This window comes from Oceanobacillus longus (assembly GCF_042650085.1).
GTDB lineage: Bacteria > Bacillota > Bacilli > Bacillales > Amphibacillaceae > Oceanobacillus > Oceanobacillus longus.
The window spans coordinates 288,358-403,700 of sequence record NZ_JBHSAO010000006.1; the positions used below are offsets into that span (position 1 = coordinate 288,358).

102 protein-coding genes and 2 pseudogenes (1 of these 104 running past the window's edge) are annotated in these 115,343 nt (G+C 37.5%); 17 read left to right on the forward strand and 87 right to left on the reverse strand.

Annotated elements, in window-relative coordinates; all coding sequences use genetic code 11:
* Positions 1 to 11 precede the first annotated feature (11 nt).
* Positions 12 to 296, reverse strand: coding sequence for a hypothetical protein (locus tag ACFOUV_RS09075; RefSeq protein WP_379496440.1), 285 nt, complete (start codon positions 294 to 296; stop codon positions 12 to 14).
* 125 nt (positions 297 to 421) lie between these two features.
* Complete coding sequence (locus ACFOUV_RS09080) at positions 422 to 616, reverse strand: YwbE family protein (RefSeq protein WP_379496441.1); 195 nt, start codon at positions 614 to 616, stop codon at positions 422 to 424.
* Between the two features lie 165 nt (positions 617 to 781).
* Between ACFOUV_RS09080 and ACFOUV_RS09085 the strand changes: the two genes are divergently transcribed.
* Complete coding sequence (locus tag ACFOUV_RS09085; RefSeq protein ID WP_379496442.1) at positions 782 to 1,657, forward strand: LysR family transcriptional regulator; 876 nt, start codon at positions 782 to 784, stop codon at positions 1,655 to 1,657.
* A 42-nt stretch (positions 1,658 to 1,699) separates the two neighbouring features.
* Here the strand turns inward: ACFOUV_RS09085 and ACFOUV_RS09090 are convergent, their stop codons facing one another.
* Together ACFOUV_RS09090 and ACFOUV_RS09095 are read right to left on the reverse strand one after the other, a co-directional pair.
* On the reverse strand, positions 1,700 to 3,418 hold the full coding sequence (locus ACFOUV_RS09090) for a GMC family oxidoreductase (protein WP_379496443.1): 1,719 nt from the start codon (positions 3,416 to 3,418) through the stop codon (positions 1,700 to 1,702).
* 22 nt (positions 3,419 to 3,440) lie between these two features.
* Positions 3,441 to 4,211 carry a gluconate 2-dehydrogenase subunit 3 family protein gene (locus ACFOUV_RS09095; protein ID WP_379496444.1) on the reverse strand — a complete coding sequence of 257 codons (771 nt, stop codon included), beginning with the start codon at positions 4,209 to 4,211 and terminating at the stop codon, positions 3,441 to 3,443.
* A 569-nt stretch (positions 4,212 to 4,780) separates the two neighbouring features.
* Between ACFOUV_RS09095 and ACFOUV_RS09100 the strand changes: the two genes are divergently transcribed.
* Positions 4,781 to 6,478, forward strand: a complete 1,698-nt coding sequence (locus ACFOUV_RS09100; RefSeq protein WP_379496445.1) for a M3 family oligoendopeptidase — start codon at positions 4,781 to 4,783, stop codon at positions 6,476 to 6,478.
* A gap of 148 nt (positions 6,479 to 6,626) precedes the next feature.
* Positions 6,627 to 7,412, forward strand: coding sequence for an HAD family hydrolase (locus tag ACFOUV_RS09105; RefSeq protein ID WP_379496446.1), 786 nt, complete (start codon positions 6,627 to 6,629; stop codon positions 7,410 to 7,412).
* Positions 7,413 to 7,702: 290 nt separating this feature from the next.
* Here ACFOUV_RS09105 and ACFOUV_RS09110 read toward each other — a convergent pair whose 3' ends face one another.
* From ACFOUV_RS09110 to ilvD, 24 genes are all read right to left on the reverse strand, one after another.
* On the reverse strand, positions 7,703 to 8,230 hold the full coding sequence (locus ACFOUV_RS09110; protein ID WP_379496447.1) for a chromate transporter: 528 nt from the start codon (positions 8,228 to 8,230) through the stop codon (positions 7,703 to 7,705).
* On the reverse strand, positions 8,227 to 8,805 hold the full coding sequence (locus ACFOUV_RS09115; protein ID WP_379496448.1) for a chromate transporter: 579 nt from the start codon (positions 8,803 to 8,805) through the stop codon (positions 8,227 to 8,229). Before ACFOUV_RS09115 ends, ACFOUV_RS09110 begins: the two co-directional genes overlap by 4 nt.
* 45 nt (positions 8,806 to 8,850) lie before the next feature.
* Positions 8,851 to 10,461 (reverse strand): gamma-glutamyltransferase, encoded by a 1,611-nt coding sequence (gene ggt, locus ACFOUV_RS09120; protein WP_379496449.1) that lies wholly within the window; start codon positions 10,459 to 10,461, stop codon positions 8,851 to 8,853.
* 251 nt (positions 10,462 to 10,712) lie between these two features.
* Positions 10,713 to 11,186: a hypothetical protein gene (locus tag ACFOUV_RS09125; protein ID WP_379496450.1), complete on the reverse strand. Its 474-nt coding sequence runs from the start codon at positions 11,184 to 11,186 to the stop codon at positions 10,713 to 10,715.
* Positions 11,187 to 11,381, reverse strand: coding sequence for a helix-turn-helix transcriptional regulator (locus ACFOUV_RS09130; protein ID WP_379496451.1), 195 nt, complete (start codon positions 11,379 to 11,381; stop codon positions 11,187 to 11,189).
* Positions 11,382 to 11,625: 244 nt separating this feature from the next.
* Positions 11,626 to 11,757, reverse strand: a complete 132-nt coding sequence (locus tag ACFOUV_RS09135; RefSeq protein ID WP_379496452.1) for a YuzL family protein — start codon at positions 11,755 to 11,757, stop codon at positions 11,626 to 11,628.
* Between the two features lie 202 nt (positions 11,758 to 11,959).
* Positions 11,960 to 12,241, reverse strand: coding sequence for a YciI family protein (locus ACFOUV_RS09140; RefSeq protein ID WP_379496453.1), 282 nt, complete (start codon positions 12,239 to 12,241; stop codon positions 11,960 to 11,962).
* A 151-nt stretch (positions 12,242 to 12,392) separates the two neighbouring features.
* Positions 12,393 to 14,237, reverse strand: a complete 1,845-nt coding sequence (gene asnB / locus ACFOUV_RS09145; protein ID WP_379496454.1) for an asparagine synthase (glutamine-hydrolyzing) — start codon at positions 14,235 to 14,237, stop codon at positions 12,393 to 12,395.
* Positions 14,238 to 14,659: 422 nt separating this feature from the next.
* The gene (locus tag ACFOUV_RS09150) at positions 14,660 to 15,052 is read right to left on the reverse strand and encodes a hypothetical protein (RefSeq protein WP_379496455.1); all 393 of its coding nucleotides are present in this window, start codon (positions 15,050 to 15,052) and stop codon (positions 14,660 to 14,662) included.
* Positions 15,053 to 15,560: 508 nt separating this feature from the next.
* Positions 15,561 to 16,238: a ribose-5-phosphate isomerase RpiA gene (gene rpiA, locus ACFOUV_RS09155; RefSeq protein ID WP_379496456.1), complete on the reverse strand. Its 678-nt coding sequence runs from the start codon at positions 16,236 to 16,238 to the stop codon at positions 15,561 to 15,563.
* A gap of 130 nt (positions 16,239 to 16,368) precedes the next feature.
* The gene (gene opp4A / locus ACFOUV_RS09160) at positions 16,369 to 18,246 is read right to left on the reverse strand and encodes an oligopeptide ABC transporter substrate-binding protein (RefSeq protein ID WP_379496457.1); all 1,878 of its coding nucleotides are present in this window, start codon (positions 18,244 to 18,246) and stop codon (positions 16,369 to 16,371) included.
* 150 nt (positions 18,247 to 18,396) lie between these two features.
* Positions 18,397 to 19,293, reverse strand: a complete 897-nt coding sequence (locus ACFOUV_RS09165) for an ABC transporter permease (protein WP_379496458.1) — start codon at positions 19,291 to 19,293, stop codon at positions 18,397 to 18,399.
* Positions 19,294 to 19,322: 29 nt separating this feature from the next.
* Entirely contained in the window at positions 19,323 to 20,285 is a 963-nt protein-coding gene (opp4B, locus tag ACFOUV_RS09170; protein ID WP_379496459.1) for an oligopeptide ABC transporter permease, read from the reverse strand.
* 7 nt (positions 20,286 to 20,292) lie between these two features.
* The gene (locus tag ACFOUV_RS09175) at positions 20,293 to 21,225 is read right to left on the reverse strand and encodes an ABC transporter ATP-binding protein (protein ID WP_379496460.1); all 933 of its coding nucleotides are present in this window, start codon (positions 21,223 to 21,225) and stop codon (positions 20,293 to 20,295) included.
* The gene (locus ACFOUV_RS09180) at positions 21,212 to 22,222 is read right to left on the reverse strand and encodes an ABC transporter ATP-binding protein (RefSeq protein ID WP_379496461.1); all 1,011 of its coding nucleotides are present in this window, start codon (positions 22,220 to 22,222) and stop codon (positions 21,212 to 21,214) included. Before ACFOUV_RS09180 ends, ACFOUV_RS09175 begins: the two co-directional genes overlap by 14 nt.
* A gap of 731 nt (positions 22,223 to 22,953) precedes the next feature.
* Positions 22,954 to 23,922, reverse strand: coding sequence for a threonine ammonia-lyase (gene ilvA / locus ACFOUV_RS09185; RefSeq protein WP_379496462.1), 969 nt, complete (start codon positions 23,920 to 23,922; stop codon positions 22,954 to 22,956).
* A gap of 94 nt (positions 23,923 to 24,016) precedes the next feature.
* Positions 24,017 to 24,598 carry a 3-isopropylmalate dehydratase small subunit gene (leuD, locus tag ACFOUV_RS09190; RefSeq protein ID WP_379496463.1) on the reverse strand — a complete coding sequence of 194 codons (582 nt, stop codon included), beginning with the start codon at positions 24,596 to 24,598 and terminating at the stop codon, positions 24,017 to 24,019.
* 13 nt (positions 24,599 to 24,611) lie between these two features.
* Positions 24,612 to 26,018, reverse strand: a complete 1,407-nt coding sequence (gene leuC, locus ACFOUV_RS09195) for a 3-isopropylmalate dehydratase large subunit (RefSeq protein WP_379496464.1) — start codon at positions 26,016 to 26,018, stop codon at positions 24,612 to 24,614.
* Between the two features lie 18 nt (positions 26,019 to 26,036).
* Positions 26,037 to 27,143, reverse strand: coding sequence for a 3-isopropylmalate dehydrogenase (gene leuB / locus ACFOUV_RS09200; protein ID WP_379496465.1), 1,107 nt, complete (start codon positions 27,141 to 27,143; stop codon positions 26,037 to 26,039).
* A 25-nt stretch (positions 27,144 to 27,168) separates the two neighbouring features.
* Positions 27,169 to 28,716, reverse strand: coding sequence for a 2-isopropylmalate synthase (locus ACFOUV_RS09205; RefSeq protein WP_379496466.1), 1,548 nt, complete (start codon positions 28,714 to 28,716; stop codon positions 27,169 to 27,171).
* Positions 28,703 to 29,737 (reverse strand): ketol-acid reductoisomerase, encoded by a 1,035-nt coding sequence (gene ilvC, locus ACFOUV_RS09210; RefSeq protein ID WP_379496467.1) that lies wholly within the window; start codon positions 29,735 to 29,737, stop codon positions 28,703 to 28,705. Before ilvC ends, ACFOUV_RS09205 begins: the two co-directional genes overlap by 14 nt.
* A gap of 44 nt (positions 29,738 to 29,781) precedes the next feature.
* Complete coding sequence (gene ilvN / locus ACFOUV_RS09215) at positions 29,782 to 30,300, reverse strand: acetolactate synthase small subunit (RefSeq protein ID WP_379496468.1); 519 nt, start codon at positions 30,298 to 30,300, stop codon at positions 29,782 to 29,784.
* On the reverse strand, positions 30,297 to 32,018 hold the full coding sequence (gene ilvB, locus ACFOUV_RS09220) for a biosynthetic-type acetolactate synthase large subunit (protein WP_379496469.1): 1,722 nt from the start codon (positions 32,016 to 32,018) through the stop codon (positions 30,297 to 30,299). Before ilvB ends, ilvN begins: the two co-directional genes overlap by 4 nt.
* A gap of 587 nt (positions 32,019 to 32,605) precedes the next feature.
* Positions 32,606 to 34,288: a dihydroxy-acid dehydratase gene (gene ilvD / locus ACFOUV_RS09225; RefSeq protein WP_379496470.1), complete on the reverse strand. Its 1,683-nt coding sequence runs from the start codon at positions 34,286 to 34,288 to the stop codon at positions 32,606 to 32,608.
* A 218-nt stretch (positions 34,289 to 34,506) separates the two neighbouring features.
* On the opposite strand from ilvD, the gene serA reads away from it, so the two are divergent.
* Positions 34,507 to 36,093: a phosphoglycerate dehydrogenase gene (gene serA, locus ACFOUV_RS09230; RefSeq protein WP_379496471.1), complete on the forward strand. Its 1,587-nt coding sequence runs from the start codon at positions 34,507 to 34,509 to the stop codon at positions 36,091 to 36,093.
* 550 nt (positions 36,094 to 36,643) lie between these two features.
* Here serA and ACFOUV_RS09235 read toward each other — a convergent pair.
* A complete protein-coding gene (locus ACFOUV_RS09235; protein ID WP_379496472.1) occupies positions 36,644 to 37,426 on the reverse strand; it encodes an HAD family hydrolase in 783 nt (260 codons plus the stop codon).
* Between the two features lie 151 nt (positions 37,427 to 37,577).
* On the opposite strand from ACFOUV_RS09235, the gene ACFOUV_RS09240 reads away from it, so the two are divergent.
* The gene (locus ACFOUV_RS09240; RefSeq protein ID WP_379496473.1) at positions 37,578 to 38,672 is read left to right on the forward strand and encodes a branched-chain amino acid aminotransferase; all 1,095 of its coding nucleotides are present in this window, start codon (positions 37,578 to 37,580) and stop codon (positions 38,670 to 38,672) included.
* Between the two features lie 107 nt (positions 38,673 to 38,779).
* Here ACFOUV_RS09240 and ACFOUV_RS09245 read toward each other — a convergent pair whose 3' ends face one another.
* Positions 38,780 to 38,980 carry a small, acid-soluble spore protein, alpha/beta type gene (locus ACFOUV_RS09245; protein ID WP_379496474.1) on the reverse strand — a complete coding sequence of 67 codons (201 nt, stop codon included), beginning with the start codon at positions 38,978 to 38,980 and terminating at the stop codon, positions 38,780 to 38,782.
* A gap of 169 nt (positions 38,981 to 39,149) precedes the next feature.
* On the opposite strand from ACFOUV_RS09245, the gene ACFOUV_RS09250 reads away from it, so the two are divergent.
* Positions 39,150 to 39,611 carry a CoxG family protein gene (locus ACFOUV_RS09250; RefSeq protein WP_379496475.1) on the forward strand — a complete coding sequence of 154 codons (462 nt, stop codon included), beginning with the start codon at positions 39,150 to 39,152 and terminating at the stop codon, positions 39,609 to 39,611.
* 126 nt (positions 39,612 to 39,737) lie between these two features.
* Complete coding sequence (locus tag ACFOUV_RS09255) at positions 39,738 to 40,604, forward strand: YitT family protein (RefSeq protein WP_379496476.1); 867 nt, start codon at positions 39,738 to 39,740, stop codon at positions 40,602 to 40,604.
* 60 nt (positions 40,605 to 40,664) lie between these two features.
* On the opposite strand, the gene ACFOUV_RS09260 is transcribed toward ACFOUV_RS09255, so the two are convergent.
* From ACFOUV_RS09260 to mbcS, 3 genes are all read right to left on the reverse strand, one after another.
* On the reverse strand, positions 40,665 to 40,991 hold the full coding sequence (locus ACFOUV_RS09260; RefSeq protein WP_379496477.1) for a hypothetical protein: 327 nt from the start codon (positions 40,989 to 40,991) through the stop codon (positions 40,665 to 40,667).
* A gap of 87 nt (positions 40,992 to 41,078) precedes the next feature.
* Entirely contained in the window at positions 41,079 to 42,035 is a 957-nt protein-coding gene (locus ACFOUV_RS09265; protein ID WP_379496478.1) for a dipeptidase, read from the reverse strand.
* An 860-nt stretch (positions 42,036 to 42,895) separates the two neighbouring features.
* Positions 42,896 to 44,467 (reverse strand): acyl-CoA synthetase MbcS, encoded by a 1,572-nt coding sequence (gene mbcS / locus ACFOUV_RS09270; protein WP_379496479.1) that lies wholly within the window; start codon positions 44,465 to 44,467, stop codon positions 42,896 to 42,898.
* A 136-nt stretch (positions 44,468 to 44,603) separates the two neighbouring features.
* Between mbcS and ACFOUV_RS09275 the strand changes: the two genes are divergently transcribed.
* Complete coding sequence (locus ACFOUV_RS09275; protein ID WP_379496480.1) at positions 44,604 to 45,977, forward strand: tetratricopeptide repeat protein; 1,374 nt, start codon at positions 44,604 to 44,606, stop codon at positions 45,975 to 45,977.
* Between the two features lie 157 nt (positions 45,978 to 46,134).
* Here the strand turns inward: ACFOUV_RS09275 and larE are convergent, their stop codons facing one another.
* Entirely contained in the window at positions 46,135 to 46,968 is an 834-nt protein-coding gene (larE, locus tag ACFOUV_RS09280; RefSeq protein ID WP_379496481.1) for an ATP-dependent sacrificial sulfur transferase LarE, read from the reverse strand.
* 311 nt (positions 46,969 to 47,279) lie between these two features.
* On the opposite strand from larE, the gene ACFOUV_RS09285 reads away from it, so the two are divergent.
* The 4 genes from ACFOUV_RS09285 to ACFOUV_RS09300 all read left to right on the forward strand — a co-directional run bounded on the left by ACFOUV_RS09285 (position 47,280) and on the right by ACFOUV_RS09300 (position 51,036).
* Complete coding sequence (locus ACFOUV_RS09285; RefSeq protein ID WP_379496482.1) at positions 47,280 to 48,077, forward strand: ABC transporter ATP-binding protein; 798 nt, start codon at positions 47,280 to 47,282, stop codon at positions 48,075 to 48,077.
* On the forward strand, positions 48,055 to 48,810 hold the full coding sequence (locus tag ACFOUV_RS09290) for an ABC transporter permease (protein WP_379496483.1): 756 nt from the start codon (positions 48,055 to 48,057) through the stop codon (positions 48,808 to 48,810). The genes ACFOUV_RS09285 and ACFOUV_RS09290 overlap by 23 nt, the downstream gene beginning before the upstream one ends.
* A 69-nt stretch (positions 48,811 to 48,879) precedes the next feature.
* Positions 48,880 to 49,914: an aliphatic sulfonate ABC transporter substrate-binding protein gene (locus tag ACFOUV_RS09295; RefSeq protein WP_379496484.1), complete on the forward strand. Its 1,035-nt coding sequence runs from the start codon at positions 48,880 to 48,882 to the stop codon at positions 49,912 to 49,914.
* Positions 49,915 to 50,034: 120 nt separating this feature from the next.
* Positions 50,035 to 51,036: a GTPase gene (locus ACFOUV_RS09300; RefSeq protein ID WP_379496485.1), complete on the forward strand. Its 1,002-nt coding sequence runs from the start codon at positions 50,035 to 50,037 to the stop codon at positions 51,034 to 51,036.
* Positions 51,037 to 51,400: 364 nt separating this feature from the next.
* Here ACFOUV_RS09300 and ACFOUV_RS09305 read toward each other — a convergent pair whose 3' ends face one another.
* Positions 51,401 to 52,819 (reverse strand): SpoVR family protein, encoded by a 1,419-nt coding sequence (locus ACFOUV_RS09305; RefSeq protein ID WP_379496486.1) that lies wholly within the window; start codon positions 52,817 to 52,819, stop codon positions 51,401 to 51,403.
* Positions 52,820 to 52,934: 115 nt separating this feature from the next.
* Between ACFOUV_RS09305 and ACFOUV_RS09310 the strand changes: the two genes are divergently transcribed.
* Complete coding sequence (locus ACFOUV_RS09310) at positions 52,935 to 53,282, forward strand: hypothetical protein (RefSeq protein WP_379496487.1); 348 nt, start codon at positions 52,935 to 52,937, stop codon at positions 53,280 to 53,282.
* Between the two features lie 492 nt (positions 53,283 to 53,774).
* Here ACFOUV_RS09310 and yhbH read toward each other — a convergent pair whose 3' ends face one another.
* The 3 genes from yhbH to ACFOUV_RS09325 all read right to left on the reverse strand — a co-directional run bounded on the left by yhbH (position 53,775) and on the right by ACFOUV_RS09325 (position 58,222).
* Entirely contained in the window at positions 53,775 to 54,953 is a 1,179-nt protein-coding gene (yhbH, locus tag ACFOUV_RS09315) for a sporulation protein YhbH (protein ID WP_379496488.1), read from the reverse strand.
* A gap of 151 nt (positions 54,954 to 55,104) precedes the next feature.
* Complete coding sequence (locus tag ACFOUV_RS09320; protein WP_379496489.1) at positions 55,105 to 57,000, reverse strand: PrkA family serine protein kinase; 1,896 nt, start codon at positions 56,998 to 57,000, stop codon at positions 55,105 to 55,107.
* A gap of 178 nt (positions 57,001 to 57,178) precedes the next feature.
* Complete coding sequence (locus tag ACFOUV_RS09325) at positions 57,179 to 58,222, reverse strand: hypothetical protein (RefSeq protein WP_379496490.1); 1,044 nt, start codon at positions 58,220 to 58,222, stop codon at positions 57,179 to 57,181.
* Positions 58,223 to 58,450: 228 nt separating this feature from the next.
* On the opposite strand from ACFOUV_RS09325, the gene ACFOUV_RS09330 reads away from it, so the two are divergent.
* Positions 58,451 to 59,986: a Ppx/GppA phosphatase family protein gene (locus ACFOUV_RS09330; protein ID WP_379496491.1), complete on the forward strand. Its 1,536-nt coding sequence runs from the start codon at positions 58,451 to 58,453 to the stop codon at positions 59,984 to 59,986.
* Positions 59,987 to 60,095: 109 nt separating this feature from the next.
* Positions 60,096 to 62,192, forward strand: coding sequence for an RNA degradosome polyphosphate kinase (locus tag ACFOUV_RS09335; RefSeq protein ID WP_379496492.1), 2,097 nt, complete (start codon positions 60,096 to 60,098; stop codon positions 62,190 to 62,192).
* A gap of 75 nt (positions 62,193 to 62,267) precedes the next feature.
* On the opposite strand, the gene ACFOUV_RS09340 is transcribed toward ACFOUV_RS09335, so the two are convergent.
* The 17 genes and pseudogenes from ACFOUV_RS09340 to ACFOUV_RS09420 all read right to left on the reverse strand — a co-directional run bounded on the left by ACFOUV_RS09340 (position 62,268) and on the right by ACFOUV_RS09420 (position 79,443).
* Positions 62,268 to 62,567, reverse strand: coding sequence for an iron-sulfur cluster assembly accessory protein (locus ACFOUV_RS09340; RefSeq protein ID WP_379496493.1), 300 nt, complete (start codon positions 62,565 to 62,567; stop codon positions 62,268 to 62,270).
* 129 nt (positions 62,568 to 62,696) lie between these two features.
* Positions 62,697 to 64,607, reverse strand: a complete 1,911-nt coding sequence (locus ACFOUV_RS09345) for a TRAP transporter large permease (RefSeq protein WP_379496494.1) — start codon at positions 64,605 to 64,607, stop codon at positions 62,697 to 62,699.
* A 41-nt stretch (positions 64,608 to 64,648) separates the two neighbouring features.
* On the reverse strand, positions 64,649 to 65,704 hold the full coding sequence (locus ACFOUV_RS09350; RefSeq protein WP_379496495.1) for a TRAP transporter substrate-binding protein: 1,056 nt from the start codon (positions 65,702 to 65,704) through the stop codon (positions 64,649 to 64,651).
* Positions 65,705 to 66,058: 354 nt separating this feature from the next.
* Positions 66,059 to 66,499 carry a hypothetical protein gene (locus tag ACFOUV_RS09355; protein ID WP_379496496.1) on the reverse strand — a complete coding sequence of 147 codons (441 nt, stop codon included), beginning with the start codon at positions 66,497 to 66,499 and terminating at the stop codon, positions 66,059 to 66,061.
* 126 nt (positions 66,500 to 66,625) lie between these two features.
* Positions 66,626 to 68,929 (reverse strand): outer membrane protein assembly factor BamB family protein, encoded by a 2,304-nt coding sequence (locus ACFOUV_RS09360; protein WP_379496497.1) that lies wholly within the window; start codon positions 68,927 to 68,929, stop codon positions 66,626 to 66,628.
* Between the two features lie 236 nt (positions 68,930 to 69,165).
* Entirely contained in the window at positions 69,166 to 70,296 is a 1,131-nt protein-coding gene (locus ACFOUV_RS09365) for a zinc-dependent alcohol dehydrogenase (RefSeq protein WP_379496498.1), read from the reverse strand.
* A gap of 146 nt (positions 70,297 to 70,442) precedes the next feature.
* Positions 70,443 to 71,276 (reverse strand): aldo/keto reductase, encoded by an 834-nt coding sequence (locus tag ACFOUV_RS09370; RefSeq protein WP_379496499.1) that lies wholly within the window; start codon positions 71,274 to 71,276, stop codon positions 70,443 to 70,445.
* A gap of 155 nt (positions 71,277 to 71,431) precedes the next feature.
* A complete protein-coding gene (locus tag ACFOUV_RS09375; protein ID WP_379496500.1) occupies positions 71,432 to 72,370 on the reverse strand; it encodes an MBL fold metallo-hydrolase in 939 nt (312 codons plus the stop codon).
* A gap of 91 nt (positions 72,371 to 72,461) precedes the next feature.
* Complete coding sequence (locus ACFOUV_RS09380; RefSeq protein WP_379496501.1) at positions 72,462 to 74,054, reverse strand: long-chain-fatty-acid--CoA ligase; 1,593 nt, start codon at positions 74,052 to 74,054, stop codon at positions 72,462 to 72,464.
* Positions 74,055 to 74,078: 24 nt separating this feature from the next.
* Positions 74,079 to 75,245: an acyl-CoA dehydrogenase family protein gene (locus ACFOUV_RS09385; protein WP_379496502.1), complete on the reverse strand. Its 1,167-nt coding sequence runs from the start codon at positions 75,243 to 75,245 to the stop codon at positions 74,079 to 74,081.
* Between the two features lie 233 nt (positions 75,246 to 75,478).
* Positions 75,479 to 76,255: an enoyl-CoA hydratase/isomerase family protein gene (locus tag ACFOUV_RS09390; protein WP_379496503.1), complete on the reverse strand. Its 777-nt coding sequence runs from the start codon at positions 76,253 to 76,255 to the stop codon at positions 75,479 to 75,481.
* 19 nt (positions 76,256 to 76,274) lie between these two features.
* Positions 76,275 to 76,475 carry a hypothetical protein gene (locus ACFOUV_RS09395; protein WP_379496599.1) on the reverse strand — a complete coding sequence of 67 codons (201 nt, stop codon included), beginning with the start codon at positions 76,473 to 76,475 and terminating at the stop codon, positions 76,275 to 76,277.
* Positions 76,432 to 76,530, reverse strand: a complete 99-nt coding sequence (locus ACFOUV_RS09400; RefSeq protein WP_379496593.1) for a hypothetical protein — start codon at positions 76,528 to 76,530, stop codon at positions 76,432 to 76,434. Before ACFOUV_RS09400 ends, ACFOUV_RS09395 begins: the two co-directional genes overlap by 44 nt.
* 310 nt (positions 76,531 to 76,840) lie before the next feature.
* On the reverse strand, positions 76,841 to 77,689 hold the full coding sequence (locus tag ACFOUV_RS09405; protein WP_379496504.1) for a 3-hydroxyacyl-CoA dehydrogenase NAD-binding domain-containing protein: 849 nt from the start codon (positions 77,687 to 77,689) through the stop codon (positions 76,841 to 76,843).
* Between the two features lie 307 nt (positions 77,690 to 77,996).
* Entirely contained in the window at positions 77,997 to 78,770 is a 774-nt protein-coding gene (locus tag ACFOUV_RS09410; RefSeq protein ID WP_379496505.1) for an SDR family oxidoreductase, read from the reverse strand.
* Positions 78,771 to 78,786: 16 nt separating this feature from the next.
* Positions 78,787 to 78,996 (reverse strand): annotated as a pseudogene (locus tag ACFOUV_RS09415) (acyl-CoA dehydrogenase family protein); the annotation flags it as partial.
* Positions 78,997 to 79,257: 261 nt separating this feature from the next.
* Positions 79,258 to 79,443, reverse strand: a complete 186-nt coding sequence (locus ACFOUV_RS09420) for a 3-hydroxyacyl-CoA dehydrogenase NAD-binding domain-containing protein (RefSeq protein WP_379496594.1) — start codon at positions 79,441 to 79,443, stop codon at positions 79,258 to 79,260.
* 194 nt (positions 79,444 to 79,637) lie between these two features.
* On the opposite strand from ACFOUV_RS09420, the gene ACFOUV_RS09425 reads away from it, so the two are divergent.
* Positions 79,638 to 80,411, forward strand: coding sequence for an SDR family NAD(P)-dependent oxidoreductase (locus ACFOUV_RS09425; RefSeq protein WP_379496506.1), 774 nt, complete (start codon positions 79,638 to 79,640; stop codon positions 80,409 to 80,411).
* A gap of 89 nt (positions 80,412 to 80,500) precedes the next feature.
* Here the strand turns inward: ACFOUV_RS09425 and ACFOUV_RS09430 are convergent, their stop codons facing one another.
* Together ACFOUV_RS09430 and ACFOUV_RS09435 are read right to left on the reverse strand one after the other, a co-directional pair.
* A complete protein-coding gene (locus ACFOUV_RS09430; RefSeq protein ID WP_379496595.1) occupies positions 80,501 to 80,632 on the reverse strand; it encodes a zinc-binding dehydrogenase in 132 nt (43 codons plus the stop codon).
* A 136-nt stretch (positions 80,633 to 80,768) separates the two neighbouring features.
* Positions 80,769 to 81,920, reverse strand: a complete 1,152-nt coding sequence (locus tag ACFOUV_RS09435; protein WP_379496507.1) for an acyl-CoA dehydrogenase family protein — start codon at positions 81,918 to 81,920, stop codon at positions 80,769 to 80,771.
* Positions 81,921 to 82,403: 483 nt separating this feature from the next.
* On the opposite strand from ACFOUV_RS09435, the gene ACFOUV_RS09440 reads away from it, so the two are divergent.
* A complete protein-coding gene (locus tag ACFOUV_RS09440; protein ID WP_379496596.1) occupies positions 82,404 to 82,559 on the forward strand; it encodes an SDR family oxidoreductase in 156 nt (51 codons plus the stop codon).
* Positions 82,560 to 82,630: 71 nt separating this feature from the next.
* On the opposite strand, the gene ACFOUV_RS09445 is transcribed toward ACFOUV_RS09440, so the two are convergent.
* The 30 genes and pseudogenes from ACFOUV_RS09445 to ACFOUV_RS09590 all read right to left on the reverse strand — a co-directional run.
* Complete coding sequence (locus tag ACFOUV_RS09445) at positions 82,631 to 83,647, reverse strand: zinc-binding dehydrogenase (RefSeq protein ID WP_379496508.1); 1,017 nt, start codon at positions 83,645 to 83,647, stop codon at positions 82,631 to 82,633.
* 98 nt (positions 83,648 to 83,745) lie between these two features.
* Positions 83,746 to 83,838: pseudogene (locus tag ACFOUV_RS09450) on the reverse strand (hypothetical protein); the annotation flags it as partial.
* Between the two features lie 89 nt (positions 83,839 to 83,927).
* Positions 83,928 to 84,053: a hypothetical protein gene (locus ACFOUV_RS09455; protein WP_379496509.1), complete on the reverse strand. Its 126-nt coding sequence runs from the start codon at positions 84,051 to 84,053 to the stop codon at positions 83,928 to 83,930.
* Positions 84,054 to 84,747: 694 nt separating this feature from the next.
* The gene (locus tag ACFOUV_RS09460; RefSeq protein WP_379496510.1) at positions 84,748 to 86,178 is read right to left on the reverse strand and encodes an aldehyde dehydrogenase family protein; all 1,431 of its coding nucleotides are present in this window, start codon (positions 86,176 to 86,178) and stop codon (positions 84,748 to 84,750) included.
* 693 nt (positions 86,179 to 86,871) lie between these two features.
* Positions 86,872 to 88,119 carry an ABC transporter substrate-binding protein gene (locus ACFOUV_RS09465; protein WP_379496511.1) on the reverse strand — a complete coding sequence of 416 codons (1,248 nt, stop codon included), beginning with the start codon at positions 88,117 to 88,119 and terminating at the stop codon, positions 86,872 to 86,874.
* A 58-nt stretch (positions 88,120 to 88,177) separates the two neighbouring features.
* Positions 88,178 to 89,809: an acyl-CoA synthetase gene (locus tag ACFOUV_RS09470; RefSeq protein ID WP_379496512.1), complete on the reverse strand. Its 1,632-nt coding sequence runs from the start codon at positions 89,807 to 89,809 to the stop codon at positions 88,178 to 88,180.
* A gap of 537 nt (positions 89,810 to 90,346) precedes the next feature.
* On the reverse strand, positions 90,347 to 91,978 hold the full coding sequence (locus tag ACFOUV_RS09475) for an acyl-CoA synthetase (RefSeq protein ID WP_379496513.1): 1,632 nt from the start codon (positions 91,976 to 91,978) through the stop codon (positions 90,347 to 90,349).
* Positions 91,979 to 92,289: 311 nt separating this feature from the next.
* A complete protein-coding gene (locus ACFOUV_RS09480) occupies positions 92,290 to 93,435 on the reverse strand; it encodes an acyl-CoA dehydrogenase family protein (RefSeq protein ID WP_379496514.1) in 1,146 nt (381 codons plus the stop codon).
* A gap of 194 nt (positions 93,436 to 93,629) precedes the next feature.
* Positions 93,630 to 94,496 carry a 3-hydroxyacyl-CoA dehydrogenase family protein gene (locus tag ACFOUV_RS09485; RefSeq protein WP_379496515.1) on the reverse strand — a complete coding sequence of 289 codons (867 nt, stop codon included), beginning with the start codon at positions 94,494 to 94,496 and terminating at the stop codon, positions 93,630 to 93,632.
* A gap of 78 nt (positions 94,497 to 94,574) precedes the next feature.
* Positions 94,575 to 95,207: a histidine phosphatase family protein gene (locus ACFOUV_RS09490; protein ID WP_379496516.1), complete on the reverse strand. Its 633-nt coding sequence runs from the start codon at positions 95,205 to 95,207 to the stop codon at positions 94,575 to 94,577.
* A 278-nt stretch (positions 95,208 to 95,485) separates the two neighbouring features.
* Positions 95,486 to 96,664: a serine hydrolase domain-containing protein gene (locus tag ACFOUV_RS09495; protein ID WP_379496517.1), complete on the reverse strand. Its 1,179-nt coding sequence runs from the start codon at positions 96,662 to 96,664 to the stop codon at positions 95,486 to 95,488.
* Between the two features lie 53 nt (positions 96,665 to 96,717).
* Positions 96,718 to 98,361: a flavin-containing monooxygenase gene (locus ACFOUV_RS09500; RefSeq protein WP_379496518.1), complete on the reverse strand. Its 1,644-nt coding sequence runs from the start codon at positions 98,359 to 98,361 to the stop codon at positions 96,718 to 96,720.
* 341 nt (positions 98,362 to 98,702) lie between these two features.
* Positions 98,703 to 100,316, reverse strand: a complete 1,614-nt coding sequence (locus tag ACFOUV_RS09505; protein WP_379496519.1) for a long-chain fatty acid--CoA ligase — start codon at positions 100,314 to 100,316, stop codon at positions 98,703 to 98,705.
* 73 nt (positions 100,317 to 100,389) lie between these two features.
* On the reverse strand, positions 100,390 to 100,647 hold the full coding sequence (locus ACFOUV_RS09510; RefSeq protein ID WP_379496520.1) for an SDR family NAD(P)-dependent oxidoreductase: 258 nt from the start codon (positions 100,645 to 100,647) through the stop codon (positions 100,390 to 100,392).
* 79 nt (positions 100,648 to 100,726) lie between these two features.
* Positions 100,727 to 100,831 carry an SDR family NAD(P)-dependent oxidoreductase gene (locus ACFOUV_RS09515; protein WP_379496521.1) on the reverse strand — a complete coding sequence of 35 codons (105 nt, stop codon included), beginning with the start codon at positions 100,829 to 100,831 and terminating at the stop codon, positions 100,727 to 100,729.
* Between the two features lie 103 nt (positions 100,832 to 100,934).
* A complete protein-coding gene (locus tag ACFOUV_RS09520) occupies positions 100,935 to 102,191 on the reverse strand; it encodes an ABC transporter substrate-binding protein (RefSeq protein ID WP_379496522.1) in 1,257 nt (418 codons plus the stop codon).
* A 48-nt stretch (positions 102,192 to 102,239) separates the two neighbouring features.
* Positions 102,240 to 103,493 (reverse strand): ABC transporter substrate-binding protein, encoded by a 1,254-nt coding sequence (locus ACFOUV_RS09525; RefSeq protein WP_379496523.1) that lies wholly within the window; start codon positions 103,491 to 103,493, stop codon positions 102,240 to 102,242.
* Positions 103,494 to 103,559: 66 nt separating this feature from the next.
* Positions 103,560 to 104,261 (reverse strand): ABC transporter ATP-binding protein, encoded by a 702-nt coding sequence (locus ACFOUV_RS09530; protein WP_379496524.1) that lies wholly within the window; start codon positions 104,259 to 104,261, stop codon positions 103,560 to 103,562.
* Entirely contained in the window at positions 104,245 to 105,024 is a 780-nt protein-coding gene (locus tag ACFOUV_RS09535; protein WP_379496525.1) for an ABC transporter ATP-binding protein, read from the reverse strand. The genes ACFOUV_RS09530 and ACFOUV_RS09535 overlap by 17 nt, the downstream gene beginning before the upstream one ends.
* A 1-nt stretch (position 105,025) precedes the next feature.
* Positions 105,026 to 105,997, reverse strand: coding sequence for a branched-chain amino acid ABC transporter permease (locus ACFOUV_RS09540; protein WP_379496526.1), 972 nt, complete (start codon positions 105,995 to 105,997; stop codon positions 105,026 to 105,028).
* A 6-nt stretch (positions 105,998 to 106,003) separates the two neighbouring features.
* Positions 106,004 to 106,870 carry a branched-chain amino acid ABC transporter permease gene (locus ACFOUV_RS09545; RefSeq protein ID WP_379496527.1) on the reverse strand — a complete coding sequence of 289 codons (867 nt, stop codon included), beginning with the start codon at positions 106,868 to 106,870 and terminating at the stop codon, positions 106,004 to 106,006.
* Between the two features lie 97 nt (positions 106,871 to 106,967).
* Entirely contained in the window at positions 106,968 to 108,506 is a 1,539-nt protein-coding gene (locus ACFOUV_RS09550) for a class I adenylate-forming enzyme family protein (RefSeq protein ID WP_379496528.1), read from the reverse strand.
* An 18-nt stretch (positions 108,507 to 108,524) separates the two neighbouring features.
* Positions 108,525 to 109,463, reverse strand: coding sequence for an MBL fold metallo-hydrolase (locus tag ACFOUV_RS09555; protein WP_379496529.1), 939 nt, complete (start codon positions 109,461 to 109,463; stop codon positions 108,525 to 108,527).
* 55 nt (positions 109,464 to 109,518) lie between these two features.
* Positions 109,519 to 109,926 carry an acyl-CoA thioesterase gene (locus tag ACFOUV_RS09560; RefSeq protein WP_379496530.1) on the reverse strand — a complete coding sequence of 136 codons (408 nt, stop codon included), beginning with the start codon at positions 109,924 to 109,926 and terminating at the stop codon, positions 109,519 to 109,521.
* A 68-nt stretch (positions 109,927 to 109,994) separates the two neighbouring features.
* Complete coding sequence (locus tag ACFOUV_RS09565) at positions 109,995 to 110,996, reverse strand: NADPH:quinone oxidoreductase family protein (protein WP_379496531.1); 1,002 nt, start codon at positions 110,994 to 110,996, stop codon at positions 109,995 to 109,997.
* A gap of 32 nt (positions 110,997 to 111,028) precedes the next feature.
* Positions 111,029 to 111,469 carry a hypothetical protein gene (locus tag ACFOUV_RS09570; RefSeq protein ID WP_379496532.1) on the reverse strand — a complete coding sequence of 147 codons (441 nt, stop codon included), beginning with the start codon at positions 111,467 to 111,469 and terminating at the stop codon, positions 111,029 to 111,031.
* Between the two features lie 10 nt (positions 111,470 to 111,479).
* Entirely contained in the window at positions 111,480 to 112,520 is a 1,041-nt protein-coding gene (locus tag ACFOUV_RS09575; protein ID WP_379496533.1) for a phosphotransferase family protein, read from the reverse strand.
* A gap of 51 nt (positions 112,521 to 112,571) precedes the next feature.
* Positions 112,572 to 113,615 (reverse strand): phosphotransferase family protein, encoded by a 1,044-nt coding sequence (locus ACFOUV_RS09580; protein WP_379496534.1) that lies wholly within the window; start codon positions 113,613 to 113,615, stop codon positions 112,572 to 112,574.
* Between the two features lie 29 nt (positions 113,616 to 113,644).
* Positions 113,645 to 114,424 (reverse strand): enoyl-CoA hydratase/isomerase family protein, encoded by a 780-nt coding sequence (locus ACFOUV_RS09585; RefSeq protein ID WP_379496535.1) that lies wholly within the window; start codon positions 114,422 to 114,424, stop codon positions 113,645 to 113,647.
* Positions 114,425 to 114,439: 15 nt separating this feature from the next.
* Positions 114,440 to 115,343: the 3' portion of an NAD(P)H-dependent flavin oxidoreductase gene (locus ACFOUV_RS09590; protein WP_379496536.1), read on the reverse strand. The gene runs 83 nt beyond the window's last position; only the last 904 of its 987 coding nucleotides appear in the window; its start codon lies off the right edge, out of view; it ends in the stop codon at positions 114,440 to 114,442.

Genomic DNA, 115,343 nt, shown 5'->3' on the forward strand with positions numbered 1-115,343 from the left:
TGCTTTTTTTATTAAGCATTCACATTTCTGTAAGCGTCCATAATGGATGTGATAACAAAGCCGATTGCTGCTGCAAATAGAGCTGCTATTCCCCATCCGCCAAAACCTGCTCCAAGTAAGTCTACTTTAGGAGCTAAGGAAGCAACCGCCAGTAATAATAATCCAACAATTACTAAAAAGATATTTGGATAGTAAGGAGAATGCGATTCTTTCGGAGTCATTTTGACAAGAGCAATACCACCAACGACGGTAAGTGCTGTCAAGATTGCCCCAATTGTAATTACTGCTTGTATCATATCTTTCACCCCAGTTAATTAAAATTACACTACTTATAGTCTACAATTGAAAGGTGACAAAGTCAATCAGATTCTTATTTTCCAAGCATACGTTCAACCTTTTGACACAGCTTCGTCTGCCCTATCTATTTTGTATGGATTCTTCCTACTTGCCCATCTTCTAGCCTTACTTTTATCCCATGTGGATGGAAGTCAGATTTAGTAAGTAAATCTTTCACAACTCCAGCTGTTGTTCTGCCTGTTCGTTGATCTTTTTTTAAAATGATTTCTGCTTCTAGTCCTGGATGGACATTTTTCCTATATCTTCCATCAATTGTCATTTTCTGTCTCCTATCATTTTCATTCTTTTACCTATGGAACATCTTCTAATTATAACACCTGATATAGTAATATCCAATCACACTATCCATTTACAGACAACCGTAATTCATTATATAATGTGGTTCACAGTCAGCTTGAACATCTGAAAGGAATTAGAATTACATATGATAACCATTACACAACTTCAAATTTTTTTGAAAGTCGTTGAAATTGGTAACTTCACGAAGACGGGTAAGATTTTAAATATGACACAACCTGCCATTAGTCATGCCGTTTCCAATCTCGAATCTGAACTAGGAGTCAAATTATTAATCAGAGATAAATCAAAGGGATTAATGCTTACAAATATAGGTGAAAAGGTTCTCCTCCAAGTCAGAAATTTACAAAATAGCCTTGAAATAATTGAACAAGAAGTAGCCGCTGAAAAGGGATTAGAGACCGGGCTCATCAGAGTCGGTGGTTTCCCGGATTTCTCTGCTCGTTTTTTACCAAAAGTTATCCAGGCTGTTCATCAGAAATATCCAAATATAACGATTGAATTATATGAAGGTTCCGTAGAAGAGATTAATAAATGGATAACCTCACGTCAGATTGATGTTGGCTTCATTTACTCGGTTCATTCGGGTCTGGATATTATCCCTTTATTGGAAGACCAGTACATGGCGGTACTACCAGACTTCCACCCCCTGCTTCAAAAATCACTCGTCAGCCTATCCGATTTATCTGGCGAACCTTTAATCGTTGGCAGATGGGGAAATCCTAAAGCAATACAAAATTTATTTACAGAAAGCAATTTAGCCTATGATCAAAAATATACGACTTCCAATTTAAACACGATGCTGGGCATGATAGCTGAAGGACTTGGTTCATCCATTCTCCCTGAGCTTGCTGTTAAAGATACCATACGCTGGAAAAATTCCCGACCAATTGACACAGACTATCGGCGTAATATAGCACTGGCTGTAGTTTCCCTCAAAAATGTTTCCAGAGCAACCAATCTTTTTATTGAGATCGTTAAAGAACAAGTTAAATTACAATAAAGCCTGTCTCCTTTTATTAGGGACAGGCTTTAAAAGTGTCTATTAAACTAAAGAGCCGCCGCCCTCTTCCAGATATTTAACAATGCCTTCTGCAGCACGGTAGGATAATGCACCTAGTGTACCTGTCGGGTTAAATGAACTATTATGAGGAAATGCAGATGCACCAACGACAAATACGTTTTCAGCCTCCCACATTTGCATATAGCTATTAACTGCAGACGTTTTTGGATCTGCACCCATAATAACTCCACCTGTGTTGTGTGTGTTTGTGTCTTTATTTACATTAAATGGAGCTTGCTCTTCGGTAGTTTCGTAATGGTCAGCACCAATTTCCTCAGCTATTTCACGTGTTACCTTCGCCATATATTTCACTAACTCTTTATCGGCATCCGTATAATCATATGTCATACGAAGTAATGGCATGCCATACGCATCTTTAAACTCAGGATCTAAGTCAAGATAGTTGTCTCGATGTGGCATACTTGCACCTTGAGATTTTACTTGCTGTGTACTATTTGAATATTTAATGGATTGCTGTTTCCACTCAGCACCCCATGATGGTGTTCCACTCGGTACATTGTTCACAGCAATTGGACGGTATCCATATTGTGTCATGCGAATTCCGGCACCGTGAATAAAGTCTACATCCGAATGGTCAAAATTATCCCCAACGTAATCAGGAATCTCAATCCCTAATGCACCTGCGCCGGCATAATTATTGAACTTATGATTTTCATAGAACATTGTTGTTGTTGCAGAACTTACTTGATAGCAATAGTTTTTACCGATGGAACCTTCACCAGTCTCATTATTGTAAGGTGTTCCTAAGTTGGAATTCAATAGCAAACGAACATTATTGAAAACATAACTTGTTACAATAACAACATCTGCTGGCTGTTCAAATTCTTCACCAGTAATTGTGTTTACATATTTTACACCATTCGCTTTGCTACCATCATTTAATATCTCTGTAACATTAGAATGGGTACGAAGATCCAAATTACCTGTTTCTTTTGCAACAGGTATTACGGTAACAACAGGGTCTGCCTTTGCTCCGTACTCACAACCGAAGTTTTCACAGAATCCACAATATTGACATGCAGATCGTGCAATTCCATCCGGGTTCGTGTAATTTTCTGAAAGGTTAGCAGATGGCATCATGTATGGGCTGTAACCAAGTTTTTTAGCTGCCTCTTCGAAAAGTTCGAATGCCGGTGCTTTCACCATTGGCCCAGTTGGATACGGATTGGAGCGAGGTCCATATGACTCCACCGTTTCACCGGAAATACCAGCCATTTTTTCGAAAGTATCATAATATGGTTCAATCTCATCGTATGTCATACCCCAGTCCTGCAAGGTATATCCTGGCCCTAATTTATTTGGTCCGTATTTTTGGTCTGTCAATGTTTTAATTTCGAAGTCGTATGGAAGGAAACGATAGGTTTGCCCGTTCCAGTGACTTCCAGCTCCACCAACACCATCTCCTACAATAAAAGTTCCGTAGCTGCGCATCGGGAGTGCCTTCATATTAGGGTTGTTACGATGTGTAATTGTTTCTTTTGATAAATCCTGCATCAATTCAGTTCTATGTTGGAAACGAAGCTCGTCATGCCCCATCAAATAATCATTTGTTGTTCTTTCTTTTCCACGTTCTAGTCCTACAACTTGAACTCCGGCTTTTGTCAGTTCAGCAGCGATAATTCCGCCTGCCCATCCCATTCCAACAATAACAGCAGGCACTTTAGGTAGTTTTGTACTCAAGATAGTCAATCCTTTCCTTCAATTAATGTCCCATATGGCTTCTTAGACCTTGAGGGTCCAGTTCGATAAACTCTTTACTCTTAATTTCATTATTATAATTCATTCGTGAACCTGGGAATTGACGCATCGCCCAGCCTTGCATATCTTTATTTCCAGCATATAATGGATCTGCATAAGCACCCTCAATGGTTAATCCACGAAGCATAGTGAAGAAAACAGCACTTGAAATACCGCCGATTTTGTATTCACCTTGTTCAAAATGGGTCAATACTTCATCCTGTTGTTCTGCATCCAAGGAGGTAAAATCCCCATCAAATTTTTCATTGCTGTAATTATTTAATGCTGTTAATCCCAGCAGGAATAGATCCTTCCGCAAAATACGAATTTGAGTTTGCTGCGTTTCTTCTGCAGGATAAAACGGTCCAGCCATATAATCTTTCGCATTAATTCCCCATGGGCTTGCCAATTGATGATCAATATAAATGGCAACATCTAATTCCGCTGCTCCAGGACCATTGTCATCTGCAGGGTAAATGCGTTCTGCTGCAGCCATTGTTGTCTGGTATTGAGCAGGAGTGAAGAACATTAATGCGGCATTTGGATTTTCTGTTGGTGTTGCAGCTGGCTCATGTTCAGTTGCTATATCTTGCTCTTTTTCCTCTCCTCCGAAACCAATTATTCCGCCAAAAACGCCACCGACAACTACCCCTCCTGCAGCCATTCCGGAATTTCTTAGGAACTTACGTCTTGATGAGCCTTTTTCATCAAGTTTATATTTCTCTGAATCTGCCATGAAATAACCTCCAGTATACTCAGTAAGTAAATTAATTTGTATAGAGCAATTTAATACACTTTCTTAATCCTATATAAGATATAAAAACACTAAAAGATGGACTCCAAGATAAAGAGCATTCATTTCAGTATTCCCAGTATTAAAGCTATCTATAATATTTTTTAAATAAGTAGGAATGATTAAAATCGAAAAATATGTACTATTGTCGATTCTTATCTATTTTAACCAGTAGTCATTTTATCATAACAATGTTACCAAGGTTAAATGTCAATTTATTTATATGTCATTACTTATTACTTATGAAAGCGCTAAATATTATAAAAGATATCCATATTCAAAGTAGGTTTTATAATAATTCAACTTTCGCACCAATGACCTAAGTTAGAATAGTAACTGGGTTCAACTTAGAATGTTTCTAATAGAGCAGTGTATTTCCAGTGCCTTTGATACTACCAACGCTACTTTATCCTTCTAACTCTGCGAAATTTGAGTATAATTAGAGGATTATATCTTTATTAAGTCGAATGTATTAAGTTAGAGGATATACATATATTCAAGGAGGAATTGCATTGTTAAAATTTCAAGATTACCAATATGAAAGACCCGTACTGCAAGAGGACCAGCATGCATTCAAAGAATTATTAAATTTGTTCACCAACGCTCCATCGACTGATAAAGCAATAGATGCCATAAAAGAGATTAATACTTTCCGAAACAAGCTATCAACCCTTTTTAACCTCGTTTATGTTCGGGCTTCTATTAACACGAAGGATGAATTTTATCAAAAAGAACGCGATTATTTTGATGAGATTGAACCAGAAATTAAAGCCATGAATACAGCCTTTTACAAAGAATTAATAAAATCACCTTATCGGATGGAGTTGGAAAAACAATTTGGTTCACAATTATTTGAGATTGCTGATTTCGAAATCAAATCTTTTTCTCCAGATATTATCCGTTTGCTGCAAAAAGAAAATAAACTTTCTTCACAATACTCCAAATTGGTTGCCTCTGCAGAAGTAGAATTTCAAGGTGACACCTATACACTGGCACAACTTGGTCCATTTGCGCAAAGTGAAGAAAGATCAATCCGTAAACAGGCTGTTACAGCAAGTGCAGGATTTTTTGAAAGCCATGTAGATCAATTCGATTCCATTTATGATCAGCTTGTAAAGACAAGACATGAAATAGCTGTGAAGCTAGGCTATAAAAACTTTGTTGAAGTTGGGTACCTACGAATGTTGCGGATTGATTATAATGCAGATATGGTTGACGTGTTTCGAAGGCAAGTTCGTGAATTTGTTGTTCCATTAGCTACCAAGCTCTATGAAAAACAAGCGGAACGTATTGGTGTTGAATCCCTGAAATTTTATGATGAAAACTTTAAATTTAAAACTGGCAATGCAAAACCAAAGGGATCACCGGAATGGATTATCGAAAACGGCAAAAAAATGTATGCAGAACTATCCGACGAAACAAATGAATTTTTTCAGTTCATGCTTGATCGAAATTTATTAGATTTGGAAGCCAAAAAGGGGAAAGAAGCTGGTGGGTATTGTACATTCATTGAAGACTATGAGGCACCATTTATCTTCGCTAACTTTAATGGAACATCAGGTGATGTAGATGTTTTAACACATGAAGCTGGTCACGCATTCCAAGCTTATTCAAGTCGTAATATTGGAGTACCGGAGTATATTTTTCCAACTAGTGAATCGGCAGAAATCCATTCGATGAGCATGGAGTTCTTCACATGGCCATGGATGGAGCTTTTCTTTAAAGAAGATGTGGATAAATATAAATACGCCCATTTAGCAGATGGTTTACAGTTTCTTCCATACGGTGTTGCTGTCGATGAGTTCCAGCATCTAGTATATGAAAACCCTGAGTGGACACCAAAAGAGCGGAAGGATGCATGGAAGCAACTCGAAGAAATCTATTTGCCACATCGTGATTATGATGGAAATGAATACTTGGAATCCGGTGCTTTCTGGCAACGACAAGGACATATTTATGATGTTCCGTTCTATTATATTGATTACACACTTGCGCAAATTTGCGCCTTCCAATTTTGGAAAAAATCACGTGAAAATCATGAAGCGGCATGGGCAGACTATTTAAATCTTTGCAAACTTGGTGGTTCCAAAGCCTTCCTTGGACTTGTAAAAGCAGCCAATCTCCGCTCCCCCTTTGAAGAAGATGCATTAGAAACGGTCATCCGTACCATTGAAACCTGGCTCGAATCTGTCGATGATAAAGCTTTATAATAGTGAGGCAGTAGCAATGATTTCTGAATTGCTGCTGTCTTTTTTATATCTTTCCGTGACGGATTCCCTCTATTCAATAAGCATGGTACAACCTCTACTCGATCTATGCTAAAATGAATGTAAAATAGCATATTTAAAGGAGATCAACATGACATTTAAAATACTTTTTCTTGATATTGATGGAACTATTCTTATGCCTAATCATACATACACCGAATCAACAAAAACAGCAATTCAGCAAGCAAAAGCGAATGGTGTTGAAGTATTTATCGCAACAGGCAGACCACTAATTGAAGTAAAAGACCTTGCAAAGGAACTAAATGTAGATTCATTTATTGGATATAATGGTGCATATGCCATCTATCAGGAAGAAACAATTATTAATGAGCCAATCGATGAAAAGCAAGTTCGGCAATTTCTAGACATAGCAAAGGAAAATGATAACGAACTCGTTCTTTATACAAAGGATAGAAATTACTATACTTCCCTTGACCACCCTTTTGTAGAGCAATTTAATGATATATTTCAATTGAAACAAAACTCACTATTTACTTATGAAGTGGTCGATCAAATTATCGGGGTTACTGCCATGAATCTTCAACCTGCAGAAGTCTCTCTTTATGAAGTCGAGGAGAATATTCGAATGTCACAGGTGAATATCGAAGGTGCAACGATGGCGTACGATATTATCCGCAAAAATGTGAATAAAGGAGAGGCAATAACGAAGATCCTTAAACGCTTAAACATACCAAAAGAGCAGGCTATCGCATTTGGCGATGGTTTGAATGATAAAGAAATGTTGCAGGCTGTCGGAGAAGGGTTCGCAATGGAAAATGCACATCCAGACCTTTTTGATTTTGCAAAACATCGAACAACTTCTGTATCGGATTCTGGTATATTTAATGGATTAAAAAAAATAGGATTAGTTAAATAGCACGAAGATGATAATGTGCTCTGATAAATAACAAAATGAGCCTGGGTCATAACTAAAGTGTTTAACTCAAAGCCGAACATTTCGCCATAATAGCGAAGGAAATACACGGAGACTCCTGCGGGATGAAAAGCCTAGGTGAGACTACTTAGAGCGATAGCTCGGAGTAGGCTCAGCAGCGCCCGCGGAAAGCGTAGTGTATTTCCGTAGCGGTATATATGCACCAACTATGTTCGGATTTTACTTTGGTTAAAACACTTTTGTCCCAGTCTCATTTTATTGTCTACTTTTACTTATAAGAAGAATCCACCATACAACAACGCACCGGCAATAACAAATGCAGGATGAATCTTCCACCGCTCAATTAGAAAATAACTGAGGATGACTATGACTGTAGTTTGCCAAAAGCCAATACCAATATACGATTCACTGAAGAAATTCCACGCCATGACACCGAGTAATATGGCAATGACCGGTTGAACAAAAAGAGTGAGTCGCTTTACTTTAGGTGATTTTTTATATTTCAGTAAAATACCGCCAAGCAGAATCATTAGAATTAAAGAAGGAGCTACGTTTGCAAATACTGCGATAAATGATCCGAGTACACCACCCATTTCAAATCCGATATACCCCGCCATTTTCGTGGCAATCGGTCCGGGAAGGGAATTTCCAAGAGCTAGAACTTCACCAAATTCCTGAATGGTCATCCATTCGTATCTTTTGACGACTTCGTTTTCAATGAGTGGAATCGAAGCTGGACCTCCACCGTAGCCAAGAATACCAGGAATAAAAAAGGCTAGAAATAGTTGAATATAAATCATGATTGATTACCTTCTTTACTTCCGACTTCATCCTTCTTATTATTTATTGGTAAGGATAGGGCAAGTATCAATAACACGGCAATGACAATCCCAGGGTGAATGTGAAGGATTTGCAATAAAATAAAAACGATTATAATCATAATCAGTGCTTTACCCCAGCCGAAGCCTTTTCCTGCCTTTTTTGCAAATTGCCATGTAAGAATTGCCACCATCATCCCAACTACAGGAACAACTGCTGCAGTCATCCCCTGAACCCAATCAAATTCACGAATACTTGATAGGGAAGTTAATAGAATAATCATTAATATAATGGTAGGTAATACGGTTGCGAATAAGGCATTGATCAACCCCATTAATCCAGAAACACGATAGCCAACATATCCCGCCAATTTTGTAGCGATGGGACCAGGTAGCGTATTCCCAATGGCCAATAGGTCTCCAAACTCTTCTGTATCCATCCATTTATAGTTATCTACAACTTCCTTTTGTATGAGTGGGATGGAAGCTGGACCTCCACCGAAGCCTAGTATTCCAACCCGAAAGAATGCCATAAAAATATTCCATTGCGTTTTCATTCGTCACAAACCTTTTTTAGTTATTCTTCTAGCTCATTATATTTATTACCAGGCAGCTACTTTTCCATCTGTTCTGGATTCCGTGCCACCTACTAAAACACCTGTTTCTGAATTACGCCAAATAATCTGCCCACGCCCAAAACTATTAGGTTCGTGTTCTATCTTCATCTCATGCCCTTTAGCTACCAGTTCCTGTACAATATGGTGTGCGAACCGATTTTCGACTTCGACTTTCTTTTCTTTCATCCATTGCCATCTTGGCGCATCAAGAGCAGCTTGTGGATTCAATCCAAAATCAACCGTGTTCATAACAACCTGAACATGACCCTGTGGCTGCATAAAACCACCCATTACTCCAAAAGGACCTACAGGCTGATCCCCTTTTGAAAGGAATCCAGGAATAATCGTATGATAGGTTCGTTTGCCTCCTGCGAGTGCATTTACATGGTCTGGATCCATCGAAAAATTATGTCCGCGATTTTGTAAAGCTATCCCAGTACCCGGAACAACCACACCAGATCCAAATCCCATATAATTACTTTGGATAAAAGAAACCATATTTCCTTCCTTATCTGCTGCAGCCAAATAAACGGTACCACTTGCCGACGGGTCACTAGCTTCCGGAAGAATCGCCTCATCCCCAATGAGCGCTCTTCGTTTCTCTGTATAAGATTCACTTAGAATAGCTTCAGTAGATACTTTCATGTGACTTTCTTCTGTTACATGCTTCAAGGCATCTGCATAAGCAAGTTTAATTGCTTCGATCTGCTTATGATAGGTATCCACAGAATCTTTCGTTTGAAAATCAAAACCTTTTAAAATATTTAATGCCTGAAGTGCGACGATACCCTGCCCATTCGGAGGAATCTCCCAAACATCATGTCCCCGATAGTTTACGCGAATCGGGTCGACCCATTCAGGCTGATAGTCTGCCAGATCCCCTTTTGTCAGAAAACCTCCATTTTCCTTTGAAAAGGATGCCATTTTCTCAGCCAGGTTTCCTCGGTAAAAGGATTCTCCGTTCGTATCTGCAATTTCCTGTAATGTGTTTGCATGTTCTTCAGAGGACCATAGTTCACCAACTTCCGGTGCCCGTCCTTTAGGTGCAAAAGTTTTAAACCATTCTTCAAACTCAGCACCTGTTAATTTTTCTTTGAACGAGCGATAGGCATTTTTCCAATACTTACCTAGAATTGGAGAAATCGGATATCCTTCTCTTGCATATGTAATTGCTGGTGTTAAAACTTCCTTTAAGGAGAGTTTTCCAAATCGCTTTGACAATTCTGCCCATGTTCCTGGCGCTCCGGGCACCGTTACGGGTATCCATCCGTGTGTCGGGATTTCGTGATAACCTTTTTCTTTTACAGCATCAATGGTAATGTCTTTTGGTGATTTCCCACTACCATTCAGCCCATGCAGTTTCCCTTTTGTCCATACAAGTGCAAAGGCATCACTGCCAATCCCGTTTGATGTTGGCTCAACAACGGTAAGGCAGGCTGCGGTTGCAATAGCAGCATCAATCGCATTTCCACCTTTTTTCAACATATCCAATCCTGCCTGGGCAGCAAGCGGCTGAGATGTTGCTACCATTCCATTCTTTGCATAAACAGGTTTTTGCGAAATTGGATAGGCATTTGATTGATTTGTAAGATACATTTTATTTCCCCCTTTTTATATGTTCTATCTGTTCACGTCCACACTTCTCCAAATAAGGACATAAATAAAGTCTACCCGAAGCGTCCTTAAAATTTGTTTCAAGTAATGTCTTTCTATTATACGTTATTTTTGGATAAATTTTAACTATTCCATAAATGACTTCCAAATCACTGTCCATATTACTGAGATATTCATACTGTATATTTACAGAACAGCTTGGGGTCATTTTCTCCAAGCTGTTTTACATGATATTAATCATCGATCACATCTTTATTTTTCTTATAAGAACGTTTTAAAGAGATATAATCAAAAAGATAATGAAAAATAATAACCAATATAGAAGGTCCAATTATATCCATTGCTTCCACCCAACCAGAGGGCACACCTTTGATAACGAAAGAAGCCACAAAAAAAATTAGTCCAAACCTTAATGAATTTTTCAAACTCTTCCTGCGTCGTGTGGAATAATCATTTTCATTGGAAACATCTGTATGTTCGATACCAGAGAAAATATAGCGCATAAATGTATAACACATAATAAATGCAGCAATTAAAAACATAATTAATGAACCATCCAAACTCCACTTAAACCAATTAAGGTTCAGAAAGCTAAAGAGCATGAGTATACCTGTTGTCAGAAACGTAGCTTCCGCCATAATATACACAATTTTCATTCGTTTGTATTCATCATCCGGCAGAAAAATATTTAAAAAAGATTGGATCATTTACAGCTCCTCCCAAAATAAGTCGTCCAATGTTTTATCCAATGCCCTTGCAATTGCTATACATAATTGCAGACTCGGATTATACCTCCCCTTTTCAATCAATCCAATGGTTTGCCTTGTTGCTTTCACTTGTTTTGCAAGCTGGTCCTGGGTAAGTTCTTTTTCAATCCTCGCTAATTTCATTTTACTGGTCATTCAATCACCTGTTTCCGAATAGTGACAAATATAAATAACATTATGTACTTTATATATTACATTGATAACTTACTCATTACAAGTTAATTATAAAGATTATGCAAATTCAATTAGACAGTATTGGTTTATATGACTAACGTAAAAAAAAAAGAGATTAGCTGTACCGCTAATCCCTTCACTATTTGTATAAAATATAAAATATTTTACAGAAACGTACAGCTTCTGTTAAGAACACTTAAACATATTAATAGCGCTTTTGTTTCTTTCTTGAAGAATCAGCCTTTTTGCTTCCTGTTTCCTTTCTCGTCGTCCCTTGCCCTTCTACCTCTGGGGAACTCAAACCATCTGTTACTGGATTAACTTTTCTCTTTTTCATTCTAATCACCTCCAATTTTAGTGTTCCTTAAAATAATTTAGATATGTTATTTTGTTGCTATTTCGAATCAATCCCTAAGAACACTTACTATTTTTTCTACAAGAAAAGATAATCAATATAAGGAACAAAAAAGACCAAATCATTGTGCAATTTGGTCTGCTAATACGTCTGTTATTTGTTCGCCATAAAATAGAACTACTGATTATTTTTCAGGTAGTACCGCATCTGTTGTCATAACCCACTCATGAATTTCATATCCTCTTGCACCCTGTACAACATACGGATCATTTTTGACGATTGCTTCCGCTTCTTCAAAATTCTCCGCCATATAAATCACTAGACCACCAGTGCCATCGGTAAAACGGCCTTTCGCAAAGACTTTACCTTCATTCTCTTTTTCTTCCAAATAAGTCAAATGATCTGGACGGAACTCCTGGCTCTTCTCCTCATCCAACATCGGTGAAAACGCAGCAAAATACTTCATATGTAACATCCTTCCTCTCTTATCCTCCTCCCATTATACCGCTCCACAATGGTGCCTGTCACTCCCCGAACTTTGTCATATTTTGTCGATAGTTTTCCGCCAATAGAGAGAGCTCTCCCTTCTAACTTTGGCAGAGCTCTCTAAAAATCAATCATTCGCTAACTTTGATATCATATTTTCTAAGCCAATAATCAATTTGACATAGATGTGCAATTAACTGGGGACCTTGCATAAGCTGGCCATACCATGGATCTTTAAATTCTTTTCCTTCACTTCTTACTATCGCCTCTACCTTTTCACGTTTCATAAATTCAAAGATTCGTGCATCAGGATCGGCTAGGATTTCTTCCATCCATTTCACAACTTGCGCCGTATACTCCGGTTGGAAAGTTCTTGGATAGGGACTCTTCTTGCGGTACAAAACTTCATCAGGCAGAATCCCTTCCAGTGCTTTACGCAATATCCCTTTCTCCCGGCCTTCATACATCTTCATATCCCATGGAATATTCCAGACATATTCTACTAATCTATGGTCTGCATATGGGACACGCACTTCGAGACTAGCCCCCATACTCATCCTGTCCTTGCGATCAAGTAATTGAGCCATAAACCACTGCATATTCAAATAAAATATTTCTCTACGCTTTGCATCTTCTTCAGTTTCTCCATCAAGCCTCGGGGTTTCAGCAACTGTTTCTTTATATCTTTCTTGCACATACATTTTCAAATCTAATTTTTTTTGCCACTCTGGATTTAATAAATCTACCCGTGAATCCAAGGACCTCATCCAAGGAAAACTATCTCCAGATGCAGACGGATCATGGAACCATGGATAACCTCCGAAAATTTCATCTGCACATTCTCCAGACAGCGCAACCGTCGTATGATTTTTAATTCGACGGCAAAACCACAATAAGGAAGAATCAATATCCGCTTGACCCGGTTGATCACGAACGTCCACCGCTTCCTTTAGCAACCCAGCAAGTTGGTTTCCGGAGATAACTTCATCATGATGATCCGTATCAAATTCCTTAACCATCTTTTCAATCCAGGGCTTGTCACTCGATGGTTGAAACTTACTTGACTGGAAATGCTCGTCATTCCCCTCATAATCGATTGAAAACGTAGTTAATGCGACGTCATCTTTTTCCTTAAAATAATTTGCGGCTACAGCTGTAATTGCACTTGAATCCAACCCACCGGAAAGTAAAGTGCTAACCGATACATCTGCAACCAACTGCCGCTCCACTGCATCGACAAACAATTCCCTCACCTTTTTAGCAGTTTCTTCTACAGAATCATGATGCGGCTTACTGACCATATTCCAGTAGCGCCACGTTTTCAAGCCGTTCTTTGAAAACGTCAAGGAGTGCCCGCCACGCAATTCTTTTATTCCTTTAAATAAACCATGTCCCGGTGTTCTCGAAGGTCCAAGCACAAATATTTCAGAGAGGCCCCCACGATCAACTTCAGCATCTACATCTGTGTGAGCAAGTATTGATTTCAGCTCGGATCCAAAGATGAACTGACCCTGTTTTTCATGGAAAAATAATGGTTTTACGCCTAGTCGATCCCGGGACATGAATAGTTGGTCTTTCTTCTCATCCCAGATACCAAAAGCATATATTCCATTCAAATGATCGACACATTCTTCCTTCCATTCGATGTAAGACGTCAGTAGAACTTCCGTATCAGATGTCGTACTGAATGAATATCCTTTTTGAAGTAGTGCTTGGCGAAGTTCTTCGGTGTTATAAAGCTCTCCATTATATACAATCGTATAAGTAACTCCATCTTTTTTCTTACTCATCGGTTGTTTTCCACCTTCTAAATCGACAACCGAAAGACGCTTATGTCCGAAACCTGTATGACCATCTATCCAATATTGCGTCGCATCCGGTCCCCGTAATGCCAAAGTTTCCGTCATCTTCTCCAATACTGGCTTTTGCATGCTTGCTCTTTTGTTCCAATCAACAAAACCTGTTATTCCGCACAAATCCTATCACCCTCTCTGGTGCATTTTACGTTTACTTCACTATCCTATGCAGGAAATTTGTCCCTGGTGATAAAATACACTCACAGGAAGTTCCAAGCGGGTACTTGTGAGGCAAAATATGTAGGTAATATTTCATAGCGTGCTCAGATTCAATTTGTTCATTTAACTCCGGAAATTGTTTCTTGAAAGATTTATATTTTGGTGATTGCACCATTAGTGCATAAGATTGCCCCTTTATGAAAAAGCTCTTTCTTGTATTATTGCCTTGTTCAGTCACTCATTAGCTTTATAAGTAACCTTTTTCTTTCACTTATATCTTGTTCGGTCACTCATCAGATTTATGAAAAACATTTTTATGATTTTGTTCAACAACCTTGCTAGTTAACACAAGAAGTGACTTATTAAATAATATAAGGGGCGAATTATTGAGAAGCCTTTGGTTTTCTCTCAAATATACTTATAAAGTTTTTTCTGAAATAAAACAACAAATAGCCAAGAGTAAGGACTAGCAATACTGCTAAAAGAATTAACGAATGGTCTAAGAACAAATGTAGTAAGAAAATATTAGCTACAATCGGTGATAATATTGCTATGGCTATTGGGATGAATTGATTGAATAAGAGTAAAATTCCACATATAACTTCTAAAGATTTTTCAGCAATTAATAGATATTCAAATTCGAATAATGCCATTGCTTCAGGACTGGTTTCTATAAATGGATCAAGTCCAAAAATGACAAAATAACCATTTATACCAGCAATCAAAAAAACGACCCCTAAAAAGAATCTGCTAATTTGCATAAATATTTTAGGCATTTTACAAACCTCCTATAAAAATAGTTAAAACTATTATAACAAAAAAATGGAGAGCTGAGCATAGGTATATTGAAGATTCAAAAACCTTTATCGAATACTATATTGTTCAATAACTACCCGTTCGTAAGTGCAATATTTCACAATATCTGCATTATCTCTAATTCAACTTTAACATAAAGCACCCAAATAACTTATTTCTCATAACAATTCACATAAAATCACAAGAAATTCACAAGTCTCAAATATTTATTGCCACTGCGAAAATGGGTGTAATTTGCTATGGAATTTATCAAAAGAGCAACAAATCCTTATATACCAATAAAAAAAGGCAGTGAATTCTATTATGAATATCACTGCGATTTTGCTTGTGAATGAATGTTTTGCACCTCTGAAGTAAACCCGTCAGGATGCTCCCCCGGTGTTTTAACGACGAATAATAACCATTTATAATATAAGTAAAATACCTTACTGCTCGCTTCTCTTGCTCACCACCTAGATTTTATAGGATCTATTCCACGATATTTATATTTTCACCATCACCAACAATGATTCTAGTTGCCATTCCGATAAATAATCCTGTTTCAACGACACCGACAATCCTTTTAATTTCTTCATTTAAATTTGTTGGATCTGTAATGACATTAAACGGACAATCCAGTATGTAGTTGCCATTATCAGAAATCAGAATTTCTGCATCCTTTTTTCTGAGTTTCGGTACACAACCAAGTTTTGAAATTTCATTTGCAGTTCGCTCCCAAGCAAAAGGTAGGATTTCAACAGGCAAAGGGTACTTACCTAAATTGGTTACCATTTTCGAAGCATCTACAATAATAATTAGTTCTTTTGCTGCTTGAGCAATAATTTTTTCTCGAAATAATGCTGCTCCACCGCCTTTAATCATATGCAGATTTTCATCAACCTCATCGGCACCGTCAATCGTAATATCCAACTTATTCACTTTTGAAAAATCAGTGAGTGGTACGCCAAATTCATGTGCCCAATTTTCTGTTTGCGTAGAAGATGGAATACCTTCTATTTTTAAACCATTTTCCACGAGCTCTCCCAGTTTTCGGATCATCCAATAAACAGTTGAACCTGACCCCAACCCGACTTTCATGCCATCTTTAACAAATGCAGCTGCTTCTTCTCCAACTATTTTCTTCATGCGATCTTGCTCGCTCAGCATTAGAAATCCTCCTCCTTTATCTACTAATTATTATAACGTATTGCCACCATTCGACAAAATCCGGGGAGTGACAGGCACTAAAATGTGTAAAAAATAGGATCCGCATATGCGGATCCTATTTTGGTATTCGTTATTCAGCTACAACTGGTTCTTCTGCAGTTACAGAGATTTCGTGTAGGTCACCCCATTCGTGAGCAACGGAATAGCCTTGCACACGGTTGTTGACCGGTACGAGTTGTGCACGATAAAGTGTTGGGAATACAGGGATCTCATTGACCATTAATGCTTGCCATTCACTGTATACTTCTGTACGATATTCTGTGTCCATTGCCTCGGGTGATACACCGTCAGCCAATAATGCTTCATTTTCATCATTTTCATAACGAGGGAAGTTAAATAATTCATTTGGTCCATAAAGTCCTGTTGGGTCTACATCACTACCAACGCCCCATGCACCCTGATAAATATCAATTGCTGGATCGTCTTCACCAGTTTGTCCTATACGATCATAAAAAGCGTTAAATTCAAGTAGGCGTCCATCTACAAGCTGTACGTTAATACCTGCGTTACCCCATGATTGAATATAGTAGTTTGCAATTGGTTCTGCAGTGTCTCCACCTTCCATAGAAGCAAAGTTCAGTACTAACTCTTCCCCTTCAGGATTTTCACGCATGCCATCTCCATCGACATCTTCATATCCAGCTTCATCTAAAATCTGATTAGCTAAATCCAAATCAAAAGTTGGCGCTTCAATGGTCTCGTCATGATACGCCGGATGTGAAGGCGGAATAAGAGTAGTCGCATTCCAACGTAAGCCATTATAAAACTGATTAGCTACTGCATCATTATCAACCGCGTGCCACATTGCACGACGTAATTCAACATCTGCTACTTTAGCATCTGGGTTCATTTGGACTTTTTTATTATCTGCATCCCATGAACCTAATTTAAATCCAATATACGTATAAGCCATGTCAATATTACCAAGGAATTCAACATTATTTAAACTCTCTTCCACATCTGGATATTGATCTGTTGGGAATGCATCCACTAAATCAACCTCTCCAGATTCAAGAGCCTGTGCTACTGTTTGAGGACCTACAACGGATAGTGTTACACCATCCAGTTTTGGAGCACCCTGCCAATAGTCTTCATTGGCCGTATAGGTTACAGACTCACCTGGTACGATTGATTCCACTTTAAATGGTCCCATTCCAATTGGGTTCACGCGTACTGCATCAGATGCAGACATTTCCGCTACAGGAATATCTTCAAAAACATGTTTCGGCATTGCATATGGCCAAATTCCACTTGCAAGAAGGGATGGACTTGCTTGCTTAAACGTCATTTGCAATGTTTTATCGTCAATGATTTCAAGACCAGAGATTGTATCTGCCTCTCCATCATGATACTCTTCTACACCCACTACATTCGTTACATTACCATAACGAACACCATCATAATCCGGATCGGCAATTACTTCAAACGAATAAGCCCAATCTTCTGCTGTTACAGGCTCACCATCATGCCAGTTTACGTTTTCATTGATTGTAAAGGTGAATACATCACCAGCTTCATTTACTTCAAATGTTGCTGCACCATCTTGAGTAAAGGTAAAGTTCTCATCAGTTGACAATAATGATTCATCAAACCATTCAATAACTTCCGCATCAGGAGCACCTGAATAGAAGTTCCAGTTTAGTGTACCTTCAAAAACAGAAGACGATACTAAACCAAAGTTAAGCGTACCACCGTCGATTGCTTCTCCTTCACTTGTTTTTTCAGTTGAAAAATCTTCGATGGAATATAATCCATCTTCTGACTCCTTATCTTCTTCCTTTGCAGCAGCATCATCTTTCTCTTTTGCACTATCTTCTGTACCTTCTTCTGTTTCTGTATCAGAACCAGTATCTTCTCCTTCATCAGAACCACCGCTACAAGCTGCCAATACGAGTAGAAAAACCAACATTAGAGCTAGTAGAAGTTTACTAAAACTTGCTTTCTTCATACTTGTAACCTCCCTTTTTTTTTTACTGCATCTCTTTCTTTTGTCAATCAAATAATTGTAGATTGACATCTATACACAACATCAATATTTGATTGATGTGGGTAACAAAATAATTGTTGCTGAGCAATCTTCAAAGTGTAACGATTAAATTTAACCCCTTCTTTGCCGAGCATCGGTAGCACGTCTGAGAGCCTCACCGACATTTCTTACCGCTAGCATTAATACTAGAATCAACACTGCTGCCGGAACCCATATCCACCATCTGTATTCTAGTGTTTGTGGGTTTGTTGCGTAACTTAATAGAGTTCCTAGACTAGGTGTACTTTCTGGAAAACCGAAGCCAAGGAAAGAAAGCCCTGATTCTAAACCAATATTTGCAGCTAAATTCAGAGTCATTGTTACGATAATTAATGAAGTTATATTTGGTAGTACTTGTGAAAACATAATTTTAAAGTTGGATGACCCAAGTGTTTTTGAAGCCTGGGCATAATCCAGTTCTCTTTCCTGTAATGCCTTTGATCTTATCAGTCTAGCTATTCCCATCCACGAGAATGCTGTCATAATCAGCGAGAATGTTAATGTATTGTAGCTTGGAACCAATGAAACAAATACGATAATAATCATAATGAATGGAAGAATCAGGAAAAAATCCAAGATACGCATCATAACGTTATCTGTTGTACCTCCGAAATACCCGGCTATCAATCCATACGTTACTCCAATAATTCCACTTAAAAATGTAACAAGAAATCCGATTGACAAGGAGTTCCTAGTACCAATAATCAACTGTCCAAAGACATCTCTTCCACCATAATCTGTACCTAATATAAACTCTTCAGAAGGGGCTTCATGTATGGCAAAGAGGTCAACCGTTACAATTTCGTCCTGATCCAGGAACAATGAAACACCATAAACGGTAGCTGTAACAATAATTAAAAATATCAATGATACGAATGCTAATTTATCGCGTACAAGTTCACGCCAGAGGATCTTTAGTCCGGATGGGCTTTTCGTCTGATCTTCCATGGTCACATTATTTACTTCCATTTTTATTCACCTCAGAATCTATCGAGTTTCTATTTAATACGGATGCGGGGGTCTACGAGACTTAAAATGATATCTGATAGTAGTGCTCCTAAGATGGAAGCGATACCGAATAATAGAACTAACGCTGTAACAACACTGTAGTCACGTAAATTAATAGATTCAAGGAACAATGCTCCCATTCCTGGATAACCGAATATTTGCTCAATAAAGATTGTACCTGAAATCAAGGATGTAATCTCCCAGCCAAAAAATGCTGCAATCGGTAATAATGAGTTTCTAAGAATATGTCTATTGTAGACCCTTGATTCAGAAGCTCCTTTTGCTCTTGCGGTAACAATAAAATCTCTTTGCTTTGTATCAACAATTTCACTTCTTAAATACTGCACGGTCGATACGGTAGCAATTAACGCCATTGATAATGCCGGTAATAATAAATGGTTAAATTTACTTAAAAAATAATCCATGGTTCCTGGTTCTAGCCCCGGTTGAACACTTCCACTCGTTGGAAACCATCCGAGTTGATAGCCAAATACCCAAACCATTACTAGTGCGAATATGAATAAAGGTGTAGCAAAACCTACATACGTATATCCCGTAATAGCCTGATCAAGTATTGTATCGTTATAGCGTCCACTAGTAATACCTAATGGGATTGCAATCATATATGTAAAAATCAGTGTAACTAATGCAAGCCAAAATGAATTTTCAAGTCTTTGCTCCAATAATTCTGTAACTGGCATTTTAAAGCGGAATGACTGACCTAAGTCCCCTTGCACCAACCCTGTAACCCAATCCCCATATTTAATATGCCACGGATCATTTAGCCCCATTTTTTCCCTTTGTTCCTGAATTGCTGCCTGATCAACGTTTGGATCCAGCACACCTGTTAGGGCATCACCAGGCATCATTTGCGCCATTAAAAATACTAATATACTGAGTAATATGATTTGGGGGAATGTAATAATTAGTCTTCTAACTATAAATTTCCACATATACGTATCAACCTTTCTCCGGAAGAGCAACCAGATGAGTAGCAGATATAGGTTGCAAACCGTAAGCTAAACCTTCGTTGTCGAAGTAATCATTATAAGAATGCTCATATTCCTTCTGTATTTCTTTTCGGAACTTAAATTGATCCGCTCGATTTCTCGGGTTAATATCAGGTATTGCCGCTATTAAGCGTTTCGTATAAATATGCTGCGGATTATTAAAAATATCTTCCTTCGAACCTTGTTCAACATATCGACCTTTATACATAATTGCTATATCATCACACATATGTTTTACAATTCCAAGATCATGACTGATAAACAAATATGTCAAATTTAATTCCTTTTGAATATCCTGCATAAAGTTCAATACTTGTGCTTGAACAGAAACATCCAGTGCTGATACTGGTTCATCTGCAATGATAAGTTTTGGTTTCAAAGCAATCGCCCTGGCTACTCCGATACGCTGTCTTTGACCACCGGAGAATTCGTGTGGGTATTTCATGATGCTTTCAGGACTTAACCGAACAAGTTCCAATAATTCTTGAACACGTTTCTTCTCTTCGTCTCTGGAAAGATTTTCATAATTTCGTATTGGCTCAGCAATTACGTCTAAGACACGCTTTCTAGGATTCAATGAGGAATAAGGATCCTGGAAAATCATTTGCACATCTTTTCTGAATTCTTTTGTTTTACTTTTACTAGAAGTGACGTCTACACCTTTAAAATTCACTTGACCAGAAGTAACTTGTTCGAGGCCGATAATCGCTCTCCCAGTTGTTGTTTTCCCAGAACCAGATTCACCAACAAGACCATAGGTTTTACCTTGTTCGAGTGAGAATGAAACACCATCAACCGCTTTGATTTGACCAACTGTCCGATTGAATATTCCACCTTTAATTGGAAAATATACCTGTAAATCCTTAATCTCAAGAAACCCCATTGGCTTGTTCCTCCTTGATGTCATCAGAAAAGTAAAAATGTTCATGACATGTACACCGAACAAAGTGACCTGAGGATACCTCATGCAATATCGGATTTTTTTCATGAGCACTTTGATCAATCCATGGAATTCTTGAAGCAAAACGACAACCTTCACGCGGGAGGTTTTTTAAAGATGGAACAATTCCTTGTATAACATGAAGCTTGTCCTGTCCTTCTGTTGGAACAGAGTTTAATAACGATTTCGTATATGGATGTAAAGGATTTTCAAACAAAGTATGTATATCAGCTATCTCAACAATCTGACCTGCGTACATGACAGCAACTCGATCAGCCATCTCCGCTACAACACCCAAGTCATGAGTAATCAAAATTATTCCCGCATGTATATCTTCCTTAAGCTCTCTAATTAAATCGAGAATCTGAGCCTGAATGGTCACGTCCAAAGCTGTCGTTGGTTCATCTGCAATTAGAAGTTCAGGAACATTGGCTATAGCAATTGCGATAACAACACGTTGCCTCATTCCACCTGATAATTCATGAGGAAATTGTTGTTGGACATGTTCCGGACGCGGGATACCTACCAAGTTTAATAATTCAAGCACCCGCTCTTTACGCTGTTTCTGAGACAATTCCGGTTGATGGAGTATTAAGGTTTCAGCGATTTGATCCCCTATTTCCATCAAGGGATTCAATGCTGTAAGTGGATCCTGGAAGATCATTGCCAAATCGTCACCACGCAACTTATTAATCTGGGAGGTTGACATCTTTGCAATATCTTGGTTATTCAACAAAATATTCCCTTCAATTTTAGCTCGATTATGTAAACCCATAATGGAAAATGCAAGAGCACTTTTACCTGATCCTGACTCCCCAACAATACCTAAGATTTCATTTTTATTTAATGTTAATGTAACATCATCCACAGCAGCAAAATAATCGTCACCGATTCTGAATGAAGTAGTTAGGTTTTTAATTTCCAATAATTCGTTACCCAAATTAATCCCCCCGTGAATGTATTTCTCTGTTTATGGAGTATCTTACATTTTATATGTAAATATTCTTACGTAACTGAACGTTCTGATAATTAAATGCAAAAAAATTATAACCTTAGTCACTTGTTAATTCTAGAAAATATGTATCTTAAACTTTAAGTTTTTAATATTTGTGATTATTCTAATAAATTTGATTGAAAGCGGCCTCTTGAAATGTATATTTATCAATATGTAAAAATTATTATTTTTTCCTACACTCGATTTCATTCATTATTTTCTGCAACTATACAATACACATTTGCAATATAAGAAATCAAATCGTAAATAAAACTTAATATAATAACAAATTATAAGTGAAGGTTTTTATAAAAGCAACACGTTTTCAACAAAATTAACAGTGAAAAATTCTGATAATTGTCTTTATTGAATAAAAAACTAAATAGAAGCCTTGTCTTTCAAGGGTTTTTTTAATTTTGAAAAATATTTAATCTTTCTCAAATTTTTTTCATTTCTTGTGAAAATTTTTAATTATAATGGCGTATATTGTCATAGGATTTATTCGATTATTGTTTCAAAATCCTACAGATTGCATCAGAGTAAGATTCCCATTCATTTATAAATTTTCGTATAGAAAGAAATAATAAATGAATAATTATTCATTTATTTGAATGTTTAAAAGGAAAAATCCCCCAATTCAAATAATAAATTGGAAGATTTTATGTCTACAAAAATGGCTAAAGTGCCATATAAGATTTTTCTATTACTGGATGCAACTGTTCAGCAAGTATCTGGATTTCGGACATCATTCGAATATCCAGGTTTCCGCCACTTACAATTACTCCACAATGTCTTGATTTTATCTTATCGTTATGGGCGAATAAGGCTGCCAATGCTGCTGCTCCGGCTCCCTCCATCAAGGTTTTATTACGCTCCAGCATGTAGATAATTGCAGATGCAATTTCTTCATCCTTTACAGTTACAATATCATCTACATATTCCTGAATGATTGGGAAAGTTAATTTTCCGGGTTCTTTTACTGCGATTCCCTCTGCAATCGTGGAAACCTTGGGCAGGTTCTTTACCATGTTAGAATGATAACTTTCATGAATCGCAGATGCTCCCTCGGACTGAACACCAATTATTTTAATATTCTTGTTCACCTGCTTTGCTGCAACTGCGATTCCACTAATTAATCCTCCACCGCCGATTGGAACGAGGATTGTATCGATTCTATCTTCCTGGCGAAGCATTTCCATTGCAATCGTTCCTTGACCGGCCATAACATCGTAGTCATCAAAAGGATGGATATAAATCGCACCCGATACCAATTGCTGTTCGATCGATGCACGATAAGCTTCCTGGAAACTTTCCCCAGTTAAGACCACTTCTGCACCATAATTACGGGTTGCATTTACTTTTGCAAGTGGTGTACCTTCTGCCATGTAAATCGTCGCTTTCGCTCCAAGTTTGGCAGCTGCATTGGCCACTCCTTGTGCATGATTACCTGCTGATGCTGTTATTACTCCTTTTGCAAGCTGTTCCCGCGATAACTGCATTAATTTAAAACTTGCTCCCCGAAATTTGAATGCACCTGTTTTTTGCTGGTTTTCCATTTTGCAGTATACATTCTTTCCTACTAAATTATCTGTCGTATGTGATGTTAACAATGGTGTAAGATGAACAATGGGTGCCAGCCGTTTCATTGCATGGTATACCTTCTCACCCGTTAAGCAATCCCCAAGACAATTCACTCTCCTTTAAATCAACCTTAGTGTTTTGTAACATCCACTTAGATGCTTAGACTTTATTCTCAAATTCTACAATTTTTTCTTCCTGAAGTAATGTCAAAGCGATATCATCCCAACCATTTAAGAGCTTTTCTTTATGATATTCCGGGATTTCAAAGCTAACGACAATTCCTTCATCATCTGTAATCTGTTGATTTTCTAAGTCCACATATAAGACAAAAGCACCGTTCTCAGCTTTTTGCATCCACTTCGTTAATTTATCTTCTTCCATCTTGATAGGAACAATACCATTTTTTAATGCATTATTATAAAAAATATCCGCAAAACTTGGTGCAATGATTACCTTGAAACCAAAGTCTGTCAATGCCCAAGGTGCATGCTCTCTTGATGATCCACAGCCAAAATTTTCTCCTGCTATTAATATAGAAGCCTCTTGATATTGTGGCTGGTTCAGCGCAAAATCTTCGCGAGGTTTACCCTCATCATCAAAACGCCAGTTATAAAATAAAAATTGGCCAAAACCGGTACGTTCGATTCTTTTTAGAAATTGCTTTGGTATAATTTGATCCGTATCAATATTGGAACGATCTAATGGATAGACCAACCCTTTGTGTTCCTTTATTGCCTCCATGTTTTGCCACCTCCTAGTTTAGTACTCCTGAAAATTGACGTACATCAACGAAGTGTCCCTCGATTGCAGCTGCTGCAGCCATTTCGGGACTTACTAGATGTGTACGTGCTCCATTTCCTTGTCTACCCTCAAAATTACGGTTAGATGTAGAAGCACAACGACCACCTGAAGGTACGATGTCATCATTCATACCTAGACACATGCTGCATCCAGAATCCCGCCATTCAAATCCAGCTTCCGTGAACACTTTATCCAATCCAAGTTCTTCCGCTTGAAGCTTGACGCTGAATGAACCAGGTACAACGATTGCTTTTACATAATCCTTTACTTTTCTTCCTTGGATAATCGATGCCGCCTTTTGCAGATCACTTAAGCGAGAATTTGTACAGGAACCGATGAATACGTGATCGATTTCTATAGAAGTAATCGGTTGGTTTTCTTCAAGCCCCATATATTCAAGAGCTCTTTGTATATCTTCTTTATGGTCCACTTCATCAAGAATAGGTGTACTTCCACTCACAGGAACACACATACCCGGATTTGTTCCCCAAGTTACCTGTGGCTCAATCTCATCTGCATGAATAATAACTGTTTCGTCGTATTCAGCACCAGCATCAGTAGCCAAATCTAACCATTCAGAAGCAGCATTTTCAAATTCTTTCCCTTTTGGAACGTATTCTCTGCCTTCCAAATAAGCTATAGTTGTCTGATCCGGACTAATAAGCCCTGCTCTAGCACCAGCTTCAATCGACATATTACAGATTGTCATTCGGCCTTCCATCGATAACTTCCGAATTGCGTCACCGGTATATTCCATTACATATCCTGTACCGAACCGTACTCCAAATTTACCAATAATCGCCAAAATTAAATCTTTAGCAGTAACTCCTGGTCCAAGGTCGCCTTCTACTTTAACATTCAACGTTTTTGGTTTTTCCTGCCAGATTGTTTGGGTTGCCAAAACATGCTCTACTTCACTTGTACCTATACCAAATGCCAAAGCACCAAATGCACCATGAGTCGATGTATGGCTATCCCCGCAAACAATAGTTTTCCCTGGTTGGGTCAGTCCTAGCTGTGGTCCAATAACATGCACGATACCTTGATCTGGATGAAACATGTCAGCAAGTTTAATCCCAAAGTGTTCACAGTTTTCCCTTAATGTTTCCATCTGTTTTTTTGAAATTTCGTCTTTTACAATATGTCGATCTTTCGTTGGGACATTGTGGTCCATTGTCGCATACGTTAAATCGGGACGACGGACTTTTCTGTTTGCTAGTCTAAGACCTTCAAAGGCCTGTGGAGAAGTAACTTCATGAACCAAATGCTGGTCAATATATAATAAATCAGGCTTACCTGCTTCGTGATGTACAACATGTTTATTCCATATTTTTTCAATTATTGTTTCTGGTTTCCCCATCTCTTTACACCTCACCCATTAGACATACGAATTGCAAATCGAATCAGATATACGCTTTGTAGTCAGATTTCCAAGCACAATTTCAGTCATTTTCTTTGTACTAACTTGTTTCCCACCGTTTAATTTCAAATCTGCAGTATGATATCCTTGTTCCATACATTCATTTACTGCGCTTTCGATTTCAGAAGCTTCCTCTTCCAACCCAAATGAATAACGTAGCATTAAGGCTGCAGATAAAATCATTCCAAGCGGGTTTGCTGTATCTTTTCCGGCTATATCCGGTGCCGATCCATGAACAGGCTCATACAGTCCCACTCCATCTGTTCGAACACTTGCAGATGGTAGCATTCCGAGAGATCCTGTTAGTACAGATGCCTCATCACTCAAAATATCACCAAATAAGTTTTCAGTTACAATCACATCAAATTGATTTGGCTGTGTGATCAATTTCATTGCGGCTGCATCAACAAGTAAATGTTCTACAGTCACATCAGGGTAATCCTTCGCTTTTTCATTGACTATTTCCCGCCACATACGGCTCGATTCAAGCACATTTGCTTTATCAACAGAAGTCAGATGTTTGTTACGAATCCTTGCACTTTGAAAACCTTTTTCTATGATTCGTTCCATCTCTGTTCTGTGATAATAAAGCGTATCAACTACCACATTACCATTTTCCCGTCTTTCACTTGGTTGACCGAAGTAAAGTCCACCAGTCAGTTCACGAACAATCATAATGTCACTGTCTTTGATAATTTCTTCCTTGAGTGGAGAAGCATGAAGCAACGATGCAAACCCCTTTACTGGACGCAAATTAGCGAAAAGTCCAAGTGATTTACGAATTCCTAATAATCCCTTTTCTGGTCTGAGGTGAACAGGGATAGAATCCCACTTAGGACCCCCAACTGCACCAAGCAAAATAGCATCTGCACTCGAGCATGCATTTACTGTATCCTCAGGTAATGGCACGCCATACTTATCTATGGCATCTCCACCTATTGCATGTTCATGAAACGTAAATTTATGGTTGTACTCCATTGCTATTGCTGTTAAAACTAGTTTTGCAGATTCCATTATTTCTCTTCCGATTCCATCACCTGGTAGAAGAATGATTTGCTTATCCATAGCTGAGGTCCCTCCTTTATAAAGTTTATTCGCTAACCAACTCTTTCATTTTAGCTGTATTAATTTTGATCATATAGCGATTGACTGCATTAATAAATGCGTTGGCAGATGCCTGCAAGACATCTTGTGCGGATCCTCTGCCATTGACAGTTTCACCATTTACAATTAACTGCACGTGTGACTCGGCTAATGCATCCTTACCCCCACCTACCGAATTTAGCTGGTAATCTACCAATTTAATATTTTCTTGTATTAAACTATCAATCGTTTTATAAAGTGCCTCAACACTACCTTGCCCTGGGCAGGAATTTTCTACTGTCTTTCCATCCGGTGTTTTCAATACTACAGTTGCAGTAGGCACATTTTCTGTACCGTATTGAACCTGGAATTTTTCCAGTTGGTATTTATTGATAGAAGAGGAGTCAGTTTTAATTTCCATAACAATCGTATACAAATCGTCATCTGTTACTTCCTTCTTATGGTCCGTTAATTTCTTGAATTGATCAAAGGCTTCTTTCACCTCTGCCTCTGAAAGTTCAACCCCAAATTCCTTAACTTTATCTTTAAAGGCATGACGACCGGAATGTTTTCCTAAAAATAGTGTATTGGATGTTACTCCAACCAATTCCGGAGTTATGATTTCATAAGTCTCCGCATTTTTCAATACACCATCCTGATGGATACCTGATTCATGTGCAAAAGCATTTCGTCCTATAATTGCTTTGTTGGCCTGCACATACATTCCTGTCAGTTTCGCAACAATGTCACTTGTACGTTTAATTTCATTTAATTTAAGTCCTGTCTCATACGGATAATAATCAGAACGTATCTTCAATGCCACTGCCACTTCTTCAAGAGCTGCATTTCCGGCACGTTCACCAATTCCGTTAATTGTTCCTTCCACCTGTGTTGCACCATTTTCAACAGCTGCAATGGAATTTGCAACTGCCATACCAAGATCATTATGGCAATGGCAAGAAAGTTCAACCTGATCAATATTCGGTACATTTTCAGAAATATAGCGGAATAGTTTTCCGTATTCTACTGGTGTTGTATAGCCAACAGTATCGGGAAGATTAATAACCGTTGCACCTGCATCAATCACTTTTTCAATGATTTCAGCAAGGAATTTCCAATCCGATCTTGTTGCATCTTCAGCAGACCATTCAATCTCTTTGAACTTTTGCTTAGCATAAGAAACCATGCTGACGGCAGTCTCAATTACCTCTTCAGGTGTTTTCTTCAATTTATATTCCATATGAATTGGAGATGTGGCTAAGAAAAGATGGATAGCAGGATTTTCAGCTCCCTTTAGTGCATCCCAGGCAATATCCACATCTGACTTAATTGTTCTAGCCAAACCAATAACAGAAGTATTTTTGATTGTATCGGCAATTGCTTTTACGGCTTCAAAGTCACCTTTGGAGGAAGCAGGAAATCCTGCTTCCATCCGGTCAACTCCAAAACGTTCTAATTGCCTTGCAATTTCTAGTTTCTCTAGTTTGTTCAAGTTAACCCCTGGTGATTGTTCTCCGTCCCGAAGTGTTGTGTCAAAAATCTTAATTTGTGACATGAACTTTCACATCCTTTTGTTTAGAATCAATTGGATTTTTAACAAAAGGCATTAAATCACGGAGCTCCTTTCCAACTGTTTCAATTTGATGTTTGTTTTCTTTATTATTGATTGCATTAAATTGTGGACGACCTGCTTGGTTTTCAAGAATCCATCCTTTAGCAAATTTACCATCTTGGATATCTGTTAGGATATCTTTCATTCTTCCTTTTGTTTCAGCATCTACAACACGTGGACCTGATACGAAATCTCCCCATTGTGCAGTATCTGAGATAGAATAACGCATGTTTTCTAATCCACCTTCATAAAGAAGATCTACAATTAGTTTCATTTCATGCATACACTCAAAATAAGCAACCTCAGGCTGATAACCTGCTTCTGTTAATGTTTCAAAACCTGCTTTAATTAAGCTTGTTACCCCACCACATAGAACTGCCTGTTCACCAAACAAATCCGTTTCTGTTTCTTCTTGGAATGTTGTCTCAAGAACACCCGCTCTTGCAGCACCAATTCCTTGTGCATATGCCAAAGCAATATCTGTTGCTTTGCCTGTAACATCCTGATAAACACCGAATAATGCTGGTACACCAGCGCCGCCTTCATAGGTTCTTCTTACAAGATGTCCTGGTCCTTTTGGTGCTACAAGGAATACGTCAACATCTGCTGGTGGTACAATCTGACTAAAGTGGATGTTGAAACCATGCGCGAAAACAAGTGCGTTTCCAGCCTGCAAGTTATCCTTTATGCTTTCTTCGTATACCTTTGGCTGTGTTTCATCTGGTAGAAGAATCATAACAACATCTGCTTGCTTAACTGCCTCAGCTACCGGAAATACTTTAAAGCCATCTTCTTCCGCTTTTTGCTGTGATTTACCTGGTCTTAGTCCAATCACAACATCATAGCCACTTTCACGAAGGTTTAATGAATGTGCATGCCCCTGTGAACCATATCCTACTACTGCGATTTTCTTACCTTCCAATACCTCTTTATTGATATCATTTTCATATAGTACTTTAGCCATTTAAATCTTCCTCTCCATTTTTTAATGTAAGTTTTATTTTTGATTTAATTAATCATTGTATTTATTTCTGTTACATTTTCCGGTTGCTGTCCTCTTAGGAATGCTGTTACACCGGTTTTGGTTAATTCCTTTATGCCATAAGGTCTGAGTAGCGCTATCAGTGCATCCACTTTATCTGGACGACCTGTAACTTGTATGGTCATGCTATCCTTGCTTACATCGATTACAGATGCACGAAATGGGGTGATGATCCCTTGAATTTCAGATCTCGTATGGCCTGTTCCCATTACTTTGATTAATGCTAGTTCCCTGGCCACCATTGCTTTATCCGTTATGTCAGATACTTTCAATACATCAATTTGTTTGTTTAATTGCTTTGTTAGCTGCTCCAGTTTCTGACTATCACTGATTTCAACGACGAATGTCATTTTTGAGATACCTTCTGTTTCAGAAGCCCCGACTGAAATGCTCTCAATGTTGAATTGCCGTTTATTGAGCATTCCGGTAATTCGATTTAAAACTCCTCCATGATCCTGAACCGTTGCAGTTATTATACGTTTCATTTTCTCACCCCGACCATTTCATGAATTCCTTTACCTGGTGCAATCATTGGATATACAGATGTTTTCCTAACCACGCGGAAGTCAGCGACAACAGGCCCGTCATATGAAAAAATATCTTCCAGCGTTTTAATTACATCCTTTTCATTCTCAACTCTAACTCCTCTGATGCCATAACTTTCAGCTAATTTAACGAAATCAGGATTATCAGAAAATAGCGATTCCGAATATCTTTCTTCATAAAAACTTTCTTGCCATTGTCTTACCATTCCAAGCGCTTCATTATTGACGATAATTATTTTAACAGGTAGATTTCTTTGTTTCACGACGGATAATTCCTGGAACATCATTTGGAATCCACCATCACCAACAATTGATATAACAAGATCGTCTGGCCTTCCAAGTTGGGCTCCAACAGCTGCCGGGAAACCAAATCCCATTGTTCCAAGCCCACCTGATGTTACCCAGTTATTTGGTTTATCAAATGTGTAAAATTGTGCTGCCCACATTTGATGCTGTCCAACATCGGTTGTTACAATTGCCTCACCCTTTGACACGTTATAAACCTGTTCAATCAGCCATTGTGGTGACAATGGTGTTTCCGTACGTTCATACCATAAAGGATATTCCTTTTTGTTTTGCTGCAGTTTATCCATCCATTCCTGGTGATTTTGCATTTCAATCTTCGTGTTTAACAGAGCGATTAAAGCTTTCTTCGCATCTGCAACTACTGGAATATGAGTTGCAATATTTTTTCCGATTTCGGCTGGATCGATATCAATATGAGCAACCTTCGCCGATGGAGCGAAATGTTCAATATTACCGGTTAATCGGTCATCAAATCTTGCACCTATATTGATTAACAGATCACTTTCATAGATGGCCATGTTTGCCGCATATGTTCCATGCATTCCTGCCATTCCCAACGAAAGCCCATTTGACCCAGGAAAACTCCCAAGCCCAAGCAATGTGCTTGTTACGGGTAATTGATACTTTTCAGCGAATTGCTTCAGTTCTTCAGAAGCATTTGCGAAAAGTGTTCCTGCACCGATGAGCAACAGTGGACGCTTCGCGCGACTGAGAGCATCTGCTAGTTTAATAATCTGCATTGGATTCGGATTAATGGTTGGCTGATACCCTGGCAAATAAAAATCATCTTCATAATCATCTAACGTGATATTCGCTGAAATATTTTTTGGAATATCGACGACGACTGGACCTGGCCTTCCTGTTGATGCAATATGAAAAGCTTCTTTTACAATTCTTGGTAAATCAGCTATTTCATTCACCTGATAATTGTATTTTGTAATTGGTGTCGTTAACCCCATTATATCTGCTTCTTGGAAAGCATCTGTCCCAATTACATTTTTTGCGACCTGACCGGTAAATATAACGAGTGGCAATGAATCCATCATCGCATCTGTAATTCCCGTTATCAGGTTAGTGGCACCTGGACCAGACGTTGCAATAACGACTCCAGGCTTCCCTGTAACACGTGCATATCCTTCTGCCGCATGAATGGACCCTTGCTCATGGCGAGAAAGTATATGCTCAAAAGGTGTTTCATTACGGTACAATGCATCATAGATTGGTAATACTGCTCCACCCGGATAACCGAACACAGTATCAACATCCGCGTCAATCAGCGTTTTAACTAAAATATCAGCCCCGGTTACCAATTTTCCCTTTACTTCCACTTCACGACTAGCATCTACTTTCACTATTGCAACCTCCTCAAGTCATAATTGAATAAAAAAAGACCCTTCTCTCCCTATAATCTGCATATAATCAGAATATTGGGGAGAAAAGAGTCTTCTTTTCACGGTACCACCCATGTTCATAGCATCCTTGCGAATACTACCTTGGTAAGCTGGCAATCAGCCTTTATTGATAACAGGTACAACAAATATGCACCTGACCGAATCTAATGGGAGTTTCCTCCGTTCAAAGCGGCACTCAGAGAAGATGTCAGAACAATATGTACTTCTGGGCTTCCAGCAACCCCAGCTCTCTGTGAGTACATGTAACAAGTTCCTTTTTTCTCGTCATCGAGTTAATTTATTTGGTTGTCATCTTTTAAAATTATAGGATTTTTTGGATTACTTTATTCAGAAAAATACGTTTGTTGAATGATTCTGATATTGCGGATAATCATATAACGTTTTTGAATGTGAGTCAATAGGTTTTCCGAAGTTTTTTGATAATTTCATTTTGTTAGATTTAATGATTGCGTTTACATGGTTGGCATGTCAACAAATCATTAAATTTTAAAAAAGTAGCCTCAGTTTGGAACTGAAGCTACCAAAATTTATTTATTCAAATAATCCGTAACTGCTCCTTTGGATGAACAGGAAACATTATGTGCATATTTTCCGAGTACACCCTTCGTATACAATTCAGGTGCCTCCCAATCTTTACGTCTTGCTTCCAATTCTTCCTCGGAAACATCCATCGAGATTACCTTTTTGTCGGAATCAATGGTTACGAGATCGCCCTCTTTCAAGAATGCAATCGGACCTCCGTCTTGTGCCTCTGGAGAAATATGCCCAACAACTAAGCCATGAGTTCCACCTGAAAATCTTCCGTCTGTCAGAAGCGCCACAGATTCACCCATACCTTTTCCAACAAGAATACTCGAAATGGAAAGCATCTCCGGCATTCCTGGACCACCTTTAGGACCCACATAACGGATGACAAGAACATCCCCATCATTAATTTCATTGGCCATTACTGCAGCAGTAGCATCAACCTCGTTATTGAATACTCGAGCAGGACCAGTATGACGGTTTACTTTTACGCCCGATACTTTGGCCACTGCACCTGTTGGGGAAAGATTCCCTTTCAGAACAATTAAAGGACCATCTTTACGTTTTGGATTGTCAAAAGGCATAATAACCTGTTGATCTTCTTGAAGTGATGGTGCATCTGCCAGATTTTCTGCAATTGTTTTTCCAGTAATAGTCAAACAATCACCATGCAAATAACCATTTTCAAGTAATAGTTTCATAACAGCTTGTACGCCACCAACACGATGCAAGTCTTGCATAACAAATCTTCCACTTGGTTTCAAATCAGCAAGATGTGGTACTTTCTCTTGCATGCGGTTGAAATCATCAATGGACAAATCTACTTCTGCTGCATGTGCAATTGCAAGCAGGTGAAGAATAGCATTTGTTGATCCGCCAAGTGCCATAACAACTGTAATGGCATTTTCAAACGCTTCTTTAGTCATAATATCTTTTGGATAAATACCATTTTCCAACATATTGTAAACTGCCTGTCCAGCAGCTTTTACGTCTTCAGCCTTTTCAGCTGATTCGGCAGGGTTTGATGAACTTCCAGGTAAGCTCATACCCATCGCTTCCACTGCAGATGCCATCGTGTTTGCGGTATACATACCTCCACATGCACCTGCACCAGGACATGCACTACATTCGATGGATCTGAGTTCGTTGTCATCAATGTCGCCATTATTATGTTTTCCGACACCTTCAAAAACAGAAACAATATCAATATCTTTTCCTCGGTGTTGTCCAGGTGCGATTGTTCCTCCATAGACAAATGCTGCTGGAACATCGGAATTGGCAATTGCGATCATACAGCCTGGAATATTTTTATCACAAGCACCAATCGCTACAAGCCCATCCAGATTTTCAGCTCCAACAACCGTTTCAATGGAATCAGCAATCACATCACGACTCGGGAGCGAATACCGCATTCCTTGCGTCCCCATGGAGATTCCATCAGAAACAGTAATCGTATTAAAAATCAGTGGTACCCCACCAGCTTCTCTGACACCATTTTTAGCGCTGACAGCTAACTCATCAATATGTATGTTACACGGAGTAACCTCTGCCCACGTGCTGGCAACCCCTACCATTGGTTTCTTGAAATCTTCATCCGTTATACCAACCGCTCGAAGCATGGCACGATTTGGAGCCCTCATCGTTCCATCAAATGCTTTACTTTTTATACGTAAATCTTTACTCATCATAAATACCACCTTTCTTTCAAACTATTATAAGGCTAATTTTTTAATACTTCAATTAATTTTTCAATTAAAAATAGGTAATCTGTTTTACTCTCGCATAAAAACATCGAATTATTTTTCTAATACCAATCTTTTGTCTATAAATAATATTGACAACTTATTTGATATTGCTATATTAAATTATAAATGGAGTTTTATTAACGGGAGGCTGAATAATTATGACATTTAATGTTTTAATTAGTGATCCACTAAGCGAGGAGGGTATTCAACCTCTACGCGAATCAGAAAATTTCACCATTGTGATGGAAACAAATTTAAGTCCTGAAGAACTGGGAAATCGTATTGGTGAATTCGATGCTCTACTTGTTCGCAGTCAGACTCAAGTAACAAGGGAATTAATCCATAAAGCAACGAATCTGAAAATAATCGGACGTGCGGGTGTCGGTGTAGATAATATCGACCTGGAAGCGGCGACTGAAAATGGAATTATCGTTGTGAATGCCCCTAATGGAAACACCAATTCAGCTGCAGAGCATACGATGGCAATGATTATGGCCTTGTCCAGAAACATTCCACAAGCCTTCCATGCATTAAAAAACCGACAATGGGATCGAAAGAAATATGTCGGTGTGGAAATAAAGAATAAAACTTTGGGCATCGTCGGCCTTGGTAGAATTGGCGTGGAAGTAGCTGCACGTGCGAAAGGTCAGCGGATGAACGTCATTGCATATGATCCATTCTTGACGGAAGAAAAAGCCGAACAATTGGGAATCGGTTATGGCACATTGGAAGAAGTATTAAAAAAAGCCGATTTTATTACAGTACATACCCCGTTGATGAAAGAAACAAGACATATGATTAATGCACATGCTTTCGAAATCATGAAAAGTGGCGTTCAGATTATCAATTGTGCCCGTGGTGGAATCATTGATGAAAATGCATTGTATGATGCGATTGTTTCCGGAAAGGTTGCAGGGGCTGCACTCGATGTTTTTGAAGAAGAGCCGTTTGTCGATCATAAATTATTGGAATTAGAACAAGTTGTCGCCACGCCACATCTCGGTGCTAGCACCATAGAAGCTCAAGAAATTGTAGCCATCGATGTAAGCCATGATGTTATCCGCTTTTTAAATGGCGATGTTGTCAAAAATCCTGTGAATCTCCCTTCTGTTCCAAGTGAAATCATGTATAAAATTGAGCCCTATTTTCATCTGGCTGAGAAACTCGGCACCTTCCTCATTGATTTGACAAATGAAGTTGCCGAAGAAGTATACATTACGTACTCCGGCGATTTATCCGAAATAGAAGTAGCACCATTAACAAGAAATACAGTAAAAGGGATTCTAAAACGCTATTTGGGAAGTCATGTGAATGACGTAAATGCACTATATCTCGCTGATAAAAAAGGAATTACCGTAAAAGAAAGCAAAACGTCTTCCACCAAAGGGTTTACCAATCTGATTACTGTAGAAATTAAGAGCAAATCAGGACGTCGAAAAGTAGCCGGTACATTATTGAATGGTTTTGGACCAAGATTAGTAAAAGTGGACGACTATAGTGTGGATGTTACCCCTAAAGGGCATATGGTAGTCATTCAGCATACAGACCAGCCCGGTGTTATCGGTCGTATGGGAAGCACCATTGCAAAACATCATATCAACATCGCTACCATGCAGGTTGACCGCTCGGATGTTGGCGGTAATGCCATTATGATTCTAACCATCGACAAGCATCTGGAAACAGAAGCATTGGAGGAATTAAAAAGCCTCGATGAAATAAAAGATGTTACAGCAATAGATCTTTAAATTGAGCTCCTCTATGTTTGTTGCCTTTTAATCTTCGCAGATTTGAGATAAAATGCGAACTAGGATAAGTAACTTCGGCGACCGCTCTGGGAAATATACTGCGCTTTCCGTGGGCGGCTGGTGAGCCTCCTCGTGCTAACGCACTTCGGGGTCTCACCGATGCCTTTCCTCCCACAGGAGTCTCCGTATATTTCCCAGAGCTGGTTTTAAGCTTACAAACCGCTAACTCCCTTAGTGATTTATAAAAATCATATCACAAAAGTTCACCAGTCCGGGTGAGTGGAGGGCGGTGACTCCTGCGGGAAAAGCACGTGTCCGAAGACCCCGCAGAGTGGGTTTCTCGAGGAGGCTGAGGCCGTGCCCGCGGAAAGCATCCGCCCGCAGCGATTCCGGACGGCGAGAAAGCAGTTACTTCGAAGTTTATAGATTATGTGGCAAAAACAACAATCTTTTGGTGGGACAAGTAAAAAAATAGCAGTCCCAATCTTATAGAAAACAGCTTTAAATTTTAAAAGCACACCTCCCCAAAAGGGCGGTGTGCTTTTTATCATTAGAGTTTTTCAATTATCGGCAAAAGTTCATCCAATCCCGAAATTTCATAGGTTGGTATTGTCTTCCCATGTGCTTTTTCATGCCGGTTGATCCACACAGAACGGATGCCTGCTCGTTCTGCTCCTAAAATATCGGTATTCAAGTTATCACCTACCATGATAACTTCATTGTTTTTAAGTGATAAAAGTTCCATTGCGTGTTCAAAGATAGATGGATCTGGTTTCCCTTTACCAAAGCCACCGGAAATAACAATGTGATCAAAATAAGGTACAAGTTCCGGTGTCAAATCAAGCTTCGTATGTTGCAAATCAGGTGAACCATTTGTCAACAGCAACAGCTGATAGTTGCCTTTCAGTTCCTCCAACACTTGAATTGCATCATCAAATAAAAGAGCCGTTTTCTTCCGCTCTCTAGGGAAAGCCTCTGCAAGTTCTAATCCAAACGCTGGATCATCTATCCCTAAGTCAATCAACCCTCTCGTCCATGCATCTTTTCGATAATCTGGAGCGATCTCCTTCAGCTTGCCAAATTCCTCACCTTCATCCAGAAAATTGGCCCACAGTCCTTCAAAAGGATTAATCCCTATCATCTGCGTAAAATCATAGGTATCATAGGAAGCATATATCTCTCTTGCATGTTCCCTTACTTTTGCTTCCAACTCATTTGGATTAATATCATATTTCTCACTCGCCAGTTCACATGTTTTTTCAAAAGCATCTTTCACACTTTTTTCATCCCAGAGCAATGTATCATCCAAATCAAAAAATACTGCTTTAACCATTTTTACAGCTCCCCCACACCTATTTTCTCTTTCTAGCATACTACTGTAATCATAATTTAACAAAATTAATTAAAAATTAAGTGTTGCGCAAATTTAATTTATCCCTTATGATTAATAGAAATTTATAAACATAATTAAGGAGACAATTGATATGGAAGACCAAACTATTCGCGTACAACTAAGTGAAACAAATAAACAAAAACCTAAATCAGATCAGCTTATTTTTGGAAAAACATTTACGGACCATATGTTTGTAATGGATTATTCTGATCCTTTAGGGTGGCATAATGCGAGCATTGTACCATATCAACCTCTAACGATCGAACCATCCGCTATGGTATTCCATTATGGTCAATCCGTTTTTGAGGGACTAAAGGCATTTCGCACAAAAGACGGAGAAATTCAATTATTTAGACCAACAAAAAACTTGGAGCGTTTAAATCATTCAAACGATCGCCTTGTAATTCCACCAATTGACGAGGAATTTGTATTAAAAGCAATTAAACAGCTTATAACCGTGGAAAAAGACTGGGTCCCTGATGCAGAAGGTACGTCCCTGTATATTCGCCCGTTTATCATTTCAACTGAACCATATATCGGTGTTGCACCAGCATGTCATTATAAATTAATTGTTATTTTATCACCTGTTGGGGCGTATTACAAAGAGGGAATCAACCCGGTAAAAATTGCCGTTGAAAATCATTACGTTCGTACCGTCAAAGGTGGAACTGGCGAAGCAAAAACGGGTGGTAACTATGCAGCAAGCCTAAAAGCACAGGAATTGGTTGGTAAAGAAGGCTTTGCTCAAGTTCTATGGCTGGACGGCGTAGAAAAGAAATATATCGAAGAAGTAGGAAGTATGAACGTATTTTTCAAGATTGACGGGGAAGTTGTAACGCCAATGCTTAATGGCAGTATCCTTGCTGGAGTAACGAGAGACTCTGTTATCCGCCTACTTAAACATTGGAATATACCAGTTTCCGAAAGAAGAATTTCCATGGAAGAAATACGCCAGGCACATCAGGACGGAAAACTGGAAGAAGCATTCGGTTCAGGGACAGCTGCCGTCATCTCTCCAATTGGTCAGCTGACATGGGAAGGCGAAGATTTGATTGTCAACGAAGGAAAGACAGGCGAAATCTCGCAAAAAATATTTGATACCATAACCGGAATCCAATATGGCAAAATGGAAGATCCATTTAACTGGATTGTGAATGTGGAAACAAAAAGTACTGTAAAAAATTAATTCATTATAGAAATCGGCGTCATGCATCGTTTTTCTATTGTGACCAACTTTAAAAGGCTACCTTTAAGGGATTTCCCCTAAAAGGTAGCCTTCTTTCGTTTGCTTTCCTACTTGTTTCCATTTGTCATACTTTCTTCGGCGATTTTAATCATTCGTTTGACCATCTCGCCACCCACCGAACCGTTTTCACGTGCAGTTGTGTCAGCTCCAAGTTCTACATTGAATTCATTTGCAATCTCTGCCTTCATCTTGTCCACTGCATTTCCAGCACCAGGCACTAACAATTGATTTCGATTGTTATCAGCCATCCAGATCACTCCTCGGTGTATTGGAACAGAATATGCCTGTTCCTCCTTATCTTCTGTCGTGTTACTTTTTTTATTCATCTTGAAGAATATGGTCTAAACAAACTAGCCCCCACATATATTAGCCTTGCATGTTAATTTGAACAGAGTACATAAGGAGGAGAAGCATCTAGTGGCGAACAGTATGCATCATATAGAAATGGACTTACCAATTTACAAAATATGGAGTTTTATAAGCGATATTGATAACTGGGCTGTTCTTGTACCAGGTTATACCGATCACATCATTTTGAACGAGAAGGAATCTATTTGGAAACTACATGGCGATATTGGAGTCATAAACCGAACAGTAAGTTTGAACGTTCATATTACAGAATGGGTTGAGCCATCGAATATCCACTTTCATCTTAGCAGCTTAAATGAAACGTGTATTGGAGAAGGATACTTTCGGGCAACAGCAGTTTCTGAAAAGAAAACCCAAGTAACCGGTAGTCTGGACGTTACTATAAAAGGAATGATGGGACCGATGGTAAACCCAATATTAAAAACAGTCGTACCAAAGATCGGGAAAGATCTAACTGAAAAAGTAACCGTAAAAATTATGGAACACGAAAAGTTGAGATTAACTGTATAAGCTAATAAGTAGACATGGATCTCCTATACGTGAATCCATGTCTACCATTCAAATGATACCTATTTACTCCTTTCCTGCTCAGTGATAAAGTATAAGATGCATCTTCACACGGAAAGGAAAAACAACATGAACAAAATAATACGCAATAAAACAGCGTCCCAATATATGTATATCATTTTAGGGGCTACACTTGTTGGTTTATCCTACAATGTATTTTTCCTCCCCTCCAGACTTGCAGCAGGTGGTATTTCAGGGGTGAGCACCATATTGTTCGAATTATATGCATTAAGTCCTGCACTCATACAATCCATGATTAATATCCCTATATTTATTATTGGCTGGATTGCTTTAGGAAAGGATTTCAGTTTTAAATCATTAGTAGGTACGTTTTGGGTTCCATTTATCATCTTTCTCACAGCTGATATTCCTCTCACTGTCACAAATCCGTTTCTGGGGGCATTGTACGGCGGTATTTTGCTTGGCGTTGGGCTTGGTATTGTCTATAAAGGAAACGGCTCTACTGGTGGCACAGCTGCCATTGCCCAGATTGTCAAAAAGTTTACTGGTATATCCAGTGGATACTCCCAATTTATCGTAGACGGGCTCGTCGTTACTACTTCCATTATCGTCTTTAACCTAGAGCTCACTTTATTTGCCCTATTGGCTATCTATATCTCAGGAAAAGCGATTGACTTTGTACAATTGCGAACTTCTGCAACAAAACTAATTTTAATCATTACAGAAGAAGAGGAAAAGATTCAGTCCCTTATCCATGATGGAATCGACCGTGGACTTACAAAGGTCCGCTCTGTTGGTGGTTACTCCAATCTTGATAAAACGATGATTCTTTGTGTCACTGAACAGCCGGAAGCTGTCCAGCTCAAGAAAATTTTGCAAAAAGAAGCTCCAACATCTTTTGTCATATTCTTAAATGCGTCGGAGATTCTTGGTAGAGGGTTTTCATTGGACAGGTATTATGGACAAAAATTATAGTAAATCGAAACAAGCACGCCATAAAAGGCGTGCTTGTTTGTTCTAGAAATAAAATTAATTCTAATGCGAATGATTTACGCTATGGGTAATATCTTCCAAAAACGTTTCAGACTTCGTATGATCATGCAGCTCACAATAATATACGATAGTTTTAACCTCATGAGAAATAGTACATGTGCGACTATACCTCATAAAGTTTTTCCAATAGGTAACATCATGTGAATCGGTTTGAAAAACATTGATATCGGTACTATACTCTTTCCAATCATGCTGCACATCGGTTATGCCATAAAAATTATTTTCCACAGTAGCTGCTTCTGCTTCCATAAGTTGCAACGATGCAAAGATTACAAATAAAAAACTAATTATAAACTTTATTTTCCTCAATTTCACCAGCCCAATCACGAAGTTAATGAAAAACCTTCACTTTCTTCAGTTAATATAGGTTAATTTCAAGTAAAATATACACCCCTATTACATTCCTGGCCGATGCTCCAAAAAGTTTTGATAAGCAAAGCCTTTTACTTCAGCTTCTGAATAATATTTGAGCAGTTCATTTATCAGGTTTTGATAGTTAGCTGCATTTTCCAGATGATCGACAAAGCTGCTTATCCCATCAAAATCCGAACCAAATCCAATATGATTTACCGCTCCAAGTGAACAAAAATGGTCAATATGTTTAATCAGATCTGGGATTGTAGCTTCTTCACATTCGTAATTAATGAATGGTGGATTGTAAACAATATGAATCAGACCGCCTTTAGCAATCATACACTTTATCTGGTCATCATATAAATTACGTGGATGATCACATACTGCCCGTGCATTGGAGTGGCTTGCTATTGGATATTCCGCAAGCTCCATGATATCCCAAAAACCTTTTACCGTCGCATGTGCAACATCTGTGAATACCCCATATTCATTATTCAGTTTCACCACTTCTTTCCCAAGGAGCGTTAATCCCCCACCTCGTGGTTCCTCTACCCCATCCGCGCAAAGGTTGGCATTGTTCCACGTTATACCTATTGATAAAACGCCAAGACGATATAATTGACGAAGCTTCATCAAATCATTACCGAATGCATCGGCACCTTCTAGCGTCAGTACAGCGCCAATTTCGCCGTCTCTCAGCGTGTCTAAATCAGACCACGACCGAATATGTCTCATTTCAGGATGTTTCTCTAAGACCTCTGTATAAAACAAATCGACTTGTTCCAAAGCATGCTGCCATTTTTCTTCTGAAGGAACATCTGGATGAATGAAAATCGCAAAGAATTGTGCTTTGACATTCCCATGCTTTAAACGTTCCAGATTTGTGTCTAATTCCTTGGCATTCGAAAAATGTAATGGCTTTTGATCATAAAAATATTGCCCTCTTTTTGCGTGCTGCAGCTTTAAAAGTGCATCACAATGTGTATCAATTATTTTCATAAAGACCGCTCCCTTTTGTAACAGTTTACCATGCACGATGGAACTTTTACTATCTTACATAATTTCAACACGAAAAAGCGAAGAGAGGATTCCTCCCTTCGCTTAAAACGGATGCTTATACTTATTGCTTACTTAACTTTCGCAGAGTGAAGTGGATAAATAAGCCTTGGTAAAATTAGAAGGACTGGAGCTACACTGCTCAAGTTAACTTTGGATTAACTATTAGCGCTGAACAGTCTGAACCATCTATACTCAAGGACCTTCTCGTTAATTTCTCTGTTTTTATCATCGCATTTTATATAGACTACGAAGTAACTGCTGGTTGAATCTAACAGTATGCAGAAGCTTCGGCGACCGCTCTGGGAATTATACTTCGCTTTCCGTGGGCGGCTGGTGAGCCCTCCTCGTGCTTCGCACTCCGGGGTCTCACCGATGCCTTTCTTCCCACTGGAGTCTTCGTATATTTCCCAGAGCTGGTTTTAAGCTTACAAACAATTAACTGCATTAGTGATTGTTATAAAAATCTTATCACACAGCTTCACCAGTCCGGGTGAGCGGCGGGCGGTTACTCCTGCGGGAAAAGCACGTGTCCGAAGACCCCGCAGAGTGGGTTTCTCGAGGAGGCTGAGGCCGTGCCCGCGGAAAGCATCCGCCCAGAGCGATCCCGGACGGCAGCAATAGCACATATGTTAGAATACCAACCAGAAGTTGGTTCGCATTTTATCTCAACTCTGCGATGTTTAAGAGGCTATAAACAGTACAAAAACAGCCTTTTTTTATCAAAGTTAGCAAAGTTTAGAGACATTCTAAATTTATCCCGGCTAACTGTTCGAACTTATTTTATTGGTGCGAAAGTTGAGTTACTTAATCTCACGCTGTCTTAATTCAATCCGGCGAATTTTCCCTGATGATGTTTTCGGCAGTTCGTCGATAAATTCAATTTTCCGTGGATACTTATACGGCGCCGTTAATTGCTTAGCATGGTTTTGCAATTCTTTTACCAAACCTGGATCACTGGCATCGACATTTTCCTGAAGGATGATATATGCTTTAACGACATTTCCACGAACTTCGTCAGGACTTGCAATAACAGCACATTCTTTTACTGCAGGATGTTTCACTAGCGCATCTTCTACTTCAAACGGTCCAATGGTATATCCGGAGCTAACGATAATGTCGTCATTTCTACCTTCAAACCAGAAATAGCCTTCCTCATCCATTGAGGCCTGATCACCCGTGATATAGAAGTTCCCTCTTTGCGATTTTTTGGTACGTTCTGAGTCTTTATAATATCCTTTGAACAATGCAGGTGTATCAAGTGGAATGGCAATATCGCCCACTTCTCCTACAGCAACTGGATTACAATCTTCATCAATCAATTGGGCATTATTACCTGGTGTAGGTTTTCCCATGGAACCTGGTTTTACCTTCATTCCTTTTAAAAATCCGAGTAGCAATGTATTTTCTGTTTGTCCATAGCCATCCCTTACAGTAACACCAAAATGTTCCTTAAATTTATCAATGACTTCACGGTTCAATGGCTCTCCTGCAGAGACTGCACTATGTAATGCTGGTATATGGTAGTCTGATAGATTATCAAGCTTCGCCATTAGCCGATATTCGGTCGGTGTGCAACAAAATACATTTACTTCATTTTGCTCCAATAAACTCAAGTATTTCTTCGGTTCGAATCTGCCATTATAAACAAATCCAGTTGCACCTGACCCGAGTACAGAAAGAAATGGACTCCATACCCATTTTTGCCAGCCTGGAGCAGCAGTTGCCCAGACGGTATCTCCTTCACGAATACTCAACCAGTTGGATGGTGCTGTTTGCATGTGCGCATATCCCCATCCATGCGTGTGCATAACGGCTTTCGGATTACCTGTAGTACCTGATGTATAAGGTAAAAATGCAATGTCATCACGAGTAGTGGATACCATTTCCAGTTGATCGGATACAGCGTGTTTTAAATCATCAAGCAGGTTCCAGCTATCCACTTTGTTACCAACCGTGAATTTGACCAAGTCATCATACTCCTTGACGTCTTTGAATTCATCCGTGTAGTCCGCATAACTGACAACTCCACGAACCTCCCCATGTGTAATTCGATACTGTAGATCCTTCGTACGGAACATTTCCGAGCTTGGAATAATCACAATTCCTGTTTTTAAGGCAGCTAAATATATTTCATAGGTTTCAATAACTCGCGGCATCATAACGAGTAATTTATCTCCACGTTTCAGTCCCTTTTGCCTAAAAAGATTGCCAATTTTATTTGCGTTCTTTATAAGAATTTCATATGTAACTTCTTTTCTATTTCCGGATTCATCTTCCCAAATAACCGCTTTACGATTAACATCCTGTGCATATTTTTCAATTTCAAATACGATATTATAATTCTCTGGAGCAATTAAATCTTCCCTTTTCACTTAAATCACCCTCCTGTTTTAGTACCTGATACTAACTTCTTATCATTATATCAGATAATAATCTTATAATAAACGATTTAGTTCGTTGGAATATAGTTAATATGGTATGATAACTATAAATAAGGGGGAATTTTTAATGAATAAAAATCAATTCCAAATTCATTTAGATAAGAAAAACCTTACACTTACCGCTGAACAACTTGTCTTCTATAAACAAAGTAAAGTTTTAGAAGCCACAGATAAAAACGCCAATTACTACTATCTGATCTTTTATAAAAATGATTTTATCAATGGAGCAAAGAGAAAACAGATTAAAATCAATTCCCACATTCACCATGCATTTACAAAAGGTATCCACTTCAAAGGATCTCACCCGATAACCTCACAATTATTGCAAAACCATAAATCTTTTCACTTAATTACATTCAACCAGCTCTATAAAAACATTCAAAAGTCCTTTCCAAAATTAGAAACAGCATTAGTTATCTCCTACTTCGATTCATTTACCAAAACCGGATCCGTCGAAAAACTATTTAAGCGTACCTATTACGAATATCGCAGAAATGGCCAAAACCTGAATGCTTATCAGCTTTTAAAAACCTACAACAATGTTGGTCGCGAAAGTAAATTTGCTCATGATATGATGCATGATATGCAACTTAGTCAGTATGGGACCCTGTACCAAAACATGAAAGAAGTGTATGAAAAAGATCCGATAAATTTTGAATCTGCTTCCTTTGATGATTTATTTAGGAAAAAAGAATCGAGGGAACTCCTTCTCCAGTTATATAAAGAGCAGAATCGCCCCCTCGATGAACTAGCTGTACGAACAGCGATGCTCAGATATAATTTCAGCAAATCTAATTTTGAAGCTATCCTCACCATGCTCACTGATTTATCCGAGAAAGCGAAGATTCGCTATTTACAGGAACTAAAACAAACCCCTGCAGTTAAGGAGGAACTAATGAATGTCATTATGGCTTCCGACAATGCAAATGACGTATCTGATTTTCTAATGTCCACGAAACTAATGCCACCCGATGATCAGATAGAGAATATTATTCAAAATTTTGAACAGGCGGATGCCAACGTGTTATCCACCTATTTTAAGAAATCAAACAAAAGATTACTGAAGCTATCCAAGGGTGATGCACATAAAATGGAAAAACTGATAAAGCCATTTGTATCTGCCTTTTTAGAAGATTACCGCTTAAGTGACATTCTGGATTGGCTCGAACCCTTCCGTGAAGCAGGGCATCAACTGCCTATCGAACGGAAGCTATTAAAAATGAAAAAGTTGACGGAGGACCCCGACCAGCAATTTGCACTTGGTGAATTGTATATTCAGTTTCGTCAATTAGAAAAATCAATCGACTGTTTCAAATGGGAAATGGAACTGCACCCAGAAGATCAAAAGCCTGTTACGTACTTATCAAAAATCTATCAGGAACTAGGAGATAAAGAAGAAGCTGCAGCATATCAACAATTACTAATACAAATGAACAGATAAGAAACAAACCTGTTTCATCGATTACAAATTTGGTATTGCTTTTAACTGGGACGAGACTTTTAGGGAAACAGCTTTATTTATATCAAGAATCAAGAAAAGCCGCTCGCAGTATTGAGGAACTACCTCAGGGTGCGAACGGCTTTTTATTATATAAGGATTAACCTATTTCTGTTTCCATTTGTTCTTTTGGTAATACTTCGTTCATGCTACCTGTACGATATCCTTTTAAATCAACAGAAACATAATCAAATCCGAGTGAAACAAGTTTCATTTGTATTTGTTCACGTTTTACTAAGAAGTCTGCAATCTTATCCTCTGTAACTTCGATTCTTGCCACATTTTCATGATAGCGTACACGAACCATTTCAAATCCAAGTTTAATTAAGAAAAGCTCTGCTTCGTTTACTTGACTGACTTTTTCTCGATTAATTTTTGTACCATAAGGGAATCTAGATGCTAAGCTGCATGATGCAGGTTTATTCCATACAGGTACGTCCAGTTGTTTGGACAGCTCACGAATCTCTTGTTTATACATACCGGCTTCCTGCAAGACACTGCGCGCGCCTTCTTCTGTTCTAGCTTTTAATCCCGGACGGAAATCATCCATGTCGTCCATAATCATGCCATCGAGTACATACGGATAGCCCATTTCTTCCGCTAAGTTGTTCAAGCGGGAATAAAGCATTTTTTTACTGTGGTACCAACTTTCCGGTGTATTTGCTGCAATTGCCGGATTCTCGAGTTCCTTCATTTCCGTTTTCAGTACACGAACACCCATGTTTTCTGCAAGTTTAACAGCGCCATCAAACTCTTCATTGCGGAAAAGCTCAGAAGCAACGACGACTGCAAGTACGTCATCCCCTAATTCCTGCTGTGCACGCTTCAATAAGAAAGAACTGTCTACACCGCCGGAGAAAGCTATTAAAACACGCCCCATTCCAGATAGAATCTCACCAAGTTGCTCATTTTTTTCGTTAAGCGTTTTATTCATATCAAGTCTCCTCACTTTATAGTTATATATTCATTCATTTTCAATCTAATGTCTAACGAATTGATTTCGTACGTACATACCTTAATTTAAGGTTACTGTCCAAACAATTAACTGTCAATAATATAAGCTCTTTTTAATAAAATTTTTTTAAAGAGTTGACAAATGACAAGATTCGTACATAATATAATTTATACTATTCCAAGTTAAAAACTTGGTTTAAGAGCACACGAAGAATTTAGTCTTAAAACTTGAGTCATTAACAACAGCTTAAAACACGCTTTTTATATAGAAATTCGAAGGGGGTGAATTCATTGTTTCTTCAAATGGATAACGTAGGGAAATATTTCAATAATGAGGAAAAGAAAACGACATTTGAAGTGTTTTCCGAGATTAATATAACTGTACCCGAAAATCAATTTGTTTCCATTCTTGGTCCTTCGGGTTGTGGTAAATCTACACTATTATCGATGGTTGCAGGTCTTGAGAATACTTCAGAAGGAAAAATTATCCTTGAAGGGAAAGAAGTGAAACAGCCGGGACCCGATCGTGGCATGGTTTTCCAGCAGCCTTCCCTATTCCCTTGGCTCAATGTACGTGACAATGTTACTTTTCCTTTAAAAGGGAAAATGAGTCAGACGGAAGCAGAAAAAATAGCTGATCACTTTTTAAAAATGGTTCAGCTAAGCAGATTTAAAGAGAATTATATTTTTGAGTTATCCGGTGGAATGCAGCAGCGTGTCGCAATTGCGCGTGCGCTCGCTATGGACCCAAAGATATTACTGATGGATGAACCTTTTGGTGCATTGGATGAACAAACCCGTCACATTATGCACGATGAATTGATGAAAATTTGGCAGGAAACGAAAAAGACAATCTTGTTCGTTACGCACAGTATCCAGGAGGCAATCAAGTTATCAGATCGCATCATTGTTATGGGTACGCGACCTGGACGTATCATTGCCGATATCCCAGTTGACATCCAACGACCACGAAAACGTGGATTGGTGGAAGCTATTGAACTTGAAGAAAGAATTATGGGTTTACTTGAAAGTGAAATAAATAAAGTCTTAAAGGAAGAATTAGCCAATGAAATGGAATCTACTCTTTAAACGAATCGTTTTTTTAATCGCTATCCTCGGACTATGGCAGTTAATTTATTCTTTAAATATATTTGCAGATATCATTTTTCCATCGCCTGCTAAAGTATTCGGGGCTTTATATGAAGGTTTTGCAGAAGGAGACTTCTTCGTTGCACTAGGAGCAAGCTTCAGGCATCTGTTTAGCGGTCTTTCGCTCGCAATTCTGATTGGTACATTAATCGGAGTTATTCTCGGGAAATCCAAGCAGGCAGATGAAACAGCAGGAATGTATTTAATTGCCTTACAAAGTATTCCAAGTATTGTATGGGTACCACTCGCAATCATGATTTTTGGTTTTTCAGAACTTGCTGTCGTATCGGTAATTGTTTTAGGCGGAACATTTGTCATGGCGTTGAATGTTAGATCAGCAATTCACAATGTTCCACCACATTTCGTACGCGCTGCAAGAACGATGGGTGTGAAAGGATTCGGATTATTTTTCAGGGTGGAAATACCTGCAAGTATTCCTTATTTCATGTCAGGTCTTCGCCTTGCATGGGCCTTCAGTTGGCGGGCATTAATGGCTGGGGAATTACTCAGTAACGGACCCGGTCTCGGATATACGTTAAGCTATGCACAGGATTATGCACGAATGGACCAAGTGATTGCAATTATTATCATTATCGGCGTTATAGGAGCTATTGTCGATAATCTAGTATTCTCAAAACTGGAAAAAACCGTTATGAAACGCTGGGGACTATAGGTGCCTGTCACTCCCCGGATTTTGTTGAATTTTGTCGAAAAAATTAGATTGAGGAAAGGATGCGAAACCATGAAAAAATCATTATTATTTACCATGTTTATTGCTTTCGTTTTGTTACTTGCAGCATGTGGAGGATCGAATGATGGAGCTTCTTCAGATGGTAGTATCCCTGAGGAGATTACGATCGGATATTTCCCAAACATTAACCACGTCGCCGGTATGGTTGCAGAAGAGAAAGATTTATACGCTCAAAACTTTCCAGACGGAACAACCGTGAACTATCAGTATTTCCCTGATGGATCATCTTTTATGACTGCACTTGCAGCAGGAGAAATTGAAGGTGGCCTTGTTGGTCCAGGACCAGCAATGAATCATTACACGAGTGGGTCTGAGATTAATGTAGTTGCCGGAGGATCGACTGGTGGCACAGTCATTATGACACGAGCTGATTCTGGAATTGAAACACCGGAAGATTTAGCTGGGAAGACCTTTATCTCACCAAGAGTTGGTTGCACACATGATGTGCAATTCGAGACACAGATGAACGAGGAATACAATCTTACTTCCGATCGTACTGGTGGAGAAATGAAGCATGTAACTGGTGAGCCAGCAACGTATCACAGCATGTTCGTTTCAGGAAAAGTGGATGCAGCAACCGTTCCTGAACCATGGGCTTCTGTTATTGAAGAGGAAGGAAGTGGAGAAGTTCTTATCGATACTCCTGAAGTTGCTTATGGAGAAACTTTACCAGCTGCCGTTTTCGTTACATCTCAGAATCTAATTGATAACAATCCAGAACTCGTTCAAAAAATTGTGGATGGACATAAGCAAGCAACCGATTTTATTGAGCAAAACCCAGAAGAATCGAAAATCATAGCAAGCGAAAAAATAGAAGAAATAACTGGTCAAGGTCTTTCTGCATCGGTCATCGATCGTGCATGGGAACGTATAAATTTCACGTATGAAGTTGACAGTAAAGTTTTACAGGAATTTGCCGACTCATCTTTTGAACTTGAATTCTTAAAAGATAAACCGGATCTTAGCAATTTAGTTGACGCAAGCTTTATCGAAAGTAAAGTAGCAGACGCAAGCGCTAGCAATTAAAACAATATTAAAGGAGCTGTGAAGGAGCTATCTCATTCACAGCTCTTCTTTTGTTTTTCTATAAAACTGGTGTAGTACATAGCAAATTTGGTAATATAAAGAACAAGGAGCGTGTTTGTCTTGGCAGAATTCAATGAACAAGATTTTGAAGAAGCATACGAACAGGAAACAAACAAAGTCAATGCACAATTGGATGAAGAAATCCTGTTTGCCATGATTGGAGATGTGAATACAGGTAAATCTTCCACGATTAATCAAATCATCGGTGAAGAGGTTGCCATGGTTGGAGCAAAACCGGGAGAAACAACTGGAATTGATCGCTATATCTATCGGGATAAAATTATCTTCGCAGACACACCGGGACTCGATGATATTAATAATAGAAATTCCCAAGAAACGATGAAGTTTTATAAAAATGCGGATGTCATTTTATTCTTCTTGAATGCGGCGGGTACCGTATTATCAGAAGGAGAGAAAAAGTCATTTGAGATTATTTCCAAAGAAAATAAAAATATCCTATTTGTTTTAAATAAGATTGATGCTGCAGATGATATCCCTGGCCTTGTCAGTTATGTTAAACAAAATACGAATAACAACTATAAAGTCGTTCCAATCTCATCCCGAACTGGAGAAAATATTGATAAACTGAGAAACGAAATTTTGGACATACTTAAAAAAAAGCATAAAGAAATCCAATTTGCCAGGCTCGTGAAGGAAAAGTCTTCCATAGCCAATAAATGGATCATTGGAGCAACCGGATCGGCAACAGCTGTAGGAGCTGTACCGATACCAGGATCAGACTTTGTTCCACTGACAGGGATTCAAGTTGGATTGATGGTCAAATTGGCAGCTTTATATGAAAAGCCCCTTTCCAAGGAAAGAGCAAGGGAATTAGCGATTGCCACCATTACAGGCAATATAGGTAAAACGCTGTTCCGCCAGGTCGTTAAATTTATACCAGGCGCAGGGTCCGTTGCAGGTGGAAGTATTGCAGGCGGCATGACAATGGCCCTTGGTTACGCAATCAAATATGCCTATGAAAATAACATTGAGCTAGACGCCAATTCTCTAAAATCCCTGTATGAATATTTCCGCAATAAAGACACAAAAGAACGAGTATAACTGAATAGTGCCTGTCACTTCCCGAATTTTGTCGAATCCTATTTATAGTGATCGACCATACGAGTTCCGGCTAGTTCCGGCTCCCAGGAGCTTACAGACTTCCTGACACCTCCGTACGATAAAGAAGACTTGCCTCATGCCTAAGGCATGAGGCTTAGTCGCACTTATACCCTTGTGGTGAAAGTCAACATCCATTCGCTGGCAAACTCATGGTGTTTCCTTTATCTCCTTCGGTGCAGTCCAGTCTATTCGCTCCTAAACGGTCGCCTCCACTTTTGGAATTTTCACTTCCCGAATTTTGTCGAATGAAAAGGAGCTTGGATTTCCAAGCTCCTTTTCAATTATTATAACAGGTCAAGTTAGCTTACAACTTTCGTTTCGACAGGTCCTTGCCATCATAAGTGAAAACCGTCTCACTATCCTCAATCGTCGTTTCCATATGAACCGTTCTTCCCCAGAGCTGATGGATATAAGGTAAAACATGCTCCAAATAACGAATATCCAATTCAATCCCTTCATAGCCATGAACAAGATAAAGTTCTCCATTGCGCAAATAATCACCATTTTCAACGACGATATATGGAAAACCACCATTTACCCTCATTGAAATGAGCTGGTCCCTGACCTGTTCATAATCCTTCTCTGAAATCCGGTAATCCCTACCCTTTTTCTCAAACAAATACATGTCTTCTTTCTGAACCAGTTCCTTTGTCAAATAATTCCGTATGAACGAAATATCTGATTCAATTTCCCGCACTTCAAAAATCTTTTCCCTGCCAGAGTTAGGTTTATAACCTAGCAGTTGCATCTCTTCTGTCGGATTATTGTATCGTTCCTCTATATCTTCAAAGATTTTTAACCCTAAATAGTACGGATTAATCGAGGTTTTTGATGGTTGAACTACCCCAGCGTTTAACTTAGAAAACTCGATTGTATCATTTGTACTTAAATCCATTTCACGCAATATCCGCTGATGCCAATACGAAGCCCAGCCTTCATTCATAATTTTTGTCTCCAACTGCGGCCAAAAGTATTGCATTTCCTCACGCATCATCGTTAAAATATCACGTTGCCAATCCTCCAATTCCCGACTGTACTCTTCAATAAATAATAATATGTCTTTCTCAGGCCTTGGTGGCAGTTTTTTCGTTTTTTTCCTCGTGGTAGGCTTTTCGTCTGTAGGCTTATCATCCAAGCTCCATAAGTCATCATACTTTGTTCTAGCTTTAGGCTGAACTGTTTCTTCCTCTTCATCCTTCGCATCAACAGGCAATTTGGAACGGACAATGGAAGGGTCAATATGTTCTTGAATGGAAAGGATTGCATCCAAAAAACTTTCCACTTCTTCCTTTCCATACTTCATCTCATAGTCAGCAATGCGCTCAGCAGTTGCAGTCATGCTTTCCACCATATCCCTTCTCGTATTGGAGAAACGGACATTGTTTTTGAAAAAATCACAGTGAGCCAGCACATGAGCAATAATCAGTTTATTTTGAATGAGGCTATTTGTGTCGAGTAAAAATGCATAACAAGGATCTGAGTTTATGACAAGTTCATAGATTTGACTAAGTCCTAGATCATATTGCAGTTTCATCTTATGAAATTGCTTACCAAAGCTCCAATGCGTAAATCGTGTTGGCATGCCATATGCCCCGAATGTATAGATAATATCTGCCGGACAGATTTCATAGCGCATCGGATAGAAATCCAACCCGAATCCAGATGCGATTTCCGTAATTTCGTCTATTGCACGACTCAGTTCTTTCGTTTGTTCCACATTCATCCCTCCAGAAGTGCTTTATACAGTTTATGATTGGTACAGGAAATAATGTCCTAGAATATTGGATAAGGTGTATGAAGCGGAAAATCAGGGTAATCTAAAAGAAGGAGGGATTCATATGGGACAACAATCTTTATCAATAGAAGAATTTAATGAAAAGCTTAAATCCTGGACCGGAAAAAATATTAAAATTACAAAAAAGGAACTTAATGATTTAGATGAAACCGTAATGAAATTGAATTCAGTCTCTTATTCCAACAACACACATAGAGTTGACGATTATGTGCCGGAGCATTCCTTGCTATTAAGTGGTGAAGGGGAAATCGAAAATGAACAAAATCAAATGGAACCACTCCCCGCTCCTCTTTATGAAATACCATTGGATGATACATCGAAATACAACTTTGATGGCACCATATTTTCACTCAGTACGGAGCGTGCAGCATATAAAATTGAAGAGGAATAACAAAAAATCCCTGCGAAGGGGATTTTTTGCTTTTATAACATGGCTATTCTATACCACAAAATCTATAAATAACAAAGTAACTGCCGGTTGATTTCCGCTACGGACAGTTGCTTTCCGCGGGCACGGCTTCAGCCTCCTCGCGGAAAACCCACCGCTGCGGGGTCTTCAGACACGTGCTGTTCCTGCAGGAGTCAACTGTCCTCCGCTCCAATCAACTGCCGTAATAGTGGACATCAATCAATCCCTAATCAATAGAGTTGATACTGTCATTCATTCCGCTATTGTAGACCACAACAGCTCTGGGAAATACACGGAGACTCCAACGGGAAGAGAGGCATCGGTGAGACACTGAAATGCGTTAGCATGAAGAGGCTCACCAGCCGCCCGTGGAAAGCGCAGTGTATTTCCCAGAGCGGTAGCCGAAGTTACTTATCCTAGTTCTTTATCTCAACTCAGCGATGTTTAAAATACAACAAACATTACGAACCTAGCCTATACCATCGTTTTATCTTTATGAAAGAAACTTTTCATTGCGTGGTACACATCGCCTTTTTCTTTTAACACATAGTGGCGGAATTTTGGATCATCAATTTTTTTATAGGCATTCATCAATGTCGAATAACGATTGTATCCATTAACTTCTCCATAACCAAACATATTTGAATAATCCATAATTTCATTTACCAATTCGATACACTTGGCGTTATCGGATGAAATATTTTCTCCGTCTGAAAAATGGAAAGGATATATATTATAGCGTGTTGGGCTAAACTTATCATTAATCACTTCCAAGGCTTTGATATAAGCAGAAGAACATATCGTCCCTCCACTTTCCCCTTTGGAGAAAAACGCTTCTTCTGTTACTACTTTTGCCTCTGTATGGTGGGCAATAAATTCAAATTCGACGGTTTCGTATTTGGTGCGCAAAAAGCGATTCATCCAGAAGAAAAAGCTTCGTGCCATATACTTTTCGAATGTCCCCATGGATGCACTCGTATCCATCATCGCAATAACTACTGCCTTTGACTCCCGCTTAATTACTTCATTCCACGTTTTAAAACGTAAATCATCATTATGGATAGGCGTAATTGCTGCATTGCCATCGCGAGCATTTCTTTTCAGTGCAGTCAAAATGGTTCTCTTTTTGTCAACGTTGCCCATTAATCCTTTTTTACGTACATCATTGAATTCAACTTTCTCTGTTGTAATTTCGGCTGGTTCTTTTCTTTTTAGGTTCGGTAACTCCAACTCACTAAATAGCGCTTCTTCAATCTCAGCAATGGAAACCTCTGATTCGTAATAATCATTACCCGGCTTATCCCCTGCCTTCTTCCCATTACCAGATCCATTTTGACCTTGCCCCTGTGGTCCAGCATTCGGATCACGTGCAATAACGTCCCCGACTTCAGAATCACCGTTCCCTTGGCCAACATGCTTTGATTTCTCATAATTATAACGGATTTTATATTCATCCAAGGAACGAATCGGAATTTTGATGACATCGCGTCCATTGGACATAATAATATTTTCTTCACTGATTAAGTCGGGCAAATTATTTTTAATTGCATCCTTAACTTTATCGGTGTGGCGTTGCTGATCTTGATAACCTTTTCTGTGGAGAGACCAGTTTTCCTGGGAGACAACGAAATTTTTATCTTGTTTTTCCTGCATTTCTATCCTCTCCTATTATTTAAATTTTCTTTCTTTACAACTCAAATTATACTTTTCTTTATACTATGCACATGGAAACAAGTTATTTCCAAAAAAAGATGATTCCTATGAAAAAAAAGGACTAACTTGGTCGTTAGTCCCGATTTTTTCATCAGCGATTTAGTAAGCTGCCGACGTAGCGGAGCAGATCATTTGCAGAGACAGAATTGTATCCATGTTCATCTACTAAACGAGCGATTACTTCATTTACTTTTTTCAATTGTGATTCATCCGGCGTCTTGGAAGATGTCGTAATCTTCACAACGTCCTTTAGATCTGCAAAAAGTTTCTTTTGAATTGCTTCCCGCAGGCGCTCATGCGAGTTATAGTCGAAGCGCTTCCCTTTCCTTGCGTAGGCGGATAGACGAATAAGTATTTCCTCACGAAATGCCTTTTTTGCATTTTCCGAGATTCCGATTTGCTCCTCAATGGAACGCATTAGCTTTTCATCCGGATTCATTTCTTCACCAGTAAGTGGGTCTCTTAATTTGTTCTTATTGCAATATGCCTCTACATTATCAAGGTAGTTATCCATCAATGTTTTAGCAGATTCTTCATAAGAATAGACAAATGCTTTTTGAACTTCCTTCTTCGCAATTTCATCATATTCCCTTCTAGCAACGGCAATATAATTCATATATTTATCCAGATCTTCCTTGGAGATGGATGCATGCTGGCCCAATCCATCTTTTAAGGAGCGTAATACATCAAGCGCATTGATTGACGGTACTTCCTTACGAATAATCGTAGAAGATATACGGTTAATGACATAACGGGGGTCAATGCCTTCCATACCTTCATCTTGGAATTCTTTTTTCAATTCCTCTGCATCGATTTGGTTAAAACCTTCCACACTTTCCCCGTCATACAGTCGCATTTTCTTAACGGGATCGATGCCTTGTTTCTTGGATTCCTTCAATCTTGTCAAAATCGAAAATATAGCAGCTGCTCGTAAAGCATGTGGTGCCACATGGACATTTGCGATATCACTTTCATTAATCATTTTCTCATAGATCCGTTCTTCCTGACTTACCCGAAGATTATAAGGTATTGGCATAACAATCATACGGGAATGAAGCGCTTCGTTTTTCTTATTCGCAATAAACGATCGATATTCGGATTCGTTCGTATGTGCAACGATTAGTTCATCAGCAGAAATAAGTGCAAACCTTCCCGCCTTGAAATTTCCTTCCTGTGTAAGTGATAATAAATGCCAGAGAAATTTCTCATCACTTTTTAAAATTTCCTGAAACTCCATCATCCCGCGATTCGCCTTATTGAGTTCTCCATCAAAACGATAGGCTCTTGGATCTGATTCCGAACCATATTCTGCAATGGTTGAAAAATCAATACTACCTGTTAAATCGGCGATATCCTGTGATTTCGGATCAGAAGGACTAAATGTTCCGATACCAACACGCTTATCTTCTGAGAAAAAGATTCTTTCCACTCTAACATCTTCAATTCGACCGCCATACTCCTGTTCCAGCCTCATTGTATTCAATGGGGAAAGACTTCCTTCGATACGTATCCCATACTCTTCGGCAAAATCATCACGTAAATGTTGGGGAATTAAATGAAGCGGATCTTCGTGCATTGGACAACCTTTTATCGCATAGACTGCTCCATTATCTGTACGCGTATATTGTTCCATACCTCGTTTCAACATGCTTACAATTGTAGATTTACCACCGCTGACAGGTCCCATCAATAATAATATACGCTTGCGGACATCCAATCTTTTTGCTGCTGGATGAAAATACTCCTCAACCAATCGCTCAATTGCTGTCTCCAACCCGAAGATACCTTCTCCAAAGAATTGGAACATCTTTTGGCCATCTCTTTCCGCTACACCAGAATCTTTTATCATATTATATACACGTGAATGAGCAGTTTGAGCAACTTCAGGCCGTTCTTTAACTATTTCCAAGTATTCAGCAAAGGTACCTTCCCACATCAGGCGCTTTTCTTCTTCCCTATAGTTTCTCACCTTGTTTAATATACTCATAATTACTCCCTCCATCTATTGCAGCGGTTTATTTATCCTATGCACGGACATCTAGTTTCATGCTATTGTATATGGAAGACGTATAAAATGGATAAATAGTTAGTATTACCCGGGAAATAATTTCTGTTTTTTTGTCTGTTTTTGCGATGCATTAGACTGTGAACAACGTTTTATATTCTCAGACAAATCCCTTCATTAATTCATATGCACGAACGATTTCTTGATCCGTATGAATATATTTTTGTTCATTCTCCTCAAAATACTTTCCTGCTTTTTGTAAGTCGTGAATACCTTTTTTCATATATGACTTGTAGTGCGTATTAATAGAATGAATCTGTTCTGCAAACTTTTCGTCTGTTCCAGGTGTCACCGTCTCCTTATACAAATCAATGATAATTTCCCCTTCTCGTTTCGGGAAAAATTCATGTGGATCTGTACTGTCAAAAATACAGAAATCAAGCTCACGAACGAGAACCATATCCAGGCTATTTGGATCAAAGCTGCAATGATATAATTCCACATCGAAACCATGCTGTTCACAAGTCTTTGAAATTTTTTTCATAAACGTTGATTTCCCAGTTCCAGCACGACCTTTAATAAAATATACATTCGTAATGTCTTCAATTAAATGTGGAACTTCATTGACGATACCATCTGCTGTATTTGTTCCGAAGAATCGGTGGTATACATGTGCTTGTCTGTTTTGTTTCTTTTGATTTTGTAATAGTACTTTTATCAAATCATTCGTCAATTCGTCTGCACGCTTGAAGTTCATTTCATTAATATAGATTGCTTCAAGTTGATCATGAATTTTAAGACCAATTGCAAAATTTTTATGTGCCTGTGTCACGAGTGAATTAAATTTCTCCATGTTTGTCGTATGATTTTCAGTCGTTCCCTGATGCTCCCCAATGACGGTACTTAAATCAATATCCATCGTATGGTTTAGCTCTTTGAAGGCAACTCTGTCTGAAAGGATAGCTACTGATTTTTCCCGAATGATAACACCATCCAAATAGTTGAGACCGTATGAACTTTTTAAGATTTCTAATTTATATTTCGAGGTATAACCTTCGAAAACCTGTTTGATTACTTTTGTTTTTATCGTTTCTGAAGGATGTTTTAACACGATAATTCGGTTTAAGCTTTCTATATTTGAGGGTAAGTAATTAAGAAGGCCTTCAGCCGTATTCCCGCTTACATAATAACTTTGGTTGGACAAATTGACACTTCCTTTTAAATTATTTTTTAGCAGATAGGAAAGCATAAAACTTTCCTATCTGCATAAGTGCAACTAAGGCACTCGCTCAACCTAATAGCAAATGCCTTAGTTTTCTAATATTTTATGTAAAGCCCAAATTAATGTGATTGCTATAAATCCGTGCACACATAGCTTTTACCATAGCTATGATATACTTCTAATAAATCTAAACAGAAACTGGTGATCATAATGATAAAGAGCTATTACGCAATTATTGATATCGGTTCCAATACGATGCGATTAGTTGTATATTCTCAGGAAAAATCCGGTCGACTGCATGAAGTAGAAAATGTAAAAGCGGTTGCTCGTCTGCGAAACTATCTTAATGAAAAAGGCATATTGAATGACGAAGGAATTACAAAACTGACTGCAACACTGAAAAGCTTTAAAAATGTGACAGAAACATATGAATTGGACAATTTCACTGTAATTGCTACCGCTACGATTCGCCAAGCACGTAATAATGAAGATATTAAACAAATTGTCCAAAAAGAAATTGGTTGGGAGATGCGGATTCTGTCCGAAAAAGAAGAAGCATTTTACGGCTATTTATCTGTCGTCAATTCGACTTCGATTACGGAAGGGATCACGATTGATATAGGCGGTGGCAGTACAGAAGTAACTTATTTTAAGGATCGGATTCTAAAGCATTATCATAGTTTTCCTTTTGGGGCATTAACTTTAAAGGATTTCTTTCAAAATAACGATTCAACTGAAAAAAATATTATGAAACTACGTGGATTTTTACAAGAGCAGTTCGGTAGACTCGACTGGCTACAGGTTAAAGGTGTACCCCTCATCGGTATCGGAGGCAGTGCACGAAACTTGGCCCAGATTGACCAAAACAGAAAAGCCTATCCTCTGGCAGGACTTCACCAATACCAAATGGTGGATAGCGATATCGCTCATATTACAACCTACCTTGCATCATTGGATAAGGTAGGACTTGAAAAAGTAGAAGGACTTTCTAAAGACCGTGCTGATACCATCCTACCTGCTTCCTGCGTTTTCCTTAGCCTGTACGAAACCATTGAGGCTAAAGGTTTTATACTGAGTAGAAAAGGACTTCGTGACGGTGTTTTCTATGAGTATTTATCACCTAATACGAAAACAAATCTATATCCGAACGTGTTGGAGGATAGCATTGTAGAGTTAATTTATGAATACAAACTGGATATTCATCAAATTCAGCATATTCAATATTTAACCGAAAGACTTTTTAAAGGACTCTTGTCCAAAGGAATCGGTTCATTGACAAAAGAAGATTGGATACATTTGGAGCGATCCTGTTATGTGTACAACCTTGGAGAATACATTGATGCTGAATCTAGTCCTCAGCACACATTCTATTTGCTTGCAAATCGAACCATCGATGGACTGATGCACATTGATCGTCTAAAATTGGCACTAATTGCATCTTATAAAAACAAAACGGTTTTCAAACAATTTATCGATCCCTTCAAACACTGGTTCTTGAAAAAAGAACGAAAAAAATTAGAATTACTTGGATCGTTACTGAAATTTACTTATTGTCTGGATGCAACGAAAAGGAAGGTAATTAATCACTTCGATATGGAAATTGGAAATGAGGTAATTACGTTAACGATTTATTGTAATAAAGATTACAAACCGGAACAGTACCAGTCCGAAAAACAGAAAAAGCATTTGGAAAAAAATCTCGGGAAAAATATTGATTTAATATTTTTGTATCGTGAAAATGAATAATTAAGTTCATATCCTATCCTTTGATTATGAAAACTTTAGAAAAACTTATCATTTTTTTAGTAGTAATTACTATATAATTATGGTAGATACTTAATTAAGGGTGATCATTGTGGTAACTACTAATAATTTAATCGATTTAGATAATCCTTTGTACTATAACAATCGTGAACTCAGCTGGCTTGCGTTTAATAAAAGAGTTCTCGATGAAGCTTTTGATACAAGAAATCCACTATTAGAGCGATTAAAATTCATCGCCATTTTCTCATCCAATCTTGACGAGTTTTTTATGGTGCGGGTTGCTGGGCTGAAAGATCAGGTAAAAGCTGGATTCAATAAGCCGGAGAATAAAGCAGGTCTGACACCAAAGCAACAATTGGATAAAATTTCTAAGGAAAACCATTTACTCGTTGAAAATCAATATACGATATACCGTCGTCTACTTTCCGAACTAGCGGACGAAAATACTTCGGTTATTACAGCTGAAGGTCTAACCGCCCAACAGAATGCAAAACTGGAGGCGTATTTTGATGAACATATATTCCCTGTCTTAACACCAATGGCCATAGATGCGTATCATCCTTTCCCGATTCTTTCCAACAAGTCGATTAATATGGCAGTCGAACTGGAAGACATATATGATAGAGAATATAAAACAACGAAAAATGCAATCGTACAGCTTCCTGCATTGCTTGATCGGTATACAAGAGTACCCGGAACAAATAAATATATTTTACTTGAAGATATTATTTCGCACTATATTCATAAATTATTTAAAGGATACCATGTCCGTTCTATCACCGAGTTTCGGATTACGAGGAATGCCGACATGACCATTCACGAAGAGGGGGCAAGGGACCTTCTGAGGGAAATCGAAAAAGAACTAAAGAAACGGAAATGGGGAGCCGCCGTAAGACTAGAAGTCCGGGCTGATAAATACGATGAAACGATTGTCAGTTTTCTTTTATATGTCTTAGAAATTCATCAAAAAGACATGTATGTGGTTGATGGTCCACTTGACCTAACTTATCTTTTTGACTTTTATAAGAAAGTTCAAATCGAAAACGAACATTTGATCTATGAAACACGCATGCCGCAACCTCCACAGGATATCCGGCAAAATGAAACAGTATTTGAAGCTGCAGAAAAACGGGATATATTTTTGCATCACCCGTATGAGTCGTTTGGACCTGTAGTGGATCTTGTTGAAGATGCAGCGGAGGATCCCGACGTTTTAGCGATTAAACAGACGTTATACCGTGTCAGTGGGAATTCTCCTATAATCAAAGGACTGAAACAGGCAGCCGAGAATGGGAAGCAAGTCACTGTACTCGTTGAATTAAAAGCAAGATTTGATGAGGAGCAAAATGTGCATTGGGCAAAGGAACTGGAAAAGGCTGGGTGCCATGTTATTTACGGAATGAATTTTCTTAAAACACATAGTAAAATTACATTAATCGTAAGAAAACGTCTTGAAAAAATAGAACGTTTTGTCCATCTTGGAACAGGAAACTATAATGACTCTACCGCAAGTTCATATACGGATATGGGAATCATCACGACAAAGCGAAAATTCGGTATTGATGCTACCCACTTCTTCAACTATTTAAGTGGATTTACAGAAAAACCTGATTTTAACCATATATCCATGGCCCCTTTTGATATAGAGGAAGACTTTATCCGCTATATGGATGAGGAAATCAGTTTTCATAAAATGAAGGAAAACGGAAGAATTATTGCTAAAATGAACTCTTTGACAGATAAAGATCTCATTAAGAAATTTTATGAGGCTTCCCAGGCGGGGGTAAAAATTGACTTAATCGTACGAGGCATCTGCTGCCTAAAGCCCGGTATTGAAGGAGTCAGTGAAAACATACGTGTCAGAAGCATCGTTGGTCGCTTCTTGGAGCACAGTAGAATCTTTTATTTCAATAGTGACGGAGATGAACGGATATTCCTTTCGTCTGCGGATATGATGACAAGAAATATGCAAAAGCGAGTAGAGCTTTTGTTCCCGATCTATGAAGAACATGTTAAAAATCGTATTAAAGAAGTTCTAACACTCTCATTAGAAGATAATATGAAATCAAGAGAGCAATCCAACGATGGTACGTACCACTATGTAAAAGCCAAACCTGATGATAGCGAAGTTGATAGTCAAATGATTTTATTTGAAAATGCCTATCAATTATTGGATGATGAAGAATAGTCTTTAATACAGTTTTCGTAACTTTCCATCACGTAAAAAGGAAATCGGCAGCAGCACCGATTTCCTTTTACCAATTTAATGATGTCCTGACCCTTTGGATGGATTTGTAATTACAAAACCTTCATTTTCTACGAAGAAATATTGAATCCAGATTCCATCAAGAAATTCTTCACGTGTATCCAACAGAATATCTACATCTTTGTCCGTTTTTACAATCTCGTCATGTTCCGTTGGTGTATCAAATGAGATACCGTAATGTGCGTGATCGCCATGCATGTGGGAAATATGTACACGAACCATCTTCCCCTCTGCCTCTTCTGTAGTTAGCATATTTTTCAATACTTTAGCTGCGTTACGATTAATTTTGCATTTCATTTAAATGTCCCCAATCCTATGGTATTTCTTCATTATCCCATGAAATTGAAGAAAATCCAAAAATATGCTCGGATAGAAGAAATTCCCGGACATGTCAATCCGTCCGGGAATGTTCTATAACCTTAGCTATTATCGAGTCAATTCCACAAAAAACATACTTATTTCTGGAATATAGGTTACGAGTAATAATACAATAATCATCGTAATTAACAGAGGCATAACCCCTCTAATAACTTCTTCTATTTTCATCTTCGTGACACCAGCTGATACGAAAAGGTTTACGCCGACTGGTGGTGTAATCAATCCGATAGCCAAGTTGAGAATCATAATAATCCCGAAATGAATAGGATCAACTCCTAGTTCCATCGCCATTGGCAGTAGAATTGGTGTTAAAATAACGATTGCTGCCAAAGCTTCCAGTACGAGTCCCACGAGTAACAAAAATACATTCAATAGTAACAAGATAACAATTTTATTTTCACTAATGGATAGGACAAAATTAGCAACGGTTTCTGCTACTTGTTCCAATGTTATCAAGCGACCGAATATATTTGCCATCACAATCAGCAGGATAATAACAGCTGAGGTAACACCTGCTGATGCAAGGCTCTTATAAACACCTTTGAAATCAAGATCCTTATAAACAAACATACCAATTACTAAACCGTAAGCTGCAGCAACAGCCGCCGCTTCTGTAGGTGTCATAATACCACCATAAATTCCACCTAAAATAATTACTGGTACCAATAAGGCAAACTTTGCATCCCACGCCGCCTTTAATGTGCCTTTCAGACTAAATGATTCTTTGTCGCCCCGCCATCCATTTTTCTTAGAGATAAAGAAAGTAACTAGTATTAATCCAAGTCCTGTCAGAATTCCAGGAACGATACCTGCCATGAATAACTCGGTAATCGACTGCTGACCAACAACCCCGTAAATAACAAGAGGATTACTTGGTGGGATAATGATTCCAATCGTACCTGCCGCTGCAACGACAGCAGCAGAAAATCCTGGATTGTAGCCCTGTTTGATCATTGCTGGAATCAGCAGTGTACCAATTGCTGCTACCGTTGCTGGACCAGACCCACTAATTGCTGAGAAAAACATACTTGTAACAATAGCAACCAGTGCCAGTCCACCTGGTAGAAATCCTAATAATTCATCTGACAGATTTAATAATTTCTGTATAATCCCACTGTTCCCCATAATAATTCCGGCTGCGATGAAAAATGGTACAGCCATAATTGGGAAACTATCAATGCTCGTAAAAGCTGTTTGTGGGAAAAAGTCAACTGGAATTGCATCCGTGGCAAGTACAGTTGCTAATGTACTAATCCCAAGTGCAAACGCAATCTGCATTCCAAAGATAATAAATAATACAAAATAACCAAATAATAGCAATGTAATGCTGCCGTCTCTAAATAGTACTGCTGGTAAAATAAATAATAGCGATATACCCGCGGTCAGTAATCCGTCTTTCGCAGACATTCCTTTCATATCTTCAATTAAAGTTTGAATGAGACGAAAACCCATTAACAGGAAACCGATTGGAATGGCACTATAAGCTAGAGCCATTGGTATACCTAATGCAGGAGTTACCTGATTCGTTTCCATTTGAAAATTGATTAAGTTAAATCCATAAGAAACCATAAGAAAACTGAAATAGAGCATAAATACACTATTTGCTGCATCAATTGCATTCCGAACATGCTCCGGGAAACGATCAACTACGATATTTACCCGTATACTTTCCCGTTTTTTAATGGCTAAACTGGCTCCGAGAAAGGATACGAATATAAAAATGTATCTAGCAATTTCTTCGGTCCAAGTCGTAATGTTTCCAATTTCGATAAAGGTTAAAACATAACGGTTAATTACCTGAAGATTGATTAAAAGGATAAAAATAGCAAAACCAACAACTACTAATATCTCTTCCAATCGGTGATCAATAAATCCCCAGATCCGTCTTAACGTACTCCTATTTTCCGATGGAGGTTTTTGGTGGTTGGTGTTTCCACCAATTGTCGTATCTTCTGCCATTTTTTCATCCCCTAATCCTAAAATCTATATTTACAAAGATCTTATTCAAAAATATCTTCTCTTGTCTTTCCTAGTGTTTCTAAAATAATTTCAACATATTCCGGTTCTGCAATTCCTTCCACTACAAACTGATCCCATACCGGTTCAGATGCCTGTTTCCATTGTTTCATTTCTTCTTCGGTAGGCTCATATACTTCGATGCCATAATCTATAAATTCCTGTTTCGCTATATCATCATTTTTATTTGCTATCTCACGCTGCCGTTCTGTTGCTTCTGCTCCTGCCTCCATAATGATTTGCTGATGTTCCTCAGACAACGCATCATATTTTTCCAAATTCATTACAACGATATCCGAACTGTAGTTATAATTTACTTCTGTCGCATAATCCAATACTTCCTGGTGCTTGGAATCCCAAAGCAAGGAATAGCTGTTTCCTTCCCCTTCCACTGTACCTTGCTGAAGAGCAGTAAATACCTCAGACCATGCTACAGGAGTTGGATTTGCACCGTACTCAACGAAATCAGCCTGTTCTATTTTTGAATTCGTTGTTCTTATTTTTAATCCAGCCATATCCTCTGGAACTTTTACTGGCCGAACATTATTTACAATCTGCCGATAACCATAATCAGGGAAGAAGATTACTTTAAAACCATTATTCTCCATTTGATCACGCACGATTTCACCAGGTTTTCCATCAATAGCAGTATATACCTCTTCCTTCGTTTCAAAAATGTATGGAAGATCCCAAGCAGTAAAATAGTTCGTAAAGCTGGTCATATTTGGTGTTGATGAACTTGCCATCGCAATACTTCCCATTTGCGCACTTTCAATTACTTCACGATCGTTTCCAATTAAACCATCATGAAATGTTTCAATCATAATTTCTCCATCGGATTTTTCTTCAACTAATTCTGCAAATTTATCAATTCCCAGTGACACTGCATGGGAAGCTGCTTTTACCTGTCCGAGACGAAGATGGATGGTGTCTGAATGATCCGATTCTGCACTTGAATTCAATGCCATATTCCCTAATAAAATAAGCCCAAGAAAAATGATAATAATGATTATTGGGGTTACACTCTTTTTTATTGTCATAATAGCTCTCCTTCTATCGTTTCTAATACACTTCCTACCGGTGACGCTAAAGGTATTTAGATTGGTTATTTTAATTGAATATTCTGTTTTTTATTTACCCAAGGATAGTCGTCTTTCTGGTGAGAAACATATACTTTTTTCATGAAATGAATAGTGGTCACTTAAATAGTACGAAGTGAAATTCGTTATTTTGCAGTTTTAAAGGTGGTAAAAATGTATCAGGTGTAAATAATAAAACACATCGGGACTGGTGTCAAATCGTATTGTTTACAGGGAATAATTTATAAGTATTCTGTTATCTTGAGAGGCCCATCTATTAATGCTTACTATTCCCTGATTTTCAAATAAAAACAGTTATTTTAAAATATCTTCAAGAAAGGTTTCCGTATCCATCTTTTTACCATCTATAATATAATACCTCTGCTCGCCCCTTACTACGATCCAGATCATCATCCTATCGTCGCTGGTCTGGACTGTAACAAAATTCCAATCCTTGTCATATTCTTCGTTTAACATTTCTACAACTTCCGGGGTTAATTGCCTTTCCTTATGTTCTTTCATATTCATCAGCTTGATCCCTTCTCTGTTTCGAACATCTTCACGCATTTCAGCTGATAATTTCTCTAACGAATGGTCAGCAAGATAGTCTTCTGAAAAATACGTTTCAACCAAGACATCATTTTCAACTAATGCTGCTTCGTAAACATCTTGAACTACTGAAACGACTGCCGGATTCATACATCCGCTTAAAAATAAAATGAAAGTTAAAATTGCTATCGCAATGAACCGTTTCATGATGCACCAAACTCCTCATCGTTTACATAATCATTTCATTTTAGATTGTAAGCTATATCAACGTAAATTTAAACTTTGAACGCAAAAAAAGATGGTACAGGAAGTTGCATCCTACACCATCTTTTTTTAATCATCCCCTAGTTTTGCTACAATTTCACTGATGTATGCTGCTACATCATCTATCTCCTGTTCAGTTAATGTTCCTTCAAAAGATGGCATCATAGGCCCACCTTCTTTGATTCTTGCCATAACAGCTTCCTTGTCAGGTGCGACATTACTTGTTTGGAGGTTCGGCCCATTATGACCATTTACTCCTTCTGTACCATGACATGCCAGACAATTACTTGCGTAAATTGCTAATCCTGCGGCAGTTTGACCTTCAAGTGAAGCAGTGTCATCACCTGTATCTTCATCTTCTTTATCTGTAGTTTCTTCTTCTGAATCATCTGTTGAAACATCATCAACAGATTCGATTTCTCCGTCCAATGAAAACGTCCAAACAGAGTCTCCATGTTTACTGCCAGCCAACGAATTTCCTGCAGCGAAAACAGTAATATATTGCTTCCCATCAATCTCATATGATATTGGCGGTGCATTTACCCCTGCATCCGTCATAAATTCCCATACTTGCTCACCTGTTGTTGCATCATAAGCGATGAGTCTGCCATCGTTATGACCAACAAATAGGAGGTTTCCATTTGTTGTCATGGCACCACTATATGCCATCGCATCCCATTCCTGCTGCCATGCAATGGTATTTGTTTTGACATCCATCGCGGTAACCGTTCCTCTAACCGGCGCATCCGTAACAGGAGCCATAATACTTCCCACCCATGCATGCCCTTCTTCAATTGCATCCGGATCAAATTCCTCATCACTCCGTGTATATGCCATATAGGAGTCTGTTCCTAATACATAAAAATATTCTGTATTCGGATTGTATGCAGACGGTGGCCAGTTGGCACCCCCAAATGGAGACGGTTTTAACGTGATTGGTTCTTCCCAGAAAGGAGTAAAGATGCTACCGTATTCTCCTTCAAAATCATCGGACATATCTCGTTCGATATCCTCTGGAGTTATATTTTGTGGAACAAATGAGTCCCCTTTTGGAATAGGCTGGGTTGATGATGTTTTTTGTCGCTCATCTTGGGGTACAGGTGTTTCTTCAATACCAACAAGTGGTTCTCCATTCGTTCGATCAAGGAAATAGATCCAACCTGTTTTCCCTGCCTGACCAAGTCCTTTTCTCATTTCTCCATCCATTTCAACATCAAAAAGGATGATGGGGTTTGGTGAGTCCAGATCCCAAATGTCATGATGAACCTGCTGGTAATGCCATTTATATTCCCCTGTTTCTGGATCTAGTGCAATAATAGAATCTGAATAGAGATTGTCTCCCTCTCGATTACTACCATCAAGGTCAGGAGCCGTATTACCTGTAGAAAAATACATTAAACCTAACTCAGGATCAACAGCTGGAGTCTGCCAAACAGGTGCGCCTCCCGATAGCCATGCCTTATTGTCCTGTGGCCACGAGTCATGTCCTTTTTCTCCAGGACCAGGGATGGTGTTAAAACGCCATAATTCACGTCCGATTTCCGCATCATATGCTGTAATACGTCCTCTAATCCCATACTCGCCTCCCGAAACACCAGTATATACTTTGCCATTATAATAGAGAGGTGCGTTCGTAATCGTGTATCCTTTTTCCCATTCATCTACGACAGTCTCCCAAACAACTTCTCCTGTCGTTTGATCCAATGCTACCAGTCTAGCATCCAACAATCCTACAAATACCATACCTTCACCGATAGCTACACCTCTACTGGTCCAGCCACAGCAAACAGTCGTTAGTTTATCAGTAATATGTGGTCTGTATTCCCATATTGTTTCGCCTGTAACAGCATCAAGTGCCAACACATCATTTGCACCTGTTATCACATACATCACACCATCATAGACAATTGGTGATGCTTCACCTGAATATTTAAAATCGAATCCCGACCCTAAATTAGCAACCCATTCCCCTTTTAAATCTCCAATATTCGATGTATCAATTTGGTCCAGTGGTGAATAGCGCTGATTAGCAAGATTCCCACCATTCGTCAGCCAATTTTCAGTTGGTAGCGCTGCCAATTCTTCTGAAGTAAAAGCAGGTGCGACTGCCGCATCATATGCACGATGTTGTTTCACGTCAGCTTCCGGGTCTGCTACGATAACCTCGGCTTCCTCTTCGGTTTCTTCAGGTTCTTCTGCTTCCTCTTCGGTTGCCTTTTCTTCTTTTTCTGCCTGCTCTTCTGTTTCGGTATCTGGATCTGGTGCTGTGACTGCCGGTGTTTGATTATCCTTAGCTACTTCTGAAAATAAGATAAAAACAAGAACTAAAAATGATAACACTGCTACAGTCCAGACAATTTTATGACCATTCAAAACAATCCCCCCCTTTTATTTAATTTCTTTTATAACATTTAAGTAATTGACATTCCCCCTTTCATCTGCACAGAAAATTGTATACAAAATTAAAAATATTTATGAACTGTTACATTATATGCCAGCTACTTTTTCTATATTATGAAAATGATAATATTCATTCTAATAGACAAGAATCAAACATAGAAAAATGACGCTCTTTTTTTAAGAGCTCCATTTTCTATGTTTAGATATTCTTATGGTTTTAACACCACTTTTATACAATTGTCTTCCTGACCATCGAATATATCATAGGCATGAGCCGCATTGTTCAAGCTTTCTCTGTGTGTGATAATGTCAGTAGGATTAAACACACCATCTTCCACCATCTGATATAATTCCGGCATGTAATGGATAACCGGTGCCTGCCCCGCTTTTACTGTCACATTTCGTGTGAAAATCGAATGCAACGGATATGCCGTTGCTGGTGAACCATAAATACCCGTTAATTGAATGGTACCGAACTTCTTGATAGAATGGGCAGCCGTAATGATTGGATCAATGGAACCAACCTGCCCCGTCAACGTTTTCAGATGCTCTTTCACCGTGACATCTCCGTCCATCCCTACACAATCGATGACTACTTCGGCACCACCTTTTGTAATCTCATGAAGGTGTTGACCTATATCTTTGAATTCCTTGAAATTATAGGTTTCCACTTTATTTGTTTTTTCCGCATGTGCCAAACGATAATCATTATGATCCACTGCAATTACTCGGTTTGCCCCTTTTAGCCAGGCAAACTTCTGTGTCATTAATCCAATTGGCCCTGAACCAAGGACAATAACGGTATCTCCTTGTTTAACTCCACTGTTTTCCACACTCCAATAGGCTGTTGGAACAACATCAGAAAGGAACAACAGGTTTTCATCATCAAGTTCACTGCTTTCAGGTACGACAAATGAAGTGAAATCAGCATATGGTACACGCAAATATTCAGCCTGCCCACCCGGATAGTTTCCGAACATTTCCGAAAAACCGAAATATCCGCCGGTATCCTTATGTGGGTTCGAGTTGTCACACTGGCTTTCCATCTGATTTTGACAGAAATGGCATTCACCGCAACTTACATTAAAAGGAATAACAACCCGATCACCCTTTTTCACTTGCTTCACTTCAGGACCGACTTCCTCTACAATTCCCATTGGCTCGTGACCAATCACATAATCCTTGCTGAGTGGGATGGTACTTCTATACAAATGCAAATCAGAACCACATATCGCTGTTGACGTAATTTTTACAATCATATCCGTAGCTTTTTCAATTTTTGGTGCCTGAACATCTTTTACTTCTACTTTGTTTTTCCCCTGGTTTGTTACAGCTAACATTACATTCACATCCTTGGGTAGTTTTATAGTTTTATGCCCTTAGATGCTAAAGTTAAAACCTGTAGTTTATTAGTAGAATTAGTTGAAAACCATAAGAAAATCCGGGTGAAATCCCCGGATTAAGTGAAGGTATCTATTTTAAGTTATTACTTAAGATCAAAACTATCTGGATTCGTCCCAGCACGACTATTGATGTTGAGCGCATTAATTTTCCCCATATCCTTTTCGGTCAGGGAAAAATTAAAAACATCCGCATTTGCGATAATTCGTTCTTGCGTAACTGACTTTGGAATCGTTACGACATTGTTCTGGATATCCCAACGTAAAATAACCTGAGCGGTAGACTTTCCGTGCTCTTCTGCAATTTGTGTAAGTGTCGGATCGTCCAGTAACTTCCCACGTTTCAATGGCGACCATGCTTCCAATTGAATATTTTCCTTTTCACAAAATTCCCGAAGCTCGGCTTGAGTTAAATGCGGATGGTATTCCACCTGGTCAATCACAGGTTTTACTTCACTGTCCTTCATCAAATCCTGTAAATGATGGACATGAAAATTGCTGACACCTATAGCTCGAACTTTCCCATCTGCGTATAATTTTTCCATAGCCCTCCATGTATCCTTATATTTACCTTTAACTGGCCAGTGGATTAAATACAGATCCAAATAATCCGTGTTTAATTTTTTCAAGCTTGTATCAAAAGCCTCCAATGTGCTTTCATAACCTTGCTCCTCATTCCAAACTTTAGAGGTAATAAAAATCTCCTCTCTCGAAATACCTGATTCTTTAATCCCCTGTCCGACACCTTCTTCATTATCATAAAATGAAGCTGTATCAATACTTCTGTATCCGTGTTTCAATGCTGTTTTCACAGAATTTACAACCGTTTCACCATTTTCAACCTTATAGACGCCAAGTCCGAATCCTGGCATTTTTATACCATTGTTTAGTGTTAGGGTATCTTGTAGATGTGTGATCATATTAGTTTGCAGCCTCCAATTTATTTTTCTCCTTTTATCATATAATAGTTTGCTGTTGTATTAAAATATTAGTACCTATTTTCGGATGGAATAAGTAATTATAAATCAGGAGACTAAAAAACCCCTGTACAACCTTAGTTATACAGGGGACAAGCTTAGCATGAATATTGATAGTTCCCCTCAACCAGTTCCCGTTCACATTTACCTTCCGCACGTAGATATTCCAAATGCGCAAGGGTTTCTCCAATTGCAAACCTTGTTTCATGAATGGTTAACTTCTTCTGGAACAGTTTTTCTGAAGCTTCATATACAGTACATCCACCCTTGATTCCATCAAGCAATGTCTCCAGGCGTTCATCGTGGTGGACTATTATTTCATCAATCCGCTCATTTCCCCCATAAAACGGCTTCCCATGTGAAGGTACAACTAAATCAACATCCAGCTGTTTAATTTTATTCAGGGATTTCAAGTAATTCCCAAGCGGATTCGGGTCTCCATGGAACCAGTAAGAAATATTCGGTGTAATTCTTGGCAAAATATGATCAGTTGAAAGCAGTATGTTTTTTTCTTTATTATAGAAGGTCACCAAGCCATCTGAGTGACCCGGGGTATGGATTACCTCGTATTCATATTTGCCGATGGGCAGCAGTTCTCCTTCCTCGAAATAATGATTTATTTCTGGATAGGGTGTGACTAGTGGAACGAATTCTTTTGTATTTACAATCATATCATTCGCACGATCGTCATGAATCCCTGCAAGTTTGTAGTTAAGTGATAGGTCATTTAAAAAACTTTCCTGCCAGGCATCCAATCCAGCTTTGGCATCGATTTGTGACATAGAGACCCGGGCGCCAGTTCGTTGTTGTAATGCACCCGCATAGCCAAAATGGTCTGGATGATAATGGGTTATCAAAATATCTGTTACCGTTTTTCCTGCGAGTTCCTTTTCCCACCTTTTGACTGTTGGCTCGTTATGAAGACCAGCATCGATAACCTGTACGCCATTTTCTCCTTCAGCAATGAAACAGTTAACGTGATTTAGGCGGAAGGGGAGGTCGAGTGTAACTACTTTAATTCCGTATTCTTCCAGCAAAATGGATTCACTTCCAATTCTCTTATTTTTTGAAAAAGATATGCTGCTTGGGTCTTGTAATAAGTCGCAGCATACCTTCTATCTAATAAACTTAATTAACTTTTCTGGAACCTTCCCAGAAAAGTTCTCGCAAGCGATATTTTTGCAATTTACCTGTCGCTGTTTTAGGTAGTTCCTCCACGAATTTTACAGCTTTTGGAGCTTTAAAATGTGCCATATGAGCACGACAGTAGGTGATTACATCTTCTTCTGTCAACTTTGCATCAGATTGCAGAACGATAATTGCAAGCGGCACTTCTCCCCATTTCTCATCCGGTATTGCAATAACGGCAACTTCCAGAATATCCGAGTGTTTGTACAATACCCCTTCAACTTCTGTAGAGGAAATATTCTCTCCACCAGAAATGATCAAATCTTTCGCACGGTCACGAATTTCAATAAACCCATCCGGATGGGTTACCGCAAGATCTCCTGTATAAAACCATCCATCTTTGATTGCAGCATTTGTTTTTTCCGGATCTTTATAATACCCTTCCATTACGACATTTCCTCGAGTGATTATTTCACCCAATTCGTTGCCATCCCACCTGACTTCTTCCCCGTCCTGATGGATAACTTTTGTCTCTCCGTTGAAAGCAAGTTCAATTCCCTGCCTCGCCTTAATTGTTGCTTGCTCATCGGCAGTTTTGGAATCGAATTCTTTTTTCCACTCATTGTAAAGAATGAATGGCGACGTTTCAGTTAGACCATAGACATGAATCATGTTCAGACCAAGAATATCCTGCGCTTTCCCGATAAGTGCTGCTGCAGGTGGTGAGCCGGCTGTTGCCATTCTTGGACTCGTTGTGATGGTCACTTCTTTTGCCTTTGGCTCATTTACAAGCATATTAATAACTGTTGGTGCACCACATAATAATGTAATTTTCTTTTCCTCAAATAAATCCAGAATTAAAGGTGGGTCAACCTTTCGCAAACACACATGGGTTGCTCCAGCTGCAGTGATTGCCCAGACCCCGCCCCAGCCATTGGCATGAAACATTGGTAATGTATGTAGATAAACATCATCATGATCGACACGCATATGATGCATAAAATTAGCCGCATTTAGATAATTACTTCGATGCGTTAACATGACACCCTTTGGATTGGATGTCGTCCCACTCGTATAGTTAAGAGTCAGAAGCTGATTTTCATCGATCTTTACTTCAGGAAGTTTATAATCTGCCGGGACGTCAGCTAAGAAGTTTTCATAGTCAGGTCCTGTTAATGAACTCTCCTGGCCTTCTACAGCAACAATAATGATTTCTTCCAGAGAAAGCTGGCTCTGAATCTCTTCAATTGGTTTTGTAAATTCTTCATCGACAATTAGCATCTTTGCATCGCTATGGTTAATAATATATTCCAAATCCTTTGCTGTTAGTCGATAATTCAGTGGTACCATGACAGCCCCTAGCTGACAAATGCCATAGAAACATTCGAGCATATAGTGTGTATTCGGGAGCATGACTGCAACATGATCGCCTTCCTGTATACCCGCTTCAGTTAAAGCCGCAGAAAGCCTGTCCGCACGATTGCCAAATTCCTTATAGGTAAATTCCTTTTTTTCGTCTATAACAGCCGTTTTTTCCGGATAGTATTTAACTGCACGCCTTTTCCAGTCTAGTGGTGTTAGTGGTGAAAACATGGTAAACAGCTCCTTTTATATTGTTTAGGAAAACATATCTTTGCTAATTATTAGTTTCATAACTTCCGATGTCCCACCGTAAATACGCTGGACTCTGGCATCTGCATAGGCTCTTGCCACTGGATATTCCGTCATATAGCCATAGCCTCCGAAAAACTGTAAGCATTGATCGATGACTTCACCCTGAATTTCGGTACAACTCAATTTTGCCATGCTTGCCGTTACAGTATCCAATTTTCCATGGATTAACAGATCTGTACATTCATTTGCAAAAGAACGCTGAACCCGCACTTTCGTTTTCATCTCTGCTAGAACAAACCTCGTATTTTGAAAGGTATCCAATGTGGTGCCAAAAAGTTCCCGGTCCTTTACATAGTGGACGGTCTCTTGCAAAACTCCTTCCATGGAAGCTACTGCACTGTTTGCTACGATCAGCCTTTCCCTAGGTAACTCACTCATCAATATTTTAAATCCCTGATTTTTCTCTCCTAAGATAGCAGTTTCTTTAACTTGTACATCTTCAAAAAATAACTCCGATGTGTCACACGAATGCAGACCAATTTTTTCGAGGTTACTCCCTCGTTCAAAGCCGTTCACTGGAACATCTACAATAAATAATGTCGTTCCTCGGGAGGGCTTGACATCTAAATCTGTTTTGGCAACGACTACTACAAAATCACAGTGTTGACCATTCGTAATAAATGTTTTTGACCCATTTAATAGATAGGCAGATTTCTCGCTATCATAGATTGCAGTTGTTTTAATTCCTTGCAGGTCACTGCCAGCAGCTGGTTCTGTCATCGCAATGGCACCTACAAGTTCACCGGTAGCCATCTTTGGGAGATAGTATTTCTTTTGACTTTCCGTACCATAGTTAAGTAGGTATTGGGCAATGATCGTATCGTGAACAGAAAGATTGGCAGCAAAGGAATTAAACCCCTGCCTGCTAAACTCCTCAATGATTGTTGTCGAATAGAGAAATGTTGTTCCAAGTCCCCCATATTCCTCTGGTACTTCTGGCAAAAGAAAACCCAGTTCACCAAGCCTTCCCCACAACTCTCTTGGAATATTCCCCTGTTTTTCCCAGGCTGCATAATTACCTACTACTTCTTTTCTACAAAATTCCTGAACACTTTTTCTAAGTAACTGAATCTCTTCTGAATTTGATGATGCCTTTTTCAATTCGGTCATTGGATCCCCTCCTTTCATATGTCTTTAATTGGGGATTGCGCGACTTTCTTTGCTTATTGAGCAACTTCGGGCGGAGATTGCACGACTTTCTTGGCTTATTGCGCAACTTTGAGCGGGAATCTCACAACTTTCTTTGCATATTGCACAACTTTGACCGGGAATTGCTCAACTTTCTTGGCTTATTGCGCAACTTTGAGCGGGAGGCGCGCGATGTTCACTGCTTTATGTTAAAACTATCTACCTTTGAATTCTGGTTTTCGCTTTTCAAAGAATGCTGCAATTCCTTCTTTATTGTCCTCCGATTGAAGAAGCAGCGTTTGCACTGCTGTTTCCTGCATGTCATTCGAGTCGTATGTCAGTTCACCTGCGTGGTTAACCAATTGCTTCACAAACTGATTTGCGAGTGGTGGCCCATCTACAATAAACTGGGCAAATTCTGATGCACCATCTAGTAGGTCACCATCTATTACTCTATTTACAATCCCCCTATCATAAGCCTCCTGCGCAGAAACTGGCTTTGCGGAGGAAATCCATTCCTTGGCAATTGCTGAAGGAAGTTTCTCGGATAATGCTTTTAACAATCCTAGGTCTGGAATAATACCGACATTCGTAAAGCTACTAATAAATTTAGCATTCTTATCTGCTACGATAAAATCTGCCGCAATTGCAATACTAAAACCCGCACCTGCTGCAAATCCATGTACCGCACTAATTACATATTTATCTAATTGCCGCATTGACTGGATTACAGCCAATGCCTGCTTCATATATTTCAAAATCTCTGCAGAATTGGTTAAGCTGTTCAACGTTTCCAAATCTCCGCCTGCAGAAAAAGCCTTTCCTTCTCCAGAAAGAACAATAACTTTTACGTCATCATCTCTTTCTGCATCTTTTAATGCGTCCAGCAAGTCTTTTGCCATTTCCACTGACAACGCATTCCGTTTCTCTGGTCGATTCATGGAGATATAGGCGATATTATTTTCCTTTTTTACGTTTACAACTTCCGACATACTGACACCTCATTGATTATTATTTAAGATTTGCAGGTTCTTTATAATTGTTTACTATCTTTTTATGAGCATTTCTGTACTGTTCGAGAAGTTCATTTGTAATCTCAGCTACCGACTGGATTTTCTTCATTCCATTAAGTGCTGGAAATGAACCGATAATACCAGCCTCACAAGCACTAATTACCATTTTCGGGTTTGATATTAGAAACATTGGCGCCATAATGACCGATTCCTAACCGTTCCATTACTCCTGGTCGGAAAGATTCTACAACAATATCTGCCGTTTCAACAAGCTGTAAGAAATAATACTTTCCTTATTCTGACTTCAAATCAAGACAGATGCTTTTTTTATTGGATGCGGACGCCAATCGAATCACATTAAACTTTCCAATTAAGTTAATCTGTATAACTTTAGAGCATTTTTATTCCTCTGCTTCCCTAGGTCTTCTCTGCAATTACAATTCATGCACAGTGTATGACTTTCGTAATCTTTCCACATGAACGAACCGCTTCATTATTTCCATATCAATTTGATTATCTTTGGTTAACTCCTTGTACATTCCTCCATACTTATACAATTTGCAGTTAACCGTATTTATAAAATCCTTCCCCACTTTTTCTTCCTAATAACCCTGCACGAACCATTTTTCTTAACAGGCTTGGAGGACGGTATTTAGAATCCATCGTTTCGAAATACAATGTTTCTTGAACAAGTAATAGTGTATCTAATCCAATGACATCTGCTAAACGAAGTGGACCAATTGGATGTTTTGCACCGAGTAACATTCCTTTATCAATGTCTTCCTTACTAGCGATGCCTTCAGATAATACAAATATAGCTTCACTAAGCATCGGTACTAAAATACGGTTAACTACAAAAAGTGGAGAATCTTCTACAAAAATAGAATCCTTATTAAAATCCGCAACTAATTTTTTCGCAGCTTCCACCGTATTATCTGACGTACAGTGACCTTTTGTAATTTCTACTAATTCCATAACTGGCACTGGGTTAAAAAAGTGAATCCCAATAAATTTATCCAAGCGATCTATCGCCCCAGCTATACCAGTAATACTTATACCAGAAGTATTTGTAGCAAAATACGTATCTGGATTACAAATTTTATCTAATTCACTAAAAAGTTTTTCTTTAACTTCCATTTTTTCTGTAACCGCTTCAATAATAAAGTATGCATTTGCTAATTGATTAATTTCTGTTGTATATGTTATACGATTTACAATGTCATTTTTCACTTCAATAGATAATCGTTCTTTTTGAACATCTTTAGTTAAATATCTATCTACTGTTTCTTCAGCATTTTTAAGACTTTTGTTATTAATATCATATATAACTACCTCATACCCAGCTGTCGCAGCAACTTGGGCAATTCCATTCCCCATAATTCCAGAACCAACAATTCCTATTAATTGTGTCATCATCTATCTCCCTTTACAATTTAGTACTCGCTTCGCCCTAAATGATTGCACACCATCATTTTTATCTTCTGATTCGGATATCACATCATCTGCACGGCCTTGGAATTAGAAATAACCGTCCTCATCTTTGTTAGTACATGTAAAATGTGATTGTAAATATATATGTTTAAAGGCATTTACATAGTGGATGAATTAGTAATTAAATATTGTCATTCTAAATGCTAATTCATGAAGGTTGTAAATACTATAAACATTGTTGAAAAAATCCCTGAGTCAATGAATTACATTCGTTCGGGGATCATTAAATTTATACTGCGTGCATTCCACCATCTACTGCTAAAATTGTTCCCGTTACATAATTAGAAGCATCAGAAGCGAGGAACAATGCTGAGCCTTTTAAGTCTGCATCGTTTCCTAATCGATTTAATGGCGTTAGTTCTAATATTTTTCCTTCCGCTTGATCAAGAACACTTTTAGACATTTTAGTAGGGAAAAAGCCAGGCGCTATTGAATTTACATTAATGTTATACTGTCCCCACTTTGCTGCTAAATCCCTAGTAAAGTTTACTACCGCTCCCTTACTAGCATTGTAGCCTATTGCGTTTAAATAGCTTGGATCAGCTCCTTTTAATCCAGCAATAGACGCTATATTAATAATTTTACCTTGCTTTTGGTTAAGCATTATTTTCCCTACTTCTTGGCTCATAAGGAAAACGCCAGTTACATTAACATCCATTACTTTTTTCCAAGCCTCTAATGGCATTTCTAGCACGGGAGCACCCCAAGAGGCACCACTATTATTAACAAGAATATCTATTCTCCCAAAATGATTATATGTTTCTTTAACTACCCTTTGGACATCTTCCTGTTTTGTAACATCACAAGCGAATGCAAGGGAATCCACACCGATTTGTTTTAACTTTTCACTCATTTCTTGACATGTGTCTAATTTCCTAGAGCAAACTACCACATTAGCACCTGCCTCAGCAAAACTTTCAGCTATTTGTGCTCCAAGACCTCTTCCACCACCAGTTACTATTGCTGTTTTTCCATCTAATTTAAACAAATCGTACACGTGCATCCGAATAATCCTCCTTTTATACACTATTGGTTACTTTTGAATGTATAGATACTTTTGTAACCATCTCTGTTATAGTCCTAATTTTTTTTGCAATAATTACTTTCATAATTTCATTGGATCCTGCATAAATTGAATTTACCCCAACATCACGGTATCTTCTAGCAATCTCATACTTTTCCATATATCCAAAACCACCATGAAGTTGCATACATTCAATCCCAACTTTAATCCTGGAAACGATATCATTTTATCTTAGTTTATGAATTAAAGTTATTTATAATTCTTAATATTAATTCTATTGATTCATTTTTTGAATGTCAAGTTAATGTTATAAAAATTATAATTTATATTTAATTTTATTCTAAAAAATGATAGATATGTATATCTAAATACAGTACAATTTTTATAACAAATTCAGCGTTATTAAAAAGACTGAAATCCTATATAAATAAGAATTTCAGTCTCGCATTTTTATTAAAACACACTATTAGCAAGTTGCTTGGTATTTTATCGATAACGAATAATGAACTGTACTCATAAAATCCCTTCCCAGTACTGAATTAAAGAAATGTAAATTATATATTTTTTCTTGACGATTTGTCGCATCAGCTATTTTTGAGCTAACAATGGTCGAACTAATTGTTGTAATAATATTGCATTTGCAGGTGCTAATTTGTCTATTTCACTAAATAATTGTCTTTTAACATCTAATTATTTCGAATCAATTAAATGTCCCGCTTTCTTTCTCTTACTTTAAATACATTATGTAAGACTTTACATGTGACTTATTTACAGATTTATTTGAAAAATTAAATTATCTATAGTATCTTTTAGTAAGGGAGAAAAATAAGGGGGGGAAAGAATAGTATGGGCAAATTTAAAGAAAAGGTTGCAATCGTAACTGGTGCCGCTTCAGGTATAGGTTATTCCATTACAGAACGATTTATAAATGAAGGTGGGACAGTTATTGGTGGAGATATTAATGAAGAAAATCTAGAGGAGTTACGCGAGAAGTTTGGTCAGTCATTTATTGGTATAAAAGCAGATGTAACAAAAGAGAAGGACCATAAAATATTAGTTTCAGAAGCTACGGAACGTTTTGGTCAGTTGGATTATGCGCTAAATGTAGCTGGTGGTAGTAAAGCAGGAACCATTTTAGATCAATCTGAGGAAGATTGGAAATTTACGATTGACCTTGTTTTCCATAGCGTCTTCCTAGGAATAAAACACCAAGGTCTACAAATGAAAGAACAAAAGCATGGTGTCATCATTAATATTTCTTCATTAAATGCGCATGTACCAATGTATGCAGGTGGTGCCTATGCTTCAGGAAAAGCTGCTGTAGAAATGCTTACTAAAAATGCTGCATTAGAATTAACAAGATATAATATTCGTGTGAATGCTATCCTCCCAGGATTAGTAGATACACCTTTAACGAAAAGCTTTAATAAAAGACCAGATATAAAAGATGCATTTATGGAAAGAATACCAATGGAGCGCCCTGCTCGTTCAAAGGAAATTGCTGCTCCTTCTTTGTTTTTGCTAACAGATGATGCAAGCTATATCAATGGTACAAGCCTAGTCGTTGATGGTGGTTGGGAAGTAACTGGTTATCCAGACATGAGTAAATTCAGAGAATAATCTAGATTAAACCTGGAGGCGATCATTCTTTATGACTCGCCCCAAGTTTTTTGTTAAACTTAATTACAAAGTAGTAGATGTTTTATTCATTAAGGAATGGTAATTACAATCTTTCCATAGGAATCCCCTTTATCCATTTGATGATGTGCTTCTTCGATTTCTTCTAGTGGATAAACTTTTTCTATCACAGATTTGATTTGCTCTTCTTCTAGAGGGAGGATAGTTTGCTATTGCAGTATATTAATGGTCTTTCAACCGTTGATAAACCTAATCCCTAAAATAAGTAACATGAAAAGAGACTGCTATATTTTTATTTGTAGCAATCTCTTCTGAATTTCCTCAGGAAGCGCTACTTTATTAGGATTCCAAAATCTTCTTCGCAATAATATTCTTCATTACTTCTGTCGTCCCTGCATAAATACTCGTTACTGGGATATCGCGATAGCGTCTTGCAATCTCGTATTCTTCCATATAGCCATAGCCACCATGCAATTGCATTGCTTCTGCTGCAACGCGCTTTGCCATCTCACTAATCCACCATTTTGCCATCGATACTTCTTTGACAATCTCTTCTTTCTCTATGTGTCTTTCGATGAGCTGATTGATATACGCTCGCCCTAAATCAACCTCTGTTGCCATTTCTGCAATTTTATATTGGGTATTTTGGAAATTGGCAATACGCTGACCGAAAGCCTTTCTTTCTTTTACATAATCGGTTGTGAGTTTTAGCATTTCTTCTGCATCAATTTGTACTTGAAGCGCAACGACTAATCTTTCTTGCTGCAGTTTTTCCATTAAATAATAGAACCCTTTATTTTCTTCGCCAAGTAAGTTTTCTGCTGGTACTTTCGCATTATCAAAAATAAGTTCCGCTGTATCTGCACTATGCATTCCTACTTTAGTTAATTGTTTTCCTTGTGTAAATCCTTCTGTTCCAGCTTCAACAACTAGTAGGCTGATGCCACGATGAGCAGGTTCGACTTTTGAATCCGTTTTACAAACGACAACGACATAATCCGCATTTCCACCGTTTGTAATAAACGTTTTTTCCCCGTTCAAAATGTAGTGACCGCCTTCCTTTTTCGCAGTTGTGCCAATACCAGCTAAATCGGAACCCGCTCCTGGCTCTGTCATCGCTACTGCTGAAATATATTCCCCCGTCACACTTTTCGGAAGCCATTTTTGCTTCTGCTCTTCCGTTCCATAATCTTGAATATAAGGGGCTACGATATCTGAATGGAGACAAATCCCACTCGCAAAACCTGCACCCACTCTTTCTAACTCTTCAATGAGTACGGTTGAATAAGAAAAATCAAGTCCGAGACCACCATATTGCTCTTTTACCCAAGGAAGGAGGAAGCCATTTTCTCCAAGCTTTGTCCAGATATCTCTTGGGATTCCACGTGCCGCCTCCCACTCGTCGACATAAGGATATGCTTCTTTATTCAGCATGTCTCGTAAAGACTTTCTAAAAAGTTCATGTTCATTTGTTAAATATGATGGTTTCATTGATCTAATCCCTCCATGTTTATGAATTGTGTATGTTTTCTACATTTTCTAGGTACATGATGAAGTGTTTTGTCTGAAAATTATATTTCCTATTTGTTCTTCCCTCCTCAAATGATTTTATTTACCTCCAATAAGCAGCATCTATTAAACGCTTACAATTTCACTTCACTAATTTCATCACATAACCCCTCATATATTTCAATTAATTATATTTTTTATAAGCTGCCTTTAAGACTATACCATTGATGCACCCAATTTATCTCTAATATGGAAACCTTCGCGATACCGGTTCCGTTACTTGAAATATATCTTGATTGATTTCTTCTTGGATTATTTTTTTCGAAAAGGTTGGAATACTTTATCTGAAGCTGTAACACCGGTACTAATGGATGCGAGATTGAAATACTCTTTTTCTTCAATCGCTTATTCAAGTATGTAAAAATTTAATAAAAGACCTGATATAAAAGATGTATTTATGAAAAAATACCAATGGAGCGACCTGCTCGTTCAAATGAAATTGCTGCTCCATCTTTGTTTTTGCTAACAGATGATGCAAGCTATATCAATGGTACAATCCTAGTCATTGATGATGGTTGGGAAGTAACTAATTATCCAGATATGAGTAAATTTAAAAGCTGAGGAGCATGTAAGAATGCGCACCTCAACTTTTTTATTAACAATAATAGACGAAAGCATAGTTTCTCCAATTACTAGGAAATAGCTATAACAATCTTCCCAAAGGAATCCCCTTTATCCATTTGATGATGTGCTTCTTCGATTTCCTCTAGTGAATAAACTTTTTCTATCACAGGTTTGATTTGCTTTTCTTCATAAAGAGCTAACATACTTTTAAATTCATCCGGTGTACCCATCGTCGACCCTAAAATATGCATTTGTTTAAAGAAGATTCGAGGCATAAGAACGTTATCCACAGGTCCTAAGGTCGAACCAAAACTCACAATTTTACTTGCTGGTTTTGCTAGACTAATTAAGTCGTTAAATGTATCTCCACCGATACTATCGATTGAGACATCCGCACCACCAGATAATTCCTTCAATTCTTTTACCCAATTATTGGAGCGATAATTAACGCCACCTTTAGCTCCCAGTTCAATAGCCTTTTCTATTTTTTGATCACTACTTGATGTAACATATACATTTGCTCCTCTTGCAACAGCAATTTGAAGTACAATGGTAGCTACACCTCCACCAATTCCAGGAATAACCACCGTGTCGCCTTCTTTCACCTGTCCTTTTGTCACAACTGCACGGTAAGCAGTTAAGCCTCCAAGTGGAATAGCTGCTGCTTCCTCAAAGGTAAGATGCTTTGGTTTTGCAAATACATTTTTTGCAGGAACTTTAATAAATTGTGCATACGTACCATCAATCGGAACGCCTAATACCGAATGTTCTCGTGATGGATAATCTGGATTATCTCCCCAGTTCATAGAAGAGTTTATGACAACTTCATTTCCTACTTCTAACCCTTCTACACCTTCTCCTAATTCCTCAATAACTCCAGCACCATCCGCACCCGGAATAGAAGGTACCTGAATTCCTGGGTAGGTGCCATATCGAATAAAGACATCTCTTCTATTTAAAGCAGCATTACGCAAACGAATTAAAACTTCCCCATTACCCGGCTTTGGAGTTTCCACCTCTTCATAATACAAAGGTGCCATTTCTCCCCCTGGCTTAACCTTATCTTTTAGAACAATCGCTTTCACAAAAATCCCTCCACATTTATTATTTTTATATAAATTTCCATCACGAATACATTTAAATACAAATGATAATATAATGGATTTTCTATAATACAAGATAGTTAATCGGGATGTCCTGTACGACAGCTATCGCAAGATCTACAGTAGTTGTGACCAAGTACAACCTTATCTCCTGCCTCTAGATTTTTGACAGCACTCCCAACTTTTCGATGACCCCTGCTCCTTCATGTCCCAATACTGCAGGAAATTCTTTACCTCTATGTAGAGTACGTGCTGACTCATCTCAACGACAAATACTAGATGCAACTATTCTCACAATAACTTCATCTACACGTAGTTCATCAAGTCTTATTTTTTCTAACTTGTAATCTTCATTTACCCCATTTACAATTGCAGCTGTTACGTTCATATTACTTCCCACTATTATTTTTATTAGTTATATTATTCAACTATCATCGAGAATTGTTTTATACACTTTCGTCTTAAAAGCTAAAACCACTAAAAAGTATAGGTTTCATCCATAACAATAACTGGTTTGATAGTTTGTCCACTTTTAGAATACTCAAACGCCTGATTAATTTCATCAAGCTTATAATATTTCTCTAATATATTAAATTGAAACCCCTCTTTTTTATAGAAGTTAATTAATCTAGGTATATCATTTTTAGGCGCTGCATCACCTATTCCTCATATAATTTAATTTTCAAAATGTTAATAGACTTTCTTTCTAAAAAAGTAAACAACCTGATTACCCATATTATGAAACCTCTAGTATCAATCATTGGATAATTTAGATGGCATAACAGGTGACTTCAAGAAAGCAAAACTTTGACCTCGCAATGTCTATATCTCTAATGGTATTCATTTTCATTGAAGCGCTGAAGCGAATCCAAACGTTAATGCTAGAATGAACCCTTATCTTTCCAATTTTTATAAACGTAATCATAACCAAGGAAGTAGTAAGCCAAAAAAATTAATTTTGGTCCTCACTATTTCCTTTGGTCTTTTTATAAATTTAAAATTTCCATCTAATATTACCGTAGTCAATAAATTGTATAGTTTATATTCAAATTCATGCTTTTTTTGCAAGCGATTCTATTTTTTTATTTCTTTTTCACCATAGTTACTTTTCTATTTGTAAACTCTTTCAGACCTTCAATCCCACTCTCTACACCTAGACCCGACTGTTTAATTCCACCAAAGGGATAATTAGGATGATTCACTTGAATTTCATTAATCCAAACTGTACCAGCTTCTAAACGCTCTGCAATCATATTTAAAAGTTCAGTATCTTCACCCCAAACCGATGCACCCAGTCCATGTATGGTGTTATTCGCTTTTAAAATCACTTCCTCATAGTCCTTGTATTTTATTACAGGTACAATTGGACCAAAAGCTTCTTCAGTTACAACTCTTGAACTTTCTGGGGGATTATCTACTATCGTTATCGGAATGAAATATCCAGGATTATCTTCAATAACACCACCAAGGACAATATTTGCGCCTGTTTGTTTTGTGTTTTCTATTAGATCTTTTACCTTCTCATACTGCATTTTATTTTGAAGCGGTCCTATCATTGTATTTGGATCCATTCCGTCTCCAACCGTAATATTCTTCGCATACTGCACAAATTCAGAAAGAAATTCATCATAGACGTTTTCATGAACATAGATTCTCTTAGCAGCAATGCATACCTGACCATTATTTAAAAAGGCTCCCCAGAATAGTTGCTCAGCTACCACTTTTGGATTTGCATCTTCTAAAATTATAGCTGGATCATTACCTCCTAACTCAAGTGTTACACGTTTTAAATTACCAGCTGAACTTTGCAGTACCTTCTTACCTGTTTCCGTAGAACCCGTAAAACTGATCTTGTCAATATCAGGATGTTCAGTCATCCATTGCCCAAGTTCATTTTGACCATTAACAACATTGAATACTCCTTTCGGGAAAATTGAATTGGCTATTTCACCCAGCTTTAATGTAGTTAACGGTGTGTATGGTGATGGTTTTACAATTATTGTATTTCCTACCAATAATGCTTGTGAAATTTTCCACGTGGCTAACAATACTGGGAAATTCCATGGAATGATTAGTCCAGTAACGCCGACTGGAGTATATGATTTTTCAACATAATGTTCCTCATTTTCTTCAATTATTTCCCGTGTTAACCGTAACTGTGCTACCTCTTTAAACCATGTAGCTGCTGCAGATATTTCTTCTTTTGATCCAAACACCCCATCTAAAGGTCTTCCCATTTCCAAAGTGAAAATATTTGCTAATTCCTCTTTATGATTTAATAATGCATCTGCGAACTGTTCTAATAAATTAGCTCTTTCCTCTATTGGCAGATTCGACCATCCAATAAATGCTTTTCTAGCTGCTTTGACTGCGTAATCTAAGTCACCCTTCATTGCCTTTGGGGCTTGGGCAACAATTTCCTCATTTGCCGGATTAATAACAGGTATCGTTTCTTTTGTAAAAACTAATTCTCCATTAATCGTCATCGAATATTCTTTTGTAATTAAATTCAATATCGTCATCTCCTTGTTTTATTAATATAAATATTCGGAATTAAGTTATTAAAAAGAATGGTTAACTCTACTTTTCAATATGTGTTAAAAAGTCTACTTGTGCAAAATGCTCACTTGCTTAAAATTTATTTAAATTAGCCAAACGTTTAAAGAAAAGATATTACTTATATTGATAAGTTAATTCTTTATATTAATAACATTATAAACTGTTTCATACCTAAAATCATCATATATTGTGGTTATGACAACAACTATAACACTGTATACAATATCAATATTGCACTGATATTTTTTGAATGAGATTCAAAAGGTAATATCATCCTCTAAGTCTAAAAACCATGTTTACCAAATTTACTTGATTTCATGTGGTTTTTATATTTGTTATTTCTCAATTACCATGCTATTTTTAAGCTCTATTCCGCTTATCCCCATTGATTGTTAGTTAAATAACTCAGATTGTCTCTACCGTTAATCTCCATTTATAATTTTAAATTACACTTAATTCATGAAAATGGAAGATGTGCGTCCTATTACACTGTGATAATTCTTTGTATTAGTACTAATTCACTCGGCTATTTCCCTAATATTCAGTAAAAATTAGGTGTTTGAAACTTATAAATAAAGTATTCTCTATTTGAATTAAATAATCTATATTATCTTAAGGTTGAATTAAAGCATATTTACTATTAACCTTTATTCGTAAATAATCTCACCTGTTTCTATATCATAATGCATTTTTTGCAATTCAGAAAGTTGTCCATCTTTCGCTTCAACAATGTGTAGCGTTGTGTTCCCATATCGATGTTCTGGAGTATATGTTATAGAAGGAAAGAATGTTTCTTCCCAGTTTTCAAATGTATTCATCTGCGCAATAAAGTTCTCCCATGACAAATCATCTCCAGATCGTTTTATACCTTCTTCAAAAATCTTAGCAGTACTCCAACCTTGTTCAGCAAGACCACCAAGTTCAGATTCTGAGTAATCCATTAACATACGCTCAACATATAAATCGTAATCAGCAATTTCACTTTTATCAGGTGAACCAGGAATAGAAACGATAGTTCCCTCCCAAACTTCTTCTCCAGCAACTTCAAATTGATGTTCATCTCCGCCACCCGTACTAGTTGTTACAAAAGGTATATCAATATTTCTGTTAAACAATTCTTTTTTTAGATGCGCAACAGGACCTGGCGTCGAAAACATAAGGATTGTATCTGGATCAGCATCCAATATCTTTTGTGTGTGACTAGAAAAATCTACGTCAGATGCAAGAAAGGGAATTTCTGCAGCGATTTCAACATCATAATTTTCTAATGCTTCTTTAGCAAAATTTAAATTATCCATTCCAAAGTCATCATTCTGATAAAGAAGTGCTATATTTTCAGCTCCAATTTCTTCAACTATATATTCTACTAGTATTTTCGATTCTAATTTATAATTAAATGTTAAACCAAATATATTTTCGATTGGGGGATTTACAAATTTATCTGCGCCCGTAGCTAAACCAACAATTGGAACACCGGATTCTTCAATAAAGGACTGTGCAGCATTAATATTAGCTGTTCCAATCGGTCCAAGTAGCGCAAATACATTATCCTCATCTACTAATCTTTGAATATTTTGTAAGGTTTTTGCTGGTTGGTATTCATCGTCATAAGCAATTATTTTTACTTCTCTTCCATTAATACCACCATTTTCATTGACATAATTAAAATAAGCCTGCATTCCTTTTCTTACATTATCGTAAACAGCAACTGGCCCCGTTTGCGCAGCAGAATGCCCAACAATAATTTCATTATCTGTCACACCTTGCGCGTATTCTGAATTCGCAGAGCTAGAGTCGACACTACTATTCACAGATTCCTCTTCTCCACAAGCAGCTAGTACAGACAATGCTATGATAACGAATGTGATTATACTAAATCTACTAATAATATTCATTTTTACGTTTCCCCTTTTTTGTAAGTTAATTGGTCTTAAATTAAATTCACTATCTGAATTACTGTTGTTTCTCATACTCTCTTTTCTTCAACAAATAACGTTGTGTCTTTCCACTTTGTGTTTTAGGAAACGCCTCTAAAAACTCAATTTCCCTCGGATATTGGTGTTTGGAAAGGTTATGTTTTACAAATAAACTCAGCTCTTCTTTTAGCTCATCCGATGGTGTATGAGTTTCATTTAAAACAACAAATGCTTTCACAATTTCACCCTTTAACTCATCTGGTTTTCCGACTACCGCTGCTTCGAGTACTGCAGGATGTTCGTTCAGACTAGCTTCCACTTCTGTCGGTCCAATTCGATAGCCTGCACTTGTAATTACATCATCAGCACGCCCCTGGAACCAAAAGTACCCATCTTCATCCTGTTTGGCAAGGTCACCAGACAAAAACCAATTACCTAACATTTTTTCTTGTAATTTTTCAGTGTTATTCCAATAACCAGCAAAGTGTGTCAAACCATCTGATGTATCCAGTGCAATTTGACCTACTTCACCTTTTTGAACGTTATTACCTTCTTCATCTAGTAAAGCAACATTAAAACCTGGTATCGGTAATCCCATAGAGCCTGGCTTAATTTCCATGTCCAATATATTATAATTATTGACGATCATACCTATCTCTGTTGCACCATAATGGTCATATATTGCACGTCCAAAATGTTCTTCAAAAAATCTAACTACTTCCCCGTCTAATGGTTCACCTGCACTATTAAATTTCTTCACTTTTATATTATATTTTCTCATTGTTTCAATTCCAGTTGCCATCATCATACGATAAGCAGTTGGTGCATAAGCGAAATTAGTTACCTGGTATTTATCCAAAACCTGAAATACTCTTTCTGGTTCAAACGGTCCTTTATAAATCACTGTTTTAGCACCAAGACTAAGTGGAGCGAGTGTGCAAGGTCCCAAGCCATAAGACCAACCCAAATCAGCGCCGCCAAAAAATACATCGTCTTCTTCTATATGCATAGCAAATTTGTAATAAGGATAAAGACTATACCCAGATTGTTGTTTGGTAATTGCTCCTTTAGGTAATCCAGTTGTACCAGATGTATATTGAATAATTGCTGGTTCAATCGCTAATGTATTTTCAACTTCATAATCGATCGAAAACGATTCTACAAATTCCCAAAATGACTCTCCATTTGAAGTTAAGCCATCTACTAATAGAATTTCAAATGAATAATTTTGATCATCAAGTTTTCTTACCTGTTCTTTATTTGTCACAAGTAGATTTGCCTTTACATCTCCTAAGCGGTACATTAGTGCATCTGGACCAAAGGCAGTAAATAAAGGAACATAAACAGCCCCTATTTTTAAAGTAGCAATGATAGTAACTACTAGTTCCATATCTTTTCCTAATAACCCAGCTACACGATCTCCTTTTTTAATTCCCATTGACTTTAATGCATTTGCCATCTGATTCGTTTTTTCTTTTAATTTTTTATATGTCCATACCTCTTCTTTTCCTGCTTCATCTTCCCAATATACAGCAATCCTATTCGGGTCATCAGCCCACTTATCACATATCTCTATCGCTAAATTAAATACACCATCTGGATCTCCTACAACCTGCCTTCTGGTTTCAGTCCATGAAAAATTTTCAATAAGCTCCTCATATTTCATCATTTACCTCTCCTCACAAGATTAATAATTACAAACTTGAAATATTATCCCAGATTTTTAAATAATAAATCACTCCTACTCAGATAAAAGTAAATTAATTTAACGATCTATGCTGTAAAAATATATGTAAGCACTTACATAATAATTAATAAATAAATTATACTCTAAGTTTAAATAATCTGAAAACAATTGTCAAGATTATTTTGAACTTTTTAAATATAAAGTCTATATTCTTTGTTAATCCTATCTATATTAATATAAATAATATTTTTTAAAGTATAATTTGTTACCATTTTAAAACCAATAACTATCATACAGTTCCCTCCATAAAAAAGAAGAACAGATATTTGATTTATCTGTTCTTCTTTCTTTATTAGCCTTTATTCATAACTGATTTCACCAGATTCTGCATCATAATGTATTCTTCGCAAAATAGAATGTTCCGCCTCCTTTGATATACAACAACGTAGTATTCCCATATCGATTTCCCGAGGTATGTGTGTTGAAATAAAACTACTATTTAGATTACTTCGTTCAAAATTACCTAAGCTGCTCTTGCTCTCTTTTTTTCAACAAAAAGCGTTGTGTCTTTCCACTTTGCGTTTTTGGAAACTCTTCTACAAACTCAATTTCTCTTGGATATTGGTGCTTGGAAAGTTTATTTCTAACATATAGACTTAGCTCCTCTTCTAATTCTTCCGTTGGTTCGTAATTTTCATTTAACAATACGAAAGCTTTTACAATTTCGCCTTTTGCCTTATCTGGTTTCCCGACAACAGCTGACTCAAGCACTGCAGCATGTTCGTTCAGCGTAGCTTCTACTTCAGTCGGTCCAATTCGATAACCTGCACTTGAAATGACATCATCGGCACGTCCCTGAAACCAGAAATAACCATCTTCGTCCTGTTTTGCAAGATCACCAGTTAAGAACCAGTTATTTATCATTTTTTCTTGTAGCTTTTTAGGGTTCTCCCAATAACCTCCAAAAGCTGTTTTCCCGTCCGATGTATCCAACGCTATTTGACCAGTCTCTCCTTTTTTAACAGGGATCCCCTGGTTATCTATTAATTCGATCGTATATCCAGGTATTGGCAATCCCATAGAACCAGGTTTAATCTCCATATCCAAAATATTATAATTATTAACAATCATACCTGTCTCTGTTGCACCATAATGGTCGTATATTTCTCGCCCAAAATGTTCTTTAAAGAATTTTACTACTTCCCCATCTAGAGGTTCACCAGCACTACTAAATTTTCTTACCTTCAAATTATACTGCTTTATTCTATCTATTCCAGTTGCCATCATCATACGATAAGCAGTTGGGGCATAAGCGAAACTCGTTACCTGATATTTTTCTAAAAGTTGAAATACTTTTTCCGGGTTAAATGGACCATGATAAAGAACGACTTCCGCACCTAAACTAAGTGGTCCAATTGTACAAGCAACAAGTCCATAAGCCCAACCTAAATCAGCACCACCAAAAAAGACATCGTCTTCTTCCACATGTAAACCATATCTGAAATAAGGAAAAAGACTATACACACCTTTATGCTTTACGATAGCCCCTTTAGGCAATCCTGTTGTTCCAGATGTATATTGAATAATGGCTGGATCGTCACCGTGTATTTTTTCTACTTCATATTCATTTGAAAAAGAGTCGACAAACTCCCAAAATGTCTGTCCATCTTTTGTTAGATCATCAATTAAGAACGTATCAAAAGAAGTATTAAGTTCATCTAATTTACTTTTCTGTTCTTTATTTGTTAAGAGCAAACTTACCCCTGAATCCGATGTACGATGCATTATTGCATCTGGACCAAAAGCGGTGAATAATGGAACATAAGTACCCCCTACTTTCATTGTAGCAATGATCGTAATAATAAGTTCCATATCTTTTCCTAATAGTCCTGCTACACGATCTCCTTTTTTTACACCCCATGCATTCAATGCATTTGCCATCTGATTGGTCTTTTCTTTTAATTCTTTATATGTCCATACTTCTTCATTTCCAGATTCGTCTTCCCAATGAATAGCAATCCTCTTTGGATCATCAGCCCACTTGTCGCAAATCTCAATTGCCATGTTAAACTCTCCATCAGGATTTCCTTCATAGTGCTTTCTCGTTTCTTCCCATGAGAAGTTTTGAATCAATTCCTCGTATCTCATCATTATCTCTCCTTTAAAATAAATAATTATTTAAAAATTAAATTAATATTCGCTTTCATCATGTGAATGCTTAGTAGGAATAAAACTTCATAATAGTATTAGAAAAATGAAATGTTAATTTAATGTGAGCACTTACATATAAGGCGAAAGATTGATTATTATTAGTTTAAACGGTTCGAATTATTGTATAGTTTTTTACGAAAATTTATAATATAAAATTTACAATCAATTCTAATAAAAGAAAGGCCCCTGAATTAATTAAAAACAAACAACATAATTCCGGATACCTTTGGAAAACATTTATTCGCAGATGTCTACAAACCCATTTTTTTCGCAATAATTACTTTCATAACCTCATTCGCACCAGCATAGATTGAATTGACACCAACATCACGGTATCTTCTAGCTATCTCATATTCTTCCATGTAGCCGTATCCTCCGTGAAGCTGCATACATTCAACGGCTACGTTTTGTGCTAGGTCAGTAGTCCACCATTTCGCCATAGATACTTCATTTACGACGTTATTTCCTTCCACATGTTCAGCAACTAGACGATCAACAAATGTTCTTCCAATTGTAGCTTGTGTTTGCATTTCTGCTAACTTAAATTGCGTGTTTTGGAACTTGCTCAAACTTTGTCCAAATATTTTACGCTCGCTCACGTAATCCATGGTTATATCAATCATTCGTTGTACAGAAGCTAAACTCTGAACCGAACACATTAAGCGTTCTTGCTGTAACTTCTCCATTAAATAATAGAATCCCTTTCCTTCTTCTCCAAGTAAATTTTCCTTAGGGACACGCACATCTTCAAATATGAGTTCACTCGTGTCATTTGAATGTTGCCCTACTTTATTCAGTTTTTTCCCTTTCTTAAATCCAACTGCTCCTTCCTCTACTATAAGTAAACTCATCCCTTTATGAGGAGGATTTGCATTTGTATCTGTTTTACATACAACAATAACTAAATTTGCGGAATATCCATTCGTAATAAACGTCTTTTCTCCGTTTATGATATAGCTATCCCCGTCTTTAACAGCAGTAGTTTTTACTGCCGCTAAATCCGAACCTGTCCCTGGCTCTGTCATCGCAATTGCACTAATCATTTCTCCTGTGGTAGCTTTCGTTAACCAACGCTCCTTTTGCTCATCTGAACCGAATGATTCTATATACGGGATAACGATATCATTATGAAGCCCAATACCACCTATTCCACTTGCTACTTTTTCAAATTCCTCTGCGATTACAACAGCGTAACCAAAATCAGCACCTAAACCACCGTATTTTTCATCTACTGCAGGAGCAACAAAGCCCTGTTCAGCAGCTTTTCTCCAGAATGACTGAGGTACTTGCTTTTCACTTTCCCACTTCTCCAAATTAGGTATAGCTTCTTTTTCTAAAAACTTTCTTACGGACTTTCTAAAGATTTCATGCTCTTCGGTTAGTATTTTTCTTTCCATTTACATTCACTCCCTATTTTTTTAAAATTCTAATAGACTGTATTTTTCATTGAAAACGATTTCATTTTACCTCAGTCTGTGTATTTTATAATTACTACTATCACTTCTACTGATTATTTTGAATGTCAAATCAATTTTCTGGATATGATTTTATATTGTAATTTTTAAGTGTCTTCGTTATCAATAATAAATTGCTAGTTATATTCATAAAATCCCTTTCCAGTTTTTCTACCATATTCCCCTTTTTCATATTTCTCTTTAAGTATTTTGGATGGTTTATCTTTTTCATCACCCGATTCCTCGTATTGTAGCTGATTGATATAATAATTTACATCAATACCAGTTAAATCCATTAATGCAAAGGGTCCTATCGGATGATTAAGTGCTTTCGTAGCAGCAATATCAATTTCCTCAAAAGACGCTATATCATTTTCAAATAGATAAATAGCTTCGTCTGTCAGTTTTCCTAGTAATCTATTTGCAACGAATCCTGAGATTTCCTTTTTAAGTAAAATTGGTACCTTCTTGATTTCCTTTACGAAATTGAAAGCAAGATTAGCTGTTTCGTCTGAAGTATGTGGTCCTTTTACAACTTCTACTAATTCCATAACCAATACTGGATTAAAGAAATGCAAATTACATACTTTATCTGGACGATTTGTTGCATAAGCAATTTTTGAACTTACAATGGTTGAACTGTTTGTTGCTATAATTGCATTTGCAGGTGCTAATTGATCTACTTCACTAAATAATTTTCTTTTTGCCTCTAATTTTTCGACAATAGCCTCAATGACAAAGTCTGTCGATTTTACCGCTATCTCAAGAGATGTCACAAAATGTAATCGTGAAAATGCCACTTCTACTTGTTCTTCAGATAATTTTCCTTTTTCAACCCTCCGATTCAAATGACCGCGCAAAGATTCTTCTGCCTTTTTTAAACTTTCCTCACTGATATCTTGTAAATAGACTTCAAATCCTGCTAAAGCAGACACCATCGCAATTTGTGACCCCATTGCACCTGAACCAACTACACTTACTTGACGAATAACATCTTTTACCATAAAAAACTTCCCCCTTTGGAATAATTAATTTATATAAGTAGTTCTAAAAATATGAATTATTTACTTCGAATAGTTTATTCAGTTCGTAATACGAATCTTTGGTGCATAAATTTTCTCATATTTGTAATCCCCGTTAATTTCATCAATAGCAATAACACTAGCATTGTCAAATGGTTGATGTTTGGCATTATTATCTATCGGCCACTGCATCATAAAGGTGAGAAATGCTTGCATAAAAGCAGAATGCGTAACTATGAGTACATCTTCATAGCGTTTTTGATCTCTGATTCGTTGAAGAAACGTACTCGAAAAAATTGTTGCACGAAGATAGACATCTGCCATCGATTCCCCATTTGGATAGCGATAGTAAAAATGTCCAGCAGACTTATATTCTTTTTTTAGTTGCGGTGTTCGGTTACTAATGTTTAATAAGTTTCCTAGTTCCCATTCCCGTATTAGCGGATTCTCATAAATAGGAACATTTTCTGGTAGTTTACTTTGGATTGCTTCTGCTGTTTGCATCGTTCGTTTATAAGGTGAGCTGTATATAACAGTATCCCTCGTCACTAAATTTTTTAAAAAATCAGCAGTGGCCTCTGCTTGCTTCTCTCCTAACTCGGTTAAATGATGTTCCGAATCATGAATATGCTCCATGATTGCGAGATCTATATTATGTTCGGATTCCCCATGACGAATAAGATAAATACTCAAACACTTCATCCTCCTATCCTTGTATTCCATAATTGTTTTTTTAACATGAAAATTCTATTAATTCAAATAATACTTTATATTTATACTTTACCAAACTTACCGTCCAATAGTAAAGGAAAATGTTTAAATATTTAGGATGTTTTTAAACGATAGTTTAAATAATTGCATGGTAAAAAACTGTCGAAGGTTTCTCGACAGTCAAGGCACAGAATATGTGATTTTAACCTCATTTTTTATCTAGATACTCCATCATTAGCTACAAAAAAGCAAGATATTAATTACCTTTTTATTTTTTCTGTAATTTGCTCATAAACCTCTGTTTCAAATTCCTCTGAGAGATTCAATATTTTCTGATCAGCAAACGGTAAAACTTGTGTCATAATAACTCCCATTATTTCACTATCCGGATCAATCCAAAAAAATGTGTTAGCCAAACCAGCCCATGATAAGCTGCCAGATTTCCTTCCTGATGGAGCATCTTCTGTTGTAATAAGGAAACCTAGACCCCATTTTTTAACCATTCCAGGGAAGGCCTCATACTCATTTCCAAGGGTCGGATCTATACTAGTCAATGGTAATACATTCAAATCACCAATTTGATTTTCACACATTTCTTTAACTGTTTCTGATTCAAGAATCCTTTTACCGTTAAATGTTCCGCCATGAAATATCATTTGTAAGAATTTCATGTAGTCAATTGCTGTTGAATATAGACCTCCCGCTCCCATATAAAACTCAGGTTCTTGCGGCATTTCAAATGGAATCTCTATAAGTTTTCCTTCTTCACCACGAGCGTGCATGCCAACCAGCCGCGAGCGCATTTCTGGTTGAATAACAAATTCTGTGTCCTTCATACTTAAAGGAGTAAATATATTCGCTTTAAAATAATCACGCAAGTTTTGACCAGAAACAGCTTCAATAGTTTTCCCAACCCAATCTGTGTTAATACCGTATTCCCATTTCTCCCCGGGATCAAATGCTAATGGGGTCATTATAGACTCATTTTGGCCGTTCCTCATATCTAACCCTTTAGCTTGTGCATATTTAGCAGTATTCTCATTACTAAAAATATTGGTAAAGCCTGCTGTGTGTGTTAATAAGCCTCTTAATGTAATCGGCTTGTTTGGCTCTCTAAGGATTGGTTGACCAGCGTCATCCGTACCTTCCATTACTTTAATCTCATTTAGTTTTGGGAGAACCTTGTTTAATGGTTGGTCTAAATTCAATTTTCCTTGCTCTACTAACTGCATTGCCGCAACTGAAGTAATTGCTTTTGTCATTGAGGCAATCCAAAACACACTTTCTGACGTCATACTTTCATTACTGTCTATACTACGATTGCCAAAAACTCCTTCATAAATGACACCTTCTTTATTCGCCACAGCTGCCACTACACCAGGTACCTCAGATTCTGACACAGCCTTTTCTAATAATTTATCAAGTCTCTGTTTATTCATTACTATGTGCCTCCCTTAATTATAAATATAACTTGTAATTTTTATACATATTATTATTTTTCGTTGATTGCATGGGTTAATTTTGGTGAATGAATAAATGCTTTATAATCTAAAGATTTTTCTATTTGTTCTTGATACATTAAAAAGTCTCCAGCATAACCTAAAATTCTGCGCGGCTTCCCTTCAATATTCCCCCCATTAAACCAACTATCAACTGTGGAGTAAAATGACATTTCTCCTATCTCATTCACATGATTGGTCCAAGTTTCTTCTGCTTCTAAGGTAGGTTCAATTTCTTCAATACCGTGCTTGTCAAAGTGATTTATTAAATCATAAATCCATTTGCCCATAACTTGAGTAGGTCCGATAACATTTACACCAAGAGGATAATGCGTACCACCAATCGGTAAAAAATTAGGAAACTCGTTGTGACATGCTCCGAGGTATGTCTTAATATTCGCTCCTTCTTCCCATTTTTTATGCAGTAAAACTCCACCTCTTCCACGAATATTCGAATCTCTAATCGGTCCCATTCCTACATCGAAACCACTAGCGAATATTATAATATCTAGTTCATGCTCCGTTTCTGTAGTTCGTAATCCTTTCTCTGTAGCATCTACGAAAGGTGTTTTCCTCAAATTGACTAGGCTTACATTATTTTGATTGAATGTTTCAAAATAACCCTTAGCTACGATAGGTCGCTTCGCCGCTACTAGATAAGTAGGAAGTAATTCATTAGCCGTTTCAGGATCCTTTACAGTTTCTTTAATCTTAGATCTTAGAAATTCTGCTAAGGTTTCATTTGATTCTTCATTTAGCATCAAATCATTATATGCAAATATCATTTGAAATCCATTTGCCTCTTCATAGAGTTGCTCATAAAATTGTTGTCGCTCTTTCGGCGTATTCTCAAGTGCCGAATAATTCCTTAATACCGGGAAGGAAGGCATGCCAGTAGGATGAGCCAGTACTCTTCGATCTAAACTGTGGAAATTATCGTGCATTTCCTTCATTTGTTCCGAATTTAATTTTGGATTTTTTACCGGTAAAACATATTGTGGTGTACGTTGAAAAACAGTTACGTGCTCTGCTTCTTTCGCCGCTTCTATTATCGTTTGAACACCAGTTGAACCAGTACCAATAACCCCAACACGCTTGCCTTTAAGATTTACCTCTTCAGGTGACCAGCGACTTGTATGTTGATAGACCCCTTTAAAATTTTCCAAACCTTTTATTTTTGGCCGATGGGGTTCTGTGTGAATCGCATTTAAACCGCCAATTGCTGGAATGAAATATTTTGCCTGTACCTTAAGGCCATCTGTAAAATGAATTTCCCATCTTTTATTTTCTTCGTTATAATCTGCAGATTTCATTGCGGTATTAAAGTGTATATTTTCGCGAATATTAAGCTTATTTACAGCATAATTTAAATAATCCATTATTTCTTCTTGTTTTGGATAAAAAGAGCTCCATGTCCAACCTTTATAAAGCTCTTCCGAAAAAGTATACGAATAGAACTCGCTTGGAGTATCGCAACGTGCTCCTGGGTATCGGTTCCAATACCAAGTACCTCCAACACTTTCACCTGCCTCGTACGTACGAACGGAGTAACCTCCTTCACTTAATAAATGAGTCATGTAAATACCAGCAAACCCAGCTCCTATTACAACAGCATCATATTCTTGTACATGTGTCATTTAATTCTCCCCTCAATAATTTATTTCTTTCAAAAACCACTTTCTTAAGACGTTACTATCCATGAAGTTCTAATAGTATTTACTTATTTATATTCTTTTTTACTCCTTTTTATGATTTACTCGATTTTTCATTAATAGTGAATATTCAGAAATTTAGTCATATACATATGCATTTACATTTAACTTAATAATATTTACAAATAAGCTACATGTGATTGTTACTATAATTTAAAAGCTAACAATCACATGTAGCTAATATTTTTATTGATAACTCACTACAATGTAACAGAATATTCCCTTTTCACACTAATCTTCTAATTCCTTTACAAATACAACACTAATTATAAAGCTAATTCCTTCTCAACATCTTCCCGAAGTTTTGATTTTAGAAATTTACCAACTGAAGTTTTTGGAATTTCATCTATAAATAGAACCTCATCTGGTAACCACCATTTAGCAAACTGCGGTTTCAAGAATTCCAAAACATCCTCTTTCGAAATCTGGTGCTCCGGCCCTTCTTTTAACACAATACACGCTATCGGCCGTTCTTGCCATTTGACATCTGGGACAGCAACAACGCAAGCTTCAAACACAGATTCATGTGCCATCAGTGCATTTTCTAAATCGACAGACGAGATCCATTCTCCACCACTCTTAATCAAATCTTTCGTGCGGTCTACAATCTTAACAATACCTTCTTCATCGAGGGTAACAACATCCCCCGTGTGCAGCCAGCCATCTTGAAAGGCCTCTGTATTTCGATCATCTTTATAATAAGAATCAGCAATCCACGGCCCACGGATAAGTAATTCACCCATATCTACACCGTCTGGTTTAATCTCGCCATTTTCATTAATCGCTTTGATCTCAATACCTGGAACAACTAATCCTTGTTTCGAAAGTACTTCTAATCTATCATCATCTGAAAGATTTTCCATCGTACTCTTTATTCGAGTCACTGTCACAAGTGGAGACGTTTCTGTCATTCCATAACCGTGTAAAAAAGAAATACCGAATTTTGATTCAAATGCTTGAATCATTCCTTTTGGTGCAGCAGATCCACCACAAAGCAATGCACGAACATTACTTGTATCATATTTTCCTTTTTCTAATTCTTGTAATAAACCTAACCAAATCGTTGGAACACCCGCTGAGAATGTAACTTTATATTCATCAATCATCTCGGCAATTAATTTCGGTGTCATACCTGGTCCTGGGAAAACTTGAGTTGTTCCGAGCCATGTAGATACAAATGGCATTCCCCAGGCATTTGCATGAAACATTGGTACGACTGGTAAAATAACATCTGATTCTGATAAACCAACTGTATCTTTAAAGGCAAGTGCCATGCTATGCAAATAAATTCCACGATGTGTATAAAGAACACCTTTTGGTTTTCCTGTTGTTCCAGATGTATAACATAATCCTGCTGGGTCATTCTCATCAATCTCTGTAGTAAATTCATAACTACTTTCAGCATTTTTTAGTAGTTCTTCGTAGGAATAAAGTGGTGATAATGAGGATTGTGGTAATGTTTCATTATCTGTCATTACGACAAATGCTTGTACAGTTTCAAGATCATCTTTAATACTTTCAATTAGAGGAAGTAAATCTTCATCAATGAACAATACTTTGTCTTCCGCATGATTAATTATATATATCAAATGCTCTTTCGATAATCTAATATTAATTGTATGCAAAACAGCTCCAACACTTGGTATAGCAAAATATGCTTCTAAATGACGATGATGGTTCCATGCAAATGTACCAACACGGTCTCCTTTATTTACCCCTAAGGATTCTAGTGCACTTCCTAAGCGCTTCATTCTTCCTACAATCTCGCTATACGTAAATTTTTGTACACCTGAATGTGTTCGTGAAATGACTTCTTTTTTTGGAAAATACTGTTCTGTCCGCTTAATCATCGAATCTAAAGTTAATTGTGTGTCCATCATTGAATATTCCCCCTTCGATATTATGTAATCGCTTACATTATGCATTTTATTTTAAACTATCAGAATTATATAGTCAATATAGAATGTACATTCCAGCAATACTAGCTGTATTTATAATAGAACTTCCAGAATTCATTTTCGGAATGACATATTTTAACCCATGAAATACACCGGTTAAGTTAATATCTACTACCCTATTCCACTCCTCTAAAGACACGTCAGGTATTTTATTCTCATGCATCATCACCCCATTATTAAATAAAATATCAACTTTACTAAATTTCTTTATTGTTTGATCCAACATTTCTTTTACTTCTTCAGGTTTGGTCATGTTTGCAATCCTATAAGCTGCCTTTCAGCCTTTTTCATTCACTTCTTTTACTGTTTGAATAGTAGTTGCTTCGTCTAAATCAATTAATTATTAATGCATCTTCTTCTGCAAATCGTAATGCTGTGGCTCTACCTATACCACCACCGCCACCTGTGATAATCGCTACTTTATTTTTTAATCGCATATAAATCATCCTTTTCTACTTTAAAGCTATGAAATTAATGTTACTATGTATAATTTCATGTTTTTGTTTAATAGGGAGGGGAAGAACCCCTTCCTATTACTTCTTATTGGTACGTAATTTCACCTGTAGCAGGATCGTAATGTATTTCATCTGTAACCGGATGAATTTCTCCATTAGATGCCTCAGTAATATACAAAGAGGTTAATCCATAATGGTTTTCTGGACTAAATGAAACAGATGCATACATTGAATCTTCCCACTGGTCTAAAGAATATACTGCTTCAACAAAGCTATCCATTGTTAAATCCTCACCGGCACGATCGATGGCTTCTACTAGTACCTGTGCAGCAGCCCACCCATATTGAGCAAACCCTTCAACTGGAATACTTGGGAAATCCTTTTCCATTTGTGTAGCATATGTTTGGATATGCTCATCATCCGGCGCAGATGATGGGTTCAAGAATGGAGTTGAACTAATAGTCCCTTCCCATGCTTCCGCTCCTGCTAATTCAAATTGGTTCGTATCCCCTCCAGCAATACCGGTTACAAGAAATGGAACATTAACCCCCATATCGTACATTGTTCTTTTCAATTGTGCTGTAGCACTTGCTAAAGAAAACGATAGTACAGCATCAGGACCAGCTTCACTCAATTTAGCAACTTGTGAACTAAATTCTTCATTTCCAGAAACATAAGAAACTTCTGCTACAAGTTCCGCATTATCATAATCTCCTATAGCTTCCTTAACTGCTTCATACCCAACATTACCAAAATCATCATTTTGGTAAACAACTGCAATATTACTTGCTCCTAACTCATTAATTGCATAGTCTAATAAAATTTCTGCTTCAATATTGTATGCAACTAGACCTGACCCTAACCAATATGGATTATTCTCTGTAGTAAATGCAGGAGCACCCGTATTTACTAGAAAGTTTACTACTTTATTACTTTCATAATAATCCTTCGCAGCCATACTATTTGCTGTACCTTGGTTTTGTGTTACTAAAAATACTTCGTCTTCTTCTACTAAACGAGGTGCCAATTTAACTGTTTCTGACGGTTGATATTGGTCATCGTACGTAATTAGTTCTAGTTCCCTACCGTGTATTCCACCATTTTCATTTATATAATTAAAGTATGCTTCAATACCGTGTCTTCCATATCCATTAATGGCAACAGGACCAGTATGTGGAGATAAATTACCAATTAGTATTTTATCATCGGTTACCCCACGTGTTACATATAAATCACTTTCTTCTACATTATCACTGGTTCCTGTCTCTGCATCTTCTTCACCACATGCAGCTAAAATTAATACAAGTAGTATACTAATCGTTAGTAGGTAATACTTTTTCATATAAATCCCCCTATTAATAGTTTGAAATCTAAAGTTTATTTTTTATTTCTATTCATACGTTATTTCTCCTGTTTCAGGATCATAAGTGATTTTGTCCGTTATTGGTTCGATTTTTCCATCATTTGCCTCGGAAATATATACAGAGGTTAAACCATAGTGATTTTCATCACTAAATGAAACAGAAGCGTACATCGAATCTTCCCAATCCTCTAAAGTATAAACAGCCTCAACAAACTTTTCCATTGTCAGATCGTCCCCTGCTCTATCTAATGCTTCTACCATAACTTGAGCTGAAGCCCAGCCAGATTGAGCAAAACCATCTATCGGTAAATCTGGAAAGTCCTTTGCTAACTGATCTGCATAAACTTTCATTTGCGGATCGTCAGGTGCTGATGTTGGATTAAAGTAAGGCGTCGAACTAATTGTACCTTCCCATGCTTCTGCACCAGCTAGTTCAAATTGATTTGTATCGTTTCCACCTAATCCAGTTACTAGAAATGGTACATCTACTCCTAAATCATACATCGACTTTTTAAGACTAGCAGTTGGACCAGATAGAGAAAAAGAAAGTACAGCATCTGGATTAGAATCCTGAATCCTTACAGCCTGTGAACTAAAATCTTCATTTCCTACTACATAAGGAACTTCAGTTACAATTTCTGCTTCCTCATAGTTTCCTATAGCTTCTTTGACAGCATCAAAACCTACATTACCAAAATCATCATTTTGGTAAACAACTGCTATCTTCTTTGCTCCCATTTCATTAATTGCATAATCTAGTAATATTTCTGCCTCGATATTATAAACAGTTAGACCAGTACCTAACCAATAAGGGTTATTAGTAGCTGTAAAGGCAGGTGCACCAGTATTTATAAGGAAACTTACTACCTTATTTTCTTCATAATAATCTTTGACAGCAAAATTATTGGCTGTTCCTTGATTAGACAGCAGTAGAAAAACCTCGTCTTCCTCTATTAATCTAGGCGCAACTTTAACAGTTTCAGATGGAATATATTGATCGTCATAACTAATTAATTCTAATTCACGACCATGAACACCACCGTTTTCATTTATATAATTAAAATATGCTTCGGTACCATGTCTTGCTGTTCCACTAGCCGCAATCGGGCCAGTATGGGGAGATATATTACCAATTAGAATTTTATCGTCAGTGACTCCCCGGGTGACATAAAGTTTATCCTCATTTGCAACATCTAGTTGATCATCATTTGTTGATTCATTGCATGCTACCAACAAAAAAACTAATAAACTCACAAAAATTAATAAACTTATTTTTTTCAATGTACCCATCCTTGATATTAATATATTTTTAATACTCTTTTCTATCCACAGCTGGCCTCATATTTATTAACCACCTAGATATAATCGACGTACCTCGTCATTATTTTTCAACTCCTCAGGTGTACCTTGAAGTGCAATACTTCCATTCTCAAGAACGTAAGAGTAATCGGATATTCCAATCGCCTTATATGCATTCTGTTCAACAATTAGTATAGAAGTGCCATCTTTATTTATATCTTTTATAATAGAGAATATTTCTTTTACTATTTTTGGTGCTAAACCTAGAGAAGGCTCATCTAAAAGTAGTACTTTCGGTTTCCCCATTAGCGCTCTACCAATGGCAAGCATTTGCTGCTCCCCTCCACTTAAAGTTCCAGCCTTTTGCTTTAGACGATCTTTTAAAAGAGGGAAGTATCGAAAGACATTTTCCATTTCCTCTTTCACTAATTTACTTCGATTATTATAGGCACCTATAATCAGGTTTTCTTCAACGGAAAACAAAGGAAATACCCTTCTGTTCTCTGGACAATGAATGATTCCCTGCTTCACAATACTACTAGGTAGCTCCTTAATCATTGATTTGCCTTCCATTTCATAAGATCCTTTTTTTGATTTAACCATTCTTGAAATCATCTTTAAAGTAGTTGATTTACCTGCTCCATTTGCACCTAAAAGCGAAACGATTTGCCCGGCTTCTACCTTCAAACTAATTCCTTTGAGGGCACTTACATGCCCATAATTAACATGTACATCAGACAAGCTGAGCATTTTCTTCCTCCTCCACTCCTAAATAAGCCTCGATTACAACCGGATTATTTTGTACTTCTTTTGGTACTCCACTTGCTATTTTTTGTCCAAAGTTCATAACTGTAACATAATCAGATATTTTCATAATAAGTGACATATCATGCTCAATTAATAGAACAGTATAATTCAATTCTTCTTTCAATTTTAAGATTAATTCACTAATCTTTTCTGTCTCACTAGAATTCATCCCAGCTACTGGTTCGTCAAGTAAAATTAGTTTAGGTTCAGCCATTATCGCACGACCTATATCAACCATCTTTTGATTACCAAATGCTAGATTTGATACTTTTTCTTCTGCCAAGTGCTCAATATCTAGCATTTTCATCACTTCTTTTGCCTTTTCTACCGCTTTTTTTTCATCTCGCCTTACTGATGGTAAATTCAAAGCAATAGACAGGATGTTCTTTTTCATCTGTGGATGCAATCCAGTTAACAGATTATCCATTACTGTCATTTCTGCAAATAGTTCTACGTTTTGAAAGCTTCTTGCTATACCTTTTTCAATGACTTGATGTGGTTTTCGCTTCAATAAATCTTCGCCGTTAAATGTGATAGATCCAGATACTGGGGTATAAAAACGACTTATACAATTAAAAACCGTTGTTTTACCAGCACCATTCGGTCCAATAATGGAGTATATTTTCCCTTGTTCAACTTCAAATGAAAGTTTATTTACTGCTGTCAGACCCGCAAATTGTACCGTGACGTCTTCAAATTTTAACATCCTACACCACCTCTTTAATGATTTCAGTTTCTTCCTTTTTCACTTGAGACTTTTTCTTAAATAGTTCAGTAATAGACACTAATCCCCTTGGTAAGAATAAAATTACCAGTATTACTGCCAAACCAATAATAATATTATTTAACCCTACAAATGACCTTGTGAATTCAGGTAAAATAGTAAAGAGTATAGCACCAATTATTGCACCAGGTATAGAAGCTAAGCCTCCAACAACAACCATGGCTAATAGTAAGAATGAAGTCGCGATGGTAAAATCATTTGGACTTACATAACCAAACCAATATCCATATATACCCCCAGCAATACCGGTAAAGAATGCACTGATCATAAACATAACCGTTTTATAGAATGCTAAGTTTATCCCAGTTGACTGCGCTGCAACTTCACTTTCACGAATTGCCATAAATGCTCTTCCTAAACTACTTTTCAATATATTATGAATAGCCCAAATAACCACAATTACAATCAAGATGACAACATAAAATAATTCTAGATTACCTGATAACCACTCTGGCCGGCTTACTGCCATTCCGGAATATCCACCGGTCAACGAATCCCAATTTAAGGCAATTTGTGGAATGGAAAGACCAAATCCAAGTGTGGCAACAGCCAAAAAGTGTCCCTTTAACCGTACTGCAGGCAAGCCGATGATTAAACCAATTAGCCCTGTTACAATTCCTGCCAGAGGGAGAACGACTAATAAAGGAAGACCGACTGTAGTAGATAAAATTGCTACCGTATACCCACCAATTGTCAAAAATCCAGCTTGTCCTACTGACATTTGTCCACCGTTACCAGCTAATAGGTTTAGTGACATTGCTGAAATGATATAGATAGAAACCATCACAAAGATTGTGATGTAATATCCTGATTGCCCAAATATAAATGGGTAAACTAACATAAATCCAACTAACAAGATTAACCATAAACGTCTATTCGCTAGTATACTTTTCAATTTCCATCACACCTTTTTCATTAGTTTCCTTCCACCAAATAATCCTTGAGGTCGAGCATAAAGCACTACAATGATTAATAAGAATACAAATACAATTTTCATTTCAGGGGAGATGTAATAACTAATTAAATTTTCAAAAACCCCTACCAAGAATCCGCCAAAAACAGCGCCTGGGAGACTCACAAATCCGCCTAACACAGCACCAGCAAAAGCTAGCATTAAAACTTCAGACATCATATTGGGACTTAAAAATGTAAGCGGTGCTGTCATAATCCCTGCTACTCCACCTAGAACAGTTCCTAAAATCCATGTTCCCATAAAAACTGTTGTAACTTTAATACCCATCAACTCTGATGCCATCGGATCTTGTGACGCAGCGCGCATCGCCAGACCAATTTTTGTATAGCGAAATACAAGAAAGAATACTAACATTAAAATCACGGTGAGAATAACGATAAAAATCTCATTCGCTGAAATAAAGACATTCCCTATTTGAAATGGTCTTCCCTCGATGGCTGTTGGATAAGGTTTTTGCTGATAGCCCCAAATTAATCCAGCGACACCATTAACAACCATAAACAAACCTAAAGTTAATACAACTTGATTTAGATGCGGGGCATTTTGTACACGTTTCATCAATCCAAGATATACCGCTAAACCAAATAGCACAGCAAATACCAAGGATAATATAATCGCTGGGATATAAGAAATACCATAACTTGTTAATAAAACATAACTAATAAATGTTGTAAACATTGCCATTTCACCCTGTGCGAAATTAACAACCGCTGTTGTCTTGTAAATTAAAACTAATCCTAATGCAACTAATGCATAGATACACCCGAATATTAAACCGCTTACAATTATTTGCAATTGAATTCCCCCTTTTCTGCTCTTTTGAAAAATAATTTAACTTATGAATATTAGGAACATTCATAACACAACTTTAAATGAATTGCAATTTTTAATTTCAAGAATCATTATTTTCACCAGCAGTTATTGCTTCACGCATTCTATATTTCAATACTTTACCCGAAGCATTACGAGGTATTTCCTCTTCTTCAATAAATTCAACCGGTACCTTATAACCTGCAAGATTCTTTTTACAATACGCTTTTAAATCTTCATGATCCACTGTTTCACCTTTCTTCAGCACAATGACGGCTACTACCTTCTCTCCCCATGTTTCGTCTGGTAGACCAATCACTGCACATTCTAGTAATTTTGGATATTTATATAATACTTGTTCCACTTCGGTAGAGTATACATTTTCTCCACCAGAAATAATCATATCCTTTTTCCGATCAACTAAAGTAATATACCCATCTTCATCAATGGTTGCTAAGTCGCCTGTATATAACCATCCATCTCTTAAAGTATTTGCTGTTTCTTCTGGATCGTTATAGTACATCTTCATTACCATTTCACTTTGAATAATGAATTCTCCTACCTGACCTGGTACTACATCTTTTCCGTGGTCATCCACTACTCTGACTTCGGTATTTAGCGATGCCTTACCGCCCGCACCCATCTTCTCCTTATGTTCCTCCGGTAGTAAGAAAATACCCGCACCAGGACCACCTTCTGTTTGTCCACACATATTATAAAATTGTTCTGTCCCAAACAACTCTATTGTTTTTTCTAATACAGCAATAGGCATAGGTGCCGCACCATATCCGCATCTTGTTACAGAAGAAAGATCAAATTCTTCCTTATTAGGAACTTGAAGTAAAAAGTTGTACATTGTTGGAACAGAAAAGAAAATACTTATTTTGTGTTTCTCAATAGCTTCAAGTACTTTAGCTGGCTCAAAATTTTGATGAATGACTTGAGTACATCCTAAATAAGTACCCGACACCACAAACAAATTTAGCTGTGCCGAATGAAACATTGGTGCAACATGTAAGAGATTATCACCTGGGTTTATCTTCATGTTCATTGCGGTATTAAATACGACATGAAGCACACGATGATGATCAAAGAGTGCGCCTTTAGGATAACCAGTTGTGCCAGATGTGTATAAAATTTCTGCATCATCCGATTCATCAACGACAATATCAGGATTTTCAATAATACCTGTTAATATTTCCTCATATGCTAGTTGCCCATTTAGCACGTTACCATCTACCGCTACTTTCAAGTTAATCTTTTCATTCTCTGCAGTTGCTTCTTGAATCAAAGAGGCATAATCTCCATCAAAGAACACAACACTCGCATCACAGTTATCTAGAATGTAAGAAACTTCATTCATTGTAAGACGGAAGTTGACAGGTACAGCAATCGCTCCCACCTTCATGATAGCGTAATATACAATCATGAATTCAGCAGAGTTCTTCATCATAAAGGCAATCTTGTCACCTTTTTCCACGCCTTGTTCCAACAACCCATGAGCAAGTTTATTAACCTTATTATTAAATTGTTTATACGAGTAAGTTTCTTCGCCAAAAATTATGGCTGTTTTTTCTGGAATACGTCGTGCGTTTCTTGAAAGAGATAAACCGATATCCATTCTATTCCCCTCCTATTTTTAAATATAATACCAGTATTGATTATTTCTAAGTTCTCGCTCACATTCCCCATTTATTCTAAGTAATTCCAAATGAGCAAGCGTTTCTCCAATAGCAAATCTCGTTTCATGAACGTTCAACTTCCTATTAAACAGTTTTTCATTTGCTTGAAATACTGTACTCCCGTTATGGATAACTTCCAATGTAGTAATTAATCTTTCCTCGTGATGCCTCTTCATTTCAGCTATTCGCTCATTCGCTCCGTAAAATGGCTTTCCGTGTGACGGTATAACAAAATCAACATTTAGCTTCTCAATTTTGTCCAGTGATTTTAAATATGAATCAAGTGGATTAGGGTCTCCATGGAACCAATAGGATATGTTTGGCGTGATTTTTGGTAAAATATGATCTGTAGAGAGCAATGTGTTCTTCTCTTCGTTATAAAATGTCACCATGCCATCAGAATGACCAGGTGTAAATATAACTTCATATTCGTATTTCCCTAATTGAATTTTTTCCCCTTCTTGAAAATAGTGATTAATTTCTGGGTAAGGGGTTACTTGAGTAGTAAAGTCCTCTGTATTTCCTTTCATTTTATTAGATATACTTGATGGGATTCCTACCAACTCGTAATTTTTTGTTAATGTATTTAAAAATTCATCCTCCCAAGATGCCAGACCATTTTTAGCATCAATTTCGGTCATAGATACGTTAGCATTATATTTTTCTTGCAAACCACCTGCATAACCAAAATGGTCGGGATGATAATGTGTTACTAAGATATCTGTAACTTCTTTCCCTTCCAATTCTACTTCCCATCTTTTGACCGTTTCTTTGTTATGAATTCCAGCGTCAATTATTTTCAAACCATGTTCTCCTTCAGCAATAAAGCAATTAACATGGTTAAGTCGAAATGGAAGATCCAACGTAATCATTTTCAATCCATAATCTTTTAACAAAATGGGTCACTTCCCTAATAAATGTTTAGATGCTTTAAATCAGTTTCCATTCTATTTAACTGGTAATTAACCTGCTCTCCAGACGACTTCTAACTTCATGAGGTATTATAGTAGTTTCTTGATTTATATAATCAAAAGCTACTAAAACCGCTGTTCCTTTAGCAATTTTTCTACCTGTCTCTTTATCAGTTAATAGATGGTCAACCGTAAAGCTTTTAGTACCTAATCTACTAACACTCGTTTCTATTTTTAAAGTTTGGGCTGCATAAGCTTGAGATAAATAATCACATGTAACCGCTGCCAAAATAAAATTATTCGCAAGTTCTTTGTCTCCACAGGCTTCATCGAAAAATTTCGTTCGAGCTTCTTCAAAGTAAATTAAATAACTAACATTGTTTACATGCCCTAATGCGTCAGTTTCACTAAAACGCACATATACTTCTATTTGATGGTGATTAATCATTAGGAACCTCCATTAAATAAGCTGCTCATGTAATATACTATTAAATAAAATCCAATTTTCTCTAGTGATTAATGGTTCGGATTTGTATTACTTACTACTAGTTTTCCCCATGATTGTCTATTACCTAAAAGTTCCAACGCTTCTTTCACTTGGTCAAATTGAAATGTTTTATAAATTAACGGTTTAATCTTTCCTTCATTATAAAGTTTCATTAAAGCATCGTGCTCTTTATTTATCGTCGCTTGATCAGTTAACTGCATGAAATATCCCCAATGTACCCCGACAACAGAATATCCTTTTATCAAAATATGGTTAATTGCTACTTCTGGAATCGTTCCACTTGCAAAGCCAATAACTAGAATGCGTCCGTCAAACGCGATACATTTTCTGGAGCGGTCAAATACTTCTCCTCCTACGGGATCATAGATGACATCTGCTCCTTTTCCATTTGTAGCATCTTTAACAATTTTGACAAAGTCTTCATTTAGATAATCAATTACTATATCAGCGCCTAACTCCTTACACACTTTCACTTTGTCTGCACCACCTGCTGTTGCAATGACAAAAGCTCCAGCTGCTTTTCCTAGTTGAATGGCAGAAGACCCAACTCCACCTGCACCAGCGTGAACAAGTAATACTTCACCTGATTTCAAGTTTGCTCTATTGTGAAGTGCATAATAGGATGTATGATACGTTACGAACATGGAAGCCGCTTCTTCCCAGGACATGGAATCAGGAATTGGAAAAACTTTGTTCTCCTTTATTGAAATGTATTCCACTAATCCACCGTTTGGTAAATTTGGTTGAGCGAGCACTCTCTGGCCTACCTTATATTTACTTTCTTCCGCTGCTTCTATAACCGTCCCCGACAATTCAGAGCCGATTGTAAAAGGTAGCGGAGGTTTCTGCTGATATTTTCCTTGACATAATAAAATATCAAAGAAATTAAGTGCAATCGCTTCTACTTTTATAAGGACTTCATTATCACCGATTTTGGGTGTATCTAAATCCTTTTCTAAAGACAACGCCTCACTTGGATCTCCCAATTCCTTCACTAGCCACCCCTGCATGATAATCCCCCTAACTATTCAATAATGACCGATTATCCAACTAATTGTATTTCAATATCTAATTGTTTTCTCATGATCATTCTGCATTCTTCTATAGATTGGGTACTCTTTGGTTCTTGGTATAATGATTTGAGAAGGTTACTTAAAAGACTATTAAGCCCTTCCCATTTATTCATCTCGTCATTCATCTTTTTAATTTTCTGTAGTTCAATTTTGTGGTTTTCTATTTGAGATATAACGTCAGTAGAAAATTTGACACTAATTGAAGCTAGTAATTTAGTTAACTCATCATCTAGTAAACCATTTACTTCTATATAGGGCTTGAGGTTTTGCTCTGAATTTAAATCCACATTCTTTAAAACAGAAACCATTGCAATAGCCTGCTCTTTAGCAACACCAGAATCTAATGACGGGATGATGTCCTCTTTTAGCACCTTGTTAACTAATTTTATCGTATAAGATTTATCAAACATCGATATCACCTCAATAACCGAGAAGTTCGGCTAACATATTTTTCATCAGTGTTAAGCGAAAACCTTGTCTTGCCATGCGTAAGTCGGATGAACCCTCTCTCATAAATGCATGAGCAGCAGACAATGAAATCATTAAAAATTTTAATTGATGATACACTTCAAAATAAAATATCTCTTCCTCGGAGAATTCTGAGTCCGTTTCTCCTTGATAGATAGTAAAGAATTTGTTTTTCTCTATAAGATAAGAGAGTAAAGGAGAATCCATGCGGTTAGCTTTCGCACAAACATATGCTATATCCATTCTTGGGTCGCCGACCTCAGCTGCTTCCCAATCAAGAATTCCCGTGATCTCATCATCTTTATACATAAGATTTCCTGTACGATAGTCATTATGTATGATAGAAAGTGGAACGGGATTAGGTTTATTCACTTTTAACCATTCGATAGCATCTGTTACAATTGGATCGTCTACAAATTTATAGTTTTTATAGATTTTTTCTAACTCTTGAATTTTAGAATCAAGATAATTTTTCACATTTGCTTTCAACATCGATTGGTCAAGTTCTAACGAGTGTACATCTAAGTTGTGTAAACCTGCTAAATACTTCGCAAATTGTGCTGGTATTTCCCCTTTAGCTGCCTTTTCAAAAAAAGCTCTACCTTCTCTTGACCATGGAACATAGCTCGTTCCTTCAATCTTCTCCATAACAAAAAATTCATTTCCTAAAATAGATTTGTCTTTTTCAAAGACATATACTTTAGGAACAGGTAAATTAGAATGCCTATTTAATTTATCTAAAATAGCAAACTGAGGGAATAAATCTTTCTCAGCGGACATTAATCCACCACTTTTTGCTTTTCTTACAACAAAACCTTGATCTTCTTTCATACCCTGATTGTCCCAGCTTAGTGTGAGTACATAAGCTTCATCTGACCATCCACCAGTGGGCTGAAAAAATTCAATGAGCTTTGTATCTTCCTGTTTCAATATATTTTTACTGATATAATTCATTAATACACTTTTTAAATCATGTGTTTGCAAAGTAATCATATTCAGCACCCTTTGCTCCGATTTTAGAAATAGATTGCTATAGGAAAGAGTCTATAGCAACCTATTATTCCGTGCGTCATTGGCCATCTCAATTAAATTCAAAATTCCACTATTTAACGTCGAGAATCGTTCATCTTTCATTTCACCAATTTTCCATCGATGATAGAGCTGTTGCAAGATACCAGCTAATTTATAATAACCAAAAGCAAGATAATAGTTAATATCTGAAACATCCCTACCAGATAATTGTGTGTACTTTTCAAGAAACTCTCTTCTACTGTAAAAACCTTCATAATCCACAACCGATTTGAGGCCCAAATCCGGATCATTATTTTCTACCCAATAGGATAGAGTTGAACCTAAATCAGTAAGTGGATCTCCAATAGTAGCTAATTCCCAATCAAAAATCCCAACTACTTTTCCTGGATCATTTCTGTCAAACATCATATTATTTAATTTAAAGTCATTATGGACAACTGTAATTTCATCATTCGTAGGAATATGATTAATTAACCATTTTTGCAGTTCCTCGATATTCTTTACTTCGTCACCAGTATTAGATTGTTCATAACGTTTAATCCAACCATGGACTTGTCGTGTTAAATAGCCTTCGGGTTTTCCAATATCACTCAGGTTGTTTTTTTCAACATCAACACGTTGCAATTCAATAAGTGTTTTTATTACCGCTTCAGAGATTTGTTCACCGGTTTTGGCTGTTTTTGCAAATTCACTCGGAATATCTTCATCAATGACAACCCCATTCCGCTTTTCCATGACATAGAAATGTTTATCCGTAATTGCAGGATCTTCACAATAAATATAAGGTTTCGGAGCCAAAGGAAATACAGGATGAATTTTCTCTAAAATCCGATACTCTCTTTCCATATCGTGCGCTTTTGGAGGGGTGTATCCAAATGGGGGCCTTCTTAAAACTGCTTCCCATTCTCCCATTTTTATCATATACGTTAAGTTTGAGTAACCTTCTGTAAATTGGCTGATTTCCATTTCATTATCAGGTATTCCATCTATATTACTCCGAATATAGTCTTCCATTTTATCCCAATTTATTTTTAGATCAGCGAGATCTTTTTGCAAGATACATCCTCCTTTCTCAATTTATCCCTTTACTTTCCAGTGAAATTAGGAGAGCGCTTCTCTACAAATGCTTGAATTCCTTCTTTTGCATCTTCTGTTTGGAACATTAATGACTGTGCCATATTTTCCTGCATGATACTTGAATCATGCGTGAATTCACTCGCATGGTTTACTAAATACTTTACAAATCGATTAGAAGTTGGTGGTCCTTCAACGATAAATTGTGCAAATTCAGTTGCATTGTCTACAACATTTCCACCTTCTGACACTTTATTTACAATTCCTTTTTCAAGCATTTCGTCAGCTGTAATTCTTTTTCCTGAAGCAATCCACTCCTTTGCGACTTGGGCTGGAACATTATCAGATAGTAATTTGATTAAACCTAAATCTGGAGTTAAACCAATATTCCGAAAACTAGAAATGAATTTGGTGTTTTTATCAGCTACAACAAAATCTGATGCTAACGCTAAGCTAAAGCCAGCTCCTGCAGCAAAACCGTGAACTGCAGTAACTACAAATTTATTCATGTCTAATATTGTCTTTGTTAAAGCAGCTGTCTCTTGCATCGAATCCATCATTTCTTTCGGACCAGCTCCAGGGCTCATCGAATCAATGTCCCCCCCTGCACAGAATGCTTTTCCTTCTCCTGATAAAATAACAGTTTTAATATCATCATCTCGATCTGCATCTTTAAGTGCGGAAATCAAAGAAGAAACCAAATCTCCCGATAATGAATTGAGCTTATCTGGTCTATTCATTGCAAGATAAGCAATTTTCCCTTTTTTATCCACTTTCAAAACTTCCGTCATTTAAGTTCACCTCATTTATTTTTGTACTGTTTTCAAAGCCTTTTCCGAAACCTGTTGAATTGCATTATTATAATCTCGCTTTAACTCTTCTACAACTTCTGTTACAGTTTGAATTTTATTAATTGGAGCCGTACCTTGCCCAGCACCCCAAATATGTTTCCAAGCCTTTACTTCCTCATTTCTCAAGCCTGAGAAATCAATTTCATCTTTCTTTTTCAAGTTTGCCGGATCCAAACCTTCTTTTGTAATACTTGGGATAAGGTAATTCGCATTAATACCACTAAATGCATCTGTATAAATAATATCTTCTATTGATGATTCTAAAACCATTTCTTTGTATTCATCTTGTGCCATACTTTCTTCTGTTGGGATAAATCGAGTACCCATATAAGCATAATCCGCTCCCATAATTTCTGAAATTAAAATATCTTCACCCATAGACATCCCACCAGATAAAGCAATTGGTCCATCAAAAAACTCTCTTACTTCATGAACAAATGAAATTGGGTTATATGTTCCAGCATGACCACCAGCTCCATTTGCAACAAGAACGAGACCATCTGCACCTTTTTCAATTGCTTTTTTAGCAAATTTAACATCAATTACGTCAGAGAATACAATTCCTCCATATTCCCGAACAATTTCAACAACTGGTCCTGGATCACCTAAAGAAGTAATTACTACTGGAGGCTGATACTTTTTTATTAATTCCAAATCCTCAACATATCGTTTGTTCGAGCGATGAACGATGAAGTTAACTCCCCACGGTGCAATCTTTTTACCAGGGTTTTCTATTGCCAATTTATCTAATTCTGAAGTTATTTCAATCATCCAATCTTCTAATATTTCATCTGTTCGTGCATTAAGAACTGGAAAAGTTCCAATTACCCCTGAAGCACATGAGTTTATAACCATTTGT

Coding starts and splice junctions, on each gene's coding strand:
- ACFOUV_RS09075 (WP_379496440.1), bottom strand. CDS start 296: ATGATACAAGCAGTAATTACAATTGGGGCAATCTTGACAGCACTTACC.
- ACFOUV_RS09080 (WP_379496441.1), bottom strand. CDS start 616: ATGACAATTGATGGAAGATATAGGAAAAATGTCCATCCAGGACTAGAA.
- ACFOUV_RS09085 (WP_379496442.1), top strand. CDS start 782: ATGATAACCATTACACAACTTCAAATTTTTTTGAAAGTCGTTGAAATT.
- ACFOUV_RS09095 (WP_379496444.1), bottom strand. CDS start 4,211: ATGGCAGATTCAGAGAAATATAAACTTGATGAAAAAGGCTCATCAAGA.
- ACFOUV_RS09105 (WP_379496446.1), top strand. CDS start 6,627: ATGACATTTAAAATACTTTTTCTTGATATTGATGGAACTATTCTTATG.
- ACFOUV_RS09110 (WP_379496447.1), bottom strand. CDS start 8,230: ATGATTTATATTCAACTATTTCTAGCCTTTTTTATTCCTGGTATTCTT.
- ACFOUV_RS09115 (WP_379496448.1), bottom strand. CDS start 8,805: ATGAAAACGCAATGGAATATTTTTATGGCATTCTTTCGGGTTGGAATA.
- ggt (WP_379496449.1), bottom strand. CDS start 10,461: ATGTATCTTACAAATCAATCAAATGCCTATCCAATTTCGCAAAAACCT.
- ACFOUV_RS09125 (WP_379496450.1), bottom strand. CDS start 11,186: ATGATCCAATCTTTTTTAAATATTTTTCTGCCGGATGATGAATACAAA.
- ACFOUV_RS09130 (WP_379496451.1), bottom strand. CDS start 11,381: ATGACCAGTAAAATGAAATTAGCGAGGATTGAAAAAGAACTTACCCAG.
- ACFOUV_RS09135 (WP_379496452.1), bottom strand. CDS start 11,757: ATGAAAAAGAGAAAAGTTAATCCAGTAACAGATGGTTTGAGTTCCCCA.
- ACFOUV_RS09140 (WP_379496453.1), bottom strand. CDS start 12,241: ATGAAGTATTTTGCTGCGTTTTCACCGATGTTGGATGAGGAGAAGAGC.
- ACFOUV_RS09150 (WP_379496455.1), bottom strand. CDS start 15,052: ATGCCTAAAATATTTATGCAAATTAGCAGATTCTTTTTAGGGGTCGTT.
- rpiA (WP_379496456.1), bottom strand. CDS start 16,238: ATGCTGAGCGAGCAAGATCGCATGAAGAAAATAGTTGGAGAAGAAGCA.
- opp4A (WP_379496457.1), bottom strand. CDS start 18,246: ATGAAGAAAGCAAGTTTTAGTAAACTTCTACTAGCTCTAATGTTGGTT.
- ACFOUV_RS09165 (WP_379496458.1), bottom strand. CDS start 19,293: ATGGAAGTAAATAATGTGACCATGGAAGATCAGACGAAAAGCCCATCC.
- opp4B (WP_379496459.1), bottom strand. CDS start 20,285: ATGTGGAAATTTATAGTTAGAAGACTAATTATTACATTCCCCCAAATC.
- ACFOUV_RS09175 (WP_379496460.1), bottom strand. CDS start 21,225: ATGGGGTTTCTTGAGATTAAGGATTTACAGGTATATTTTCCAATTAAA.
- ilvA (WP_379496462.1), bottom strand. CDS start 23,922: ATGAAACGGCTGGCACCCATTGTTCATCTTACACCATTGTTAACATCA.
- leuD (WP_379496463.1), bottom strand. CDS start 24,598: ATGGAGGCAATAAAGGAACACAAAGGGTTGGTCTATCCATTAGATCGT.
- leuC (WP_379496464.1), bottom strand. CDS start 26,018: ATGGGGAAACCAGAAACAATAATTGAAAAAATATGGAATAAACATGTT.
- leuB (WP_379496465.1), bottom strand. CDS start 27,143: ATGGATAAGCAAATCATTCTTCTACCAGGTGATGGAATCGGAAGAGAA.
- ACFOUV_RS09205 (WP_379496466.1), bottom strand. CDS start 28,716: ATGTCACAAATTAAGATTTTTGACACAACACTTCGGGACGGAGAACAA.
- ilvC (WP_379496467.1), bottom strand. CDS start 29,737: ATGGCTAAAGTACTATATGAAAATGATATCAATAAAGAGGTATTGGAA.
- ilvN (WP_379496468.1), bottom strand. CDS start 30,300: ATGAAACGTATAATAACTGCAACGGTTCAGGATCATGGAGGAGTTTTA.
- ilvD (WP_379496470.1), bottom strand. CDS start 34,288: ATGAGTAAAGATTTACGTATAAAAAGTAAAGCATTTGATGGAACGATG.
- serA (WP_379496471.1), top strand. CDS start 34,507: ATGACATTTAATGTTTTAATTAGTGATCCACTAAGCGAGGAGGGTATT.
- ACFOUV_RS09235 (WP_379496472.1), bottom strand. CDS start 37,426: ATGGTTAAAGCAGTATTTTTTGATTTGGATGATACATTGCTCTGGGAT.
- ACFOUV_RS09240 (WP_379496473.1), top strand. CDS start 37,578: ATGGAAGACCAAACTATTCGCGTACAACTAAGTGAAACAAATAAACAA.
- ACFOUV_RS09245 (WP_379496474.1), bottom strand. CDS start 38,980: ATGGCTGATAACAATCGAAATCAATTGTTAGTGCCTGGTGCTGGAAAT.
- ACFOUV_RS09255 (WP_379496476.1), top strand. CDS start 39,738: ATGAACAAAATAATACGCAATAAAACAGCGTCCCAATATATGTATATC.
- ACFOUV_RS09265 (WP_379496478.1), bottom strand. CDS start 42,035: ATGAAAATAATTGATACACATTGTGATGCACTTTTAAAGCTGCAGCAC.
- ACFOUV_RS09275 (WP_379496480.1), top strand. CDS start 44,604: ATGAATAAAAATCAATTCCAAATTCATTTAGATAAGAAAAACCTTACA.
- larE (WP_379496481.1), bottom strand. CDS start 46,968: ATGAATAAAACGCTTAACGAAAAAAATGAGCAACTTGGTGAGATTCTA.
- ACFOUV_RS09290 (WP_379496483.1), top strand. CDS start 48,055: ATGAAATGGAATCTACTCTTTAAACGAATCGTTTTTTTAATCGCTATC.
- ACFOUV_RS09295 (WP_379496484.1), top strand. CDS start 48,880: ATGAAAAAATCATTATTATTTACCATGTTTATTGCTTTCGTTTTGTTA.
- ACFOUV_RS09305 (WP_379496486.1), bottom strand. CDS start 52,819: ATGAATGTGGAACAAACGAAAGAACTGAGTCGTGCAATAGACGAAATT.
- ACFOUV_RS09310 (WP_379496487.1), top strand. CDS start 52,935: ATGGGACAACAATCTTTATCAATAGAAGAATTTAATGAAAAGCTTAAA.
- yhbH (WP_379496488.1), bottom strand. CDS start 54,953: ATGCAGGAAAAACAAGATAAAAATTTCGTTGTCTCCCAGGAAAACTGG.
- ACFOUV_RS09320 (WP_379496489.1), bottom strand. CDS start 57,000: ATGAGTATATTAAACAAGGTGAGAAACTATAGGGAAGAAGAAAAGCGC.
- ACFOUV_RS09330 (WP_379496491.1), top strand. CDS start 58,451: ATGATAAAGAGCTATTACGCAATTATTGATATCGGTTCCAATACGATG.
- ACFOUV_RS09340 (WP_379496493.1), bottom strand. CDS start 62,567: ATGAAATGCAAAATTAATCGTAACGCAGCTAAAGTATTGAAAAATATG.
- ACFOUV_RS09345 (WP_379496494.1), bottom strand. CDS start 64,607: ATGGCAGAAGATACGACAATTGGTGGAAACACCAACCACCAAAAACCT.
- ACFOUV_RS09350 (WP_379496495.1), bottom strand. CDS start 65,704: ATGACAATAAAAAAGAGTGTAACCCCAATAATCATTATTATCATTTTT.
- ACFOUV_RS09355 (WP_379496496.1), bottom strand. CDS start 66,499: ATGAAACGGTTCATTGCGATAGCAATTTTAACTTTCATTTTATTTTTA.
- ACFOUV_RS09365 (WP_379496498.1), bottom strand. CDS start 70,296: ATGTTAGCTGTAACAAACCAGGGGAAAAACAAAGTAGAAGTAAAAGAT.
- ACFOUV_RS09370 (WP_379496499.1), bottom strand. CDS start 71,276: ATGATCACACATCTACAAGATACCCTAACACTAAACAATGGTATAAAA.
- ACFOUV_RS09380 (WP_379496501.1), bottom strand. CDS start 74,054: ATGTTTTCACCACTAACACCACTAGACTGGAAAAGGCGTGCAGTTAAA.
- ACFOUV_RS09385 (WP_379496502.1), bottom strand. CDS start 75,245: ATGACCGAATTGAAAAAGGCATCATCAAATTCAGAAGAGATTCAGTTA.
- ACFOUV_RS09390 (WP_379496503.1), bottom strand. CDS start 76,255: ATGTCGGAAGTTGTAAACGTAAAAAAGGAAAATAATATCGCCTATATC.
- ACFOUV_RS09395 (WP_379496599.1), bottom strand. CDS start 76,475: ATGGCGCCAATGTTTCTAATATCAAACCCGAAAATGGTAATTAGTGCT.
- ACFOUV_RS09405 (WP_379496504.1), bottom strand. CDS start 77,689: ATGACACAATTAATAGGAATTGTTGGTTCTGGAATTATGGGGAATGGA.
- ACFOUV_RS09410 (WP_379496505.1), bottom strand. CDS start 78,770: ATGCACGTGTACGATTTGTTTAAATTAGATGGAAAAACAGCAATAGTA.
- ACFOUV_RS09425 (WP_379496506.1), top strand. CDS start 79,638: ATGGGCAAATTTAAAGAAAAGGTTGCAATCGTAACTGGTGCCGCTTCA.
- ACFOUV_RS09435 (WP_379496507.1), bottom strand. CDS start 81,920: ATGAAACCATCATATTTAACAAATGAACATGAACTTTTTAGAAAGTCT.
- ACFOUV_RS09455 (WP_379496509.1), bottom strand. CDS start 84,053: ATGAACGTAACAGCTGCAATTGTAAATGGGGTAAATGAAGATTACAAG.
- ACFOUV_RS09465 (WP_379496511.1), bottom strand. CDS start 88,119: ATGAATATTATTAGTAGATTTAGTATAATCACATTCGTTATCATAGCA.
- ACFOUV_RS09470 (WP_379496512.1), bottom strand. CDS start 89,809: ATGATGAAATATGAGGAGCTTATTGAAAATTTTTCATGGACTGAAACC.
- ACFOUV_RS09475 (WP_379496513.1), bottom strand. CDS start 91,978: ATGATGAGATACGAGGAATTGATTCAAAACTTCTCATGGGAAGAAACG.
- ACFOUV_RS09480 (WP_379496514.1), bottom strand. CDS start 93,435: ATGGAAAGAAAAATACTAACCGAAGAGCATGAAATCTTTAGAAAGTCC.
- ACFOUV_RS09485 (WP_379496515.1), bottom strand. CDS start 94,496: ATGGTAAAAGATGTTATTCGTCAAGTAAGTGTAGTTGGTTCAGGTGCA.
- ACFOUV_RS09495 (WP_379496517.1), bottom strand. CDS start 96,664: ATGAATAAACAGAGACTTGATAAATTATTAGAAAAGGCTGTGTCAGAA.
- ACFOUV_RS09500 (WP_379496518.1), bottom strand. CDS start 98,361: ATGACACATGTACAAGAATATGATGCTGTTGTAATAGGAGCTGGGTTT.
- ACFOUV_RS09505 (WP_379496519.1), bottom strand. CDS start 100,316: ATGATGGACACACAATTAACTTTAGATTCGATGATTAAGCGGACAGAA.
- ACFOUV_RS09510 (WP_379496520.1), bottom strand. CDS start 100,647: ATGACCAAACCTGAAGAAGTAAAAGAAATGTTGGATCAAACAATAAAG.
- ACFOUV_RS09515 (WP_379496521.1), bottom strand. CDS start 100,831: ATGCGATTAAAAAATAAAGTAGCGATTATCACAGGTGGCGGTGGTGGT.
- ACFOUV_RS09520 (WP_379496522.1), bottom strand. CDS start 102,191: ATGAAAAAGTATTACCTACTAACGATTAGTATACTACTTGTATTAATT.
- ACFOUV_RS09530 (WP_379496524.1), bottom strand. CDS start 104,261: ATGCTCAGCTTGTCTGATGTACATGTTAATTATGGGCATGTAAGTGCC.
- ACFOUV_RS09535 (WP_379496525.1), bottom strand. CDS start 105,024: ATGTTAAAATTTGAAGACGTCACGGTACAATTTGCGGGTCTGACAGCA.
- ACFOUV_RS09550 (WP_379496528.1), bottom strand. CDS start 108,506: ATGGATATCGGTTTATCTCTTTCAAGAAACGCACGACGTATTCCAGAA.
- ACFOUV_RS09560 (WP_379496530.1), bottom strand. CDS start 109,926: ATGATTAATCACCATCAAATAGAAGTATATGTGCGTTTTAGTGAAACT.
- ACFOUV_RS09565 (WP_379496531.1), bottom strand. CDS start 110,996: ATGCAGGGGTGGCTAGTGAAGGAATTGGGAGATCCAAGTGAGGCGTTG.
- ACFOUV_RS09570 (WP_379496532.1), bottom strand. CDS start 111,469: ATGTTTGATAAATCTTATACGATAAAATTAGTTAACAAGGTGCTAAAA.
- ACFOUV_RS09575 (WP_379496533.1), bottom strand. CDS start 112,520: ATGATTACTTTGCAAACACATGATTTAAAAAGTGTATTAATGAATTAT.
- ACFOUV_RS09585 (WP_379496535.1), bottom strand. CDS start 114,424: ATGACGGAAGTTTTGAAAGTGGATAAAAAAGGGAAAATTGCTTATCTT.